Annotated in this window: 112 protein-coding genes, 1 tRNA gene and 1 rRNA gene (1 of these 114 running past the window's edge); 57 read left to right on the top strand and 57 right to left on the bottom strand. The window is 43.9% G+C overall.

The genetic code is table 11. From position 1 onward, the window contains the following. The 6 genes from NCI00_RS09810 to NCI00_RS09785 form a co-directional block, all read left to right on the top strand. Positions 1-113 carry the 3' end of an ABC transporter permease subunit gene (locus tag NCI00_RS09810; RefSeq protein ID WP_253526977.1) on the top strand. It extends 655 nt beyond the left edge of the window, so only the last 113 of its 768 coding nucleotides appear in the window; its start codon lies off the left edge, out of view; its stop codon occupies positions 111-113. Between the two features lie 98 nt (positions 114-211). Beyond that, positions 212-760: a fasciclin domain-containing protein gene (locus NCI00_RS09805; protein ID WP_253526976.1), complete on the top strand. Its 549-nt coding sequence runs from the start codon at positions 212-214 to the stop codon at positions 758-760. Positions 761-770: 10 nt separating this feature from the next. Next, positions 771-1,061: a cupin domain-containing protein gene (locus tag NCI00_RS09800; protein WP_114069506.1), complete on the top strand. Its 291-nt coding sequence runs from the start codon at positions 771-773 to the stop codon at positions 1,059-1,061. 77 nt (positions 1,062-1,138) lie between these two features. Beyond that, on the top strand, positions 1,139-1,528 hold the full coding sequence (locus tag NCI00_RS09795; protein ID WP_253526975.1) for a hypothetical protein: 390 nt from the start codon (positions 1,139-1,141) through the stop codon (positions 1,526-1,528). A gap of 78 nt (positions 1,529-1,606) precedes the next feature. Continuing rightward, entirely contained in the window at positions 1,607-2,047 is a 441-nt protein-coding gene (locus tag NCI00_RS09790; RefSeq protein ID WP_253526974.1) for a hypothetical protein, read from the top strand. Further along, positions 2,044-4,410: a TonB-dependent receptor gene (locus tag NCI00_RS09785; protein WP_253526973.1), complete on the top strand. Its 2,367-nt coding sequence runs from the start codon at positions 2,044-2,046 to the stop codon at positions 4,408-4,410. Before NCI00_RS09790 ends, NCI00_RS09785 begins: the two co-directional genes overlap by 4 nt. 57 nt (positions 4,411-4,467) lie before the next feature. On the opposite strand, the gene NCI00_RS09780 is transcribed toward NCI00_RS09785, so the two are convergent. Together NCI00_RS09780 and NCI00_RS09775 are read right to left on the bottom strand one after the other, a co-directional pair. Further along, positions 4,468-4,743, bottom strand: coding sequence for a Txe/YoeB family addiction module toxin (locus tag NCI00_RS09780; RefSeq protein WP_253526972.1), 276 nt, complete (start codon positions 4,741-4,743; stop codon positions 4,468-4,470). Then, positions 4,715-4,978 carry a hypothetical protein gene (locus tag NCI00_RS09775; RefSeq protein ID WP_253526971.1) on the bottom strand — a complete coding sequence of 88 codons (264 nt, stop codon included), beginning with the start codon at positions 4,976-4,978 and terminating at the stop codon, positions 4,715-4,717. The genes NCI00_RS09780 and NCI00_RS09775 overlap by 29 nt, the downstream gene beginning before the upstream one ends. A gap of 56 nt (positions 4,979-5,034) precedes the next feature. Here NCI00_RS09775 and NCI00_RS09770 point away from each other — a divergent pair, with 56 nt between their 5' ends. The 4 genes from NCI00_RS09770 (at position 5,035) to NCI00_RS09755 (ending at position 7,594) form a co-directional block, all read left to right on the top strand. After that, the gene (locus NCI00_RS09770; protein WP_253526970.1) at positions 5,035-6,237 is read left to right on the top strand and encodes an exo-alpha-sialidase; all 1,203 of its coding nucleotides are present in this window, start codon (positions 5,035-5,037) and stop codon (positions 6,235-6,237) included. A gap of 379 nt (positions 6,238-6,616) precedes the next feature. After that, complete coding sequence (locus NCI00_RS09765; protein WP_253526969.1) at positions 6,617-7,066, top strand: DUF6934 family protein; 450 nt, start codon at positions 6,617-6,619, stop codon at positions 7,064-7,066. Further along, positions 7,056-7,214, top strand: a complete 159-nt coding sequence (locus NCI00_RS09760; protein WP_253526967.1) for a hypothetical protein — start codon at positions 7,056-7,058, stop codon at positions 7,212-7,214. The genes NCI00_RS09765 and NCI00_RS09760 overlap by 11 nt, the downstream gene beginning before the upstream one ends. Positions 7,215-7,276: 62 nt before the next feature. After that, the gene (locus NCI00_RS09755) at positions 7,277-7,594 is read left to right on the top strand and encodes a hypothetical protein (RefSeq protein WP_253526965.1); all 318 of its coding nucleotides are present in this window, start codon (positions 7,277-7,279) and stop codon (positions 7,592-7,594) included. Positions 7,595-7,831: 237 nt separating this feature from the next. Here NCI00_RS09755 and NCI00_RS09750 read toward each other — a convergent pair whose 3' ends face one another. From NCI00_RS09750 to NCI00_RS09695, 12 genes are all read right to left on the bottom strand, one after another. Beyond that, positions 7,832-8,833: an outer membrane beta-barrel protein gene (locus NCI00_RS09750; RefSeq protein WP_253526964.1), complete on the bottom strand. Its 1,002-nt coding sequence runs from the start codon at positions 8,831-8,833 to the stop codon at positions 7,832-7,834. 14 nt (positions 8,834-8,847) lie between these two features. Further along, positions 8,848-12,972: a BACON domain-containing protein gene (locus NCI00_RS09745; RefSeq protein WP_253526963.1), complete on the bottom strand. Its 4,125-nt coding sequence runs from the start codon at positions 12,970-12,972 to the stop codon at positions 8,848-8,850. Positions 12,973-13,167: 195 nt separating this feature from the next. Further along, a complete protein-coding gene (locus NCI00_RS09740; protein WP_253526962.1) occupies positions 13,168-13,761 on the bottom strand; it encodes a hypothetical protein in 594 nt (197 codons plus the stop codon). A gap of 222 nt (positions 13,762-13,983) precedes the next feature. Then, complete coding sequence (locus NCI00_RS09735) at positions 13,984-16,404, bottom strand: hypothetical protein (RefSeq protein ID WP_253526961.1); 2,421 nt, start codon at positions 16,402-16,404, stop codon at positions 13,984-13,986. 3 nt (positions 16,405-16,407) lie between these two features. Continuing rightward, positions 16,408-16,929 carry a hypothetical protein gene (locus NCI00_RS09730; RefSeq protein WP_253526960.1) on the bottom strand — a complete coding sequence of 174 codons (522 nt, stop codon included), beginning with the start codon at positions 16,927-16,929 and terminating at the stop codon, positions 16,408-16,410. Between the two features lies 1 nt (position 16,930). After that, positions 16,931-17,509 carry a hypothetical protein gene (locus NCI00_RS09725; RefSeq protein WP_253526959.1) on the bottom strand — a complete coding sequence of 193 codons (579 nt, stop codon included), beginning with the start codon at positions 17,507-17,509 and terminating at the stop codon, positions 16,931-16,933. A gap of 343 nt (positions 17,510-17,852) precedes the next feature. Then, positions 17,853-18,836, bottom strand: coding sequence for an ankyrin repeat domain-containing protein (locus NCI00_RS09720; protein ID WP_253526958.1), 984 nt, complete (start codon positions 18,834-18,836; stop codon positions 17,853-17,855). A 354-nt stretch (positions 18,837-19,190) separates the two neighbouring features. Then, positions 19,191-19,775, bottom strand: coding sequence for a hypothetical protein (locus tag NCI00_RS09715; RefSeq protein ID WP_253526956.1), 585 nt, complete (start codon positions 19,773-19,775; stop codon positions 19,191-19,193). A gap of 88 nt (positions 19,776-19,863) precedes the next feature. Further along, positions 19,864-20,481: a porin family protein gene (locus NCI00_RS09710; RefSeq protein ID WP_253526954.1), complete on the bottom strand. Its 618-nt coding sequence runs from the start codon at positions 20,479-20,481 to the stop codon at positions 19,864-19,866. A 66-nt stretch (positions 20,482-20,547) separates the two neighbouring features. After that, positions 20,548-21,591 (bottom strand): TolB family protein, encoded by a 1,044-nt coding sequence (locus NCI00_RS09705; protein ID WP_253526952.1) that lies wholly within the window; start codon positions 21,589-21,591, stop codon positions 20,548-20,550. 103 nt (positions 21,592-21,694) lie between these two features. After that, positions 21,695-22,525 (bottom strand): LytR/AlgR family response regulator transcription factor, encoded by an 831-nt coding sequence (locus NCI00_RS09700; RefSeq protein ID WP_253526950.1) that lies wholly within the window; start codon positions 22,523-22,525, stop codon positions 21,695-21,697. A gap of 5 nt (positions 22,526-22,530) precedes the next feature. Then, positions 22,531-25,737, bottom strand: coding sequence for a histidine kinase (locus NCI00_RS09695; protein WP_253526948.1), 3,207 nt, complete (start codon positions 25,735-25,737; stop codon positions 22,531-22,533). 146 nt (positions 25,738-25,883) lie between these two features. Between NCI00_RS09695 and NCI00_RS09690 the strand changes: the two genes are divergently transcribed. Together NCI00_RS09690 and NCI00_RS09685 are read left to right on the top strand one after the other, a co-directional pair. After that, positions 25,884-26,432, top strand: coding sequence for a DinB family protein (locus tag NCI00_RS09690; RefSeq protein ID WP_253526947.1), 549 nt, complete (start codon positions 25,884-25,886; stop codon positions 26,430-26,432). A 224-nt stretch (positions 26,433-26,656) separates the two neighbouring features. Next, positions 26,657-27,733 carry a glycosyltransferase family protein gene (locus NCI00_RS09685; RefSeq protein ID WP_253526946.1) on the top strand — a complete coding sequence of 359 codons (1,077 nt, stop codon included), beginning with the start codon at positions 26,657-26,659 and terminating at the stop codon, positions 27,731-27,733. 64 nt (positions 27,734-27,797) lie between these two features. Here the strand turns inward: NCI00_RS09685 and NCI00_RS09680 are convergent, their stop codons facing one another. Then, complete coding sequence (locus NCI00_RS09680; protein ID WP_166559314.1) at positions 27,798-28,190, bottom strand: DUF4890 domain-containing protein; 393 nt, start codon at positions 28,188-28,190, stop codon at positions 27,798-27,800. Positions 28,191-28,286: 96 nt separating this feature from the next. On the opposite strand from NCI00_RS09680, the gene NCI00_RS09675 reads away from it, so the two are divergent. The 10 genes from NCI00_RS09675 to NCI00_RS09630 all read left to right on the top strand — a co-directional run bounded on the left by NCI00_RS09675 (position 28,287) and on the right by NCI00_RS09630 (position 40,136). After that, positions 28,287-29,309 (top strand): formylglycine-generating enzyme family protein, encoded by a 1,023-nt coding sequence (locus tag NCI00_RS09675; protein WP_253526945.1) that lies wholly within the window; start codon positions 28,287-28,289, stop codon positions 29,307-29,309. A 64-nt stretch (positions 29,310-29,373) separates the two neighbouring features. After that, complete coding sequence (locus NCI00_RS09670; protein ID WP_206023284.1) at positions 29,374-29,646, top strand: TIGR03643 family protein; 273 nt, start codon at positions 29,374-29,376, stop codon at positions 29,644-29,646. After that, positions 29,646-30,257 carry a DUF429 domain-containing protein gene (locus NCI00_RS09665; RefSeq protein WP_253526944.1) on the top strand — a complete coding sequence of 204 codons (612 nt, stop codon included), beginning with the start codon at positions 29,646-29,648 and terminating at the stop codon, positions 30,255-30,257. The genes NCI00_RS09670 and NCI00_RS09665 overlap by 1 nt, the downstream gene beginning before the upstream one ends. A 3-nt stretch (positions 30,258-30,260) precedes the next feature. Beyond that, complete coding sequence (locus NCI00_RS09660; protein WP_166559317.1) at positions 30,261-30,413, top strand: DUF2256 domain-containing protein; 153 nt, start codon at positions 30,261-30,263, stop codon at positions 30,411-30,413. A 191-nt stretch (positions 30,414-30,604) separates the two neighbouring features. After that, positions 30,605-32,806, top strand: a complete 2,202-nt coding sequence (locus NCI00_RS09655) for a penicillin acylase family protein (protein WP_253526943.1) — start codon at positions 30,605-30,607, stop codon at positions 32,804-32,806. Positions 32,807-33,047: 241 nt separating this feature from the next. Further along, entirely contained in the window at positions 33,048-36,539 is a 3,492-nt protein-coding gene (locus tag NCI00_RS09650; RefSeq protein ID WP_253526942.1) for a DUF4175 family protein, read from the top strand. Between the two features lie 174 nt (positions 36,540-36,713). Further along, positions 36,714-37,433: a hypothetical protein gene (locus NCI00_RS09645; RefSeq protein ID WP_253526941.1), complete on the top strand. Its 720-nt coding sequence runs from the start codon at positions 36,714-36,716 to the stop codon at positions 37,431-37,433. Continuing rightward, positions 37,423-38,598 carry a class I SAM-dependent methyltransferase gene (locus NCI00_RS09640; protein ID WP_253526940.1) on the top strand — a complete coding sequence of 392 codons (1,176 nt, stop codon included), beginning with the start codon at positions 37,423-37,425 and terminating at the stop codon, positions 38,596-38,598. The genes NCI00_RS09645 and NCI00_RS09640 overlap by 11 nt, the downstream gene beginning before the upstream one ends. A 107-nt stretch (positions 38,599-38,705) precedes the next feature. Then, positions 38,706-39,230 (top strand): acyl-CoA thioesterase, encoded by a 525-nt coding sequence (locus tag NCI00_RS09635; RefSeq protein ID WP_253526939.1) that lies wholly within the window; start codon positions 38,706-38,708, stop codon positions 39,228-39,230. A gap of 51 nt (positions 39,231-39,281) precedes the next feature. Then, positions 39,282-40,136 carry a hypothetical protein gene (locus tag NCI00_RS09630; protein ID WP_253526938.1) on the top strand — a complete coding sequence of 285 codons (855 nt, stop codon included), beginning with the start codon at positions 39,282-39,284 and terminating at the stop codon, positions 40,134-40,136. Positions 40,137-40,154: 18 nt separating this feature from the next. Here the strand turns inward: NCI00_RS09630 and NCI00_RS09625 are convergent, their stop codons facing one another. After that, the gene (locus NCI00_RS09625) at positions 40,155-40,406 is read right to left on the bottom strand and encodes a hypothetical protein (RefSeq protein WP_166559324.1); all 252 of its coding nucleotides are present in this window, start codon (positions 40,404-40,406) and stop codon (positions 40,155-40,157) included. Positions 40,407-40,559: 153 nt separating this feature from the next. Here NCI00_RS09625 and NCI00_RS09620 point away from each other — a divergent pair, with 153 nt between their 5' ends. From NCI00_RS09620 to NCI00_RS09600, 5 genes are all read left to right on the top strand, one after another. Beyond that, positions 40,560-41,369: a glycogen/starch synthase gene (locus NCI00_RS09620; RefSeq protein ID WP_013925918.1), complete on the top strand. Its 810-nt coding sequence runs from the start codon at positions 40,560-40,562 to the stop codon at positions 41,367-41,369. After that, the gene (locus NCI00_RS09615; RefSeq protein WP_253526937.1) at positions 41,353-42,711 is read left to right on the top strand and encodes a DUF4270 family protein; all 1,359 of its coding nucleotides are present in this window, start codon (positions 41,353-41,355) and stop codon (positions 42,709-42,711) included. The genes NCI00_RS09620 and NCI00_RS09615 overlap by 17 nt, the downstream gene beginning before the upstream one ends. A gap of 209 nt (positions 42,712-42,920) precedes the next feature. Next, the gene (gene glmS / locus NCI00_RS09610; protein WP_253526936.1) at positions 42,921-44,759 is read left to right on the top strand and encodes a glutamine--fructose-6-phosphate transaminase (isomerizing); all 1,839 of its coding nucleotides are present in this window, start codon (positions 42,921-42,923) and stop codon (positions 44,757-44,759) included. Between the two features lie 61 nt (positions 44,760-44,820). Next, a complete protein-coding gene (locus NCI00_RS09605) occupies positions 44,821-45,219 on the top strand; it encodes a Dabb family protein (protein WP_253526935.1) in 399 nt (132 codons plus the stop codon). Between the two features lie 143 nt (positions 45,220-45,362). Then, positions 45,363-45,602, top strand: a complete 240-nt coding sequence (locus tag NCI00_RS09600) for a 4a-hydroxytetrahydrobiopterin dehydratase (RefSeq protein ID WP_114462161.1) — start codon at positions 45,363-45,365, stop codon at positions 45,600-45,602. A gap of 129 nt (positions 45,603-45,731) precedes the next feature. Here NCI00_RS09600 and atpH read toward each other — a convergent pair whose 3' ends face one another. From atpH to NCI00_RS09565, 7 genes are all read right to left on the bottom strand, one after another. Next, positions 45,732-46,268 carry an ATP synthase F1 subunit delta gene (gene atpH, locus NCI00_RS09595; protein WP_114069482.1) on the bottom strand — a complete coding sequence of 179 codons (537 nt, stop codon included), beginning with the start codon at positions 46,266-46,268 and terminating at the stop codon, positions 45,732-45,734. A 56-nt stretch (positions 46,269-46,324) separates the two neighbouring features. Further along, positions 46,325-46,819 (bottom strand): F0F1 ATP synthase subunit B, encoded by a 495-nt coding sequence (gene atpF, locus NCI00_RS09590; protein ID WP_114069481.1) that lies wholly within the window; start codon positions 46,817-46,819, stop codon positions 46,325-46,327. 114 nt (positions 46,820-46,933) lie between these two features. Further along, a complete protein-coding gene (gene atpE / locus NCI00_RS09585; RefSeq protein ID WP_114069480.1) occupies positions 46,934-47,197 on the bottom strand; it encodes an ATP synthase F0 subunit C in 264 nt (87 codons plus the stop codon). 58 nt (positions 47,198-47,255) lie between these two features. Further along, a complete protein-coding gene (gene atpB / locus NCI00_RS09580; RefSeq protein ID WP_114069479.1) occupies positions 47,256-48,353 on the bottom strand; it encodes a F0F1 ATP synthase subunit A in 1,098 nt (365 codons plus the stop codon). Positions 48,354-48,391: 38 nt separating this feature from the next. Continuing rightward, a complete protein-coding gene (locus NCI00_RS09575) occupies positions 48,392-48,757 on the bottom strand; it encodes a hypothetical protein (protein WP_253526934.1) in 366 nt (121 codons plus the stop codon). 90 nt (positions 48,758-48,847) lie between these two features. Beyond that, positions 48,848-49,066: an AtpZ/AtpI family protein gene (locus NCI00_RS09570; RefSeq protein WP_114462166.1), complete on the bottom strand. Its 219-nt coding sequence runs from the start codon at positions 49,064-49,066 to the stop codon at positions 48,848-48,850. Between the two features lie 21 nt (positions 49,067-49,087). After that, complete coding sequence (locus tag NCI00_RS09565) at positions 49,088-50,074, bottom strand: ion channel (protein WP_253526932.1); 987 nt, start codon at positions 50,072-50,074, stop codon at positions 49,088-49,090. A 211-nt stretch (positions 50,075-50,285) separates the two neighbouring features. On the opposite strand from NCI00_RS09565, the gene NCI00_RS09560 reads away from it, so the two are divergent. From NCI00_RS09560 to NCI00_RS09545, 4 genes are all read left to right on the top strand, one after another. Then, on the top strand, positions 50,286-51,284 hold the full coding sequence (locus NCI00_RS09560; RefSeq protein ID WP_253526930.1) for a glycosyltransferase: 999 nt from the start codon (positions 50,286-50,288) through the stop codon (positions 51,282-51,284). Positions 51,285-51,505: 221 nt separating this feature from the next. Beyond that, positions 51,506-52,291 (top strand): TatD family hydrolase, encoded by a 786-nt coding sequence (locus NCI00_RS09555; RefSeq protein ID WP_253526929.1) that lies wholly within the window; start codon positions 51,506-51,508, stop codon positions 52,289-52,291. Positions 52,292-52,340: 49 nt separating this feature from the next. Next, complete coding sequence (locus NCI00_RS09550; protein ID WP_253526928.1) at positions 52,341-53,411, top strand: asparaginase; 1,071 nt, start codon at positions 52,341-52,343, stop codon at positions 53,409-53,411. Between the two features lie 92 nt (positions 53,412-53,503). Further along, positions 53,504-53,938 (top strand): DUF2147 domain-containing protein, encoded by a 435-nt coding sequence (locus tag NCI00_RS09545; RefSeq protein ID WP_166559334.1) that lies wholly within the window; start codon positions 53,504-53,506, stop codon positions 53,936-53,938. 17 nt (positions 53,939-53,955) lie between these two features. On the opposite strand, the gene NCI00_RS09540 is transcribed toward NCI00_RS09545, so the two are convergent. The 6 genes from NCI00_RS09540 to NCI00_RS09515 form a co-directional block, all read right to left on the bottom strand. Continuing rightward, complete coding sequence (locus tag NCI00_RS09540) at positions 53,956-54,765, bottom strand: LytR/AlgR family response regulator transcription factor (protein WP_253526927.1); 810 nt, start codon at positions 54,763-54,765, stop codon at positions 53,956-53,958. A gap of 92 nt (positions 54,766-54,857) precedes the next feature. Further along, positions 54,858-55,949 carry a sensor histidine kinase gene (locus tag NCI00_RS09535; protein WP_253526926.1) on the bottom strand — a complete coding sequence of 364 codons (1,092 nt, stop codon included), beginning with the start codon at positions 55,947-55,949 and terminating at the stop codon, positions 54,858-54,860. A 90-nt stretch (positions 55,950-56,039) separates the two neighbouring features. Beyond that, positions 56,040-56,531: a hypothetical protein gene (locus NCI00_RS09530; protein WP_253526925.1), complete on the bottom strand. Its 492-nt coding sequence runs from the start codon at positions 56,529-56,531 to the stop codon at positions 56,040-56,042. A gap of 201 nt (positions 56,532-56,732) precedes the next feature. Then, entirely contained in the window at positions 56,733-58,310 is a 1,578-nt protein-coding gene (locus tag NCI00_RS09525; protein ID WP_253526924.1) for a GH3 family acyl-acid amido synthetase, read from the bottom strand. 111 nt (positions 58,311-58,421) lie between these two features. After that, positions 58,422-59,213, bottom strand: coding sequence for a 5'/3'-nucleotidase SurE (gene surE, locus NCI00_RS09520; RefSeq protein WP_253526923.1), 792 nt, complete (start codon positions 59,211-59,213; stop codon positions 58,422-58,424). Positions 59,214-59,401: 188 nt separating this feature from the next. Continuing rightward, entirely contained in the window at positions 59,402-61,690 is a 2,289-nt protein-coding gene (locus NCI00_RS09515; protein WP_253526922.1) for a glycosyl hydrolase family 95 catalytic domain-containing protein, read from the bottom strand. A gap of 343 nt (positions 61,691-62,033) precedes the next feature. Here NCI00_RS09515 and NCI00_RS09510 point away from each other — a divergent pair, with 343 nt between their 5' ends. The 4 genes from NCI00_RS09510 (at position 62,034) to NCI00_RS09495 (ending at position 67,649) form a co-directional block, all read left to right on the top strand. Beyond that, a complete protein-coding gene (locus tag NCI00_RS09510) occupies positions 62,034-64,250 on the top strand; it encodes a heavy metal translocating P-type ATPase (RefSeq protein ID WP_253526920.1) in 2,217 nt (738 codons plus the stop codon). A 125-nt stretch (positions 64,251-64,375) separates the two neighbouring features. Continuing rightward, positions 64,376-64,585 carry a heavy-metal-associated domain-containing protein gene (locus NCI00_RS09505; protein WP_253526918.1) on the top strand — a complete coding sequence of 70 codons (210 nt, stop codon included), beginning with the start codon at positions 64,376-64,378 and terminating at the stop codon, positions 64,583-64,585. Between the two features lie 269 nt (positions 64,586-64,854). Then, entirely contained in the window at positions 64,855-66,027 is a 1,173-nt protein-coding gene (locus tag NCI00_RS09500) for a sialidase family protein (protein WP_253526917.1), read from the top strand. A 107-nt stretch (positions 66,028-66,134) separates the two neighbouring features. After that, entirely contained in the window at positions 66,135-67,649 is a 1,515-nt protein-coding gene (locus tag NCI00_RS09495; protein ID WP_253526916.1) for a sulfatase family protein, read from the top strand. Positions 67,650-67,827: 178 nt separating this feature from the next. Here NCI00_RS09495 and NCI00_RS09490 read toward each other — a convergent pair whose 3' ends face one another. The 4 genes from NCI00_RS09490 to NCI00_RS09475 are packed head-to-tail and all read right to left on the bottom strand — an operon-like array spanning position 67,828 to position 70,923. Then, on the bottom strand, positions 67,828-68,676 hold the full coding sequence (locus NCI00_RS09490; protein ID WP_253526915.1) for a DUF4097 family beta strand repeat-containing protein: 849 nt from the start codon (positions 68,674-68,676) through the stop codon (positions 67,828-67,830). 4 nt (positions 68,677-68,680) lie between these two features. Beyond that, positions 68,681-69,553 (bottom strand): DUF4097 family beta strand repeat-containing protein, encoded by an 873-nt coding sequence (locus tag NCI00_RS09485; protein WP_253526914.1) that lies wholly within the window; start codon positions 69,551-69,553, stop codon positions 68,681-68,683. A gap of 25 nt (positions 69,554-69,578) precedes the next feature. Further along, a complete protein-coding gene (locus NCI00_RS09480) occupies positions 69,579-70,400 on the bottom strand; it encodes a zf-HC2 domain-containing protein (protein WP_253526913.1) in 822 nt (273 codons plus the stop codon). Beyond that, entirely contained in the window at positions 70,375-70,923 is a 549-nt protein-coding gene (locus NCI00_RS09475; protein ID WP_253527603.1) for an RNA polymerase sigma factor, read from the bottom strand. Before NCI00_RS09475 ends, NCI00_RS09480 begins: the two co-directional genes overlap by 26 nt. Positions 70,924-71,149: 226 nt before the next feature. Between NCI00_RS09475 and NCI00_RS09470 the strand changes: the two genes are divergently transcribed. From NCI00_RS09470 to NCI00_RS09445, 6 genes are all read left to right on the top strand, one after another. Then, positions 71,150-71,668, top strand: coding sequence for a GFO_1088 family ECF-type sigma factor (locus tag NCI00_RS09470; RefSeq protein WP_253526912.1), 519 nt, complete (start codon positions 71,150-71,152; stop codon positions 71,666-71,668). After that, positions 71,652-72,416, top strand: a complete 765-nt coding sequence (locus NCI00_RS09465) for a HEAT repeat domain-containing protein (protein ID WP_253526911.1) — start codon at positions 71,652-71,654, stop codon at positions 72,414-72,416. Before NCI00_RS09470 ends, NCI00_RS09465 begins: the two co-directional genes overlap by 17 nt. Positions 72,417-72,535: 119 nt before the next feature. Continuing rightward, the gene (locus NCI00_RS09460; RefSeq protein ID WP_253526909.1) at positions 72,536-73,312 is read left to right on the top strand and encodes a DUF4097 family beta strand repeat-containing protein; all 777 of its coding nucleotides are present in this window, start codon (positions 72,536-72,538) and stop codon (positions 73,310-73,312) included. 22 nt (positions 73,313-73,334) lie between these two features. Continuing rightward, positions 73,335-74,033, top strand: a complete 699-nt coding sequence (locus NCI00_RS09455) for a DUF4097 family beta strand repeat-containing protein (RefSeq protein ID WP_253526907.1) — start codon at positions 73,335-73,337, stop codon at positions 74,031-74,033. A 153-nt stretch (positions 74,034-74,186) separates the two neighbouring features. Next, complete coding sequence (locus tag NCI00_RS09450) at positions 74,187-75,710, top strand: PQQ-dependent sugar dehydrogenase (RefSeq protein ID WP_253526905.1); 1,524 nt, start codon at positions 74,187-74,189, stop codon at positions 75,708-75,710. A gap of 18 nt (positions 75,711-75,728) precedes the next feature. After that, complete coding sequence (locus NCI00_RS09445; RefSeq protein ID WP_253526904.1) at positions 75,729-76,376, top strand: class I SAM-dependent methyltransferase; 648 nt, start codon at positions 75,729-75,731, stop codon at positions 76,374-76,376. 2 nt (positions 76,377-76,378) lie between these two features. On the opposite strand, the gene menD is transcribed toward NCI00_RS09445, so the two are convergent. After that, the gene (menD, locus tag NCI00_RS09440; RefSeq protein ID WP_253526903.1) at positions 76,379-78,103 is read right to left on the bottom strand and encodes a 2-succinyl-5-enolpyruvyl-6-hydroxy-3-cyclohexene-1-carboxylic-acid synthase; all 1,725 of its coding nucleotides are present in this window, start codon (positions 78,101-78,103) and stop codon (positions 76,379-76,381) included. Between the two features lie 116 nt (positions 78,104-78,219). Beyond that, positions 78,220-78,678, bottom strand: coding sequence for an Lrp/AsnC family transcriptional regulator (locus NCI00_RS09435; protein ID WP_253526902.1), 459 nt, complete (start codon positions 78,676-78,678; stop codon positions 78,220-78,222). A 241-nt stretch (positions 78,679-78,919) separates the two neighbouring features. Between NCI00_RS09435 and ald the strand changes: the two genes are divergently transcribed. After that, positions 78,920-80,050, top strand: a complete 1,131-nt coding sequence (ald, locus tag NCI00_RS09430; protein ID WP_114462193.1) for an alanine dehydrogenase — start codon at positions 78,920-78,922, stop codon at positions 80,048-80,050. A gap of 511 nt (positions 80,051-80,561) precedes the next feature. On the opposite strand, the gene NCI00_RS09425 is transcribed toward ald, so the two are convergent. Then, positions 80,562-82,361, bottom strand: coding sequence for an acyl-CoA dehydrogenase (locus NCI00_RS09425; RefSeq protein WP_253526901.1), 1,800 nt, complete (start codon positions 82,359-82,361; stop codon positions 80,562-80,564). A 54-nt stretch (positions 82,362-82,415) separates the two neighbouring features. Then, positions 82,416-84,128 (bottom strand): AMP-binding protein, encoded by a 1,713-nt coding sequence (locus NCI00_RS09420; RefSeq protein WP_253526900.1) that lies wholly within the window; start codon positions 84,126-84,128, stop codon positions 82,416-82,418. 198 nt (positions 84,129-84,326) lie between these two features. On the opposite strand from NCI00_RS09420, the gene NCI00_RS09415 reads away from it, so the two are divergent. From NCI00_RS09415 to NCI00_RS09395, 5 genes are all read left to right on the top strand, one after another. Next, positions 84,327-84,878, top strand: a complete 552-nt coding sequence (locus NCI00_RS09415) for an RNA polymerase sigma factor (protein WP_253526899.1) — start codon at positions 84,327-84,329, stop codon at positions 84,876-84,878. A gap of 45 nt (positions 84,879-84,923) precedes the next feature. Next, positions 84,924-85,265 carry a hypothetical protein gene (locus NCI00_RS09410; protein ID WP_253526898.1) on the top strand — a complete coding sequence of 114 codons (342 nt, stop codon included), beginning with the start codon at positions 84,924-84,926 and terminating at the stop codon, positions 85,263-85,265. 246 nt (positions 85,266-85,511) lie between these two features. Further along, a complete protein-coding gene (locus NCI00_RS09405; protein ID WP_114462198.1) occupies positions 85,512-85,766 on the top strand; it encodes a hypothetical protein in 255 nt (84 codons plus the stop codon). Between the two features lie 26 nt (positions 85,767-85,792). Beyond that, positions 85,793-85,993 carry a hypothetical protein gene (locus NCI00_RS09400; protein ID WP_253526897.1) on the top strand — a complete coding sequence of 67 codons (201 nt, stop codon included), beginning with the start codon at positions 85,793-85,795 and terminating at the stop codon, positions 85,991-85,993. Between the two features lie 19 nt (positions 85,994-86,012). Further along, entirely contained in the window at positions 86,013-86,429 is a 417-nt protein-coding gene (locus NCI00_RS09395; RefSeq protein ID WP_253526896.1) for an Hsp20/alpha crystallin family protein, read from the top strand. Positions 86,430-86,523: 94 nt separating this feature from the next. Here the strand turns inward: NCI00_RS09395 and NCI00_RS09390 are convergent, their stop codons facing one another. Next, positions 86,524-87,639, bottom strand: a complete 1,116-nt coding sequence (locus tag NCI00_RS09390; protein WP_253526895.1) for a D-TA family PLP-dependent enzyme — start codon at positions 87,637-87,639, stop codon at positions 86,524-86,526. Positions 87,640-88,072: 433 nt separating this feature from the next. On the opposite strand from NCI00_RS09390, the gene NCI00_RS09385 reads away from it, so the two are divergent. After that, positions 88,073-89,068, top strand: coding sequence for a ribonucleotide-diphosphate reductase subunit beta (locus tag NCI00_RS09385; RefSeq protein WP_114069460.1), 996 nt, complete (start codon positions 88,073-88,075; stop codon positions 89,066-89,068). 62 nt (positions 89,069-89,130) lie between these two features. Here the strand turns inward: NCI00_RS09385 and NCI00_RS09380 are convergent, their stop codons facing one another. Next, positions 89,131-89,745, bottom strand: coding sequence for a deoxynucleoside kinase (locus NCI00_RS09380; RefSeq protein WP_114462201.1), 615 nt, complete (start codon positions 89,743-89,745; stop codon positions 89,131-89,133). A 255-nt stretch (positions 89,746-90,000) separates the two neighbouring features. Here NCI00_RS09380 and trhO point away from each other — a divergent pair, with 255 nt between their 5' ends. The 5 genes from trhO (at position 90,001) to NCI00_RS09355 (ending at position 94,836) form a co-directional block, all read left to right on the top strand. Further along, positions 90,001-90,975: an oxygen-dependent tRNA uridine(34) hydroxylase TrhO gene (trhO, locus tag NCI00_RS09375; RefSeq protein WP_253526894.1), complete on the top strand. Its 975-nt coding sequence runs from the start codon at positions 90,001-90,003 to the stop codon at positions 90,973-90,975. Positions 90,976-91,381: 406 nt separating this feature from the next. Further along, on the top strand, positions 91,382-91,957 hold the full coding sequence (locus NCI00_RS09370; RefSeq protein ID WP_253526893.1) for a hypothetical protein: 576 nt from the start codon (positions 91,382-91,384) through the stop codon (positions 91,955-91,957). 36 nt (positions 91,958-91,993) lie between these two features. Further along, a complete protein-coding gene (locus NCI00_RS09365; RefSeq protein WP_253526892.1) occupies positions 91,994-92,377 on the top strand; it encodes a hypothetical protein in 384 nt (127 codons plus the stop codon). Between the two features lie 165 nt (positions 92,378-92,542). Beyond that, on the top strand, positions 92,543-93,955 hold the full coding sequence (locus NCI00_RS09360; RefSeq protein ID WP_253526891.1) for an OmpA family protein: 1,413 nt from the start codon (positions 92,543-92,545) through the stop codon (positions 93,953-93,955). Continuing rightward, positions 93,952-94,836, top strand: coding sequence for a YjiK family protein (locus NCI00_RS09355; RefSeq protein WP_253526890.1), 885 nt, complete (start codon positions 93,952-93,954; stop codon positions 94,834-94,836). Before NCI00_RS09360 ends, NCI00_RS09355 begins: the two co-directional genes overlap by 4 nt. Before the next feature lie 70 nt (positions 94,837-94,906). Here NCI00_RS09355 and NCI00_RS09350 read toward each other — a convergent pair whose 3' ends face one another. Then, entirely contained in the window at positions 94,907-95,194 is a 288-nt protein-coding gene (locus NCI00_RS09350) for a hypothetical protein (RefSeq protein ID WP_253526889.1), read from the bottom strand. A gap of 118 nt (positions 95,195-95,312) precedes the next feature. Here NCI00_RS09350 and NCI00_RS09345 point away from each other — a divergent pair, with 118 nt between their 5' ends. Further along, a complete protein-coding gene (locus NCI00_RS09345; RefSeq protein WP_253526888.1) occupies positions 95,313-96,065 on the top strand; it encodes an acyl-CoA desaturase in 753 nt (250 codons plus the stop codon). Between the two features lie 85 nt (positions 96,066-96,150). Here the strand turns inward: NCI00_RS09345 and folD are convergent, their stop codons facing one another. From folD to NCI00_RS09310, 7 genes are all read right to left on the bottom strand, one after another. Then, positions 96,151-97,032 (bottom strand): bifunctional methylenetetrahydrofolate dehydrogenase/methenyltetrahydrofolate cyclohydrolase FolD, encoded by an 882-nt coding sequence (folD, locus tag NCI00_RS09340; protein WP_114069436.1) that lies wholly within the window; start codon positions 97,030-97,032, stop codon positions 96,151-96,153. Between the two features lie 132 nt (positions 97,033-97,164). Beyond that, the gene (locus tag NCI00_RS09335; protein ID WP_253526887.1) at positions 97,165-97,869 is read right to left on the bottom strand and encodes an SIR2 family NAD-dependent protein deacylase; all 705 of its coding nucleotides are present in this window, start codon (positions 97,867-97,869) and stop codon (positions 97,165-97,167) included. Next, positions 97,805-98,830, bottom strand: coding sequence for an alpha/beta fold hydrolase (locus tag NCI00_RS09330; protein WP_253526886.1), 1,026 nt, complete (start codon positions 98,828-98,830; stop codon positions 97,805-97,807). The genes NCI00_RS09335 and NCI00_RS09330 overlap by 65 nt, the downstream gene beginning before the upstream one ends. 13 nt (positions 98,831-98,843) lie before the next feature. Continuing rightward, positions 98,844-99,290 carry a type II toxin-antitoxin system VapC family toxin gene (locus NCI00_RS09325; protein ID WP_253526885.1) on the bottom strand — a complete coding sequence of 149 codons (447 nt, stop codon included), beginning with the start codon at positions 99,288-99,290 and terminating at the stop codon, positions 98,844-98,846. Next, on the bottom strand, positions 99,271-99,501 hold the full coding sequence (locus NCI00_RS09320; protein WP_253526884.1) for a DUF2281 domain-containing protein: 231 nt from the start codon (positions 99,499-99,501) through the stop codon (positions 99,271-99,273). Before NCI00_RS09320 ends, NCI00_RS09325 begins: the two co-directional genes overlap by 20 nt. Positions 99,502-99,515: 14 nt before the next feature. After that, entirely contained in the window at positions 99,516-100,721 is a 1,206-nt protein-coding gene (gene argG, locus NCI00_RS09315; protein ID WP_253526883.1) for an argininosuccinate synthase, read from the bottom strand. Between the two features lie 213 nt (positions 100,722-100,934). Then, entirely contained in the window at positions 100,935-101,645 is a 711-nt protein-coding gene (locus NCI00_RS09310; RefSeq protein WP_166559374.1) for a GNAT family N-acetyltransferase, read from the bottom strand. Positions 101,646-102,145: 500 nt separating this feature from the next. On the opposite strand from NCI00_RS09310, the gene NCI00_RS09305 reads away from it, so the two are divergent. From NCI00_RS09305 to NCI00_RS09295, 3 genes are all read left to right on the top strand, one after another. Continuing rightward, a complete protein-coding gene (locus tag NCI00_RS09305; protein WP_253526882.1) occupies positions 102,146-104,866 on the top strand; it encodes a PQQ-dependent sugar dehydrogenase in 2,721 nt (906 codons plus the stop codon). 148 nt (positions 104,867-105,014) lie between these two features. Beyond that, the gene (locus NCI00_RS09300) at positions 105,015-106,052 is read left to right on the top strand and encodes an AI-2E family transporter (protein ID WP_253526880.1); all 1,038 of its coding nucleotides are present in this window, start codon (positions 105,015-105,017) and stop codon (positions 106,050-106,052) included. 119 nt (positions 106,053-106,171) lie between these two features. Then, positions 106,172-107,653 carry a TlpA family protein disulfide reductase gene (locus NCI00_RS09295; protein WP_253526878.1) on the top strand — a complete coding sequence of 494 codons (1,482 nt, stop codon included), beginning with the start codon at positions 106,172-106,174 and terminating at the stop codon, positions 107,651-107,653. A gap of 39 nt (positions 107,654-107,692) precedes the next feature. Here NCI00_RS09295 and NCI00_RS09290 read toward each other — a convergent pair whose 3' ends face one another. From NCI00_RS09290 to rrf, 10 genes are all read right to left on the bottom strand, one after another. Continuing rightward, entirely contained in the window at positions 107,693-108,388 is a 696-nt protein-coding gene (locus NCI00_RS09290; RefSeq protein WP_253526876.1) for a M23 family metallopeptidase, read from the bottom strand. A gap of 60 nt (positions 108,389-108,448) precedes the next feature. Further along, entirely contained in the window at positions 108,449-109,360 is a 912-nt protein-coding gene (locus NCI00_RS09285) for an SMP-30/gluconolactonase/LRE family protein (RefSeq protein ID WP_253526874.1), read from the bottom strand. A gap of 225 nt (positions 109,361-109,585) precedes the next feature. Further along, positions 109,586-110,704, bottom strand: a complete 1,119-nt coding sequence (locus tag NCI00_RS09280) for a TlpA disulfide reductase family protein (protein ID WP_253526872.1) — start codon at positions 110,702-110,704, stop codon at positions 109,586-109,588. Between the two features lie 133 nt (positions 110,705-110,837). Continuing rightward, positions 110,838-111,845: a toast rack family protein gene (locus tag NCI00_RS09275; RefSeq protein WP_253526870.1), complete on the bottom strand. Its 1,008-nt coding sequence runs from the start codon at positions 111,843-111,845 to the stop codon at positions 110,838-110,840. Positions 111,846-111,856: 11 nt separating this feature from the next. Further along, positions 111,857-112,027 (bottom strand): LiaI-LiaF-like domain-containing protein, encoded by a 171-nt coding sequence (locus tag NCI00_RS09270; protein ID WP_166559382.1) that lies wholly within the window; start codon positions 112,025-112,027, stop codon positions 111,857-111,859. A 90-nt stretch (positions 112,028-112,117) separates the two neighbouring features. Beyond that, on the bottom strand, positions 112,118-112,681 hold the full coding sequence (locus tag NCI00_RS09265; RefSeq protein ID WP_253526868.1) for a PspC domain-containing protein: 564 nt from the start codon (positions 112,679-112,681) through the stop codon (positions 112,118-112,120). Between the two features lie 197 nt (positions 112,682-112,878). Next, positions 112,879-113,349 (bottom strand): GNAT family N-acetyltransferase, encoded by a 471-nt coding sequence (locus NCI00_RS09260; RefSeq protein ID WP_253526866.1) that lies wholly within the window; start codon positions 113,347-113,349, stop codon positions 112,879-112,881. Between the two features lie 35 nt (positions 113,350-113,384). Further along, positions 113,385-114,686, bottom strand: coding sequence for a threonine synthase (thrC, locus tag NCI00_RS09255; RefSeq protein ID WP_253526865.1), 1,302 nt, complete (start codon positions 114,684-114,686; stop codon positions 113,385-113,387). A gap of 158 nt (positions 114,687-114,844) precedes the next feature. Then, a tRNA-Pro gene (locus tag NCI00_RS09250) sits at positions 114,845-114,919 on the bottom strand. A 48-nt stretch (positions 114,920-114,967) separates the two neighbouring features. Continuing rightward, positions 114,968-115,079: ribosomal RNA gene (gene rrf, locus NCI00_RS09245) — 5S ribosomal RNA — on the bottom strand. Positions 115,080-115,343 lie beyond the last annotated feature (264 nt).

Here is a 115,343-nt window from a genome sequence, read left to right as displayed (position 1 = left end):
AGGATTTTTTTAGCACCAATTACGGGCTCATCATCGCGCTGTCGGTGCTGATGGTATGGGTGGTTTGGCCCGTCGCTTTGGCTACCCGCATTTTCAACAAAAAGGATTTGTAAAGCGTCTGACTATTTTGAGAATAACCCGTTTGCAAAACAAAACATACGCCTAACCCGTGTACACAATTTCCCAATTTTTAACCAAAACGAACAAAAAGATGAAATCTAACCTTATCGCCTTCGGGTTTATCGTGGCATTAGCGGCTTGCCAATCTTCTGCCGAACAATCTGGTACTCAAGCCACCGCCACTGAAACTGCCGCCGTTAGCGGCCAATCGGCCGTGGAAGACAATGAATCACAAAAAGATGTCGTAAAGGTAGCCGTTGGCTCACCCGACCATACCACGCTCGTCAAAGCCGTACAAGCCGCCGATTTGGTGGACGCCCTCTCCAACGCGGGGCCTTTTACGGTGTTTGCCCCTACCAATGCCGCCTTTGGAAAACTGCCCTCTGGCACGGTAGAAGACCTACTTAAACCCGAAAACAAAGACAAACTGAAAGCCATCTTAGAGCACCACGTGATGACCTCGGCGCTGGATGTTGACTTTTTTCAGGATGGCCAAAACATGGGCATGGTAGACGGCACCAATGTTACTTTTCACAAAAAAGGAGACGTGCTATACATCGGCGAGGCCAAAGTAATTGGCTCGGTGCGGGCCTCCAACGGGTTTGTACACATTATTGACGGTGTTATTGTCCCCAACTAATCAGACAGATATGAAAACCTCAAACATCCCTGGTTTACTGCCTTTTGATGGCATCAAAACCAAGAAAATCGACTCGAATGAGCACTTCAAAACCGTGTTTATCAGTATTCAACAAGGCGAGCGGCTCAACACCCACGTTTCGCCGACGGATGCTTTTTTGTACGTTTTGGAGGGAAACGCCAACTTCAACTTGGCAGGAGAAGCTTTTTTTCTTTCTCCTGGCGACGGTATGTCTTTCAAAGCCCACGTCGAGCACTCCGTCAATGCCCTCACGGATTTTAAAATGCTGCTTTTTCGGTAATAAAACGCCACAAAATCACTTTTAATCATCGGCACTGCCAAGAATCTTTTACCTTTGCAGGGTTGGAAAACCTATCCATGAACCACAAACGGTACATATCACTTTTTTTGCTGCTTCTAATCAGTTTCAAAATACTGGTGGTGCCGTTTGTGTATCTGGATTTTGAATTGCGCAAAGAATACATCATTCAACATCTTTGCGAAAACCGTTTTACCCCTCAGTTGCACTGCGACGGCAAATGCTATTTGGCCAAACAACTCCACAAAGTAGCCGAAGAACAAGCCCGCAATGAAGCCCAAAAACAAAGCGATACAGCCAAAAAAGTTATTCAGGAAGTATTTGAAGAAACCACCCTCGACTTTGCATTAGCTCCTGTTTCGTACCTCGACTTCGATTATTTCCCCTTGTTTTCTTCTTCAGTACAAAAAGGCTTTTTATCCAAGCCCCTCATGCCTCCGATTGCCTAATTTTTTGTACAAAAAAGCCATTCCCATCTACCGCGAAGGAAGAGTAACGCTTTTTTAAACCTAGGCAATTATAATCTAATGAAAATCAACCCATTACTATTCAGTGGGGTGTTGTGGCTGGCCGCCTGTCAAAACGGGGAGCAAGTCCAAATCAATACCCTAGAGAAGGAAGTGATGATGATCCATGATGCCGTCATGCCCAAAATGGGCGAGTTGGTGGCACTGGAAAACACCCTCCGAAAGCACATTGCGCAGGCCGACAGCTTGCTCAAAATCAAGCCCAATGATGCTACACTGCAACAGGCGTTGGAGCAATCTCGGTTTCTTGCGTCGCAACTCCAAGAAGCCGACCGCTCAATGATGGAGTGGATGCACCACTACAACGGCGATTCGCTCAAAAAACTGCCTCCTTCCCAAGCGATTCAGGCCCTCACGCAGGAAAAAATCAAGATTGAACAAGTAAGCGATGATATGCTCAAAAGCATCGATGACACACAAAATTTTTTGAAACAACAATGAAAAATATACCTCTATTTCTGCTGCTTTTACTGGGTGCAGTTGTCCCCCAAGCAGCGGCACAACAGGCCGTCAAAGGCAAAATTTTTGACGCCGTCACCAAAGAACCCGTGGTGGGTGCTACGGTTCAAATCCTCAAAAACAACGCTGGAACAATCACCGATAACAATGGTCTTTTTGTCCTTTCAAATGTGGCAACAGGCGCAAAAATCAGCATTTCAACCATTGGTTACGCAAGTCAAGAAGTTGAAATCTTGGGCAACCATCCGCTGACGGTATCGCTCGAACCCTCGGTAGAAAACCTCCAGACCATCGTCGTAACGGGCAACCGTGAGGCGGCATTACGTACCGAAACGCCCATTGCCATCTCAAAACTAACGCCAAAGATGATTGATGAGGCAAAGGCAAGCTCTATCTATGAAGTCATCAACAAAACACCCGGCGTGATGATGGTCAACCTCAACAACGAACAACACTCGATGGCCATCCGCCAACCGATGACCACCAACGCCTACTATCTGTATTTGGAAGACGGCGTACCGATTCGGCCTATGGGCGTGTTCAACCACAATTCTCTGTTGGAAATGAACCAGTTTACGGTCAGCTCGATTGAGGTCGTAAAGGGCCCCGTTTCGTCGGTTTACGGCCCAGAAGCCGTGGGCGGTGCCATTAATTTTATCTCACAACGCCCCACCGCCGTACCCACGGCCCGGATTGGCCTCCAAGCCGACCAATGGGGCTACCGTCGTGTACAATATGGCGCAGGAGCTACGTTGGGGAAGTTCGACATCTACGTTGGTGGCTTGGTAGCCGAGCAAAAAGACGCTTGGATGACCAGCTCTGATTATACCAAAAACGCTCAATATGCGCGGTTGGAGTATCATTTTACCCCAAAAGCGCGCCTGATTTATACCCTTTCGTACGCCAAGTATGATTCCCAAACCAGCGGCAGCGTCGACAGCGTCGCGTTTTATAAGCGTCAATACATCAGCACGACCGATTTTACCTACCGTAAATCCTACTCGTTGCGTTCACGTTTGACGTTTGAAAAAGAGTGGAACAACGGCTCACAGTCGTTCGTCACGGTTTTTGCGCGGGACAACAAACACGGTCAAAACCCCTCCTACGGAATTCGGTGGACATCAGGCGCAACCACGGCCCGGGGTGAAATCAATTCAAGTGACTTCCAGAGTCTAGGTTTCATTGCTCAACACACCCAGCGCTTCACGTTTTTAAATTCCAAACTGACTGCGGGAACTACCATTGACTTTTCGCCCAATGAATATTGGTCGTATCAAGTAGATTTGACCGCGCAGCTTCGGGCCGACAAAAAATCGGTAGAGAAATACACCATTTCTAAAGAACGGCCTGATATTCAGATTGCTAACTACAGCGCGGATATTCGTAATACGGCCTTTTATGCGCAGTATGATTTTGAGCCTCTGCCCAAATTGCGCATTTCGGCGGGCCTGCGCTACGACAATATGTCCTTCAACTTTGTCAACAATCTCGACGTTGACAAAACCACGGGCCAGGCCACGGGCGGTGCTAAATCATACAGCCAAACTACGCCCAAACTGGGCGTAACCTACGATTTAGGGCGTGGAAAAGGCATTTATGCCAATTATTCCAAAGGCTTTGCCCCCTCAGGCTTGACGGCGATTTTCAGAAAACGCCCTACCCCAGCCGCCAACGGCGACTTGTTTTATTACAACCTCATCCCCGCTACCTTTACCAATGCCGAAATCGGTGGTTGGATGTCGCTGCTGAAAAACAAAGTTTACATTGATGCCACTTATTACCAAATGAAAGGCACCAACGAACTACTCAACATCCGCCAGCCTGACAACTCCACTGACTACCAAGCCGCGGGAAAAACCCTGCACAAAGGGCTCGAATTTGGCATCACGTACAAGCCCTCCAAAGAAGTATTTGTTCGTTTTGGCGGCACCCATTCCATTCACCGTTTTGTAGAATTTATCCTCAGCCAACGCGCTTCCGACGCACTCAAAGACGTCAACGGCAAGGACATGCCCTCCGCACCGCGTTGGGTATGGAACGGCGAGGTGAGTTACTATCCCAAATGGTTCAAAAACTTCCGTGCGTCGATAGAATGGCAGCACCTAAGCAAATGGTATCAGAATCAAATCAATACGGTCGTGTACGATGGCTATGATTTGGTCAACTTTCGGGCTGGGTATCAGTGGAAAGGCATTGAACTCTTTACCAATGTCATGAACCTAACCGACGCACTGTATGCTACCAACGCCACCCGAGGCAACGCCGCCACCGACCGCACCACGTTCACGCCAGCCGCACCGCGCACGTTTACGGTAGGGGTGCAGTATAATTTTAAGGGAAAATAAAAATGCGGAGAAGATCGGCCAACAGCTAATCTTCTCCGCATTTACACAGTTGCCAAGTTATTTATCGCCGTAGTGATTTTTAAAGGCAATAAACGTAATCGTTTGGTCACTAACCATATAAATTAACCTGTGTTTATCGGTAATCCGACGCGAAAAATAACCTTTCAAACCATGTTTAAGAGGCTCAGGCTTTCCTCTCCCTTCAAAAGGAGTTCTCCTGATTTCTTCAATTAATTCAGCGATTTTGAAAAATACTTTTTTGTCTTCGGCGGCCCATTCGATAAACTCTTCAAATGCTTTTGGCTCAAACAGAATGTTTCTTGACGAGTTCATCAAATTCTTGGGGTGTAAAAGAAATAACATTTCCCGCCTCTACCGAGGCTTTGCGACGAAGTAACTCCTCATAATAAGCAGGATCAGCCATAATGGCTTCGGTTTCGTCCGTTTCGGTTTCTTCAATTTCAATTTTTATTTTGAACGAACCGGTTCGACGGGCAAACTGAGACTTGATACGACGAAAAAGCCGGTAGTCAAATTCATCCTCGGTAAGTTGATACGTAACAGTCATATCGCTGATTTTTTTAACAAAACTAACAAAAACCTTTCATTCTAAATAAAATCACCATGAAATACCTCCTCGTATCCTCATTGATTCTATCATTAAGTCTTTTTGGATTTTCAACAATAATCAACCGCAAAACAACGCCCCTTTCCAACGAAAAATTCACGGGCGCTACGCCCCGTTTCACCACCGACCACCGTGGCCATCCAGTACTAAGTTGGGTCGAGAAAGACGGCGACAAAGGCCATTTTTACTTGGCCATTTCCGAAAACGGTGGACAGACATTTGGCAAAAAAATCAGAATCAATGCCCCCACAGAATTAACCGTACACGCCGAAGGAATGCCGCGCGTGGCCTTCAAAGCCGACGGCAGCATTTGGGCCACTTTTGAAATCAAAAAGCCAACCAAAGAAGCCCCGCGCGCGTCCGATTTAATGTACGTTGTTTCGACCGATAAAGGCCAAAGTTGGTCTGCGCCCAAAGCCGTCCATAAAGATACCACGCCGGGCAAAGGCCACTCCTTCAGCGACATGGTTCGTTTACCCAACGGTGAACTAGGTTTTGTGTGGCTGGATGAGAAAATGGGAAAACACGAAGGCCGCAGTGTGAAATTTACGCAAACATTACCGCAGGGAGGCTTTTCGGAAGAAGTGGTGGTAGACTCCAACGCCTGCCAATGCTGCCGTACGGTACTGTTTGTTGACGCCAATAAAAACATCCACCTCACCTACCGCGACCTGCTTGCCGACGGCACCCGCGACATGAGCCACGCCGTTTCGACCGATGGCGGCAAGACCTTTACTCAGCCCCAATTGGTGTACAAAGACCGCTGGAAAATCAACGCCTGCCCACACACTGGCCCAAGCATGACGCAATCAGGAAATGATTTCTTTGTAACATGGTTCAGCGGAAAATCTGAAAACCACGAAGCAGGTATCAGAATCGTAAAATTGGGCGAAGAAAAACTAATTTCCGCTAACTTAACGGTACGCGCCAAGCATCCCCAAATCGCCAATTGGAACGGTAATGTAGCCGTGGTTTGGGACGAATCAGTGGAGAAAGATGGCGAATTTTTTACCAAAATTGCCCTGAGAATCATTGACAAAAATGGAAAAGAAACCACCACTTTCCTCACCGCCGACCATGAAAATGCTTCCTATCCAGTGCTGTTGCCTACGCCTAACGGCTTATTGTTGGCCTACGAATGGCAAGCCAAAGACGCAGAGAAGGCCGTGATTGTGTCGCAGTGGGTGGGGAATTTGTAGGAGGGCAAAAAAACAACGCCAAAGGTCTTGAGCCAGAAACAATCGAAGAAATGACGGAGCTTCACACAGAGATTGTGAATAACCTTTGAAACAAAATAGCCCTGCCGCGCGGCAGGGCTAACGCCCTTGGGTGAAGCCTCTTAGGGTGGCTAAAAATAAAATGAGGAGCAATAAATATCGTTTCATAGTGGTTATATTTGCTAAAAATTGAATCTTAAGTACTGAATCGTAAATAGTTTTTATTATTTTAGAATTTCCACTAGACCCACCCCTCCCAAGAGGGGATTAGAGCGTAAATCCCCTCTTGGGAGGGGTGTCGCGTAGCGACGGGGTGGGTTTGGAATAAAACAAATTATTTTTGACCACATACTTATATTGAATGAATAAACCCCATTATCAGTACCAAACATCAGCCGACGGACAGTATTATTTTTTTGAAAGTATTGGCAAAAACACGATTCCGAAGGTAGTTGGATATATACTGCGAGATGAGAAATCGCAATTGGTTGAACTGGTTTTTGGTGATTTGATTGACAACCAACGCATTGATGTTATGGCGGTGAGCGACAACCAGGATTTGGAATTGGTCATTACAACCGTCATTGATACCTTGGCAGATTACCTCGAACGATTTCCTGAAAAAACTGTTTATTTTCAAGGAAGTACACCCAGCCGAACTCGTTTGTACAGAGCGGCTATTGCCAAAAGCCTCAGCCAAATTGAGCATTTGTACGAAGTTTTTGGGGTATTGCCCAACGACCAACTTGAAACATTTAACAAAAGCCATCATTATCAAGCATATATTATCAGAAAAAAATATGAAATCTAACACTGCAACCGCCCCAAAACAGCCCACTTTCGATGTGGAAAAGCTCCCTGCTTTGTTTAAAGACAGCCCCTCGGTACAAAAACTGCTGAAAGAAAGCGATACCCTTTTGGCTAAACTCAAACTTCCCCCTCGACCTACGGCTCAGTAGAGAAAATGAGGAGCAATAAATATCGTTTCATAGTGGTTATATTTGCTGAAAACTTTAAAATCATGCTAACATTTGAAATCAATGATGCTCAATTAGAACATCGTATTTTGGAAAAAGCCCATGCCATTGGCAAATCAGCACAGGAACTTTTAAAAGACATACTCACCAAAGCCATTCAAGAGGAGGTTGCGCTTGAAAAACTGCCTTTTGATGTGCCTAAACTCGACTATCGCAACCACTCTTCTATTTATAATCCCGAATTATCAGAAGAAGAGTCGCTTTTAGCCGATGATGCTTCTGTTACGCCTTTTGCTCATGTTTCAGATACCGTTGAATTTGCTAATCAATTACGTAAAACAGCTTGGCAACGAAAATCTTGATACCAATATTTTCAATTTATCCCCACCCTGAAAGTGAGCAGTGATTTGGAATAGCCTTTGAAACAAAACAGCCCCACCGCACGGCAGGGCTGTTGATAGATTGCTTTTTGAGCTTTACCATTCTACCACAAAGCCTTCCAAGCCCTGTGCACTCTCCAAACGCACAATGTACTTTTTGCCTTTGACGAATGTGTGGGGCAAGTAAGTTTAATCAGAGTACTAAGGAATTGTACTCTATTAATCAAACGAAAACAAATAGCCTACATTTACCCCTAATACTCTATGATTCAACGAATTGTAATCGTCTGGTTTTGACTTTAATTTGGAAACATCTGATAGCCCATAAATGTATCTCCCTTCAACAAAAAATGTCCCACGAAATAAGTTAGCAGAGATTCCAATATTACCAATAGCACCATAATCGAAGCGATTGTCAGCATAACCATCATTAATATCACTATCGAAATCATACTTTCTGGATGTCTTGTTGTCATCTATTTGACTTGTTAGTTTTGCTTTGAGCCAATATCCTCCATATCCACCGACACTACCGAATATTTTAAAAACATTTCCCCTTGAAAATTTCAATAATATAGGCAAATCTACATAGGTGAAGTTTATTCGGTCATAATCTTGTTCTATGGCGTAACCAATTCCTCGATTTGCATAGTTTAGCTCAGTCTGAATCGACATCACACTATTAATAGGTATCTCGGCACGCAGCCCAATTTGCCACACTAAAAGGGGCTTTTTGTTTTCTGAGGCTATCCCTGTTGTTGTTAATGTCGCACTGATACCGCTTGCCTGAATCCCTATACCAAATCTATTTGAGTTTTTGATCCGTTTATCATTCTCCAAAGATTGTTTACGACTTATGGCTTCTTCTCTCTCCTGCTTTAATACTTCTTCAAAGGTTTTTTGTTTTTGCTCGACCGAAGGAGGTGTTGGCTCTTGTTTTGTGGGTAAGACCTTAGTCGTATCTAATGACACCTTAGACTCGGGCTTTTCAATGGTAAGCGGCTTTGTTTGAGTTGCGACTTTGACTGGTGGTTTAATGGGTGTCGTTTTATTGGGCGTTTTTGTAGATGTTTTTTTGGTACTAGGAGTTACTTTTTTTACAGGTACAGCTGACTTACGAACTGGGGCAACAGGCTTTTTCTGCTGCCCAAATCCAACTGAAAATCCTAAAAGCATGTTTAAAATCCAATAAATAGTAACTAATCTAAGTACTTTTCTCATGTTAAAATCGTCTTTTAAGGATTGTAAATTAATCTCTGACTAGCCACGCTGCTATCTGTTTCAACTACGACTTGATAGATACCCGTTCTTGGAAAGTTTACGCGAAACGGTTCGCAACAAGACTCGTTAAGTGCTTGTTGATAAATAAGACTACCTATCTCATCAAAAATGCGAATGGATTTGGGCTTCCCTATCAAGTTTTCTGTGCCAATAGTAAATGTTCCTTGGGTAGGATTTGGGTGTATAGAAAAATAACTTCTCGCTTCTCGCCTATTGCTTGGTGGTTTACTCGAAACTAACTCCACGCCTAAAATCTCTATGGTGTCAAATAACTCCCCTAAAGGTGTTTGGCGCAGTCGCAACAATTCAAACCTCCCTATGTCGCCTAATAGCCACGTAGGGACTTCTATGTAGTACACTTTTTCACCTTCTTGCAATGGCACTGCGTATTGAAAAGACTGCTCAAAACTGAAATACCGAACTCCTAATTGAGCATTTCGGCTAAAACCTCCCACAGTAACTTTTAGATACTTGGATTCCTTTGGAAAGTATAGATTACTGTGCGTGAGCGAATGATTGCAAGTAGACCGACCTCCAAGCAAATTTGACTTTGTGCAACTGGACTCTTGAGAGTTCGTATTGATGGTGGAATAACCATCATTCAAATAAAAGCCATATAAAAAAGAGTTACCAACAGGAGTGGGACTAGTTGCATTTGCCAAATTGTCAGGGGTACCATATTTAAAGAAATAATTAAAAACGGCATTTAAGGGCTGCCCAGTTCTTGCTTGTATTCTCTTTTCCATTTCGGCTAAACTTATCGTATCAGATACGTTAGGAAGAATAGCTAATCCTTCTGCTACTCTGCTCTTATTGTAACCTACCTTCTGTCGAGTACCCTTGTACCAATTCTTGCGTCCTTCTGACTCAAAATGGCTATCATCAGGCACAATAGTACCTCTGTACCATTCATGTACTCCTGAGTGCGGAATTTTAAATATTCCTAATATTCCTAACAAAGGTGTCGTACCAACCCTAATATTCTCTTCGTCAAGCAAGGTATTGAAAGCATTACTTGCTCTTATACCACTGAAATTAGCAGTGCTTTCAAATAGAGGTACAATAGGCTCATATTTATTGTCTTGTCGATAATAAACGTCTGCTTTTATTACATTGCCCGGTAGTCTTAGATAGGGTTCAGCAGGGAAGTTTTTGGGTAAACCATAAACACCTGGCAAAGAATTGTTTTCACTGTCTTTATTTATATCATTCATAAAAAGAGCAGCAGGATGTGGGTCTAACAAAGTAAAATGCTCTATTTTTTTGTTTGGAAAATATTTTCGCAGCCTGTGCAAAACCTGTAACAATAAAATATTCCCTCGGCCATGGGCAATGAAGTGAAAAGGCAAATCAGATTCAAAAAGTTTGTCGGGTATCTTACCATCAGATGTTTTAGGTCTTGCCAACATTGCAAACAAGTTATCGGCAGATGCTTCCAAAGCCCCATCATTTGGGTCGTTTGAAAGAATAGACCAGTTGTAAAATAAGATAACTTCGTCCTTTTCATTACCCTCACCACTTACCTTTACCCATGTAGATTTGTCAATGTCATTGCGATAAATAGTAGCTTTTCCTCCCTCGTCTTCTACTCGCTTTTTTATGGCAGCGCATATACCTATCTGAGAGTCATCGCCCATTACAAAGTCTTCTACTTTACCTGTCCCCATTGGTTGAAATCCGTGGGTAACTACTGTAATCCCTGATGTAAACTTCTTAATTGCCTTCCCAGCTACGTTCACTTGTACACTTCCGCTTACCTCAGGATTTGATTTACTCGTAATGCGCAATTCATATTCGCCAGAAACAATTGTTTCGGGTACTGTATAATAATGCCTGCCTTGTATAAAATTAGAACTTGTTTGTGGAGAGATAGGCACATTACTGCCAATGGCATAAAGTGCGATGGTGTAATAAGTTCCTAAACTCCCTTCTTGCAATTCAGTAAGCAACTCAACGCTTTTACCTGCTTTAAGCGTAGTACCTGCTGTTGGTGATATAATGGTAATACCAAAACGGCTTTTACCCGCCTGCGTAACAGTGAAGGTAGCTGTTTGAGTACCTGCCGTAAAAGTGATAATGCCTGTACGGGCTGCTGTGTTAGTATTGGCTTCTGCGGTGTAATTTATAGGCAGACTGCTGCCTGCATTACCACTAACAGGACTGATTTTAAGCCAATTGGCGTTGCTGCTGGCAGTCCAGTTGGTATTAGTGGTGAGGTTAAAACTACCCTGCTCACCCGATACGGGGAGTGCACGAGTGGTGGCTGAAAGTGACAAACTTGCATTTGCCCCCGCCTGCCGAATAGTTACGACTACGTTGGCTACGCCTGTAGCCGAAAAGGTAAGTGTTGCCGAGCGCTCTGTGGTAGCAGCGTTAGCAGAGGCAGTAACAGATACATTCTGATTTCCTGTGCCTGAAATAGGCGATATGGTAATCCAATCTGAATTCGCAGATTTGGTAACTGACCAAGAGAGATTGGAAATAACTGACAAAGCCAAAGTAGCGCCCGAGGCACCAATAGTAGCAGGAGTAGTAGAACTTACCGACAATGAGGGTGCAATGCCTGCCTGTGTAACAGTGAAAGTAGCAGTTTGAGTACCTGCCGTAAACGTGATGATGCCTGTTCGGGCTGCTGTGTTAGTATTGGCTTCTGCGGTGTAATTTATAGGCAGATTGCTGCCTGCATTGCCACTAACAGGACTGATTTTAAGCCAATTGGCATTGCTCCTAGCAGTCCAGTTGGTATTGGTGGTGAGGCTAAAACTACCCTGTTCTCCCGATACAGATACAGCACGAGTAGTAGCTGAAAGAGTAAGCGTTGTAGCCTCAGCAGTTACCGTAATACTCTTGGTCATGCTTGCTGCTGTGGCCCCTTGCTTAGTAATGGTAAGTTTTACATTAAAATTATCTGCTCTTGTATATGTTTTAGTAGGATTTTGTTGTGTTGAAGTAGTACCATCCCCAAAATCCCATAGCCAACTTGTAGGGCTACCCGTACTCTCGTCTTTGAAATTTATAGCTTGATTTACTTTGGGAGCAGCAGGAGTGAAGGTGAAATTTGGAGATAAAGGTAAAACTGCATTTACAATTTCAAAATCTGATTCATAAGTTGTATTGTAGAGAAGTTCTTTAATGCTAATTTTATATTTTCCAACTTTGAGCGTATTCCCTTTACGCAAACTAATATAATCGTTGGGTATATAAAACCTTCCCCACTGATCTACAATCTCTCCCAACCCTCTTTGAATTAATAGTGGAGCCGTCCCATCTTTGAAATCAGGACCTTCTATTGAAATTTGAATACGTCCGTTGGGATTAAAGTTTAGCAGTTTTGCATCTATCTCTTCCCCTGAAAGATATTGCTTTTTTGAAATAAAAATTCCTGTTTCGTATGGAGTACCTACCATAAAACTACTCTCAAATTTTTCTCCTGACTTAATATGAGTTAAAGATAGAGTATTTAATCCTTCCTTAAATTTAGTCTTAATATCCCCTTCAAATCGAATGGTATTATATCTACCAATAGACTTAAATTTCTCTTCTTTACTTGAATTAAGTATATTATTGTTATTTATTTTTATAACAAATTCTTCTTCGTCATAACCACTCAGATAATTAGTATAAAAATAAAAGTCCAAAGGGCCTACGGAGGTTGTTAAATAACCATTGAATCTATTATTGATATTTGCTCCATCTTCCCATTCAATAAAGGGTCTGTTCAATAGAATAAACGAAATTTCTTTTTTCACATTATTAATGTCAAATCGAATAGTTATTTTTCTTGACTTTTCAGTAGAAGTACCAAATTCATCTCCAAATAAAAAAGTGGATGTAAAGTTTCCGTTTTCATCGGTTTTATTCCCATTAGAAGTCAATAGATATCCAGTAGTGGTTCTAACACCATCATTACGAATAACAGATACATTTTGGTAAGTAAATGATAAATTCTTCGCAAATCCAATACCTTGAATTTTTATATAATCTCCTGGCGAATACTCTGTCTTGGATAATTCTAATTTTTGTCCCAATACGAGAAATGGTAGAGATATTATGGCCCAGATAAATAAAAGATTTTTCATAAGAAAAATTGCTATTGCTTAGGTTTATAACGATACGGTGTGTCAATCTTAGAAACTGTACTGCATTGCCAAAGTCCCTGGACAACTTTGAAGACCTCTTGAAATTGCTTGAATAACTTGTCGATCAGTAAATTTGTACAATAAGTTCGATAGAAAAATAACTTAGGAAGTTATACAAATAGCCATTATTGGCAATTAGTCAATATCAGAAATTATGCTATTCCCTTTAAATATTGTTCCATCTTCAAGAAGTAAATTAAAATCAACGTTAATTGTTTTAGAAATATTTTTTACTTCAAGATTTCCACTTTTGATTTTAAGATAATCATAATCTTTATTCCAATCTCTATTCTCTTTCTTATATGATGTTTCTTTGATTAAATGAACAGAATTTGGATTATACTCAATAAAACCAGAAGCATTTTCTTTGTTTACTGCATTTTTTATATCCTTTGAACTTAGTTGTGTTGAATCAATAAATATATATTTCCCATCAACTAATCCATATCCCGCCTTGATAGTAGTAACATCAAAAAGAGCTAAAAAATGGTATTCGTCCAAAATAAAAGCACTTTTAGAAATATTATCTGAAATAATTAACGTACCAGTTTCTTTTTGATTATTTCCGTAGTAGTTGATACTTAAATTTCTATATGTGATACTCCTAATTGGTATTTCTAACTTTTTCCCTCTAAATTCAACAAAATTAATTGTCAATTTGGGAATTTGATTTTTCTCACATGAAAAGGAGAAAAAGACAATTATCAATAAATACAATTTGTTTTTCATAAAATATATTTTTAAGAGTTTATTAAATATACAGGGCTTTCTCATAAAATGACAGAGTACTCTCGCCCCCTCAGATACCACGAGCGTTTTTAGGCTTTATCATAGCCTAAACTTAAATTTTGTAACTTATCTAGCTATTTTAATAACAAACAATCAATTTATACTCAATATTAAGGCATTGATTTACATAGACTTAGTTTTCACAAGAAAACCTTGCTTTTTTTAACGATTAAAATATTTATTGTAAATGTACCTAAGCAATTCATCAGATGTGTTGTAAGGTCCATCATCGGTTGCGAAAAAGCCATTACGCAAAACGTACCATTTACCTTTTTTGTCTTGATAAACATCAAATTTATCATCAATCCAAAAGTTTTCTTTTCGTAATTCATATTTATCACACGGGCAAAAACCAGTAAAATCCTTAAAAATAATCCCTTTGTCTTCAACTATTCCTAATAATTTAAAACTTGTTCTACTTTTGAAATCTTGAAAATCTTTAATTTCTTTATTTACAATTGCTTCCTGTTCTATCCTTTTCTTTCGTTCATTATACTCAACTTCCCTTTGTTGTCTTAATTCAGCCTCTCTAAGTCTTCTTTCTTTTTGTTCAGGGCTTAATTGGTCATGTAGTTTTTTCTTAAATACTATCTCGTTTTTACAACCCATTTTAGATTGAAAATAAGAGTCTGATACTATTTTTTCTATGAAATTATCAAAATCTTTTTCACTTTCCAATCTATATCCATCATTCTCTTCCGCTCTGCAATAAACTTTGTTAAAATCATTTCTATCTGTAATAACCCAATAATCATATCCATTTATAGCCCCACCGAAATCGAAAATACCCTTAGTTTCTTTCTCATTTATTTTATGAATCATTAATTGATGAGTTTTATATTCGTCTAATTTCTCCTGTGGTACAACCAAATCATAAATAACAGCACTATTTTTTGATGAAAGGCCATTTTTAGACCAAAGATAAGACCCAGTTCTAGTAAAAGATGTCTCGCTTACACTACTCACATATAACTCACATTTTTTTCTTTTCCATTCACTAACCTTTCTTTCAAACTCTTCTGTATATGATGGAAAAAGGCGTAAAAAACTTGCATATTGGTCATATTTGGTTAGTTTTTGATAAAGAATCTCAGAATTTTCTTTTGTGGGTTCAATCTGTGCAACAAAGTAAAATTGGTCATAATTTAAGTTTCGTATATCAGCTCCGTCTTTCAAATATTTTCTAACCAAAGTTTCATTTTTTTCATTTAATGCAGCTAAGAATTCAGTATTAAATTCTCTAATACTTGCTAACGCTTTTTGTGTGTCAATACTTAAAGTATAACCCAAAGTTTCATTTTTGGCATTTTTTGACAGCCATGTATTAGATTTAAGCGTATTACTCAAATCTTCCAAACGAGCTGAATTTAAGCTTTTGTAATTATTTGTAACGTTTTCTAATGTTGAGACTATTATTTCTTGTTTCAACTTATTAATTAAGTTTGACTCAAATTGATTAGAAACATCGTTAAATCTATAAAATAAAACTTCACCATTTGTAAGTGATTTATTGTTTTCATAAAGGTCGTACTCGTTATTTACAAAATTTAACTTCAATGATTTTGAAGAGCTAATGAAATCCTCCAAAGAATTGCTAAAATTGAGATATTTTATTTTAGCAGATTTTGATAGTGGGTTATCATTAAAAGCTAATAACCATTCATATAAATATTCCTTTTTGTCGGCACTAAAATAGTTTGGGAAATCCGCAAAAGTTAAGTATTTTTTATAATTGTTTAAGTAAGGCCTTAATTCTGATAGGCTTATATTGGGAATTATTCTTCTAGCTATATCCTTTGTCAATAGACTATTTGGATAAAGTGCATCAAAACTTTGTAAGTTTGAATAATCTTTTGCGGAATTCGCTAAATAACTTTCCCCTAATGGCTTAATTGATGGAAAATATTCAATACTTTGCTTATACTCATCAAAATTTGTTGAGGATAAAAGGTGTTTTTTAGAAAGGTTTTCTTGGTTTTCATTTGGATAAACCTTTGAAATTTCTTGTAATGAATACCTGTTACTTACACTTACTGCTTTGTTAAATACTTGACTTGAATACTGACTCTGAGGAAAGGCTTTTTTAAAGTATATCGCATCTTGTAGATTGTTAACTGTAAAATTACTTTCATAGCTTTTATCCACAAATTCTAAATTGCCATAATTATTGTTTAATGCAATGTATCTTTTGTTAGGGTCAAACTTTCTTTTCCAAGTCGCATAGTTAGATTGATTCACCAAAAATTGTTTTCGGTCGCCTAATAGATAATCAAATGAATTATTCAACCCATAACCTGCTATGCCACCTATAACCGCACCACCAATAGAATTAGTATTTAATTTTCCATCTGAATAGCCTAATGCAACTGGGAAATATTTATAACCTAAATAACCACCAACACCAACAGAAATAATTTGTGTTGTTATACCAATTACAGATTTTTTGTTATTTAACGTAGCTCCATTTATTGAAAAAATGGCGGAATTATTATTGATAGAACCTTTATTTTTATAATTTGCTTTTCGTACAATACAACTCTGAAATACAAATATTAGACAAAATACTAAAAGAAATTTTCTCATATTTTAGGATTTTTTAGCTAATGTACATTTATAAGTATATTCTTGGTCTTTATTTGGTTTTATCTTGAATGTAAGATAGATGTTTTTTTTTAAAGGGATAGTAGAGCCACTACCATTATATAATGTAAAAATTTCAGGATTAAAATTGATTTGTTGATTATTAAAAATCAAATTATATCCATTTAATGATGCTTTCAACTTAATGTCTTGACTTGATTTATTTACATACTTTTTACAACCAAAAATACACTCCCAAGGAAAAGTTAAAATAATATCCTTTTCATTTAGTGATGATACATTTGACTCGAATTCAAAGTTGGTCACATCTGAGGTATTACTTAATAAGTAATATATTGTTAGATTAACTTTGCAATTATAATCGCCAATTAAATCTATTGTTTTAGGAGGTAAACTCGGGTTTTCTATTGTTTTTTTGAAAAAGTATTCTTCAATAATTTGAGGTTCAGTTTCTTCAATACTACAAGAAAATAGGAATAGAAGTGAAATACATAAAAATATTCTCATATTAATGAAGGTTTAAATAAACGTTTAAAGATATTTGGCTATAATCTTCTTGGGTCAATGTGAGAGGGTGGCTATAATTAATCGATATAGAAAGTCGGTTTTGTGGGTTTGAAGTAAAACCCAAACCCCAATACGGAAATTTCAAGATTTTACTTGTAATAATTTTTGAAGATTCATCGAAACTCCCAAGAATACTATATTTATATCCACAGGCAATATTGAGAATTTGGTGTGTATGTGGAATCATATTGAATCCGATTAATCCTTCATATCCTCTCAATTTTGTTTCTTTCGAGTTATAAATGTAATTCACATCATCTGTTTGGAATTGCTCAGTAAAAAAATTAGCTCGTATTATTATAGGATTTACGATATAGCTTGTTGAAACATTAAGGCCATAGGCAGATGAAATTTTACCATCTTGGACAAGTTTATTAAACCCAACGTTCAATATTTGAGAGCGATGTATTCCCCAACCAATTTGAAATGCTTTCCAATTTCGATTTTGTGCGTATAATTCGGGAGTTAAACCAGCCAATAAAATCAACACTAATAATAGATAAGGTTTTGTTTTGTTCATACATTCGACTGTTTAAATGAAGCGGGGCTTTCTCCTGAATATTAACTATCTGTAAATCGGAATTTAATATTGCGCTTAGAGTGTTTGCTTGTCATTAAAAAAGATTAAATAAGTACCAAAATATAGGTTAATTTGGCTTTGTTGCATGGCTCTCTTTTTAAAGGAATTAATGCTAAAAGACCAGTAAGAAGTGAGTTTTTACATTTTTACATGCCAAACAGCCAATTCTAAACAGACTCTCTCTTATAAACGCCGTACAAAACACATTTAATATTGTATTTTATTGATATAAAATACCCATGCAACAAAGCCAGCAAATTCTAATACTTCATAATCCTCAAATTTATTTACCAAAGTAGAGGAAGTCCTTCATTGTTTCAGATTTCGCAATATCTATTAATGGCTTATATGAATCTTTAAAATATCCTGGATAACTACTGGGCTGTCTTAAATTGGCTTTAAAAGAAATTAGTAATTTTACAATTTCCAAATTATCTTTAAAAACAGCCATACTCAACGGCGAATATCCCCATTGGTCTCTTAAATCAGGACTTGCTCCTTTTTCAAGGAGGTGTTTAACCACTAATATTTCTCCATTTTCACATGCTCTAGTTAATGGAGTAGATGCTTCTCCTTTATTATACTGACTATAATATTTCTCGTTCAAATTTCCACCTTTTGCAATTATTACATCTAATGCTTTGATTTTATTGGCTATTGAAAGCTTTTTGTTATCTATAATTAAATAAACGAAATCTTCTGCATTAACTTTCTTTTTTGTAGAGCTAAATTTTTGAAGTAGTGCGATATCTCCATTCGCAATTGAATTCAAAATGAGTTCACGATTAAAATCAATTTCTCCTGAATTTGAGATTAGATATTCTTTAATTGAATTGTTAAAAGTAGACTGAGAGATAGCAGTATAATATCCTTCAACTTCATCGGTTAAATTGTAGTAACAAACTTTTCCATTAGGGTCTGCTCCAAATTTTACTAATGTTTTAATAATCTCAAATGATTTGGAAATTTCTTCTTGACTGTGATAAAATTTAGGATTTAATTTATCCAAAGTGTAAAGAAGGGGGCTTCCAGAGTGGGGGCTATTAAAAATAACATTCAAATTAGGTTTTGAATTTGAAAGGTACATTTCTAATTTTTCATTATTCCCTGTGTTAATAAAGTCTATTATCCTTGTCTCTAATGCGGGCTCTAAGCCAGTTTTAACCGATGCTTTTGGGAGACAATTAATTTTTTTTTGACCAAAAGAACTTACTATTGTTGAAAAGGCACTAAGCACGGTTAGCAAAATAATAAATTTTCTCTTCATTTTATTATTGTTTTAATTGTTAAATTAATCTGAAGTAGTCTTTCTCATAGTAGTAGGGCTTTCATATAAAACCAGTTGCTGTGTCATTAATTGAATTAAGGCATCAAATGTATCGATAAATCCCTTAATCTGTGAGACCATATTCTTGACTTTTTGCCGCTTTAACAAGGAAAAGTGTAAGTAAATCAAAAATATATTTTGTAATTGGGGGTAAGCAGTATCTGTTGTTTCTGTATGATAGAAGAAATATCGTTGTATATTTCAATAAAATCTTTTTCGCCTGAAATAAGACTTGGATCTAATGCAATTTTATTGGAATTCATAAACTGTACTTTCAGCATCCCTGTTTGGACTCTAAAATCTGAACCCCACCCCAACTGAGTAAGAGGGCGAAATGCTTAAAGCCAGTCTTCGACTGTCTGTTGTTATTCGTTCTTCGTTATTTCTATTTAGTACTTCTGAACGTTTTGTGAGAGAATAGTTTAGGGTACTAAACCTCACATCGGTCAAAAAAAACATTGTTTTAGAAAAATGGTAGTATATACCAATAATCGGAACAATAGTAAACCCCAGAGACCTTTCCTTTGTACTTAATGTAAATGAGTTTGGAATATTTTCAACTTTTGCTTGTGAAAACGATGTTACAATATCGCCCCCGTAGTAAAGCGTGAAATCATCGCCAATTTTCTGCCTTATTTCGTAACCAGTTGATAAAGCAAATCCTAAAAATTGATTTTTTAACGTTGTCCCAATCTTGTTGTCAGTGTTAGAGCGGGTTAAACTTATACCCAATCTCAGAGCTTTTGATTCTTGAACCCTTTTGTATATTGGGCCTTCATAGCCGAACACACCAATGGCAAACTCATTTTGCTCATTTTGACAAAATGTAGCATTGATAGTAGTTGCCATCACAATCAAAAAAAAACAAATTTCTTTCATATAAGACACTGGTTATAAACACTTTAATTAAATGCCAAAATCTATAATACACCGAAAACTATATCGCGTTATCAATTAACCAATATGGTTAATTGATAACGTATCCCAACCTTATTGTAGAGCAGCGCGTGTGTAAAGGGTCGGTGGGATCTTGGCTTAGATTTATAATGCCAGGGCTTTGATTTATAGATAACATAATTTTGTTATTGAATTCGATTCCTACACCTATGTTAAAACCAAAATCCGTTCTTCGAGGAGAATCCGTTTCACTAAATATCTTTCCAGACGTGAAATCTCCATCAAAAAGCCGATTATAACGACCTCCTATTGCCATCCCCCCAAATACCCCGCCTGCTAATGTTAGGTTTAAGTTTTCGCGGATGAATACTTTGTAGCCTATATTAAACGGAATATTGATATAGTTAAAAACTAATTTGTTGTACTCAAGACCTCCGAAATTAATTCTTCCACCTTTTCCATTGTACTGAATGCCAGAAGTAAAAAACACTGACTTACTGAGCTCTTTGGAAACTTCTATTCCCAGCGACAGTGTTGGGATTGTATTTGTAACCCCACCCATATATTTTAATTTAGCAATATTTAGTCCAGCATGAACAATAAATTTTACGGGTAATGGAGACGTTTGTGCATAAGAATAATACCAACTCCAACTCAGTAAGGCGAAAATTAAGGTTGTTTTTTTCATTTTTTTGTGAGTTATTAAAAGCAAGTTTTGAAATGGAATCAAATACCAAGCACCGTATTAAAAATACTACATTCTTGGCTTTACCTTCCATATATTATAGTTCCCACTGGCATTTGAATAAAAAAATACCAGTCCATCAGGGCTCCAACATGGATCCCCTTCGTGAGTATCGCCTTGTGTAAGTTGTTTAACGTCCGTACCATTTGGCCGCATCATATATATATGATAGTTTTTACTGGTAGGATTGTCTTGATTAGAACTATAAGCTATCCAACGACCATCTTTCGAAAAAGCACCATCTCTACAGTCGTACTCACCGCTAGTTAACTGTGTTTTCTGACCTGTTCGGAGATTCATTGTAAATATTTGTACACGATTATTGATAGTAAGATTATAAATAATTTGGTCATTATCAGTAGGATTTATGGCCACATGATTACCATCTGTTAAAACAGTAAATTCTCCCCCTTGGCTATTCATAGAGCATATCATTCGGCTATTACCTATTAAGGTCGTGAAAATCACTTTTTTACCGTCGGTTGTCATATTAGGCTCTGCATCATCACCGCCCATAGCACCCTGCGAAATGTAATTGAGTCCTACGCCAGTTTCACCAGTACGTACAATAACGGGTTGGGCTGGTTTGCGGTAAGAGAAGATAACCCCTGAGCCGTCAGCCAGCCAAGTCGCATCGCGTGCATCTTGTACCAACGGGCTACGTATTTGAGAACCTACTTCTTTTCTGACAATAGCACTACGATGACCAACTTTATTGACAACAGATGGCTGTTTAAATAGTGACCCTACTGTTGAAGAATTGGCGGATTCAATGATTACTTTTTCGTTTTCAGAATTTTGGTATAAGAGAAATTTACCATTAGGACTGATACGAGGGTAAAATTCATGACTTGGCTCGTTGGTTTCGCGGGTTAGATTTTCGGCATTTGATGTAGTACCAGGCACGGTAGATAACTCTATCTTTGACTTTTGCGGAACTGGTTGGCAACTCTTTAAAAACATTACCATAATAACTGCGATGATAAATAATCCCCTTTCTTTTAGGAAACCAAGAGAATTACTATTCCAACCAAAGATTAGAAAACTTGACATAACAAATGGGAATTAAGAAGTTTATACTAGAAATACTGTACCCAATTTGCATGTTTAATCCACAAAGAATCTACTCATTTATCCAATTATGTAGTTTTTTGGATTAATCGGTCGTTTTTGGGAGTGGTGCATACTGCTGTGAAAAACGTTCGCGCAGCAAAGTCGCCCCCTGGCGCGATGGAGAAATCACCTTACCGTCGCTCATTCTGACGTAGTTTTCTTGGGAATGAAACAGACTCATATTGTCGAGATTGACGATGTAGCTTTGATGCACCCGTAGAAAAGAATAGTTTTCTGACAAAAATTCGTAAAAACCTATCAACTCCATGCCTACTACCTGGCGTTTGTCGGTGAGGTAGAAGATAGTCTGCTTGCCGTCTGATTCCAGATAAAGTACCTCTTTGGGGTCGAGGTTTATCCATTGGCTGCGCACACTTCTTACAAAAAAAGGCTGGCGAAAGTCCTTGGTTTTGAGTAGCTTGGTCATTAGTTCAACCTGCTGATTATAAATTTTTATGGCTTCTTGCTGCCCCTTCACTTCTTGGTATGCAAACCATGCCTCGGCTTTTAAGACAGCCTCTTTTAGCTTTTGGGGGTCAATGGGTTTTTGAAGACATTGCAGTGCGGAGTAATCGGCGGCGAGGGTAGCGTAGTTTTTCTCACGGGCATGGCCCGACATAAAAATAAGCTGAAACCTAATGTCGCCTTCAGAGCGGCACTGCTCAATGAGATTGAAGCTGGTCTCGTCGTAATGAAACTCTACATCAAGCAGCAGCAGTTCTGGGTCATAGGTTTTGATGGCCAGAGCCGTATCATCGAGGGTGAGCGTCTTGGCCACAATGTTCACTTGTGGGCAAAACATCTTCAATTCGCGGCAAATGGCATTGAGTTGTGGCTCGCTGTCGTCGGCAATAATAGTGCGTAGTGTTTTCATGATTTCTAAAAATGTAAATCTTGGCAACGAATGATGACGCGCGTACCTGTGGCAGCACCGTCAGTATCATACTTATCAATGGTCTCAATATCAATCAGATAATCTAACGAGCGACAGACTTCAGCGCGTAGCGTGACCAAGTGTGTACCTGCCGACCGGTGGGTTTGCAGTGCTTTCTCTTGCTTAAGCTGCGCCGCCACCCGCCCGATACCGTCGTCTTCGACTTGGCACACCAGCGTTTCGTCGGCTTCTTGCCAAAACCGCACCCACAGGTTGCCTTTGCGGCCTCGGAGCGGAAACAACCCTTTTTTGATGGCATTTTCGACAAAGGGCTGGATAATCATGGGCGGAATCCTGACGTAGTCTAAGGGCAGGGTATTTGCCACTTCAAAATGCACCTCGAAACGATTGGGATAGACCAACTGCTCAAAATCAATATACATCTGCAAGAGTTTGATTTCTTGTTCGAGCGTAATCAAGCCCTCGTTGAACGAGCGACGGCTACCATCGAAACTCATCGAAGCCGACAAGTAGCTACGCATCAAATCTCCGAGCTTAACGATAGAAGCGATTGTAGCCTGCTCCCTGCCCTCATACACTAGGTTTTTCATGGTGTTGAGCACGTTGTAGGTAAAGTGCGGATTCATCTGCGACTGAGCGGTTTGGAGTTGTAGCACTTTGAGGGTATATGCCTGCTGGACAGTTTCTTGCTCTTTGGCGCGAATTTGGGCTGCTTGGATTTGTAGCTGTTGCTCTTTGTTTACAATATCTTGCTGTTGATCCAGGCTACGCTTACGCGCTTGCAAGGCCTTTTTCTGCTGCCGCAGAAAGTACCCACCTGCCACGCCAACCAGAAAAACCAACACTCCCGCTGCATAAAATGGGAAATAGGGCGAATGCCACAGCCAAATATGGACTGAAAAACGTACCGCCGCCACGGGGCTATCGTTCCCCTTAGAGCTCCCCATACGCGACTTGACCAACATTCTATAACTGCCTGATGGCAGATTATCGAGGATAACAAAAGGCGATTCCTGCCATGCCGACCATTGTTTGCTGTACCCTTCTACCAAGTAGCTGTACTGCGACCGAAAGGGCTTATCGCCCCCCACCGCCTCAAAATCTACCCGAAAGGTGTTGGTGCCAAAAGGCAACTGAAACACACTGTCGCGCGCAAACTGCACAAAAGGCAGCGGCGTTTGGTTGAGTTTGGTGATGTAGGTTTGAGAAAGCTGTGGTTTGAGATCGAGCTTTTGAGGATCCAACACCGACAGCACCGAGCCTGACGCAATCCATACCTGCCCTCGGCTGTCTTTATACATGCCGTTTTGGCTTGGCTCAATTCCCATAAACCCATTGTGGTGGTTGTAGCTCTTCAGAACTACCTTGCGGCGGGCATACCATGCCTTCAGATCCATGATATACAAATTGTGCATGGCACCGATAAGCAAATGATCGTCGTCGAGGAGTTGTACTGCATTGATATGTCCTGCCCCTTCCAACTCCGGCACCCCGGACGACAGGGTACGGGTACTGTCGCGGCGGCTGTCTATATACATCAGGCCACCGCGCAAAGTGGCGAGCCAAAGCGTGCCACGTTTATCGAAAACCATGTCTAATGCGCAACTGCCCTTATGTTTTTGGTTGTCGCGGCCATACTCCGTCCATTTTTTTGTGTTATCATCGTAGCAGCTAATCATGTTACAGCCACCCAGCCAATACACCCCCGGCTTTTCCAAGGCCATACTCAATATGTACAGATTGATGTTCATGCCTTCTTTGGCGGTGAGGCTTCGGTGCCGAAAGGGCGGCTTGTTTTCAAAAATATGTACGGCTTTTTCGCTGCCTTGCAGCACCAAATTGCGGGTGGGGTCTTCGAGCAGGCAAAAAGCAATGGACGTGGGATACTTAGTAGCAGGATTGGAGCGCGTGATAAACTCAAACTTTTTACCATCGTGCCACAAAATACCGCCTGCTTCGGGTAGCCAGAGATGGCCTTGTTTGTCGCGAATGGCGTGGTAGTACCAACTATTGTATTCTCCGCTAAGACCCGAGAGTTTTTGGGCTTTTTGGATTTGCCGCCGTATAATATCCTGATAGCCGCTCACCGTATGCAGGCGTTGGCCGTCGTAGCGCTGGAGGGGATGGCCATAACTCGCTATCCATACATCCTTTTTCGCATCTTCCACTACCGTCCAGGCATAAGGCACTTCGTTTTCAGGAAAGTACCGAAAACCGTTGAGCGCCACATACACCAGCCCTTTTTCGGTGCCAAGCCACGCCCCCTGTGGGGTATAAAGGACATTTCCTGTATCATTCAGCGGTACCGAAAATAATACCGTAAAGTTTGACGTATTGGCTTCGAGCAGGTAGGTCTTGGATTGGAAATTGAAAATCCAATCGAAGGGCACCGTGCGCAACACTTCGCAGCGATTGTCTTTGGTGCGCAAAAAAGGCTGCCACTCCTTGCCTCCCAACTGCGCATAGTAGGTGTATTGGCCCAATGATTGCTCCACTATCACTGGCCGATTGTTGGCCGCGTAGCGCCATGCGAATCGTTTTTCTTCGGATGACTTATTTTTTGCTTCAAAAATGGGGGCCAGCAATTCGTACCTGAGTGGGTTGATACGCGCCAAGCCCACCGAGTCGATGTGAGCAATGAGCGAGCGGGTTGCCTTATCGTAAAAAAGGTCGTATGTTTTTTTGTTTTTTAGCCACGGCCAATTAACTGCTACTACCGAGTCGGCCTCTACGGTATGTAGGATGCCTTGGTCGTTGGTGCAGAAGAGCTGGTCTTGGTCATTGATGCATAGATGGGAAAACCTTTTTCGCCCCGTGCGCAGTCGGGTGAAATTCTTACCATCAAAACGACTCAAACGACCCACTTCCGAATAAAGATATAGATATCCTCGACTGTCTTCGACAAAACGATTTACTTGATTAGTAACGTATTTATAATCAGGCGAATAACGCTCAAATGTTTCTCCGTTCAACTTAGAGAAGCCATACTTCGTACCCACCCACAGATACCCTCGGCTGTCTGGAAAAAGACCCGTTACTTGGCTTTGTGAGAGGCCGTCTCGGGGCGTGTAATGGGTCGTGGGATACTTTTGGGCAATACAATTACCAATCGAAAAAAGCAGTAACAGAGATAAAAAACCTAAAGTATTACACATCGGTAACCAGGCAACAAGGCGGGTATATGTATTCATAACTTATCAAGTCTTACTGTAAAAATTATTTTACCCCTATTCAATCTCTTAAAACACAGGTATATTTAGCTTTGACTCCTTTATGACTACTCACAAACGGTAGAAGTCACGCCAAAACTGCTTATTTCCAAAACTTCATCTATTCCATGAAAATCAGCCGCAAAGCCGCACTCAATACCCTCACGGGCGCATTCGTATCTATGCCTTTTTTGGGGTTTTCACGTACAAAAAAAGAACTTCAGACTTTTAAACAGGAGTTTGGTGTCGCTTGGAAACGCTCACAAGACTACACGCTAACGGTGTTTAACCAAATGCCCGAACAACATATTGATTTTAAATACACACCCGAGTCTATGAGTTTTCGGACGCAATTTGTGCATTGTGTTACGTTCACGGCCATGCAACTGGCGGGGCGGTTGGAAATTCCCAACCCCTACGAAAATAAAAAAGATTGGGAAAAACTGACCAAAGCCCAGCTTTCCGACGAAATCAAAGGGTTTTATGCGTGGGTTGAAAAAGTAGCGGGAGAAGTTTCGCCCGAGCGGCTCGCCAAAGAGGAAGGATTTGCGGGTGGCAAAATCCAAGTTTGGCAATTTTTCTACGCCATGGAAAACCACATAATCCACCACCGCGGCCAAGCCATTTGTTATGTGCGCCTCAAAGGCATCACACCCGAAGGTTATGTGGGTTGGTAGGAGTAGTGAGTGGTGAGTAGTGAGTAGTGAGTGGTGAGTAGTGAGTAGTGAGTAGTGAGTAGTGAGTAGTGAGTAGTGAGTAGTGAGTAGTGAGTAGTGAGTAGTGGCAAGTCTCTTTTCAACTATTGAGTTTCCTAAAAACAACAAATCCATAATTATTTGGTAATGAAGAGCTAATATCTTTTTCGGTGCTTTGGGGTAGCATTAAATTTTAGCCAAAGCAGTTGAAAAAAGTTCTCTTTTTGGTACAGGGCGAAGGGCGTGGTCATTTGACCCAAGCCATTTCGATGAGTCAAACATTGCGCGATTCGGGGTATCAGGTCGTAGCGGTATTGGTGGGAGGTGCGGTCGAACGACCCATTCCCGCCTTTTTTTATGACCAAATTCAAGCCCCCGTAGAGGCGTTTTCCAGTCCAAATCTGGTCTTTAATACCGAAGGAAAAGTCGACTTCAAAAAAACCATTGTGCATCATTTGCCCAACACCATTCACTTCGGAAAAAGCCTAAAACAAATCAACCAGGCCATAAAACGCTATCAGCCTGACCTAATTGTCAATTTTTACGAAATTTTGGGTGGGCTCTTCAATTGGCTGTATCGCCCGCCCGTTCCGATGGTCTGCGTTGGTCACCAGTACTTATTTTTTCATTCCAGCTTCCCGTTTCCCCAAAAAGGGTACATCGACCGTTTTTTGGTCAATTTCAATTCCCGACTTACAGCTTTGGGGGCAAAAAAAATGCTGGCGCTTTCGTTTGACGCCCTCAGTGATCAACCTTCCAAACAGCTCTTTGTAGTATCGCCCCTGTTGCGGCATGATATTCATTCATTGGTTATATCCCAAAAAGAATATATTCTAATTTATCTCAACCATCCTGCGTTGTACGGCCAAATCCTCGAATGGCACCTCAAGTATCCAGAAGTACCTTTACATTGTTTTTGGAGCAAATCAGACGCTCTGCCCGAAGAAAAAATTGACGAAACGCTCACCCTATACCGATTGGATGGAGCTAAATTTTTAGAGAAGCTATCGGGCTGTAAAGCCTTGGTTACGACGGCGGGTTTTGAGTCCGTCTGCGAAGCAATGTATTTGGACAAGCCCGTGATGGTGGTCCCAATTCACTACGAACAAGCTTGCAATGCGGCTGATACCGAGCGAGTTGGTGCGGGTGTGGCGGCCGACTGTTTTGATTTATCGGTCTTGATGGATTATCTACCGCAGCATCAACCCGTGGGCGAAACCTTCCGTCAATGGTGTAGAGAAGGAGAAAAACAATGGCTGAGACATTTGGAAAGTGTTGTATAAAAAAACGTCGGCGAGGTTCAAAACCTCGCCGACGTTCCTCGCCGACGTTACAGCCCATTAACGCTTACTTTCTTCTGCGATTTCCACCCCCGCGAGGCCCGCGTTTTTCACGCTCGGCAGCTTGCCATTCTTGGTATTTTTTGAATTGGTCTTCGCTCAAAATACCTTTCAGACTCGTTTGAAATTTTTCATTGATGCCTTTCATGCTCTCTCGCATGGCTTCACGGTCACCCGCATTGGTTTCCCTGATTTTCATAACTTCCTGCGTGCGGCCCAATTCCAAATCGTAGATTTTTTTGGTGGTAGCGTCGTCGAGCGTCAACGCTTGTTTTAAATCTGCCGAAACGCGCTCAGCCCGCTTTTGTGGGTCCATGGGCTCGCGTTGAGCAAATGACAATTGGGCTCCAATGGCCAGCACCACTACAAAAATGGTGCGAATGATGTGTGTTTTTTTCATGGTTTTTTAATACCGTCAATGCGGTTGTTTTCTGTTTCGTTATCTTTGATGGACCAAACCTTACAAGGTTTAATTGTCCACTATTTTCACTTGGTTATGTTACGCACCTTCCTCCCCCTTTTATACAGCTCAGCATTGTTGGTTTCTTTTTTATCGTGCCAAGAAAAAGCTGATAATCAACAGATTGACACATCAACCACCCAAGCGACTGAACTTAATAATGAGTTTCTAAAAAAACTCAATTTCCCTTCAACCGTCAGCTATCTTGGTTTAGAGAAGCCCAAGGACACAACAGTGGTCAATGTGAAATCGGGAACCGCACCCGCTGATATGGTTTACATTCAGGGAGGATTGGTGCAGATTGGCTCTGACGAAGGCTTGGAGCAGGAACGTCCTTCTTTTTGGGCCAAGATAGCGCCATTTTGGATGGACACACACCCCGTAACCGTTGCTGAATTTCGGAAATTTATCAAAGCTACCAACTACAAAACCGAAGCCGAAACCTTTGGCAATGCGGGCATCATCGACGAATCTACGGGCCAACAATGGATTTTGAAAGACGGAGCTAACTGGCATCATCCTATGGGGCCTGACTTTCCTGCCGCCGCCGACGACCATCCCGTAACGCAGGTTTCGTGGAACGACGCCAACGCTTACGCCAAATGGGTGGGCAAGCGCCTACCGTGCGAGTTGGAATGGGAACACGCCGCCCGCAACGCCCGCAACAGCCGCGCCATTTATTCATGGGGCAACGACATCCAAACCAAGGGAAAATACAACGCTAATATCTGGCAGGGGAAATTTCCCGTCAAGAACTACAACGAAGACGGTTTTGCATATACGTCGCCCGTAGGAAAGTTTGGCAAAACACCCCTCGGCCTCACCGACATGAGCGGCAACGTATGGGAATGGCAGTCCAACCCAAAATTCAACTACGAAGCACTCTTCCGCACACCCACCCGCGACGGCGACCTCTCGCCCGAACTCGCTCAACGCGGCGGCTCATTTCTCTGCGAACCTGGTTGGTGCCACGGCTACCGCGTATCGGGCCGTTCTTCGTCTACATCCGAAACCAGCCTTTTTCACGTAGGATTTCGGTGCGTGAAGGATATAAAATAGGAGTTTTTAAAACAAACAAAACCTCTTCAAAAGTGTTAACCCGTACAAACAAGCTTTGTACAAAATGAATTTATCCGAACAAGACATCGACCGCATTGTACAAATGGCGTGGGAAGACCGTACCCCTTTTGAGGCAATTGAGGCGCAATTTGGCCTGCCCGAAAAAGAAGTGATTGCCCTCATGCGGTCGCAGATGAAACGTAGCAGTTTTGAGATGTGGCGCAAACGCATGAACGGCCGCTCGACCAAACATCAGGCCCTCCGCAATGATACCATTGACCGTTTTCACTGTTCCCAACAACGCAGCATCAGCCTCAACAAAATTGCGAAACGCTGATGTTAAGTACTTTTACAGGAATTGACTATGGCTCCAAAACATCGGGCAATACGGTGGTTTGTTACCACGACGGTCGAGCCATTCACTTTTATGAAGCCGACAAAAAAGACGCGGACTTATTCATCATTGACTGGATAAGCAAATATAATTTGGATCAAAACCGTCCAGCACTAACGACTATCTTTCTGGATGCGCCTCTTTCTTTACCCGCTGTTTATCAATCCATTGTGGGTTTCTCCAATTATCACTACCGCCAATGCGACGTGGCGCTCAAGGCCATGTCACCGATGTTTTTGGGCGGGCTAACCGCCCGAGCCATGGAATTGAAACAACACCTCCAAGACAAAATGAACGTTGAAACCTACGAAGTGTATCCCAAAGCCATCGCCCAAATATTGCTGCCAGACCATTATCATAAAAAACTGACTACTAACGAAATGGAAGCCCTTTGCGGAATGTTGTCCAGAGCTATTCCTGAACTTTGTTTAGCGGAGTATCCCAAAACTCAGCATCAATTCGATGCACTGTTGGCGTGGGTTTCGGGGTATCGCTTTCTGAATCAACAACACCTCATTTTCGGAGACATACAGGAAGGCATTATTATCGTGTAGAGGATGAAAAATGTCAAAAAAGAAAACCTTCCCCAAAAAACCTGCCCAGTATGCGGCAGGCCATTTTCGTGGCGAAAAAAATGGGAGAAAGTGTGGCACGAAGTGAAATATTGCAGTGACCGTTGCCGAAACAACTCTAAAAAAACGAGTGGGTAAAATCCAAAAGCCTCGCCAGAAGCGAAGCATGGGTAGCCGATAGAGCGTTTTTTGGATTATTATTAGCATTTATTTTTTTATGCCGTTATCGGTGTTTTTTTAAGGAGCCTCCTTTTTTGCTTTTACAAAAAATCTTCTAAATTGCCATACTACGACTCCCCTTATCATCAACAAGTTAAAAATCCGTATTGATGGCACAACTCTTTACCTCCCTCCTAGCCTTTATGATTTTCGGCACGGGCCTCCTTCAGGCTCAAACCTTCTCCCCAGACGAAATCGCTCACCTCCAAAAACAAGCTAAGCGCATCACCATCGTCAAAGACAAATGGGGAGTACCGCACGTATACACCAAAACCGACGCCGATGCGGTGTTTGGCATGATGTACGTGCAGTGCGAGGAGTTTTTTGAGAAAGTGGAAAATACCCTCATCACGCGATTGGGGCGGCAGGCTGAAGTACAAGGAGAACGGGAATTGTACCAAGACCTGTGGGCGCGGACTTTTATTGACTCGACACGCGCCATAAAACTCTATTATCAAACCCCCAAATGGCTCCGCAAACTGTGCGATGCCTACGCGGCTGGCGTCAACTTTTACATGATTTCGCATCCTGCCAAAAAGCCGAAACTCATCACCCGGGTGGAGCCGTGGATGGTCTTAATGAATAATATTCCCTCCATTACGGGTAGCAACCTTACCGAACTTGAATTTCGTCAATTTTATTCGAAAGAGGCGGGGCTTTCGCTATCGTACGTGCCAGAGGCCAATCATGAATTTTACCAAGAAGCGGGTGGCTCCAACGGGTGGGCACTGGCCCCGTCGAAAACGCAGAGTAAAAATGCAATGTTGCTCATCAATCCTCACTCCGAATTTTACGGACGAATCGAGATACATTTGGTCAGCAAACAGGGTTTGAACTCTTACGGTGCGCCATTTCTGGGCCAATTCAATATCTTTCAGGGCTTCAATGATTTTTGCGGTTGGATGCACCCCATCACCCTTTCCGATGCCAAAGACCTCTATGCCGAAACCGTCGAAAAGAAAGACGGGAAGTACTCCTACCGTTACAATGGCGAACAGCGCGGCATTGACAGTTCGCGCATTACGGTCAAGTATAAAAAAGGCAATGAACTGTTATCCAAAACCTTCACCGTTTACCGCACCCACCACGGCCCGGTCGTGGCGGTCAGGGATAAAAAATGGATTACCCTAAAAAGTACCGACGCTAACATTGAACTTTTGGGCTTGCATTGGCAGAAGATGAAATCCAAAAGTTTTGAAGAATTTCAATCGACCATTGGCAAGCGTGTCATGGTAGGCAACAACATCATTTACGCCGACCGAAAAGGCAACATCGCGTACTGGCACGGCAACTACGTTCCAAAGAGAAACCCAGCATACGACTGGAAACGCCCAGTAGACGGCAGCACCAATGCCACCGAATGGCAAGGTACGCACGACCTTAGCGAGATTCCGCATTATATCAATCCCGCCAACGGCTGGGTACAAAACTGTAATTCTACCCCGCTCTACGGCGCGGGGGCGTTTGATACGCTCATGAGCCGCAAGCCTGCCTACATGCTGCCCGATGGCCATACCCCACGCGCCATGAACGCCGTGCGACTGCTAAACAACCTAAAAAACGCCACGATTGACGATGTTATCATGGCCGCCCATGACACCTATTTGCCCAATGCCGAGCGCTTTATTCCAACCTTGGTCAAGGCATTTGATACCAACCCCACAGACTCGGTTTCCGTGCAGCTTTCTGGCCCGATTCAAGCATTACGAAACTGGAATTTTCGGGCCGATACCACCTCCGTCGCCACTACATTGGGCGTTATGTGGGTCGAGAAAATCATTCCGTTGAACGTGGCCCGCCTCAAAAAACCAATTGCCAACGAAGAAAACTATTCGGTTACCAACGGCGCCAACCTCTCCATCGACTTTATCACGCCAAAAGAACAGCTCGATTTGTTGTCACAAGTTGTTCAGGAATTGAAAAAAGATTTCGGCACTTGGGAAGTGCCGTGGGGTAGCATCAATCGTTTTCAACGCGTTAAAGAAGGCGAGACCTTCAGCGACAGTCGCCCGAGTTGGGCCGTGACCGCCACGCCAGGCCCGCTGGGTTCGCTCAATGCCTATTCAAGCCGCAAAGTTCCACAGGCGAAAGCCCATTACGGGGTCAATGGCAATACCTTTGTGGCCGTCATCGAATTTGGCAAAACCCTCAAAGCCAAGACCATTCTGACGGGTGGAGCCAGCACAGACCCAGCTTCACCGCATTTTACCGACCAAGTTAAAGGCTACATCAACGGGCAATTCAAAGAAATCTTTTTCTACAAAAAAGACGTACTGAGCAATGCCGAGCGCATTTATCGCCCCGGCGAATAAATTTGTAGGGGCAGACGCAAGGCCTGCCCCTACGTTTACATTTTACAATTATTATTTTGCGGTTCTACGGTTTTATAATGAGGGCTGATGTACCCCGTGCCCTATAAATTTCCCCCAATTTGCGTTATTATCAGAATCTTTCTTAGCCTTCGCTACTTTTTGCATCATTTTTGCGTTAAATTTATTGTTAACTTTAGAAGCTATATTCTAACCCTTTAAGCACCGTTCAAAACACCACTATATGAAAACCCAACCCCTTTCCGTATTGCAGGAGCGCATTGGTGAGTATAAGCGGAAATTTTACCTGAATCAACTCGTCAAAGGTGTGATTTTTGCGGCAGCGTTTGTGCTGTCGGCGTACTTATTTGTAAATACCATCGAGTATTTCGGCCGCTTTAGTTCTGCGGTGCGCGGCACCCTCTTCTTTGGATTTTTAGCCATTTTGGGCTACGCGTTGGCGCGTTGGGTGATTACGCCTTTGGTGCATTTGTACGGTTTACGTAAATCACTTTCGGACGAAGAAGCGGCGGGGCAAATCGGAAACTTTTTTCCTGAAATCGGCGATAAACTCATCAATACCTTACAGTTACGTAATTTATCAGGAGCACAAACCGACCTGATTGAAGCCAGTATTCAACAAAAATCGAAACAATTATTAATCGTACGGTTTTCAGACGCGGTCAAAATTGACCAAAACCGTCGTTATCTCAAATACGCCATTTACCCATTGGCCGCTATTGGCTTGGTATTGCTCATCAATCCACGCTTTTTTGCCAACAGTTCTGACCGCATTATTCACTTTGAGAAAGAATACAACGACGCCCCCTTTACCTTCAAACTCGACAATACAAATCTAAAAGCATTTCGCAATGAAGACTTTACGTTGAAGGTTTCGCTCGCGGGCGGTGCTTTGCCCGAAGCAGTTTATGTAGTTCATAATAAAGCCAAGTTTAAGCTCGAACCCGAAGACGCCGACACTTACAGCTATACCTTCAAAAATGTGCAACGGCCTATCGAGTTTCAATTTGAAGCTGCTGGCTATAAATCAAGCGATTATAAACTCACCGTGGCCGAGCGCCCCAGCCTGTTGTCGTTTGATGTTACCCTCCAGTATCCCGCTTATTTAGGCAAGCCAGCCGAACAATTGAGCAATGTAGGCAACCTAACAGTACCCGAAGGAACAACCATCACCTGGGATTTTAACACCGACGCTACCGAAGAAATGGCCTTGGCCTTTGAAGGCGACAAAAACGCGTATACGGCCGAAAGCAAACTGACGGGCGGGTATGAGTTCAGAAAAAATGTTCGGAAATCTGCCAACTATGAAATCAAGCTCAAAAACGACGAGTCAAACAACCGCGAGAAAATCAGCTATTTTCTCAACGTCATCAACGACAAACATCCGACCCTGACTTTAGAAAATTATCAGGATACAACTTTATACAACTACTTCGTATTGGGCGGTAACATTGCCGACGACTACGGCTTCTCCAACCTACGCGTGTTTTATAATTTACGCCGCAAAGGCGACAAAACCGACGAGAAGAAAACCGTTTATAAAGGATTCGGGATTCCATTCAACAAATCAACGACCAACCAGACTTTCTACTTCCAATGGTACGTTGACAGTCTGCGCCTTACTCCTGGCGACCGCATCGAATACTACGTTCAGGTGTGGGACAATGACGGTGTAAATGGGCCCAAATCGGCCAAATCACGCATGATTGATTTTGCGGTTCCGTCCAAAGAAGAAGTGCGGGCCGAAGCTGATAAGGCCGCCGAGAAAACCGAAGCCCAAATCAACAAAACCCTCCAGAAAGCCAAGAACTTACAGAAAGAGTTGGAGAAACTCGACCAACGTCTGAAAAGTGAACGAGAGCTGGATTTTCAGGATAAAAAGCAAATCGAGGACTTGCTCAAGAAGCGCGAAGAGCTCATGAACGACATGAAGAGCATGCAAGAGCAAACGCAAACATCCCAAGAAAAACAGGAACGTTTTGCAGAGCAAAGTCCCGAAATGAAGCAAAAAATGGAGCAGTTGCAAAAACTGATGAAAGAATTGCTCGACCCCGAAACCAAAAAGCTGTACGACCAACTTGAAAAACTCCTTCAACAACAACAGCAGGACGATAAGATGCAGGAGTTGATGAATAAGCTAAAAAACAAGGAATTCAACGCTCAGAAAGAAATCGAAAAAGCGCTGGAGATGTTTAAGCAACTTCAACTTCAGCAAAAAGCGGAGCAAATTCAGAAGGACTTGAACGAAATGGCCGAAAAACAAGAAAAACTGGCGGAGAAAACCGAAAAAGAAAGCAAAGAGCAAGAAGCCAAAGACAAGGAAAATAAAGACCAGAAAGGGAAAGATAAAGACGGTAAAGACCAGAAAGATAAAGACCAAAAGGGAAAAGATCAGGAAGGTAAGGACCAGAAAGACCAAGAGCAAGACGGCAAAGAAGATGCCAAGCAAGAAGAACTAAAGAAAGAGCAGGAAGAACTGAATAAAGAGTTTGAAGAAACCAAAAAGGACATCGAAGAACTCGAAAAATTGAACGAAGAACTTGCCGATAAGCAGGAAATAGACACCGGCAAGGAGGAACAGCAGGAAGTGGAAAAAGAGCAAAAAAACAGCTCCAAACAACTCCAGCAAAAGCAGAACAAGAGCGCCTCTCAATCGCAGAAAAAAGCGGCTAAGTCCATGAAAAAGATGGCCAAACAGATGGAAGAGTCGATGGAGAGCGCCGAAATGCAGGAAATGGACGAAAACATGGACAACCTGCGCGATATTCTGGAAAACCTGATTCACCTTTCGTTTGACCAAGAGCGCGTCATGAAGGATTTTAGAGGTGTTAATTTGCAAGACCCGCGCTTTGTTAAACTGGCGCAGGAACAACTCAAACTTCAAGACGATGCCAAGGTGATAGAAGACAGTCTATACGCTCTCGCCAAGCGTGTCATGCAAATCCAGACGTTCGTAACCCGTGAGCTCAACGACATGAAGTTTCACATGACCGAAAGCACGCGCTACATCCGCGAACGCCGCCTCAACATGGCGACCAGCAAACAGCAATTTGCCATGACCTCAATCAATAACCTGTCGTTGATGCTCAGCCAAACACTCCAACAAATGCAGGCGGCGATGATGGCGATGGCCAGCCCAGGGAGCGGCAGCAAGAAAGGCAGCAAAGGCAAAGGAAAAAGTCCAGGCAGTTTAGGCGAGCTCCAAAAACAGCTCAACAACCGCATCCAGCAATTGCAAAAAGGCCAAGGACAGGGCCAAGGCGGCATGGGCGGACGACAAATGTCGGAGCAATTGGCACAAATGGCCGCCGAGCAAGCGCGTATTCGTCAGATGCTCAAGGAGTTGATGGACTCGCAAAAAGGCTCAGAAGGCGGCCGAAAAGTGGGGAATGAGGTCAAAGAGTTGATGGACAAGATGGACGAAACCGAAACCGACTTGGTAAACAAACGTATCAATCCAACGGTCATCAAACGTCAGGAAGAAATCGTAACGCGGTTATTGGAATCCGAAAAAGCATTGCGTCAACAGGAAGAAGATACCCAACGCAAGTCTGAAACGGCCAAGCCACAACCTCGCAACCCGCCCGCAGAATTTGAACAATACGTGAAAGACAAGCAGCGGCAAACGGAATTATTGCGCACTGTACCACCGAGTTTTGCCCCATTCTACAAGCGCGAAGCCGATAATTATTTTAAGAAATCAGGCGAGAGATAACCCTCATCGGGACTACATAAAAAACGGGGAGGCGGGCAGATTGTCGGCCTCCCCATTTTTTTGTTTTCCATTTATCTCTAGCACCCATCCCTATTCATTAAATTTGCGCCTGTAAGCTTTTGAAGATAACCTACTTTCGATTACTTTGCGGAAGATTTTTTTAAATAAAAAGCCATGAAAAAAATACTAATTTTTGCCTTTTTGACCGCTTCTTGTACTTCGCTTTTGGCCCAAACCGAAAACGCCAATAACCTCATCCGCGACGTAGACGGGCGCCTAAACATGGGAAACTACATGACTTCGTCGTTCGACAGCCGCTATGAAGGATTAAAGGGCTCTCCTTTTTTTATTTCCGAATGGATTAGCGGAGAAATGGCCTTTGTGGATGGACGTGTGTTCAAAGAAGTCCCCCTTAAATACAACGCTTACTCCAAAGAATTGGTCATGAAACGCCCCGGCGGAGATTCAATCATTGTATTTCCTTACCAAGTTAATTCATTCATTATCAATGACCCCGTCACTAAAGCAAATTTTGAATTTAAAAGGTACCCCTCGGCACATACCTCAAAATACGACATGCGCGACATCTATTTTTTGACCTTATACCAAGGGAAAACCAGCTTGGTAAAGTTAATCAGCAAGACCCTAAAAAAAGCCGATTATAAAGACCCTTACAGCAACAACGTGCGCTACGATACCTTTGAGGATGCCAACGAATATTTTTTACTCAAAACCGACGGCAGCCTGACGAAAATCAAAAAGAATAAAAAGTCAGTACTCGGCGCTCTGTCTGACAAAGAGGAAGCCTTAAAAGCACTGATGGAACAAGAAAAATTAGACATAAAAACTGAGCGCGATCTCGTGGTTGCCGTTGCTAAATACAATGCTATCTAACGAACAAATCGCTTTTATTCAACAAAACAGTCAGGCAAATCCGACTTCTTTACGGCTCAAATACGGCAAAGAAAAAGAGTTTGTCATTGCCCAAATTGAGGCTCGGCAAAAGGCCCGTACAAAACTACCAAGCTGGTGTGCCGAGCCTCGTTTGGTATTCCCGCCCGCTGTGTCGGTCGAACAAAGCTCTTCCGAAGCCACCGCTCGTTACAAAGCCGACATCATGAGTCAAACAGCCTCAAAAACGATTGTTGACGGCACGGGTGGCATGGGAATTGATTCTTACTATTTCTCAAAACATTTTGAATCCGTCACTTACATCGAGCAAAATGAAAAACTGGTCGAGCGCGCACGCCACAATTTCGACATCCTGAACACCCCCAACATCGAATGTATTTGCAACGATTCCATCGCTTTTTTACAACGGTTGACGGGCAAAGTGGATTGGCTTTATCTCGACCCCGCCCGCCGCACCGCCGACCAACGTCGAGTGGTAGGATTGGGGGATTGCGAGCCCGACGTCACCAAGCACTTGACTTTATTTTTGGAGAAGGCGCACCACATCCTTGTGAAAGTATCGCCTTTGTTAGACCTAACACAGACGTTGTTGGAAGTGCCGCAAATCAGGGTCGTTCACGTAGTTGCGGTTGAAAATGAGTGCAAAGAATTATTATTGGAAATAGGAACACCCGCTACCGACCTTGTCATCAAAACCATTAATTTCAAGAACGACGGCAGCCAACAAATCTTTGATTTTTACTGGTCAGAGGAGTCAGATACCGTTGTTGAATTCAGTACCCCTCTGCGGTACATTTACGAACCCAACGCCGCCATTTTGAAAGCAGGAGCGTTTAAAACAGTCGCCGCAAAATACCAAATTGCTAAAATTGCCCCACACAGTCACCTCTATACTTCTGAAAGGCTGGTACGGCTATTTCCTGGCAGAACCTTTGAACTAATTGCCACGGTAAAAGCTGATAATAAAGCGCTTACGCCCTATCTAACAAGCGAAAAAGCAAACCTTACCCTCCGAAATTTCCCCGGTACTACCGACGAACTTCGCAAAAAACTAAAACTAAAAGACGGGGGTGACGTATATTTGCTGGCCACAACGCTCGCCAACGCCGATAAAAGGCTGCTGGTTTGCCGTAAAGTGAAAGATTAATCATCATCCATTAATCGTACAACCCATTTTAACGTTTAACTCACCCTGGTGCTGGCCTAAAAACGCCTCACCAATCAATTATTTTACAACGTTTTACCGTTACTCTCATGTTTTTTGAACGTATACCCGGCAAAGAATATCCCAAAGAACCCGAATCGCGCATGGTGATTCGTTTTCAGGATTGCGACCCCTTGCAACACCTCAACAACGCTAAATACTTTGATTATTATTTCAACGCCCGCGAAGACCAAGTAGCCAAACTTTACGAATTCAACTTCGGACGCCTTTTTCGGGAATTGGGCCAAAGTTGGGTGGTTTACCAACACCAGATTGCCTATGTGCGTCCCGCCATGGTAAGCGAATGGGTTCGGATTACGTCCCGATTGATTTATTTTAATCAAGATACCACCGTCACGGAGTATTACATGACCGACGACACCCGTACCCAACTCAAAAATGTACTTTGGGTAACCTCCAAATACATTGATGTACGGCAAGGAGAACGCGTGATTCACCCGCCTACGGTTATGGATTATCTGGAAACGACCTGCCTCCCAAACGTCGACTTTCACAACTGGAACTTCAATGAGCGCATTCGTGAAATAAAACACAGCCTGAAAGCGAAAGGCTAATCCGTCTCCGCTTCACCTCGTAAATCCTTCATTCTAACAATTTTTGTCCATATGCAGTGGCTTCAAGATACGGCTTTTATCATTAACTATTACCTCAAACGAGCACATTGGCTTAGTTTGGACGTGGTAGCGGGAGCCGTCGTCACCCACATCATTGCGAGCCGTTTGCCCGACGGCCACGGGAAAGTTTCGTGGGCCTCCACGCTTTTGGTAGGAATTGCCGTATTTATGATTTACGTCGCCGACCGTTTATTAGACAATCGTAAATCCGACCACTCCCCTACTCCTCGACACGATTTTCACGTTAAAAACGAAGCTTGGTTGATTAAAATTCTTTTGGGATTGGGCTTGATTTCATTGGTACTTCTGTTCTGGATACCCTCAAAAGTCCTTTGGTTTGGCGTCGGGTTAGCCAGTTTAGTGGGCCTCTATTTGGGGTTTGCCTTCCGGATTTCTGCCAAACATACGGCTCAGGTTTTTAAAGAGCCGCTGGTAGCGATTGTATACACCGCAGGCATCTGGGGGCCTGCTATCCTGACCGAGACTACCCTCGCGTGGGAAAGTCCCGTGTTGATGGGTTTATATGGCTTATTGGCTTTCCAGAATTTATTACTGTTCTCATGGTTTGAGTCCCTGGAGCTGGACGAAGGCTTTTCACTCGCTATCGCGTGGGGTACCGAAACGGTCTCCTCGGTCCTGAATTGGTTGCTGGGATTGATTATCGTCGGAGCATTGGCCGTGATTATTTTCACCACTTATCGGTATTGCGTCAGGGCCGCAATCGTCGTCGTTGTGATGAGCGGGTGTATGCACGTGCTGAAACGCTCTTCGGCCAAAGTACTTCCCGACGAACGTTATCGCCCCTTGGGCGACGGTATTTTTTTAATTAGCCTCTGGTTATTGTAGAAAATCAACGTGATAGACTTATTTTTTCTTTTTAAGCGAAGGCTTCACTGTCGCCTTGGGTTTCACTTCTTTTTTTGGATCATATTTATCCAAAAGTGGCACTGCCCCCCGACGATAGCGCAGGTATTGAAAACCCAGAAGACACGATAGGCTAAGCATTAAGAGCCAATAGCTTTCCTGAAATTGAGTCCGACGGAATTCCATAACCCACAAAATAAAAAAGCCCAACGTGGCCCAACCAACCAAGCTCTCAACCAAAGGAGTTTTCATAGATTCGATAAAGGAGAATTTTAGGCAACAAAGGTAATATCTTTCGGCCATATCAAATAAATCTCGGGGAATATGGTTGAAAATCGCCAAAATTTTGTATAATTTTGCAAAATTTTTCTTCAAAACCAATCCTATCAAGCTTTACCAAAGCCTATGAGTAAACTACGGATTTTGTATGTAGCCAGCGAGATAAATCCCTTTCTCCAAATCACTGAGGTAGCCGACTACGTAAGAAAACTTCCCCAAGCGATGCAAGAGCGGGGCATGGAGATACGCATATTAGTACCACGTTTTGGTCTCATCAATGAGCGCAAAAACCGCCTCCACGAAGTGGTCCGCCTTTCTGGTATTAATATTTCAGTCGGTGACGATGAGAAACCGCTGGTAATCAAGGTGGCTTCCATCCCAAGCGCCAAATTACAAGTTTATTTTATCGACAACGAAGACTATTTCCACCGAAAGTCCGTTTTCTTAGACAAGGACAACAACTTTTTTGACGATAACGATGAGCGCGCCATTTTCTTTTGCAAGGGAGTTCTCGAAACCGTTAAAAAATTGGGATGGGCTCCCGATATCGTTCACTGCAACGACTGGATGACCGCCCTTATTCCCCTTTACCTGAAAACCACTTACAAAAACGATCCGATGTTTAAGGATACAAAGTGTGTTTTCACCGTCTACAACAACGCTTTCAACTACAAATTTGAAGGCGATATTTTAGACAAAGCCAAAGCCATGGACGTCAGCGATGAGGCATTGGCGCATCTGCGTTCTGCCGATTTTGAAGGTTTTATCAAAATTGGATGTGCGTATGCCGATGCCGTAGTAAAAGCTGATGATGATTTTAGTGAAAGTTTAAACAGAATCCTTGATGAATTGCCCGAACGCAAGCTTGAACTGGTTGAAGAAGACGAAAACTATACCGACGCTTATTACAACTTATATAATGAATTGGCCGGCTAAAACAGCCGGCTTCCTGGTCATCGCTTTTGCTATTCTGCTGGCAGCGTGCGAAGCCCCGAAAGAAATCGGACTCCCGCCCGAAGTAATCGCAGAGGTACAGTTTACCGACACCGTTACCGTTCGCACCAGCACCGTTCTTTTGGATTCAGTTCGTACTTCCAATGCGCAACAAATGCTCGTAGGGAACTACCGCGACCCGATTTTTGGTCGGGTTTCGGCACAACCCTTCTTTGAGATGGGGCAAGCACTCAACCTCAATTCAGACGGCAGTACCAATACCTACGTCTTTGATTCACTTCATCTGAATGTTGCGTATTCTTACCTGTATGGCGATACGCTCCAACCCTTTGAGGTAAAACTTCATCGTTTGAGTGATTCGCTCAGAACGGGCAAAAATTACTATAACAACAGCAGCATTCCGTACGACGCGGCCGCGCTAGCCAGTGTCAAATTCAATCCGACTCCTTCAACCAACAATACGTTCCAGTTTAAACTTCCTAACACATTAGGACAGCAGCTGCTGGATTTGAGCGGAAAAACGGAAGGCAGCACGGCGCTTAAATTTGCGCAGCAGCTCAGAGGTTTTACGTTGGTGCCATCGGCAAGCAATGGAATGGTGATAGGGTTTTCTCCTGCAACCTCGGGAATCAGCCTGAACCTCTATTATCACATTACCAACGACACCATCGCGTACGTATTTCGGGTTCCTGTGCTGAAGCGCTTTAACCAAATGCAAGCAGACCGCCAAGGAACTGCCTTGAGCCAAATTCAACCGTTGAAACCTTTGCCCGCCGCCCAAACCAAAGGCCTGAATTATGTTCAGGATGCCCTCGGTATTGTGACTAAGGTTGAGTTTCCGTATTTATCAAAATTATTCGGAGATGGGCGCGTTGCCATCAATCGTGCAGAGTTAAATATCGTGCCCAATCAACCTGAGCATGTTGGAGGTCTATACGGATTACCTAGTACCCTTACGATGGCCGAAACCGACGAAACCAACCGAGTCTTAAGGTCAAAAGGAGATACCGAATTACTGCTCCCAGTAGATGGCGCTACTTTTCAGTCGTATGTTTTGCCGCAAATCGTCCCGTACACCTCTAAATTCCGTAACTATAACTTCGTACTTACCACGTATTTACAGGCGGTTTCTATCGGTTTTAAGAAAAGTAACGCTTTGTTGCTGATGCCAACGAGTCAAGGGTCTACCCTACAATCGTACGTATCGGGCAACCAAGCCTTAACAAGTTTTTATCCGTTTATCAACAATAAGGTGGACCGTTTTACCATAAACCCCACCCCAGAAAACGTGAAGTTAAGGATCTTCTATACCGTGACTAAGTAAAAAAATAACGATAAACATTGGATTTAAAAAGAGAGCGGAAAAACTTCCGCTCTCTTTTTGTTTTTGTAATATTTCAGTAAATTTCGAGAATTTTAGGTATATTTATTGTACTAAAATAAGTTTTTTAAAAAAGTTTTTAGGGCTCTTTAGGTTGATAATTTTTTTTAAAAACGGCAGAGTCCCTCAACTCATCTAAAACATCTCTTACTATGTGCGGAATTGTAGCGTATGTGGGCCACCGCGAAGCGTGTCCTCTCATCCTGAAGGGTCTCAAACGTCTCGAATACCGAGGCTACGACAGTGCTGGTGTAGCGCTGCTCAATGGAGACGGTCTAAAAATCTACAAAAAGAAAGGTAAAGTCATTGACCTCGAAAATGAACTCCAAAACAAAGATTTACACGCTACTGTCGGCATCGGCCACACGCGTTGGGCCACCCACGGAGAGCCAAATGATATCAATGCTCACCCTCACTATTCAAACCATAAAAAACTGGCCATTATCCACAATGGTATCATCGAAAACTACGACAGTCTAAAACAGGCATTACTCAAAAAAGGCCACGAATTTCGTTCACAAACAGACTCAGAAGTCTTGGTCCATTTCATTGAAGACATTCAGCAAGAAACCAATTGTTCGTTGGAAGAGGCCGTACGTCTCGCCTTGCAGGAGGTGGTGGGTGCATACGCCATCGTTTTAATCTCCGAAGATGACCCCACGCAGCTGATTGCCGCCCGCAAAAGCAGCCCGTTGGTCATTGGCGTGGGCGAAAATGAATTCTTTTTTGCGTCTGATGCTACCCCCATCATTGAATACACCAAAGATGTCATTTACTTAGACGACAACCAAGTGGCCTTGGTACGACAAGGAGAGCTTAAAATCGTTAATCTCGAAAATGAACGCCAAGCTCCTTACATTCAAAAGTTAGAACTGGAATTGGAAGCCATTGAAAAAGGCGGCTATGACCATTTTATGCTGAAAGAAATCTTCGAACAGCCGCGCTCCATTGCCGATAGTATGCGCGGACGGGTCAACAGCGAAGAGGGAACCTTGCAGTTGGGCGGCCTGAGCGACTACATGGACAAACTCGCCGAAGCCAAACGCATCATTATTGTAGGTTGTGGCACGTCGTGGCACGCGGGGCTGGTGGCAGAATACGTCTTTGAAGAACTCGCCCGAATTCCCGTAGAAGTCGAATACGCTTCGGAGTTTCGTTACCGCAACCCTATTATCAACCCAGACGACTTCGTCATTGCCATTTCTCAGTCTGGCGAGACCGCTGATACCCTCGCGGCCATTCAGCTCGCTAAATCGAAAGGAGCGACCATTTTTGGCGTGTGCAATGTGGTCGGGTCATCCATTGCGCGCGAAACCCACGCGGGAGCCTATACCCACGCGGGGCCCGAAATCGGCGTAGCAAGTACGAAAGCCTTTACGGCACAAGTGACTGTGTTGACACAAATGGCTATTGCCATTGCCCACAAACGGGGTAGCATCACCGAAGAACTCTACCAACAATTGCTCCTCGACCTATCGGCGATTCCGCAAAAGGTGGGGCAAGTGCTCAAAGCCGCCGACCGCATCAAAGAAATTGCGTATATTTTCACCTACGCCCGCAATTTCATCTATCTGGGGCGGGGGCTGAATTTTCCCGTTGCGTTGGAAGGGGCTTTGAAACTGAAAGAAATTTCGTACATCCACGCCGAAGGATACCCCGCGGCCGAAATGAAACACGGCCCAATTGCGCTCATTGATGAAGACATGCCGGTAGTTTTTATTGCTACCAAAGACAGTTCCTACGAAAAAATCGTTTCCAATATTCAGGAAGTAAAAGCCCGTAAAGGCCGCGTGATTGCTATCGTGACCGAAGGCGATGAGCTGATTCCGAACATGGTTGATTTTGTGATTGAAGTACCCGAAACGCACGACATCCTGATTCCGTTGCTTTCATCCATTCCGCTACAATTACTTTCGTACTATGTGGCCGTAATGCGCGGACGCAATGTGGACCAGCCCCGAAATCTGGCAAAATCTGTCACCGTAGAATAACGGAAGTTAAGTCAAACCTCTTTTCGTATTTTTGTCGGGTACTCACCTATTTAATTCTTTTATGAAAAAATCAAATCGTCGTTCATTTCTAACCGCCGCTACCCTCGTCGGAACGGGGGTGGTTGCCAACGTCATCGCAGCTGCGCCCAAAAAGCAGCTTGTACACCACGTTTTCTTTTGGCTCAAAAACCCAGGCTCCGTAGCCGACCGTGATAAACTGGTAGAAGGCGTAAAAACCCTCTCAAAAATAGAGACCATCCGTAAACTACACGTGGGAGTATTAGCAAGCACCGAAAAAAGAGATGTAGTAGATACAAGTTGGGATGTATCGGAGTTGATGTTTTTTGACGACACGGCGGGGCAAAAGGTATACCAAGACCATCCGATTCACCAAGAATTCATCAAAAACTACTCCCATTTGTGGAGCAAAGTAGTGGTGTATGATGCGATGGAAGCTTGATAAATGGCGTTTTTTCAACGATGACGTCAAGGAATAATTATTACCCATCTTTCGCCTCGTTGAATAATAAAGTATGTCAGTTTTGAAAGATTAATCGTTAGTAGAGATACCAACGGTTAATCTTGACCATAACAAATTGATATATGTGGATAGAACAAAACAATAAGCTCGTAAAAGAATACGAATTTGAAGACTTCAAAGAAGCCTTTGCATTTATGACCAAAGTGGCCGAAGTAGCCGAGCAGATGAACCATCACCCTTGGTGGTCAAACGTTTATAACAAAGTGACGTTTGAGCTTTCTACACACGATGCAGGCGATAAAGTGACCGAAAAAGACGAAGCCTTGGCCGATGCCATCGAAGAAATTTTTGAGGCGATGTAGTCTCATTCCTACCGACACTCAGCCCCCTTTCTCTTAAAAAGAAGGGGGTATTTTTTTGATAACCAACAAAAAAAGCCCTCATCGCAAAGCAATGAGGGCTTCTGTCACTCTAAGCAGATAAAAAATATCTTAGTTGAGCAACTTCAATTTTAAATCGTTTAAGCGCGTGCGAATAGACGCATCTACTTGCCGGTCTCCAACGCGCAACACGTATCCTCCAATGAGTTTCTCATCTACTTTCTCCTCTAATTCAACTGTTTTGCCAGTAGCTTCTGCTACTATGCTCACAAATTGTGTACGTAATGGAGCGGTCAATGGCATCGAAGAAGTAATGAGCGCTTTGACAATGCCTTTTTTCTCATCATACAGCTTGATAAACTCTTCCGCGATACTAAACATAATTCCTTCGCGGTTTTTCTTCGTGATGATGGTAAAGATCGTATAAGAAGTCGGACTTACTCTGGTCTTAAACACTCCTTCCAGAATAGCCAATTTCTTGTCGTGACGTACCACAGGGCTTTTCAGGGCCAACATCAATCCACGATTTTCTTCTGCTGTCTGCTTGAAGAAAAGCATATCCTGATAAACAGTGTCCACCACGTTTTGTTCTTGTGCCAAGTCAATAAGCGATTTGGCGTATCGTAATGCTACGGTAGATTCAGACATAATTTATTGAACAGTTACCATTGAACATCAACAGTTCAATGTTGAATGATAATTGACTAGTTAAGTCTTGCTTCTTTGGCCAAATCAGCTACCAATTTCTCCTGCGAGGTCTTGTCGCCTAATTCTTTGCGCAACACTTTCTCGGCAATATCAAGCGAAATCGTGACGATTTCTTTCTTCATTTGAGCAACAATGGCTACGCGCTCGTTGTTGATGGCCTCACGTGCATCTTCAATAATGCGTTTTCCTTCGATACCTGCGCGGTCTTTTGCTTCGGCAATCAGACGGTCGGCAGATTCTTTGGCAGATTTCAAAATGCTGTCGCGCTCGGCACGGGCTTGAGCCAGTAATTTTTCATTGTCTGACTGCAACTTAGCCATGTCGGCACGGGTCTTTTCGGCCAAATCAAGCGCGCTTTGAATCTGATGTTCGCGTTCTTTTAAGCCGTTCATGATGGGTTTCCAAGCGGCTACGCGCAGGATCACCACCAAGATAACAAATACCACCAACATCCAGAAAAGTAAGCCGATTGCGGGGGTTAACAATTCCATTTGAATACAGTTTACAGTTTTTAGATAATAATTTAGAATTCCTCTTGTTTACTACAAAAGAGAGGATTTCGTACCGACGCCTAATGCGCACAGTACGAAATCCCTTTGTTGCAATTAGAGCTTGAAAGAAATCAACAAGCAAATAACGGCAGCGAAAAGAGCTACGGCCTCGATCAAAGCCGCGATAATCAACATCGCAGTTTGGATACGACCAGCAGCCTCTGGCTGACGAGCAATACCTTCCATTGCGCTACCACCGATACGGCCGATACCTAGACCTGCACCGATTGCAGCTAAACCTGCACCGATACCGGCACCTAATACCGCTAGACCTGCACCGCTTTCAGCAGCAGCTTGGAGTAAGATTTGAAGCAACATGATTGTAATTTATTATATAGTGAAACAAAAGAATTCAATGAAAAATGGTACGCGTAAATTAGTGTCCGTGGTCTGCTTCGTGGCTCTCTTCGATGGAGCTTCCGATGTACATTGACGTCAGGAGCGTAAAGATAAAGGCCTGCAAAAACGCCACCAATAACTCAATAACGTTCATAAACAACGTAAAGATGAGCACCAACGGGCTCACCGCCCAACCGGTACCGCCACCGCCTAAGTTGTTGGCAATAAATATCAAACCTAAAAGGCTCAGGATGATGATGTGACCCGCCGTGATGTTGGCAAAAAGTCGAACCATCAATGAGAAAGGCTTCATGAATACACCCACGATTTCTACCGGAATCATAATCGGCAACAAAGCAACAGGTACACCCGTTGGCTTAATCAAGTGAGCGAAATAATGCTTATTGGCGCTAAAGTGAACAATGATAAAGGTAATTACCGCCAGAATTAACGTTACGGCGATATTGCCCGTTAAGTTTGCGCCACCAGGAACCAACCCAAGCAGGTTGTTTACCCAAATGAAGAAAAACAAGGTCAACAAATAAGGCAAATATCTTTCGTACTTAGGGCCGATGGCAGGCTTCACCACTTCATCCCGAATAAACAGAATGATAGGCTCCAAAAACGACTGGATGCCCGAAGGGGCTTTCCCTTTATTTTTGGAATAACCTTTGGCAACCGAGGTAAAAATAAGCAAAAGAATAACGGCACTTAAAAGCAGAGAAGCTACGTTCTTAGTAATGGAAAAATCCAATACGTGTGCTTCTTTGTTGGCTTTGCCATCTGCCCCGATTGGGTAGATGTGCTCATGCTCCAATACGTAGCCTAAGGCTTTGTTGGGATACACGTGGTTTTCGTGATCTTCGTGGGTAGCATCGGGCGAGTGGTAGAAGTTGCTCGATGAAAATACCTTCACCCCATTGTCATAAATAATGACAGGAAGCGGTATTGACAAACCATGCGCAAATTCCCATTCGTGGGCATCTGCGATGTGGTGCATAATCATCTCACCAATGTTGAATTTGCTTTCTTTGGCTTCATGGTCATGAGCCGGTTCTTCGGCGAAAGCAACGGAAAAAGTAACAAAAAGTAGCGCGAATGTCGCGAAAAATGTATGACGTAAGGTCTGAAACATAACTAACGATTAACGAATTACAAATTAAGAATACGCTCCTATTCCAAATCGCGGCGCAAGTTACGATACAATCCGTATATTTCAAAACAAGTATAAAATAAATAAAATGCAAAAAAGGTAACGACGAAGCTATTGGGGGAGGTCACCTTGAAATACAAAAATACCCCTACAAATACCAAGCACATTAAGAGACGAACGACAACCGTGGTTAGGTAAAATTGAACAAATCTTTCTCTATTCTCCTTAAAACCCTGCTCCATCAAACGGTGTTGAAGCAACGAAACCACAAAGAAGAAGGCCAGAATAGTCCATTTTTCAGGATGGATATAGGCACCGACTGAAAAGTAATCGGCTGTAAAAAGTACAATTCCCAAAAAGAACGTAAAAAGGATAGTTCGAAACATTTTATAAAAGTTAATCAACGAAATAGGTAACAAACAGCAGGTAAGTGCTGAGTATTACAAAAATATATTGGGTCATCTTTCCCTTAGAAATCAGGATTTGACCTGCCGAATGAAATTATACAAGGCGGCAGCGATAGAAAGTAAAGATAATGCCAATGTCCAACCGGGAATTTTATTTCCCTGCCACTCGTCCAGCTTTACTCCCGCGTAGGTCCCCAGTCCGATGGTTCCGAGCATTTGCAAGCCAATGCTCGAATATTTGGCGTAATTGGTCGTCTTTTTACGCATTGAGTCGCCATTATCGGTCATTTTACAACAAAGGATTTGAAATTAATTCAACTCTTTGGGCTCATAATCGTGTATTTTTTGGACATCTACGCTCACAATATCGTCCCGCTTACCGCTGTCAAACATGGGAACAAACTTTGCACCCCACACCACTTCTTCGTACCGAAACGAATACCGAGCATGTACCGATTGCAAAAAAGTTTCTTCGGTAGCCCGAACATACACCAGAAACTCCGTATCCGACTCGGCCAAGCTGTCCTCCGTAGCACCGTATAAAGGACTCGCTTCGGTGATAGGATGCACAATGGTCCAACTTAATGGAAAAAAATTTACCTGGCTACGTTCCAGTTTTAATTGATAATAACGCCGCGAACGCTGTCCGTTGGGGAGGGTTTCCAATCGTGAAAGTGAAATCTCAACCCGCACATCCACCAACTCCGTTGGGCTCTCATTAATCATCCGAAACATCCAACCGTTGATGTCCAAATAAGGCGCAAAGATAGCATTTCGGCTAAAAAGAATTTTGGGAACGGGACGCGAAAACCGTCCATAGACCAAACCCGACGCAATCGCAAAGCCTAACACGCCCACCAGCGACTCAATAGATGAAAGTCCGCTCGCCACTAGCCCCACGGGTGCCACGTGCCCATAGCCAACGGTGGTCAATGTTTGGGCGCTAAAAAAGAACGCCCCCCAAAACTGCTCCATCGTACTGACGGCCTTAATTCCCTGAAGGTGCTCTACCCCTATTATCATGTAAAGCACTGAAAAAAAGCAGTTTACTACAAAATAAACTAAAAATACCACCAGAAAAAACATCGGCCAAGAAAGCCCCGTCAGACGATGGAAAATATCGAGCCTCGCCCAAAATGAGCCATTTACTCGACGCGCATTAAAAGACCCGTCGGATTTCATCAATCGCCCGCGGTCATTGGTAATGCGGGTTCCAAATCCTACGTCACGGCGTTCTTCCTCTTTTTCGAGAAGTTTACTGTTTTTAACTTTAGTGATAAGTCGATGTGTAGCCATACGATAATGAGCAATCAATGAAGGGGGTAAATAGTCTATTTTCACCTAACAATTTCCCCTTCGTTTCCCGTTCAATCCATAACTAAAATTAATGATAAAAGCCTCATTTTAAGTTAGCAAGACAGCTCCATTGTCATTCATACCGACGAATACCCAGTTTTGAAACTCAAAATACAACCCAAGAACCCTTACCTTTGCAAAAAAGTAGGGTGTGAAAAAAGTATCAGTTCTTATCGCCGCTCGCAACGAAGCGGACAATATCATTGCCTGTTTGCAGTCTGTGGCGGCGTTGAGTTATCCACCAGAACACCTGCAAATCCTCATCGGAAATGACGCTTCGGAAGATGAGACGGGGGCGTTGGTGCAGGAGTTTATTCGGGACAAACCTCATTTTGAACTTATTAACATTATCCCCGCTCCTGATTCAGGCGGTGCATCGACCCTAAAAGGAAAATCCAATGCGTTGGCCCAATTGGCGCAGCGGGCACAGGGCGAATTTCTATTTTTTACGGATGCCGATATTGAAGTACCAGCTCAGTGGATTGAAAACATGCTTTCGCATTTTAAACCCAACGTGGGCATCGTAACGGGTATCACGGCCATAAAAGGCGGAGGCTTATTTGGACTGATGCAAGCCCTCGAATGGTTGTATTATCTTTCATTTATGCGGTTATTTTCTCTTTTTGGGGTTCCCATTACGGCAATGGGTAACAACATGGCCGTAAGCCGTAAGGCCTTTGAGGCCGTGGGAGGGTACGAAAAAGTAGGTTTTTCAATCACCGAAGACTACGCTCTTTTTCACGCTATCGTAACCCAAGGTTATAAGTTCGTCCAATTATTTGACCGCCGCGTACTGACCCTTTCCCAGCCGATTCCGACCTTTTCTCAACTATTGATTCAACGAAAACGCTGGATGTACGGCGCCATGACCCTGCCTTGGGGGCAACGTATCGGGGTGTATGTCAATGCATTATTCCTTCCATTTATAGTGCTTCTAGTCATTTTTTTACCCAAAGCCGCCCTTGTTATTTTATTCTTATACGTTCTGTGGGTTTGTACTTGGTTGGTCAGTATTTTAAATTGGCTGCAACAACCTCACTTTTTTATCGGCGTCCCTTTTTTCTGGCTTTACCACCTCTTGATGAACTTTGTGATGCTGATTAATTTTTATGTACGAAAAACCACCGTCTGGAAAGGGCGAGAGTATTGAGAAACGGAAAAACCGTAAAATAGAAAACTGTAAAATGTAAAACTGGAAAATAGAAAACTGAGAAACCGTAAAATAGAAAACCGAGTAACCGTAAAATAGAAAACCGTAAAATAGAAAACTGAGAAACCGTAAAATAGAAAACCGTATTAGCTACCCGCAACCAATGCAAAACTGAGAAGTATTTGTATTCAAAGCGCTTCATCTTTCTCCATTCACGAATCATGATAGAAACCCACGCTCATATTTACGACGAAGTATTTAATGAAGACCGCACCCAAATGCTGAACCGTGCTTTTACGGCGGGAATTACCCAAATCTGGATGCCCAATTGTGACCACACGACCATCGACGGCATGATGGCGTTGGCGGAGCAGTACCCAAATATCTGTTTGCCCATGATGGGTTTGCATCCTACGTATGTCAAAGAAGATTTCCAAAAAGAACTGTACATCGTAGAAGATTGGCTCAATAAAGCAGCCCAATCGCCTCTAACTCCCGTGCCGAAATTTGTAGCCATTGGCGAGATTGGTATGGACTTATACTGGGATAAAACCTTTGTTGAGCAGCAAAAAGAAGCGTTTTTGGTTCAATGCCATCTGGCTCTCAAACACAATCTTTGGATTGACATTCACAGTCGCAGTGCTTTTTGGGAAGTCGTTGAGTTGATTGAGCAAGTGGGAAATCCACTGCTGAAAGGAATTTTTCACTGTTTTACGGGAACGCTCGAAGAAGCCCAAAAAGCGATTGAATTAGGCTTCAAACTAGGAATTGGGGGCGTGGCTACCTTCAAAAACGGTGGGTTAGACAAGGTTTTGCCTTACATAGACGTAGAACATATCGTGCTCGAAACCGATTGCCCTTATTTGGCACCCGTCCCGTATCGCGGTAAGCGCAACGAAGTCGCGTATATTCCGATTATTGCGCAGAAAGTCGCTGACTTAATGCAAATTACGATCGAAGACCTCGCCCGAATAACAACCCAGAATGCAACCCAAATGGTGTATTAAACATCCCCTCGTTCAAAACGATTTCTTTATCATCAACACTTCTCAACCCATGCCAGCGTATAAATCAGTCACCATCAATCCCGTTTTACCCAACCGTCCGCGCGCATCCGTGTTGGTGATATACACGGGTGGAACACTCGGAATGGTCTTTGAAAAAGGCCAACTCGTCCCCTTTGATTTCGAACAAATTCTGGACAAACTCCCCGAAATCAAGCGGTTAGACTTCGAGATTACGTTCACGAGTTTAGAAGAAATCATGGACTCGTCCAACATGCGCCCCGACGTGTGGATGGACTTGGCGCGGTTGATTCAGCGGCATTATGATTCTTACGACAGTTTTGTGATTCTACACGGCACAGACACGATGGCTTATACCGCTTCGGCGTTGAGTTTCATGCTCCAAAACCTCAGCAAGCCCGTTATCCTGACGGGCGCGCAGCTGCCCATCGGAATTGCCCGAACCGACGCCCGCGAAAACATCATTACAGCCTTGGAAATCGCGGCGGCCCAGTGGGAAGGCCGTCCGTTGGTGCCCGAAGTATGCATTTATTTTCAGAATTATCTCCTGCGGGGCAACCGCGCCAAGAAAAAAGAGACCTCCCAATTCAATGCTTTTCGCTCCGAAAATTACCCCGCCTTGGCTGAAGTGGGCGTGACGATTGAGTACAATTACCCGTACATCGCGCCGTATCGTCCAGAACGCCCTTTTCATGTCCAACTGCCGTTGGATGAAAATGTAACCATTCTGAAGTTGTTTCCGGGCATCACCCAAAATGTACTCCGTTCAATCCTCAATATCAACGGATTGCGCGGTGTTGTACTGGAGACTTTCGGTGCTGGCAATGCCCCTACTCTACCTTGGTTTTTGTATGAACTGAAAGAAGCCACGGAGCGCGGCGTAGTCATCATGAATGTATCGCAGTGCGACGGCGGGCGCGTGATGCAGGGACGCTACCAAACCAGTACGTGGTTCCAAAAAATCGGCGTAGTGGGCGGCGGCGACATCACTACCGAAGCCGCCATTACCAAGATGATGAGCATTTTAGCGCGAGAAAGCGATATGGAGCGCATCCGCGAAGAATTGGCAAAACCTTTGGCGGGTGAAATGAGCTTGTTGTGATTGAGTATCGTGCTGTGTAAAATTTTTCTTTGCAAAACTAAATGGTCAATTTTTAGTTATGTAGAGTTGAATCAGCCATTCACAGCAAGACTATGAAAACAATACTTTTTGCCGCATTATCCCTATTTCTAATCAGCAACATCACTTTCTCTCAAAATGCCGATGCGATTTTAGGCGATTGGTTTAACGCCGAAAAAGACGGTAAAATCCGAATTTACAAATCAGGAAACCTTTATTTCGGAAAACTGATTTGGGGTAAAGAACTCTACGAAGCCGACGGCAAAACATCCCGAAAAGATGCCAACAACGCCAACGCTTTATTGAAGGGGCGCCCCTTGTTAAATCTGCTCATTTTGGAACAATTTGAATTCCATCAAGACCAATGGCGCAACGGAAAAGTGTACGACCCCAAAAGCGGCAAAACCTACGACGGTTTTCTGAAACTAAAAGACGGAAAGTTAGAAATCAGGGGGTATGTAGGCATTGCGGCATTTGGCAAAACTACGGTTTGGACCAAAGCCCAATAATTTTTATATATTCCGATTTATTTGCCCATCCAGCGCTTAAAATCCGTGGCCCGCTCTCTACTTACCAGCACTTCATCGTCGGTGTTGGGTTTGAGAATTAACTTCAGTTTATTGTTAAAATAGGGATGAACCTGCTGCACCGTATTGATGTGAACGATGTATTGACGATTGGCCCGAAAAAAATGGGCGGGGTCAAGCATCGCCTCTAGCTCATCTAAGGGATAATCCAGTGAAAACTTTTGATTATGAACGGTCTTAAACAAACTAACGCCTTCTTCGGAGTAAAAATAGGCAATATCGCTCACCTCAACGGGCACCCATTGTTGCAGATGTTTCACCAAAAAACGCCGCCGATAATCCGCCGGCTGAATATGTTGACGGAGTTGCTGTACTAGCGCATCAATGTCGACGCCACTGCTGGCTTCGTTTTTTCCAGCCACGGCTCCGATTTGATTATAGTGCGTCCGTTTGTACTTATCCAAGCTCGCTTCCAGCTCATGCCGCTTGATGGGTTTAAGCAAATAATCAATGCTGTTGACTTTAAAAGCGCGCAAAGCGTATTCATCGTACGAAGTCGTAAAAATGACGGGAGCACTCACGGTGGTTTGTTCAAATATCTCAAAGCTCTGCCCGTCGGCCAGCTCAATATCCATCAAAATCAAATCAGGCCTCACCGCTGACTCGTTTGAATGGGCATTCAGCCAAGCCACTGACGCCCTCACACTGGCGCAGGTTCCTACGATTTGGATGCTTTCATCCAAATCCAACAACAATTTTGACAATTTTCGAACGGCCAGTTCCTCGTCTTCAATAATTAAAATTTTCATAGTGAGCAAAGATTAATGGGTTAAAAATCGGCCATAAACGCCAATTTTTCAAGAATAGAGTTTTTAAAACGGTACAAAAGGGCCTTGAGTCGTCAATTATATCTTATCAAAGGTAACATAACCGAGAACTGACTTTCATTTTCAAGAATGGTCGGAACGGTCTGCCCCAACATTTTATATTTGGTCAGAATATTATTGAGTCCCAGGCCATTTGAGTGTATTTTGGTGTTTTTTCGCTGTAAGTTATTGGTAATCACCAATTGATTGTCGGAGTTCGTAAAAACCGAAATAGAGAGCGGCTGTTCGGGCAAAATAATGTTGTGCTTAACGGCATTTTCCACCAACAATTGCAACGTCAAAGGAGGCAACAGAAATGCTTCGTGAACTGAATCGACATGAATAGTAATCTTTAACCCTGCTCCGTAGCGCGTTTTGAGCAAATGTGTATACGAATGAATAAAATCCAGTTCAGCCCCCAAAGTGGTGAGATTCTGCTCATTGCTCCGCAACAAATAACGATACACTGTGCTCAATTCTTCCAGAAAAAGGGAGGCTTGCGGTGGGTCTTCCTCAATAAGGGTTCCGAGAGCGTTCAGGCTATTGAACAAAAAGTGCGGATTCACCTGCTGCTTTAACGCTTCCAATTGGCTTTGAAGATTGGTTTTCTCCAGTGCTTCTTTTTCACGCTCTGATTGCCGAAGTCGTTTTTTTATTTCTCGGGATTCGACAGCAAAGAAAAGCGCCTCATACACCGGCAAAAAAAGTAGAAACATAATGGCTGCCTTTACAAAATCGACTCCATAAAACCACAGTGAAAGCCGATGATTGTTGATTGTAAATGTGGCATAGTGTTGGACCGTAGAATCATCCAGCGTTTGATAAATAAGCCAATGCCTTGCAATACCCGTCAGCCAAAGCACTAGCGTAGTCCCGAGCATCCCCGTCAAAAACGTTAAAACAAGCCGTTTTATAATCTGGCTACCCAGAGGATACTGTTCTCTAAACTTAAAAATAACAAAACGATTGAGGTGCCAAGTAGCCACAATAGAAGTCATTGTAAGCATCAACCGCCCGGCAATCGTCCAACTGAATGGCATTTGGAGGTAATTATTGACAGATACGCTCATCAGCATCAACAATGTGATGCCAATGATACGTAGCCATCTGTCATTCAATCGGGTCAATCTTGTAGTTGTTTTGATTGAAAATACCTTCTTTTTGCCTTTCCTGCCAGCGGCAAACGACTCCAAATTTTCAGATTTCGAGGAGTTCGTTTATAGCGCTTTCCAAGTCATGATGGCTTTAATCACAAAACCATCTTCTTCAACTTCTACCTGCGCTTTTAGGGTTTTAGAGGAAGCCTCAATGACTTTCAACTCCGAAATATCGGTATTGTCGTCGCCATCCACAATACGTAACATTTTAGTCTGTTCATCATACGTCCAGCTACCTGTGTTTCCCTGCCCAGGGCTGTCATCATCGCAACGCTTGGCGCCGTTATCGCCCGACAATCTGCCACCCTTTTCAAAAATCATGACGTTGTCTTTTTCACAGTCTGGCAAAAAAACCATCAGATCGGGATCCACTTTTCCATCCCCGTCAAAGTCGACCGCTGGGTCCATGATAAAGGAGGCAAGTACCATTCGTTTACCCACAAAAGGGAGGCCATCTGCTGGCTCACCTTCGATTTCGTTTTTTTTGCACCCTGCAAGGGTCATCAACAGAAAGGCCATTGCGGCCACAATAAAAGAGTTAATTCGTTTCATGGCTTACTTTTTTTATTTTTTTAAAGTGGTTGTATGAATGTGACGTGAGAGAAATAACTTAATGCGATAAACGACGCAAAAAAATACTGCCCTTCGACAACGCAAAGATGGCGCTTGTCGAAGGGCAGTAGCAACTGGCAGCTCGCTGAAGTGTAATTTCCTGCCTATGAATCGGAATAAAGCAGGCTTAGAAAGTGGCGTTTATTTTAGATTAACGGTCTCAACTTGTAGTCCTTGTTCCAGTAAATACGCTTCCCATTCGTCAATGAGGTTCTTTTTCAGAACCCGTGGAAACTTATTTTGTCCGCCCATTTTACCCCTTTTGGCCATCCAGCCCAAAAAAGTAGCCGAAGGCAACACCGTCACAAAGACATCTTTTAAGGCATGACGTCGCTCCACGACGTAGTCATCATTGAGCACTTTGAGGTGGCCATCAATCTTATCGCGCAGGGCATCGGCGTCTACTTCGTCGTCGGTGCCGATGTACCATTGGTGCGCAAAAAGCGAATCGTGGCGAATACCCGCCACCGTAAATTCTTTCACGGTGATTCCCAACTCTTCGGCGCTGAGCTCCACGGCCTTGTTCATGTTTTCGACGGAAAGGTGCTCTCCGCAAAGACTCAAATAATGCTTTGTACGTCCCGTAATCGTGATTTCGGCGCGTTGTTTATTAGCAAACTTAATCGTATCGCCAATCAGGTAACGCCACGCTCCTGAGCAGGTGGAAATCAGCAGCGCGTAGTCTACTCCTTCTTCCACTTCATCAATCATCAGGGTTTGTGGATTGGGAACGAGCTCTCCGTCTTCGGTAAAATTTTTGTCGTTGAAAGGCACAAATTCGTAGAAAATACCATTGTCGAGCACCAAACGCATCCCATCGGCGTGCGGACGATTTTGGAAAGCAATGAATCCTTCCGACGCCAAATACGTATCAATATAAATAAGCGGACGCCCAAGGAGCTTTTCAAAACCAGCCCGGTAAGGTTCGAAAGAAACCCCACCGTGGCCAAAAACGCTGAGGTTTGGCCAAATTTCGTGGATATTTTTCAGCTTGTAGCGCTCTATGATTTTCTCCATGATAATTTGGAGCCAAGCCGGCACCCCCGCCATAAAACCAATATCCCAATTGGGAGCTTCTTCCACGATTTTTTCTAGCTTTCGGCTCCAGTCACGCTCGCGGGCAATCTCAGGCCCTGGCTTATAATAGCGCTCAAACCAAAAAGGAATATTGGCCGCATTGATGCCACTCACATCTCCCTGAAAACGCCCCTCGTCAATAGAGCTTAGGTCGGTACTACCGCCAATCATCAAGAAGCCTTTTTCGTAGAGGTCACTCGGTAGTTCTTCGTACCGCCCCAGCGACAGGATTTGACGAATACTCGTGCGCTGAAACGATTTGGTCATGGCTTTGGTAACGGGAATATACTTCGACGCCGCCTCCGACGTGCCCGAACTCAACGCAAAGTATTTGACCCGCCCGGGCCAGCATACATTTTTTTCTCCTGCGTGCGCTTTATGCCACCATTCACGGAAAATTTTTTCGTAATTATGAACGGGAACGAACTGTTTGTATTTTTCGTAAAACGTATTGCCTTCGTCAAAAACGGCGGTATTAAGTATTTCTTCAAAATTATACTTTTCACCGAACTGCGTATAACGCGCCTTCGCAAGAAGCTTACTCAACGTTTTTCGCTGCACTTTTGCGTGATTGTTTTTCTCACGCTGAATGCTTACGGTCAGCTTTAGTCCTCCTTTTAACAAGTTTCCTAAAAGTGCCATGCTAGCAGGGGTTTTTAAATGATTGTTGATTTTTCATAAGCTGAAAGGGCTATTTTCAAGAGAGTTTTTAAGATACCACGGTAAAGGTTCAATTACCTTTCTGCCTTATTACTAACTTTCAATTTCTTCCAACTGCCACTGTTTCATTAACTCAACTGTTTGATAGGCAGTCATATCATACTGGCAAGGTACTACTGCGGCATAATTATTGGCCAATGCCCACTCGTCGGTATCTTCCATGCCTTCATCATAATTGACAAACTTGCCCGCCATCCAAAAATAGCTACGTCCGTGCGGGTCTTTTCTTTTCTCAAACTCTTCTTCCCATTTTCCGTTGGTTTGTCGGCAAATGCGCGTTCCTTTCAGTGGCTCACCAGACTTTTTCGGAAAATTCACATTAAGTGCCACTCCTTTGGGTAAACCATTCTCCAAAACAGCCTTTGCAATCTGCAAAATGTAAGGTTTGGCGTGCGAAAAATCAGCATTGGGGGCAAAATCGCACAATGAGAATCCGATGGCGGGAATCCCTTCAATAGCTGCTTCGATGGCCGCTGACATGGTACCAGAATACAAAATACTGATAGAACTGTTGGACCCGTGGTTGATACCACTCACTACCAGGTCGGGAGTACGGTCTTTTAATACATAATGCTTGCCCAATTTCACACAATCGGCTGGTGTACCACTACATTCGTAGGCCCTTACATCCTTAAAAATCTCCGTTGCATGAAGCCGCAATGGCTCCCCAATCGTAATCGCATGACCCATCCCCGATTGAGGACTGTCCGGGGCCACCACCACCACGTCGCCCAACTCTTGCATTAACTCTACTAACGTCCTGATTCCTAACGATGTAATACCATCGTCATTACTAACTAATATTAGCGGTTTTGGAGGATACATAATGGGTTATTTCTCATTTTAGGCGGGCAAAGTTACGGACAAATCATCAGATTTTCACTTTTGATTTTTACCGTTGCATTACCGCAGTCATTCTATCGGGAAAGCACTAAAATAAACGAGATTCAGCGGCAATTATTCTACTGAATGACTGGCCTTTATGCGTTTATTGGCTAGAATTGCCTTTTTGGTTATTCGTATCCATTTTTAAAAACAATGAACCCACCTTTCTCAAAACTGACTTCCACGAATTCTTTCTCCATTTTCTCCAGCACAGCCCCTTTTTTCTCCTTTACAAAGTGCGTTTTGAAGGGCAATTTCAGCCGCGCAATACCGCCTTTTTCAGATTTTAAAATGACTTCGTCCACCAAGCCACCCGTGCGTTTTCCGCTGACCAACACGGCACCTTCAGCTCGTAACTCTTTGAACGAAACGTCTTTCCAATCGGCAGGTACGGCGGGAAACACTTCAATAAAACCCGCATAGCTTTGCAACAGCATTTCCTGTACTCCAGCGGCAAACGCAAAATTCCCTTCCAGTGTAAACGGTCGGTACGTAAATTTAGACAAACCCGATTTCGTTTGGTCGCCGTTGGCATGAAAGGAGTTGGGTAAACAAAACGCCGTGGCAAACGTCCGCAACGTTTTGGCCGCACCTGTGCCGTCTTTGGCGCGGGCTTTGAGGCTGCCCAACCACGCATACGAGTATCCGCACCACCAATCAGGGCCAATTTTATCGAGCAAGGCAAGGCTATTTTTGATGATGGCTTGGTCGTTTTCTCCATTTTCCCAGCGAATTTCACCCAAAGGATGAATGGCCATTACGTGCGAAAAATGCCGGTGTGATTGATTATAGGGCAACGATGGTGTAAATTTTAATTCGGCATTTTCAGAAAGAGCATAAGGAGCAAACTGACTGAAAATATCCCGCCAATGGGCGGCTTCCTGCGTCAGTTTTAATTCTGCCGCCAATTCAGCGGCTTTGCTAAACGTAAAACGCATAAGAGACAAATCATAGTTCGTATTCTCAGAAAACCAAGCAGTTACCCGATTGTCATTGATTTCTGGACTCGAACTGATGGGAAGCTGACGCTGCCCCTGTGCGTTCAGAAACGTATTTTTTTCTAAGAATGTCGCCACCTCTTTGAACCACGGATAGGCCCGTTTTTGCAAGAAATCACGGTCCATGCTGTAGCGCCATTGCAGGTAATAATGCTGCGCTAGCCACGAAGAGACCGTCGGCGAGAAAGAATACTGAATCCATCCGCCCATCGGCACCCCCGTGAGGGTAGTCACTCCAGGCACATTGATTCCCTCACTTTGATAAAACCATTTGGTATACTCGCGGTATGCGGGGCGATTTTGGTCGAGGTGGTCAAGGTAGCCGAGGGTTTCTTCCAAATGGTTGGCGGTGTAGCCGGGCCAATAACTCAATTGCGTATTCAAATCATGGTGAAAATCGCCTTTCCAAGGCGGCAATCGGCCGTTGTCGGCAGTCCAAACTGCCTGCAATGAAATCGGTGGCGCCCCCCGACGGGCCGTACTACCAAATTTATACTGTTCCAGATAATACTGTTTTTCCAAGATGGCATCTGGCAACTCAATACTAGATTTAGCCCAGAAATTTTTCCACCAAGCCTGATGCGTTAAGGCGGCTTTTTCAAAAGCAACTATTTTAGCGGTCAATGTATTGGCGGCGGGTTTAGGCTTGTTGGGGTAATGCGCCGAAATCGCCCAAACCCCTTCCCATACATCGACACCGAGGGTTTTCCAGCGTACACTTACTTCATACTCAAACCCGCCCCAACCTTTTTGGCGGTAGGTATAGGCGTTTCCTTGTTTAAGCACTTTTCCCTGTTGGTAACCCAACCGCGCCAAATCGTCACCCGCTACCGACCCACCCGCGGTTTTGTCTACCTCTCCTTCGTACTTGGGCGCTAACAGGCTGATTTTAAAATCTTTCACACCTTCTAGCCGAAAATAACCTAGCAGCGCGGAAGCATGAACAAAAGAGGTAAGTTTGGCCCCGTTGGCCCACTTTACTTCGGCGATGGCTTTTTGTATATCCACCCGAGCGGAGCTTACTTCGCCCCAAGTTTGGCTTTCTATTTCCAATGCAGCGCCCGGAATCTTGCTCGGGGCGGGTTCGCGCTCATAAGGTACATCACCGTATTGCTGTACGGCGGCGTAGTTGTTTTTCTTGATTTGCTCCTGCACCCATGCATACGTAAACTCGGGCTTTTTCATGCCCTCCATCGGGCGTAAATCCCACAATTCAGCGTGGTCGAGGGAGAAGCGTAGGTTATTGCCTTTTTGCCAAATCAATTCTCCAATAAAACCATTCCCTAACGGCAATGCTTCGTCCCAACGCGTTGGGAGTTTGTCAAAAACCAAATCGTGTTTGGCAGAAACTTGGGCAACGGCTGCGTCGGTCAACCTTAAGAAGATACCCAAAAATAGGCAAAGAAGGCGTTTTAACATGGCGAGTTGTTTGGTATTAAAAGGAACTGACACATTCTTATCTTAGTACGAAGATATTTGATTATTTCAGGCAATTGAAAAAGAAGGTAACAGAAAACTGTTTTTTGCTGCCATCATGGTGTAAAATAAGATTGCCGAGAAAGCCAATATTTGGCTGATACGCTGAGGTTTGAGAACCCGACTCGGTGTTTAAATGTTGCGTATTCACAAAGTGAGAATTGTTTTTAGATACTCAAGTTCAAAAGCATTGACCGAAACGATAAAAGTATAAATTTTACCAAAAATCGTGTAACAACTCCCTCACCTCAGCACTGTACCTTTGTACCGTCAAATCAACAATAGCATGGAAACGCTCACGATAGAGAACGAACAAAAAATAACGATTCCTGTGACGGGAATGACCTGTGCGGCTTGCGCGAGCAGTGTCGAAAATGTCCTTAACAAACAGGAAGGGGTATTGGAATGTGCCGTAAATTTTGCCAACGAAACAGCCCAAATTACCTTCAACACCGCCCAAACTTCCCCCGAAGCCCTCAAAAAATCGGTGCAGGCCGTGGGGTATGACTTGATTTTGGATACCGCCAATGCCCAAGTAAAGCAAGCTGAATTAAAAACAGCGCACGTGCAATCACTCAAAAACAATGTGGTTTGGGCGAGTATCCTAACCGCTCCCGTGGTGGTTATCGGCATGTTTTTTATGGAAATGCCCTACGCCAATTGGATTATGCTGGCCCTCACCACGCCCGTATTGGCCCTGTTTGGGAAAAGTTTTTTTATTAACGCCTGGAAACAAGCGCGCCACGGGCAATCCAACATGGACACGCTCGTGGCGTTAAGCACCGGAATTGCCTACCTATTCAGCCTTTTTAATACCATTTACCCCGAATTTTGGCACAGCCGGGGGCTTCACCCCCACGTCTATTTTGAAGCGGCGGCCGTTGTGATTGTGTTTATTATGTTGGGGAAATTGCTCGAAGAAAAAGCCAAAGCCAACACCTCCTCAGCCATCAAAAAACTGATGGGCCTCCAACCACATACCGTGTGGATTATTGAAAACGGCGAAGAAAAAGAAGTGGAATTGGCCCAAGTCCGCATCGGTGACCGCATCATCGTCAAGCCTGGCGACAAGATTGCCGTAGATGGGAAAGTACTTTCTGGTACCTCATTTGTGGATGAAAGTATGCTTTCTGGGGAGCCTATTCCAGTTGAGAAAACCAAAGGGGCCAAAGTCTTTGCGGGAACGGTCAATCAGCAGGGTAGTTTTCGATTTATTGCCGAAAAAATCGGTGGAGAAACCCTACTGGCAGGCATCATCCAGATGGTTCAAAATGCCCAGGGCAGCAAAGCACCCATTCAAAAATTGACCGACAAAATTGCGGGCATTTTTGTCCCGATTGTCATCGGCATTGCCATTCTTACGTTTGTGGCTTGGTTCATTTTAGGAGGCGAAAACGCCCTATCGCAGGGTTTACTGGCGGCGGTTACGGTACTGGTCATTGCCTGTCCGTGTGCGCTGGGATTGGCTACCCCAACGGCCATCATGGTGGGCGTGGGCAAAGGCGCTGAAAACGGGATTCTCATCAAAGACGCCGAAAGTCTGGAACTTGCCCATCGGGTGAATGCCATCATTTTGGACAAAACAGGAACCATTACTGAAGGCAAACCCACGCTCACGGACAGTTTTTGGGTCGAAAACCATGAAACTCAAAAGAGCATTTTGCTCGCTATCGAAAGTCAATCGGCTCACCCATTGGCCGAGGCCGTGGTGAATCATTTGAAAATGGAAGGCGTCAAAACACGCTTGGTTCAGCAGTTTGAAAACGTAACGGGTCGTGGAGTAAAAGCGACCATCGATGGAGAGAATTATTACGTCGGCAGCCCCGTATGGATGACCGAGCGACAACTTTCGCTGTCGGAATCACCCATTGAAAAGTGGCAATTGGAAGCCAAAACGGTCATCGTTTTTGCCAACGAAACCAAGGTAATCGCCGCTTTCGGCATTACTGACCCCATCAAAGAAACGTCGGCCAAAGCCATTGAAGAACTTCAAAACCAAGGAATTGAAGTTTATATGTTGACCGGCGACAATGTCCAAACAGCGCAACAAGTAGCGAAGCAGGTGGGAATCAACCATTTTAAAGCCCAAGTGTTACCCTCCGACAAAGCCGCCTTTGTGGAAGAATTACAACGAACGGGCAAAGTGGTGGCCATGGTCGGCGACGGCATCAATGACTCCCACGCGCTGGCCATGGCCGATGTGAGCATTGCCATGGGTCGCGGCTCCGATATTGCCATGGACGTGGCCAAAATGACGCTTATTTCAGGCGATTTGCATAAAATTGCGCAGGCCATTCGCCTTTCCAAATGGACCGTAGCGGCGATTCATCAGAACCTGTTTTGGGCGTTTATTTACAACCTTATCGGAATTCCGCTCGCCGCTGGCGTGTTGTACCCAATCAACGGGTTCCTGCTCAATCCGATGATTGCGGGGGCAGCTATGGCGCTAAGTTCGGTGTCGGTGGTAGGAAATAGTCTAAGACTTAAACTAAAACACTTATAATCAAGAAGTAAGGGGCATAAAATAAGATACCAGACGTTCACTAAAAAACAATCCTCCTATTTATTACCTCTTACATCCATAAAAATCAAAAATCATACAATCATAAATCATCAATTATTCAAATCATGGAAACCTTACAATTCAAAACCAATATCAATTGCGGAGGCTGCGTAGCCAAAGTAACTCCTTTCTTGAATCAACTCGAAAACGTAGAGACGTGGAAAGTTGACACCAACAATCCCGAAAAAATCCTGACCGTATCGGGCGAAGATTTAACCTGCGAGCTCATCCAAACCGCCATTGAGAAGGCTGGGTTTGAAGCCGCCGAAGTATAATATTGTTCAGGACGTAAAAATCGGAGAATGGCACACGTCCGTTCTCCGATTTTTTATTTTTAAGCTTACTGCCTGTACTCCCCTCCTCTCCAGAGCATCAGCATGATTTTGGGCCATCCCCTAGGCAAATTTTTACTTTTTGCGCATTTTCGACAAAATTCTCCCAGATTTATACGCCTCTGGTAGTACTTTGCAGGCATTATCTTCTTTAAATAAAAACATAAACGCTTTTCAAGGCCCAACCAAACACCGCCTAATCAATCGCAAAGATGCATTTACGTCTATTTTTACTTTTATTGATTCCATTTTGGGGAAATGCCCAATCGCCAAAAGAAACCGTGGTTTTTCAAAACGGCCAAAACGGCTATAAATGTTACCGCATTCCCGCCATTGTCAAAGCTCCCAACGGCCACTTATTGGCTTTTGCCGAGGCACGCCGCAACAATTGCGGTGATTTTGGCGATGTGGAAATCGTGATGAAACGCAGCACCGACAACGGCACGACGTGGGGAAAATTGCAAGTCGTGGCCGATAACGGCAACGACCAAGCAGGCAACCAAGCCCCCGTTTTTGACCTGACAGATAAACGGTTCCCCAAAGGTCGGTTGTTTTTGTTTTACAACACGGGCATCGCCCACGAGCAGGAAGTCCGCGAGGGGAAAGCCATTCGGGAAGTGTGGTATAAGACCAGCACCGACGGCGGACAAACTTGGTCGGAGCCAGTCAATATCACAACGCAGGTTTCCAAACCCAATAAACCCAGCGTAAATCCTGCCTACAATTTCAAAGAAGATTGGCGCTCATACGCCAATACCCCGGGCCACGGTCTGCAAATTCAAAAAGGAAAGTACAAAGGCCGACTTTTTATTCCCGCCAATCACTCGGCAGGACCACCCCAAAAGGAGTCCCGTGATTATGTGGCCCACGCTTTTTACAGCGATGACCACGGCAAAACCTTTAAACTTTCGCCCAACGTGGCCTACCCGGGCAGTAACGAGGCCATTGCCGCCGAAACTTCGGGCGGCAGTTTGGTTTTCAATTGCCGCAACCAATCGGGCGACGCCAAGTACCGAATTCAAGCCTTTACCAAAAACGCGGGCGAAAGTTGGGATGAAGTGAAAATCATGACCGACCTCCCCGACCCGATTTGCCAAGGAAGCATGATTGATTTTCAACCCAAAAAAGGGCAAAAAGTGTTGCTTTTTTCCAACAACAACAGCCAAACCCAACGCGATAAACTGACCGTTCGTGTCAGCTATGATGATGGAAAAAGCTGGTCGGCAGGCAAACAAATTTACGGGGCCGCCAAGGCATATTCAGACCCATCGGCATATTCGGATTTGGTGGTACAACGCGATAATGTCATTGGAGTGTTGTACGAGAAAAATGACTACACGCAAATCGTGTACGCTAAATTCAATTATGAGTGGCTGGTAAAATGAGCATCGGCAAGGGCTATGAATAACGTCGGCGAGGTTTTGAACCTCGCCGACGTTAGCTCGCCGACCTTATCCATAGCAAGTAAAAATCTCTGAAACCCTTTCAATTCATGAAAAAAACATTCATCACGCTTGCGGCCCTCGTTTTAATGGTAAGCGCAGGCCTATTGTCGTTCAAACCCAAAGACAAGCGCCCCAACATCCTGATTCTATTTTCGGACGACCACGCGCTGCAAGGCATCAGCGCTTACGGCAGTCCATACATCAAAACGCCCAACATCGACCGATTGGCCAAGGAAGGTGCTTTGTACCAAAATATGTTTTGTACCAATTCGCTTTGCGCACCGAGCCGTGCCACGCTGCTGACGGGGAAATTTAGCCACAAAAATGGCCACAGAGACAACTCAACCCAGTTTGACGCGGGTCAGAATATGTACCCCAAATACCTACAAGCAGCTGGTTATCAAACGAGTTGGATTGGCAAATGGCATTTACAGGCCACACCGCAGTATTTTGATTATTGGTCGGTGGTGCCAGGCCAAGGGGCGTATTACAATCCAGACTTTAATGAAATGGGCGGCAAAACCGTTAGACACGAAGGGTACGCTACCGACGTTATCACCAATAAAGCCCTGAAATGGCTAAGCAGCGACCGCGATGATTCAAAGCCGTTTTGCTTGGTCATCGGCCACAAATGCCCGCACCGTAATTGGTTGCCCGACACGGGTGATTTGCGGGCGTTTGACAACGTCAAATTTCAATTGCCCAAAACCTTTTACGATAACTATGAAGGTCGGATTGCCGCCAAACGCCAAGATATGACCGTGACCAAAACCATGCGTCTGAAAGAAGATTTGAAAGTGGGCGCTGAAAATGATGAGTTTGTAAAGCGTATGAATCCCGCCCAGCGCAAGGCGTGGTTGGCGTATTATGACCAAGTGACGGCCGACTTTAAGAAGCAAAACTTAACGGGCCGCGCTCTCGACGAATGGAAATACCAACGTTATATGCAGGATTACCTGGGTACACTCCGCTCACTTGACCGCAACGTAGGCCGCGTGTTGGATTATCTGGACCAAACGGGGTTGGCCGAAAATACCATCGTGATTTATTCTTCCGACCAAGGATTTTATCTAGGCGAGCACGGCTGGTTTGACAAACGTTTTATGTACGAAGAATCCCACCACATGCCGATGCTGATACGCTATCCGAAGCGCATCAAACCAGGAACCATCGACCGCGCTATTCACAACAATACCGATTTTGCGCCCACTATTTTGCAGGAAGCCGGACTCAAAGTCCCCGCAGACATGCAGGGACAATCATTTTTCAGTAAAACACCCCGAAAATCAACGTATTACCACTATTACGAGTATCCCGCCGAGCACAGTGTACAAGCACACTTCGGCATCCGCACCGACCGCTACAAGCTGATTCGTTTTTACAAAGACGGTGACTATTGGGAACTCTACGACCTCAAAACCGACCCCGATGAGCTAAAAAATCAATACGGAAATCCCACCTACAAAACCATTCAAAAACAGTTATTAACTGATTTAAAGAAGGTTATCAAGCAATACGAAGATACGGAAGCGGCGGAAATTTTGCAGAAAGAAGGAGTTTAAAGTTGTAATCACGCAAAGACGCTGCTAGTGAGCGTCTTTGCGTGATTACATATTATTGTATTTCCTCTTGAAATTACTTTAGGATTGGCATCCACCGTCAGTGGATAAAACGTCGGCAAGGTTTTGAACAGTAGGCTGGTGCGGCGCAGTCCTCGCCGACGTTACCATGTGTGCGAATTTACTTGGCTTTGCGGATGTAAATATTGCCGTGCATGTTTTTCATCATTATTTCACTACCTCCTCCGTTGACTTTTCCCTGAATCCAGTCATCTACGCTGACTTTGTACATACCGTCTTTGCTTACCCGATTGGTTTTGGGTTGGGTTTTGTCCACGTCTACGTCAAAGTCACTGTAAATTTCGCCCCGATCAGATTTGAGTTTTACGTCAAATTTCGCCGAAGGTGGAAACATAACATCAACGCTGCCATTGAGAGACGTAAACGCCATCGGCGATTCGGCGTTGATACTTTTGAAGTTTGCTTTTACGCCACCGTTTACGGTAGTAGCCACGGCCGAGCCCGACACATTTACGAGCTTGATGGCACCATTTACGTTGCTGATTTCCAATTCTCCGCTCACGTTTTCTATCAAAATATCGCCGTTGTTGACTGTACTTACTTTCAGGCCAAACTGCTGCGGTACTTTAATGGTGAGATTCATGGGACGCTTCATGAATTGCGACGTTACTTTGATGGTGTTGTTGCGCTCTTCGGCCGTAATGTCAATACCGCCGTTGGTAGAGATTTTTTTCATTCCTGCGGCAAGTTCGTCGTTTTTATGCTCAGTTTTTTTACCGCTGTAGGCTTCGGCAACGGCGTCAATAACGACCTCTTTGCCAGCGTAGCCTATCACATGAATAGAGCCATTGATTAAACTTACCCGTAAAGAACCGGGCTTGTTGGGCTCGCTCAAAGGAACGACCAATTGTTCTTTGATTTCGTTTTTGGCCTCGTTTTGTGCTACCAATGGGGCAGCGTAAGTCATTGCCAGGGCTAAAACTGCGATACTTATGTGGGTGGTTTTCATCTTGTTAGGATTGCTTTTTAATGTATATGTTTCCGTTAAATGTTTCAAATCTAAATATCTTGCCTCCATTGCCGATTCTGATAGACGTCTCGGTGTTGAGTTTGTAGGTAGTGCTTTTGTCGCCTTTGGATTCTTGGTTTTTGATGACTTTGACAGGAAGTGACTCAACATCGGGAAAGTCGGTGTAGAACTCTCCTCTGAAACTTTTAAATTCGCAGTCAGCCGAAAGATTGGCAGGGTAGCTGATTTTGATGTCGCCGTTGAGGGTTTTGTAATCCGATTTTCCGGGAGGAATGGCGGTATAATTGGCTTCTACATTCCCGTTAACGGTGCGTACTTCGGTGGCACCTTTGGCGTTGATTAGTGCAATGGCCCCGTTTACGTTGTACACATGCAGAGTACCTGTCACATCCTTGACCGATAAATCGCCGCCGTTGACGGTCGAAACGTGCAGATTCATGGCAAATGGCACTTTGACTATGAAGTCTAGATCATATTTATATTCAATGCGGCGATTATCGTTTCGGCCTTTCCAGTTGTTGCGATTGGGCCGTGAATCATAAGGTTCAAGAATGTAGACGATGACGCTATCTTCATTTTGTTCAAACATCAGCTTAAATTCTTCTTTGCCTTGGTCTAGTATATCTTTGGTTTTACCCGAAATCGTTTTGGCTACCTCTAGCACTACTTTATCACCCGCATAGCCTTCCACAGTGATAGAACCGTTGATGTTGTAAATTGCCAGCGTACTACTTGCTGCATTTTTTATAAGTGCATATTCTTTGACAATTTGCTCTTTAAATTCGTGCGTTTGGGCGGGGGCTTGGGTACAAGACAGCACCACCCCCGCTAAAAAGGGGATAAGGGAACGTTTCATAGCTATTAAAATGGATGATTGGTTTCTAAGATAAATCTTTGATGGTCTGCTGAATTTTGGTTTTGACGAGGTCGTTCAAATCGTCACGGCGCAGCATTTGTCTAAATGCTTTAATAGAGCGTTTTTCTTGTAATTTTACCATCACATCGGCCAAAGCCACTTGTACCAAGGGCGACTCCTGATGTGAGAGCGAAAGCACCAAGCCTTCCCGCACCTGCGGGTCGTGGGCCAGTTCGGCCAAGGCATCCAATGTCACCAAGCGTACATTAACATTTGGGTCATTGTTGAGGGTCGTAAACAAAGCTTTCAGAACTTTATCGTCCACTTCATGGATTTCCTTGGTATAACTGACGGCTTTGAGGCGCTCAGTTGCCGAAGGGTTATCAATCATTGAAAGCATCATCATTTGTCGCATTTCCTGGACTTCGGCAGAGAGCGCCTCCATTTTTACTTCCTGCGGGCGGTTGAGCCAATAGCCCACAAATAGTCCTATACTCAACAAACACACGCTATAAGCAACGCGAAGAGCCAGTTGAGGTGTCCATAATTGTTGGAGTTTTTGGACAAAATCCTGCCACGTATTACGGTTTTTCTTAGCTTCGGTTTTTTTGTAGGTATCAAGCATTGCATAAAACCCCTCGCGCATAGCTCCGCTGGGTTCGGGCGTGGCAGATACTTTCCCTAGTAGTTTCCACAATTGCTGGTCGGCTTCAAATTCTTGCTGGCAATCAGCACACCTCGCCAAATGTCTCTCTATTTCTTTTTGGTCGGTTTCTGAGAGTTGGTGATTTAGCCAGCCCGTTAGCCGTTCTTTTGCGTTTTCACAGTTCATGAGCTTTGCTTCCATTTTCAATCTTTAAGAAATTTTTTTTTAACTCCCCCAACGCCCGGTGGACGCGCACCTTTACGGCGCCTTCGGTGGTATGCAAGATGGCGGCAATTTCTTCGTATTTTAATTCCTGAAACCGACTCAGTACCAATACTTCACGGTGTTCGGGGCTTAATTTGCCAAGTGCCGCATGGAGCGCATCCAATTCTTGCTGTTTTTCAAGCTGTTCGTCGGCCGCGATTCCCCCGCCCAATTTATCGGTCAGGTCGGCGATGTCGAAAGGATGCCCTCCCCAACGTTCTGTTTGTCGAAACGAATCATTTAGAATATTTCGCGCCAAATGATACATCCACGTTCTAAATTCACCTTCTCCGTTGAAAGTATGGCGATATTTCAACATTCTATAAAACACATTTTGGACTAAGTCTTCGCAAGCGTGGGCTTGGCCCGTCATGTGGTACAAAAAAGCAAACAACGGACGATGGTAACGCTCAAAGAGCAAGCCCATCTGGTCGATGTCGCCGGCTTTGACCCGGAGCATAAGTGCATTATCCGTGAGAGCGTTCAAGCGTTTAGAGAATGGTTTGTCAGGTGATTTGTACGTGGTAACTTCGGGCTTGGAAGAAGGTTACAGCGATTTGGAAAAATTGTTGCAATATTTTTTGCTAAAGAGAAAATAGCTAATGAAATGTACCTAAAATCGGTGGTACAAAAAAAGTTGCGTTTTTTTGTAATGTTTTTCCGACTCAATCGTCTATGCTCTTGAAATGGATTTAAAAGCCTTTACACAACTGGTGCTTCCCACTCAGGGCCGACTTTTTAGGTTGGCCAAGCTGTTTCTTAGCAATCGCGAAGAAGCCGAGGATACCTTGCAGGAAGTGTTGTTGAAGCTTTGGACCAATCGACAACAATTGGAATCGTATCAAAGTATAGAGGCCTTTGCGGTACAAGTGACCCGAAATCTGTGTTTAGATAAACTGAAATCAAAAGCGTTTCAAACCACAACGGGCGAGGTAGAATTGTATGAGTTGGGTGAGGAGAGTGCATCGCCGTATCAGCAAACAGAGTTTGCAGACAGCGCGGCTCTGATGCGTCAACTGATAGATGCTTTGCCCGAACCCCAAAAATTGATTCTACACTTACGGGATGTAGAGGAGTATACTTTCGAAGAAATTGAACAGGCAACAGGACTGAATATCAATAACATAAGAGTGATTCTGTCGAGAGCGCGGAAGGAAGTAAGAGATGGGTATTTAAAAGCAAACAATTATGAGTCACGCTATTGAGAAGTTATTAGATAAATATTACGAAGGCGATACCACGCTGGAAGAAGAGCGCGAATTGCGGGAATTCTTCCAAGGAAATAACATTCCAGTGCATTTACAATCTCACGCTGGGCAATTCCAATATTTTGAAAAGGTTCGCCGAGAGCAGCCCTCGGCAACAACAAGTTTTCGGATAGTTACGAATCTGAAAGAACAAGGCAACGTACGCCGTTTTACATTTTGGGGAATGCGCATCGCAGCCGGAGTTACGCTGATTCTTTTGGGGTTTGGAGGAGGAGTACTCTATACAAATCGGAGTTTGCAGCCAGCTGATAATGAGCCGAAAGAGATAGTAGCCATGAAAAAAGTGTTGCGATTTGAGCAAGGAGAGCAAACCTCAGCGAGCGAACGGATTCAGGCCGTCAATTTGAGCGCCCAACTCCACCATGCCGACGAAGATATTACGCAAATGCTCATCAACACCATGAATTTTGACGACAATGTAAACGTGCGTCTGGCGGCGTGTCAGGCACTGCGCCGCTTTGAAAATGAGCCTTTGGTGCGTGAAGGATTCATTCAATCGCTCAGTATTCAGACCGACCCCAATGTGCAGCTGACTTTGATTGAAATTTTGGTTGCTATCAAAGAAAAACGCGCAACGGAAGAAATGCAGCGATTGGCCCAAAATAAAGAAGTGATGGAGGTAGTGCGTATGAAAGCCGAAGAAGGGTTTACCCACTTAACCCAATTGAAGAAAAAAAGAGTCTAGGGGAAAAAGTGTTGAGTCCTGATAATAAATGAGAGTCGTTAAACATCGCAATCAAAAAAGTCTTACCAACGAATTAGCAAATAACCACAAACGAGTGCCTTAGTACTCACAATCAAACCATGAAACGAAACATGTTATTAAGTGCCCTGTTTTTAGGGTGCTTTGGGGGCGTCTTTGCCCAAGAATTTAAAACCAAATTAGCCAACGCCAAAGACCGCAAAATTAGCATAGAAATGGACGCTGGCGACCTAAAAATTGAAGGATACGATGGCGATGAAGTGATTATCAAAGGAAATGGTTTTGAAGCGCCACCCGAACAAGCCAAAGGACTAAAGGCACTCTACAATACGGCAGTTGATAACACGGGCATTGGACTGGCGGTTACTTCTCAGGCTACGGTATTAAAAATCGAAAAAGCCTCACGAAAGCACGTTACGTATACGTTACGGGTTCCCAAAAAAGCGGCTATTTTTTATGAGCAAACCAATTGGAATCGAGCCAATATTACCATCAATAATGTGGAGGGAGATTTGGAAATAAAGACCAATAACGGGAAAATAGAATTGAATAACGTAACGGGTCCCGTCGTGGCCAATAGTACTGCGGGTGATGTTAAAGTGGTGTATTCGAGCTTGAGCCAAGAAAAACCTACTTCTATCTCCGTCATTAGCGGCGCAATCGACGTGACGCTACCCGCCAACGCCAAAGCTAATCTGAACATGCGGTCTATCACGGGAGAAATGTATACCGATTTTGACCTCGGCCAAAAAGCATCCAAAGATGGCCTCCCTAAAGTAGGCGGCGGACACGACATTGAGGCCACCACCAACGGCGGCGGTGTGGCGGTTCACTTGAAAAGCATCAGCAGCAATATTTATCTACGCAAACAAAAATAACCTAACCCCAACGCATACAGCCATGAAAATTGTTTCTCTGCTTTTGCTTTTAGGCTTTACGGCCAGCGCAGCTTTTGCCCAAAAAATCATTGAAAAAAAATTTCCGTTTTCTACCAGCCAAACCGTAAATCTCAACCTCAAATTTGCCGACAGCATTCAGGTGCGGTACTGGGACAAAGCCGAGGTATCGGTACGAATCGCGGTGGTCATCAACAGCGGACGGCTTAATGATGCCTTAAAGGTAGAATCAGGGGCCACCGCTGACGAAATCACCCTCAAAACCGACTTTGATAAAGACCTTTTGAAAAAAGGGAATGTCGAAGATTGTCCCGGAGAAAAACACAAATGGCGGACCGAACACAACGGAGCCGACCATTATGTGTGCAGCAAAATCAATTATCAAGTCTATCTGCCCAAAAATGCCAAGTTAAAACTGGAAACCATCAATGGCAATATCGACATCAAAGGCGCTTCTGGGCCAGTATTTGCCAAAACCATCAGCGGCTATGTAGATTTTAGTTGGCCCAAGACTAAGGGAGCCAACATCGCCATGAAAACCATCACGGGGGAGGTATACACAGATTTGAACATTGACTTCAAAACCAAAAGACAAAAGAATCCGATTGTGGGCTATTTATTGGAGGGAACCGTCAACGGCGGCGGGCCAGATTTGAGGCTGGAATCCATCAGCAATAATGTATATGTTCGGAGGAAAGATTAATGTATAAATGGGTTTCTAATAAATTGATTTTTAGAGCCATAGTCATTTTTTTGATTAAAAGGCAGGAATAAAGCAGAAGCTTGAATTTACTTTGGTACGCCAAAAACTTTACGGCTGTTAAAATCGTATCTTAGGGTAAAAAAACTCAGGCGTATGAAAACGATTTACATCTTCTTGATTCCTGTCTTTTTTGTATTTTATGGATTTGGACAAACACCGCCTTCCGTCACGCCCACGAGCGCTTTTATTAGTTATGGTTCCACCGTCACCCTAACCGCTTCGGGCTGTGCCGGAACGGTCAACTGGTCTAATGGACAAACAGGTGCGTCGATTTCCGTTTCTCCCAAACAAAGTGCCCGTTTTACGGCCACCTGCACGAGCGGAATGCAGCTGAGTGGCGCCTCCAACAGTGTGCTTGTGCAGGTGGGGCTGACCACTTCCCCCTGCAACAGCAACGTGTCGGTTGCCTCCAATCTCTCAAATATAGGATACCGTTACGAATCAAGTAATTATATCATTGGTACTGGCGACATTGAAGCCAACGCAAGTGTACAATTTAAGGCGCAGAACTACGTACAGTTAAACCCTGGATTTGAAGCAAAGTCAGGAAGTGTTTTTAAAGCGTTTACGGGTAAATGTACTGAATTACAGACGAGAGAAGTACTGACTGGTCGGCAATTGCCGTGGGAAATACTCTGGGGACCTGATGACTTTATTTGGATGACCGAGAAGGGTGGAAAAATCAGCCGAGTAAATCCGCAAACGAGCGCCGTTCAAACCTTGATTACCATTTCGGATGTTTTTTCTAACGGAGAAGGTGGTTTATTGGGTATGGTGTTGCATCCCGATTTTACCAATAATCCCTACGTGTATGTTTCGTACAATTACAGCATTGACAATACCGTTTCGGGAATGCGGGTAAAAGTGGTACGTTTTACCTACAACAACGGCACCGCTACCTTGGGTAGTCCGCTGATATTGGTACAGAATATTTTAGGCAATTCCACCCACGACGGCAGTCGATTGGTCATTACCCCCGAATTGAAATTATTTGTCACTACAGGTGATGCACAAGACCTTAATGCGCCTCAGAATGATACAAACCTCAATGGTAAGATTCTGCGAATGAACTTAGATGGTTCAGTTCCCGTCGATAACCCCATTGCGGGTAGTTTAGTGTGGAGTAAAGGACACCGAAATCCGCAGGGATTGGTCTATGCCAATGGGAAATTATATTGCTCGTCGCACGGGGCGGGGATTGAAGACGAAATAAACCTCATCCAACAGTCGGGCAATTATGGCTGGCCCAACGTGGAAGGTTTCTGTGATACCCCTTCCGAAATCACATTTTGTAGCGCCAACTCGGTGATCGAACCCATTTTTTCGTCAGGAACGGGCGGTACGTGGGCATTTTGCGGGTTAGACTATTACAACAATGATGCCTATCCGCGCTGGAAAGGCCATTTGTTGTTGGTTTCTCTGAAAAACCAAACGTTGTACAGTCTCAAAGTAAGTGCCAACGGAAACACCATTGAAGGTCCTGCCAACCTGTATTTGGTAAATCAGTTCGGCCGCCTGCGCGACATTGCCATTGCGCCAAATGGGAAAGTGTATCTTTGTACCAGCAACGGCGGTAATGCAGATAAGATAATTGAAATAACGCCAATTGTGGATTAAAAATCGCCAACGCAGTCAATGCCTTCCGACTACATCCCCGCCCTGAAATACCATTTTCTGACGCCCATTTACGATTGGTTTATTTGGCTGACTATGCCCGAGATAAAGGTAAAAAAGCGGTTGATTCAACAGGCGGATATAAAAAAAGGGCAAGCTATTTTAGACTTTGGCTGCGGAACCGCTACCCTTACGCTTTTGATAGAAGACTTGCATCCTGATGGTACCATTGTGGGTTTGGATGTTGACCCTCAAATACTGACAATTGCAAATAAAAAGGCAAAGCTTAAAAATTCATCGATTCAATTAAAAGAATTTGACGGAAAAACGCTTCCTTTTACCGATGCTTCCTTTGATAAAGTGGTGTCGGCTTGGGTTTTTCATCATTTGACCACCGAGCAAAAACTTCATGCTTTTCGTGAGATACGCCGTGTGCTTAAGCCTAAAGGTGAACTGCACATTGCTGATTGGGGCAAAGCAGAAAACGGTTTGATGCGGTTTCTGTTTTTTGTGGTACAAGTGATTGACAATTTCTACACCACCAACGATAATATAAAAGGCAAAATCCCTCAATTTCTGGCAATTGAGGGATTTGAAAATGTAGAAATAAAAGGAAATCAGTCCACTCTTTTTGGGACTTTATCTTATTTGAAAGCCATTAAACGCTGAACCTAAGCCGTTCCCATGCGTCGATACGCTTCAAAAACCTCCCCATTTAGCACTGGGTCGGTAAAAATCTCCAGCAATTTGGCTTGCCCGTTTGGAGCAATGAATTCAGGCCAAACAGTGCTAAAATCTTCGCCTTCTCTTAAGGAATAATAACCCAACCCAGCATCTTCGGCGGTGTGGCGGGCGGTGGTAGAATGTCGCGTTTCGAAATACTGCTCCAATTCAGGCTGAGCCGCTGGCCCGTCGATAAGTCGGAAGATATTCCCCCCGGCGTTGTTAAACAACACTACGCGCAGATTTTGGGGAATGTGCGGGTGCCATAAAGCGTTGCGGTCGTAGAAAAAAGCCACGTCCCCAGTAATGATAAAAACGGGTTTGTCGGTCATCAAGGCCGCGCCCAACGCCGTGCTTGTGCAGCCGTCAATGCCGCTCGTGCCGCGATTGGCAAACACCTCGGCTGGGCGCGAAAGCCCAAGAAGGTTGGCGTAACGCACAGGCATACTGTTGGCAAGGTGCAGAACGCTGTTTTCGGGTAAGTTTTCCAAGACATTGCTTACCAATGCAAATTCATTCCAACGAGGTTCTTGCCGTAAAAATTGGTGTACGCTTCGTTTTCCCTGTCGGTCGGCTTGCAGCCATGCTTCCCGAAAGGCCCCGCGCCCGTCGTCGTCAGAATCATTTTGCACAAACTGCTGATAATCTAGGTCTTCCAATAATTTTTGAAAAAAATACAACGGCTCCACGGGAATTTGCGTGGTGAGCGTTTGAAACGTATCAATGAGCTGTTCGGTCGTTTTAACGTGCCAATGACGGGCAGGAGAATAGTTTCGAAGAAAAAGTTTAAAGTTTTTAGAAATGAACGAGTCACCGACCGTAATCAGCAAATCGGGCTGGAGTGTCGTTAACAATTCTTCATTTTTCCCGCGTAAGAACACATCGTGTTGCCGTACAAAGGCCTCATTAACAGGAACATTTGATATAATATCTCCCAAGACAGGCACGCCCATTTCTTCGCTAAATTCTTTCAGAACCGTCCACAGTGCCGATGCAGGCGGCAATTGCCCCACGGCGATGAGCACGCGATTGGCATTCTCAAATTCGTTTTGTAATCGGTGCCAAGTGTCGGTGCTCAGGGTTGGTTCGGTAGCAAGTCGCTCGACCAATTTGACGTGACGGTCGTACGTAATTTTTTCGTCTGCTACTGGATAAAACGGCTCCCGAATGGGCACGTTGACATGCACTGGGCCTTTGGGGGCCGTTTGTGATAAATTAATCGCTTCATTTAAGACGCGTTCAATATACCAATTGGCATCCGGATGCGCGTAGTCAGAAGGTAAGTCAAACGATTTTTTGACGTGTTTACCGTACAGCTCGTTCTGATAAATGGTCTGTCCGTCTTGCTGGTGAATCCATTCTTTGGGGCGGTCGGCGGTAAAAACCAGCAACGGAATTTCCTGAAAATACGCCTCCACCACGGCAGGAGCTAAGTTGTAAGCGGCACTCCCCGAAGTACATACCAGCGCCACGGTTTGGTGGCTGTATTGGGCCATGCCCAAACCCACAAACCCCGCTACGCGCTCATCTGGGATGACTTTTGTTTTTATACCACGATGTCGCGCAAAGGCCAAGGTCAGGGCTGCGCTCCTTGACCCTGGTGAAATAACCACATTATTAACGCCTTTGCGGGCACATATTTCGGCAATATTGTTGATAGGTTGAAGAAGCATTTTTTTGTTAGAAGTGAGGAATGAGGAGTAAGAAGTCAGGAGAGAAGACCGCAGTGGGTACTACTATTCTCGCTCCTCGCTTCTAACCGCAGCGGCGGCCGCTCCTCACACCTGATTTATATTGGTAACGACGTCGTATTTTTTACTTCCGACATTACAAAGAAACTGCTTATGTGCGAAATCGCTTTGAGGGTGGCGAGTTTTTCCTGATAAAAAGTGTGATAACTTTCCACATCCGTAGCGATAATTTTAATGAGATAATCAAACGTACCCGATACCACGCAACATTCCACGACTTCGGGCATTTGAAGCATGGCCTCGCTAAATTCCTGAAAATTCTCCCGTTGCTGTTTATCAAGCGTTACGTTGCAAAAGACCGTAAGCCCTTTGCCAAGGCGTTTTTTATTCAAAATGGTCACGTATTTTTCAATGACGCCCTCCCGTTCAAGTTTTTTGATTCGGTCATGGACGGGCGTAATGGATAGATTGATTTCGGCGGCAATCTCCTTAATGGTCAATTGCGCGTTTGTTTGTAACAACTGCAAAATACGGTAGTCGGTTTCGTCTAAGTGCATCTGATTCAGTCGTTTTTAGGTACGATATTTTTAATTTTTACACTTACCCGAATTTTTTTCGTTTCATAACCTTTAAATCAGGACAAAACAGTAATAAATCATTTTTATCCTTAAAAATAAGAAATATTTTCTTATTTATCATTAAATAACAGGAAATATTTTTCTTTCACCTAATTTTGTATCGTAATTCCAGCCAAGACTTAAACACAATAAATTTCTGAACATTAAGCCTACTACTACTATGATCATCGGCGTACCAAAGGAAATCAAAAACAACGAAAACCGCGTGGCCTTAACGCCCGCAGGAGCAGCAGAATTTCGTAAAAACGGCCATAAAGTATATGTACAAGCTACGGCTGGGCAAGGAAGCGGTTTTGAGGACAGTGAGTACGAAGCCGTAGGTGCCACGATTTTGGGCACGATTGAGGAAGTATACGCGATTGCCGAAATGATTGTGAAAGTAAAAGAGCCTATTGCCTCCGAATATGGCCTTATCAAAGAAAACCAGTTGCTGTTTACCTACTTTCACTTTGCTTCATCGGAAGAACTGACGCACGCCATGCTGAAAAGTAACTCGGTGTGTTTGGCGTACGAAACCGTCGAAAAAGCCGACCGTTCGCTACCTTTATTGGTGCCTATGTCGGAAGTAGCGGGACGGATGGCGATTCAAGAAGGAGCCAAATACCTCGAAAAACCCATGGGTGGACGCGGTATTTTGTTGGGCGGTGTTGCGGGAGTTAAACCAGCCAATGTGTTAGTGCTTGGCGGTGGTATCGTAGGTGCGCAATCGGCCAAAATGGCGGCTGGATTGGGAGCCAACGTAACCATTGTTGATATTAATCTGAATCGACTGAGGTATCTGGAAGATATTCTTCCCGCCAATGTGGACACGGTGATGTCAAACGAATATAATATCCGTGACTTGGTAAAAAGTGCCGATTTGATTGTGGGAGCCGTACTGATTCCTGGAGCCAAAGCCCCCCACTTGGTGACACGCGATATGTTGAAATTGATGAAAAAAGGAACGGTATTGGTGGATGTAGCCGTAGACCAAGGTGGATGTATCGAAACCTGCAAGCCTACGACCCACGAAGATCCGATTTATGAAATAGATGGAATTGTGCATTACTGCGTTGCCAACATGCCAGGAGCGGTGCCTTACACCTCTACCTTAGCGTTGACCAATGCCACCCTGCCTTATGCCATTCAATTGGCCAACAAAGGCTGGCAAAAAGCATGTGCTCAAAACGAAGATTTGAAGAAAGGGTTAAATGTAGTAAACGGTAAAGTGGTCTATAAGGCCGTTGCTGACGCTTTTGGCCTTGATTTCACCTCGGTTACAGAGGTACTAGAAGAAGAATTGGTGGGTTAATTTTTTAATTGAGATTGATGTAGGAATGACCAAGCTATACCGCTTGGTCATTTTTTTTATGTCTTACATCAAAAATTGATAACGCCTAAAAATGGAGAATCAAAGTAGAATATTTTGTTTTTTTATTTTTTTGACATCAATAACACTAATTTTATCAAATATGTGTTATATTATTGAAAGCACTGAATGAAAATTATTAATGCTGTACTTTTATTCCTGAAAGGTAACAGATTGAGTCTTAAATATTTATTTTATAAGAATTTATAAAAAAAAGAATAGCATTTCGATGAAAATGCTAACTTTGCGTACCTGTTTAAGAGTTAAGAAATTGTTAATTCTCACTAAAAAGAGATACAAAATATACCAAAAATAGAAAAACAAAAACAGTATGACTTTTATGTCTATTTAAGTTTTTCTAAAAAGAGTTTTTCATAACGTTGAGTAAAGTCAAAAAGCCGAGCGGACATTCTGCACGGCTTTTTTAATTTTATTTGGATTCAAGTATTGATGATTAAAACCAGTCGGGCTGCATTTCAACCGTACCCTTAGTATGGCTTGTTAGACGCAGTGCCAAAGAGGAAATTTTGACTAGCTCATAATCAAAAAAGTAATTTGCGGTGGCTACTTTTCCTTGGTAAAAATTACGATTTTCTTCCGAATTAGTCATCATTAGCCCCTTTTGGGCCTGAATGGCCTGCTTTAACCACTGCCAAGCAATCGTCACGATTCCAAAAAAATCTAAGTAAAGGGTGGCATCGGCCAGAAATAATTCCTTATCCTGTTTGGCAAGATTCAGGAGCGAGGTCGTAACGGTTTGAACACGCTCCAAAGCTCCTTCCAACCTTGCCGCTAAATCGAGTAATTGAGGCTGGTCGGACTGCTTGGCCTCCGCAATTGTGTTCTTTATTTCCTCCATCAGATATTGCAATCCTTTTCCTCCGTGGAGGGTTAGTTTTCGACCCAATAAATCCAAGCCGTGGATACCCGTTGTGCCTTCGTGGATGGGATGGATGCGTGCTTCACGGTAATATTGTTCTACTGGAAAGTCGGTGGTGTAGCCCGCACCGCCTAAAATCTGCACCGCAGCGCTCGTGGTCTGGCAACACATTTCGGAAGGGTATGATTTGGCAACTGGCGTTAATAAATCAAGCAACAACTCGGCACGCTCTTTGGCTTCTCCTTCGGTTACGTGGGCCAAGTCTGCCCACAATCCGCACTGGAGTAGCAGCGAAAGCGCACCTTCTACCACCGATTTTTGAAACAGTAACATTCGTTTTACATCGGCGTGGTGAACGATAAGGGTTTGGGGTTGGGTTGGGTCTTTGGCGGTGATGGGGCGGCCCTGCGGGCGTTCTTTGGCGTAAGCCAACGATGCATAATATGCGGCCGTACCGATAGCGGTAGCGTTCATGCCTACGCCTACGCGGGCTTCATTCATCATTTGAAACATATACGTGAGCCCTTTGTGAGGCTCCCCCACCAAGTAGCCTAGGCAAGTTTCGTCTGAGCCAAACATCAGGTGTGCAATGGGCGCTCCCTTGTAGCCCATTTTGTGATAAACGCCCGCGGTGGTTACCCCGTTGTTGGTATGTCCATTTTCGGTAATTCGTTTTTTGGGAACCACAAACAAGGAAATCCCTTTGGTACCAGCGGGCCCACCTTTGATTTTGGCCAATAACAGATGCACAATGTTTTCGCAGGCGTCGTGGTCACCGCAGGAAATAAAGATTTTTTGACCAGTGATTTTATAAACCCCTTCCTCGCTGGTAGGCTCGGCGGCGGTGCTGATGTCGGAAAGGGAGCTGCCCGCGTTGGGCTCGGTGAGTGCCATGGTGCCCTGCCAACGTCCGCTGTACATGAGCGGCGTATATTGTTCAATAAGTTCTTTAGAACCAAAACTACGAATCAAATTGGCCGCTCCCGTGGTCAGAAAAGGATACACGCTGGCCGAATAATTAGCGGCCTGAAAAATAAATGCGGCGGCGTTTTGAACCGTAACGGGTAGCTGCTGACCGCCTTCATCGTAGCTGAACGTGGCATTGATCCAGCCATCTTCGCCAAAACGTTTGGTAATCGCTTTCATTCCTTCGTGTACACGAATAGTCCCGTCCATCAATTGTGGCTCTTTGCGGTCCATCTCGGTCAGGAGGGGGTGGAGCATCTTGTTGGCAATCTGCTCGGCTGCGTCCAGAACCATGTCAAAGGATTGCCGGTCATGGTCCTGAAAATAGTCGTAACTCGTGAGTTGCTCAACCTTGAGTAGTTCGTATAAATTGAAATGAAGGTCGCGTTTGGAGAAGAATGAAGGCATTTTTGTTGACATTAAAAACAAACGTCGAGCCGCCTCATCGGCGGCTCGACTGTCTTATTTTACGGTTTCATCGCGCAAGGCGCGGCGGAGGATTTTGCCCACGTTGGTTTTGGGGAGTTCTTGTCTGAATTCAATGTGTTTGGGGCATTTGTAAGCGGTCAGATTCTGGCGGCAGAATGCCATAATTTGCTCTTTGGTAAGGCTTTCATCTTTTTTGACCACGAATATTTTAACGGCTTCGCTTGTTTTTTCGTCGGGTACACCCACGCAGGCTACTTCCAACACCCCTGGGCACTGAGCCACTACATCTTCTACTTCGTTGGGGTACACATTAAAGCCCGAAACCAATACCATGTCTTTCTTCCGGTCAACGATTTTGAAATAACCGTCGGAATCCATAATGCCGACATCGCCCGTCTTGAACCACTGACGACCATCAACGGGGTCGGTAAACATCACCTTGGCGGTTTCGTCAGGACGGTTGTAGTATCCAGGCATTACCTGTGGGCCAAAGGCGCAGATTTCCCCCGACTCACCTACATCTGCCCAGGTGTCGTCTTCTCTTAAAATTCGCATTTCGGTGCTTGGAAAAGGAATACCGATGGTGCCGATGCGGTTCAGCTTGGGGTCGAGTGGATTGGCCGACAAAACGGGAGAGGTTTCGGAAAGACCGTAGCCTTCGGTCGGTAAATTACCGGTCAGTTTATACCAACGCTCAGCCACCACCTTTTGCAAGGCCATGCCTCCCGCCGAAGTAACTTTCAATTGACTGAAATCAATTTCGCCAAATTTCGGGTGGTTCATCAGCCCGTTATAAAGGGTATTGAGTCCAGTAAAAACCGTCACTTGGTATTTTTTTAGCTCCTTTATGAAGGCCTCCATGTCGCGGGGATTGGTAATGAGGAGGTTCATGCCACCGTTTTTGAGGGCAGAAAGGGCATTGCAAGTCAAGGCATACACATGGTACAACGGCAACGCGGCCACAAGAACATTAGGCTGCCCCTCAGGAATCGTATCAAGCAGAGGCCCCAGATAAATGCAATTGGCTTCTACGTTGGAGATGATATTACGGTGGGTCAGCATGGCTCCTTTCGAAACACCCGTTGTGCCGCCTGTGTACTGAATAAATGCCAAATCCAACTGATTTACGGCAGGTTTTGTGTACGACATAGAAGCGCCCTGCTCCACGGCATCCATGAATGACACCGCCTTAGGAAGGTGGTACGGAGGAACCATTTTTTTGACGTTCTTCACCACAAAATTAACAATCTGCTTTTTGGGAAAGCCCAGCATATCGCCAATTTGGGTCACAAACACGTGCTGAATTTGGGTGGTAGGAAGTACTTTTTCAAGTTTATCGGCAAAGTTGGCCAAAATAACGATGGCCTTGGCACCCGAATCCTTGAATTGATGCTCCATCTCGCGGGGCGTGTAGAGCGGATTGGTGTTGACAATGGTAAGCCCCGCCCGCAATGCCCCAAACATCGCTACGGGATATTGAAGAACGTTGGGCATTTGAATGGCAATCCTGTCGCCTTTTTTTAGTCCGATTTGTTGTAAATAAGCGGCAAAATCATTCGACATTTTATCAAGTTGTGCGTAGCTAATTTGCTTGCCCATGCAAGCATACGCAGGTTTAGAAGCATATTTGGTAAAGCCCTCTTCCATCATCTCCAAAAGGGATGGATAAACCTCAGGAATAACTTCGTAAGCCATTCCTGGCGGATAGAATTTAAGCCATGGAAAAGAATCAATCGTAACTGTCATAGGAATTTAGGTTGATGTTTAGAAAAAATTGTACACTACAAAGATAATAACGAAGAACTACACCCTAAGATTTCAACGATGTTTTCGTAAATAAATATTCAGGGGGCTTGTTTACGGGGGCTATTAAAAAAATATTTGAGTCAAATAAAGTAATTTTTGCCTTGATACGTCTACCTTGAAAAGCATTTATTTTTGACTTTGGCATCACAAAAATCCAATATCGTACAGACCATAAGAAAGTACAGCAAGCAATTGTTCGGCTTTATTCGGCAGCGCGTGAGCAGCGACGAAGATGCCGAGGATATTTTGCAGGATGTATGGTATCAGTTGAGCAGTCAACCCGAAGTGGAAGCCATTGAGCAAGTGGGGAGTTGGTTGTATCGGGTGGCCCGAAACCGTATTGTAGACGGCTACCGTAAGCAACGCCCCGAACGACTGGAAGACTACGGCTACGAAGACGATGAGGGCGAAATCTATTTTAAAGATTTGTTACTCGCCGACGACGGTACGCCCGAAACGGAATATTTGCGGGAAATCTTTTGGCAACAATTGTTTGACGCCCTCGACGAACTGCCTGAAAATCAACGACAGGTATTTATTTGGAACGAGTTGGAAGACGAAACCTTTCAGCAGATTGCGGACCGTACGGGCGAAAACATCAAAACCCTGATTTCTCGTAAACGCTATGCCGTTCAGCACCTGCGCCAACGCCTCGAAAGCCTGTATCAGGATTTGACCGAGGGGGGATAAATGTTTTGAATTTAATAATGAATTTGATTGATAAACAGTAAGGATATGAACAGACCACGTAACTACAGGCCTCGCTTTTGGCTATTTCCCTTTTTTGCAGCGATAGCGGCTCTGGTATTGGGAGGGGTTGTAAAATGGCTTTGGAATGCTATTCTGCCGCCTTTGCTGGGGGTGGGGATAATTTCTTTTTGGCAGGCGGTGGGTCTGCTCGTTTTGTGCCGTATTTTATTCGGGAATTTTGGACGCGGCTCTATGGGGGGAAATCACCAATGGAACCAAGAGAATCGCTTTCAGAGAGGGGGCGCGTGGCGAGAAAAATGGCGAAACATGACAGATGAAGAACGCGCCAAATTGAAAGAAGAATGGCGCAAACGCTGCCAAAAGTAGGCGCGGGTCCGCGGCGGCGTACCGTTTGCCTCCGCCCGAAATGGGCGAACCGAAAAACTGAAAAATAATAAATGTTAAATGTAAAAGTAGCGCCGCCCGCGTGGTCTCGCCTGCCTCTGCCCGGGCTAATTCAAAAAAAATGAAAATTTCTCTACATTCTTTAAAGTAATTTTTGATTTCATTCGTCATCCTTTATGTACAGCAACTTGTACGCATTTAAACGAATCATTTAAACCAATTACAGCTATGTTAACACAAGTTTCGAGAGTGATTATTGCAGGTCTTTTGGGTGGGCTATTTTTATTTATTCTTCCCTTTTTATTGTTGAAGGCCTTTTTGTTCTTTCTTTTTGCGGGGCTGATTTTCCGTTTATTTGCGGGGCGTCGCCGCCGTTATTGGAAACAATACCAAACCCATTTTGCGCCCTATGAAGACGTAACGGCGCAGTACCGAAAAGAAGGGTTGAAGGACGAGTTTCAACGCCCGACCATCAAAATCTAAACATCCCCTAAAATTACGAAACCAACATGAACCGAAGAACCAAATGGCTCTTGGGCGTGACAGTCGCGCTCATTACCGCCGCGAGTTTGCGCATTACCGTCGGGCATCATCATTGGCGAGGCCGTCGTCATCATGCTGAAGGTCATCAACAATGCGAAAGCCGTTGGCACAAACACGGTCACCAAGGCTCCGAAAAGCCCCAGACCGAACCTCAAAAAAATCAGTAACCAACTAAATTACAACAATATGCATCACCAAGGAAGATGTGGCCATGGACATCCCGGAATGGGATACGGCCACCCAGGGAAACGATTTGGCCGGCCGTTTGGAGGCGGTTCTTTCCGTGTCCCTGTCAACGTCCTGAAAACCGACAGTAGCTACCAAATTTTCGTCATTGCGCCCGACCGCGCCAAGGATGATTTCAAAATCAGTCTGAAAGGCAATGAATTGACCGTTTCGTATCAGGCCAAAGAAGAAGCAGACCAAAACAAAAATTGGATTCGGACCGAATTTAAAAAAGCGTCGTTTGAGCGTAGTTTCTTTGTCGACGAAACAATTGATTCGGCCGCAATTAGGGCCGAATATCAAAACGGAATTTTGCAGGTGACCTTACCAATTATTCCTGGCTCTGAACAACCCACGCAGGAGATTTTTGTGGCGTAGTCAGTTTAATCACCGCTACGGAGAGCCACGCAAAGTCGCTAAGATGCAGAGTTTAAAGCCCTTTGGTCTCAGCGCCTTTGCGTGATTTTTATTTTTAAACCGTAATTCTCCTTTTTCTTCCCAATACCTGCCAAGTATCGGTAATAGACTGATTTTCGACGACATAGGCTTCGTCATAAAGGTTGACCGTGGGGCAGACGTGATACGGAACTCCGTACAAAACATCACCTACGTTGATACTTTCCCAATCACTGACTTGAATCACACCATGCTCTTCACTTTGGCCGATGAGCTCATAGTTTTCCAAATTTAAAAAACGAATCCGTTTATCAATCGGGTTTTCGGCGGCTACCGCTTTATGCCCCATGTCAATGGTAATAATTCCCTTTTTAGGTTTTGAAATCACCCGGGTCAAGACCAAGGCGGCGTATTCAAAAGGTTGTTCGGGAAGTTTGTCGCCGTAGCCCCAATCCCACAATACGCACGTGCCAGGACTGCAATAGATTTCGTGATGCAACGCGTGCGCAGTAAAGGTAGGAGTACCGCCCGCGATGATAATGGGTTTGGGCAAGCCTGCTTCCTCAATAGATTCTATAAAATGTTGTACATCCACAAAGCCCGTTTCAACCTCGTGTTTGCGCGTTTCAAAATCGGGCGTTCGCAGGTGCCCGTCGTAGACGTGTAAGCCGTGGCATTTGAGGTTTGGCAGTTCGTGTAGGTGTTTGTATAAAGAAAAAATAGTGTTGTCGAGCGGGTGGCCTGAGCGGTCCATGCCGCTATTAACGTCTACAAAAACGTTGCTGATAAGGCCATGTTTTTCAAAAATCTGATTGTGGTCATCGGCGACGGCTTCGGTATCAATAAGAGAGGCAAAAAATACGTCGGGATATTTTTGACACAGCGCAACCAATCGTTCAATTTTTGGCCCGACCAATTGGTGGGCAATAATGAGGTGTTTGGCCCCTGCTATCGCGGCCATTTCAGCTTCGGCAATGGTGGCACATTTGAACTTGGAAATACCCGCTTCAAGCATCATTTTCACGATTTCGGGCATTTTGTTGGTCTTTACGTGGGTGTAAAGTCGGTCGGCACTGCCCGCAATGGCAATCATTTTTAGGATATTTTGCTGAACACGCTCTTTATAAATCAGCAGAGAAGGAGAGTCGGCTTCTGACTCATTTTGAAGAATATACCAAGGATTGAGGGTCATAAACGCAAACGGTTAATCATGTTTTCTATCTCCGTTAGATGTCTAGGGGACAATCAGAGAGTTGTGATTTTTTTAAACAGGATGAATGAAACTAAAGTTATTATCGCGGGTTATACTAAAGATTGACAAAGCCTATTCTATGGTGCAAAGCGGGCCGATTTGGGAGAAAATAAATGTGGTATAGTACCCCAACAAAGACCGCCAACGGATAACCTTTATACGTATCAATGGTAAAAAAAAAGGAATTTATTTGGTGAATGTATTGATAACCTTTGAGTTGTAAAATGCACAATAGGAATATTCTCAATAAATCCCCAAAGGGTAATTACCTGAGCACCAAAGTTAATAAATTTGTTACGTCGAACTAAGACACAGAGTTGAGTATTCATTGATAATTAAATTTTTTTACACACTTTTTTAAAAGACCTATTGTATGTCAAATTTATTAGATGCTTCTGAAGAGCCGTTATTGGTTGAAGACCCCCACCGTTTTGTGCTTTTTCCGATTAAGCACCACGACATTTGGCAATTTTATAAAAACCACGAAGCGGCCTTTTGGACAGCAGAAGAGATTGATCTTGCCTCTGATTTGCAGGATTGGGAAAAACTCAATGATGGTGAGCGCCACTTCATTTCGCACGTACTGGCTTTCTTTGCTGCATCAGATGGAATTGTGAACGAGAATTTGGCCGTTAATTTTCTAAAAGAAGTTCAGTACGCCGAAGCGAAGTGTTTCTATGGATTTCAGATTGCCATGGAAAATATCCACTCCGAGACCTATTCTTTGTTGATAGATACCTACATCAAAGACCCGACCGAAAAAGACCGTATGTTGCGGGCCATTGAAACCATCCCTTGCGTGCAGAAAAAAGCCGAATGGGCATTGCGTTGGATTGGCAACGGCACATTTGCCGAGCGCCTCATTGCTTTTGCGGCCGTTGAAGGGATATTCTTCTCGGGGTCATTCTGCTCTATTTTCTGGTTGAAAAAACGCGGTTTGATGAAAGGGCTTTCATTCTCCAACGAGCTTATCTCGCGTGACGAAGGCTTGCACCGCGACTTTGCTTGTTTGCTCTATACCGACCACATTGTCAATAAGTTGCCTGAAGAAACCGTGTATAGTTTAATCAAAGATGCGGTAGCCATTGAGCAGGAATTTGTGACCGAATCATTGCCCGTGTCGTTGATTGGAATGAATTCCAAGTTGATGAACGAGTACATCGAATTCGTAGCCGACCACTTGTTGTTGTCACTGGGCTTGCAAAAGGTCTATAATGCGGTCAATCCGTTTGATTTTATGGACATGATTTCGCTTCAGGGAAAAACCAATTTCTTTGAGAAGAAAGTGGGCGAATACCAGAAAGCAGGCGTGAAAAACTCCAGCAAAGAAAGAGAAGTACAACAACTGAGCTTTGACGCTGATTTCTAAGTCAGATTTACAGTTTAATAAAAACAGAAAAGGGAGCGTTCGGCTCCCTTTTCTGACTTCTACTACCGATACCCCAAAGCCTTATTCATTTGCTGAACAATGAAGTCAAAATCTTCGGCATTGTTTTCAAAATCAAGGCTGTTGACGTTGATAGTCAATAGCGTCCCGTCCAGATAACTGTGGGCAAAGTTTTCGTATAACTCATTCAGGTTCAACAAATATTCGTCAGAAATACTTTGCTCAAAATCGCGACCCCGTTTTTGGATTTGGCTGCGGAGTTTGGGCAAGTCTGCTTGTAGATACACAATCAAATCGGGGGCTTTGATGGCGTTTATCATCGTTTCGTACAGCATCAGGTAATTTTGGTAGTCGCGCTCTTCCATCAATTTGGAATCGGCCAAGTTTTTGGCGAAGATGAACGCATCTTCATAAATCGTACGGTCTTGCACCACGGTTTGGTAGTGCATGGAGCGGATTTTTTGGGCCTGCGAGAAGCGGCTGTTGAGAAAGAAAACCTGTAAATTGAACGACCAACGGGCCATATCTTCGTAGAAATCGGCTAAGTAAGGATTGCCTTCTACGGCTTCATACAATACGCCCCACTTGTAATGTTCTGATAGTTTACGCGCCAGTGTGGTTTTGCCCGCACCAATGTTTCCAGTAATTGCAATGTGCATTGAAGTAAAAAAGTTAACCGTTAGTAGTAATATATTTGGGGTATGAGATTTGCTGTTTGAAACGTAGAAATATACAAAAAGTCTGCGAAGATAAAGAGATTTTGCGCTTTTTCTGCCGTATATGACCGTTGTCAATTATTGACTGGTTATAAATTTGTATTTTTGCAGGAAACTTATCTGGTCAATCTTTCTTTTAACTGATTGAAAAAGAGCAAATGGCCAGCCGTTTGCGTAACAAACAACCGTTTTTTTGTGATGAAGCCTTACAGTGTCCTTTTGTATTATCAATACGTGCCCATCGAAGATCCCGAGGCGTATCGTGATGCGCAGCACGAGTTTTGCGTAAATAATAATTTGCTTGGCCGTATCATCATCGCTCCCGAAGGGCTCAACGGAACCGTATCGGGGTTGGTGGCCGATTGCGAAGCCTATATGAAATGGGTGAAAGAAGACCCACGTTTTGCCACGATTGACTTTAAAGTGGAATACCACGAAGCGCACGCGTTTCAGAAACTGCACGTGCGGCTGAAAGAAGAAATTGTTAATTCAGACCTACCCGTTGATCCCTTGAAACAAACGGGAACCCACTTAGAGCCCGCCGAATTTAAGCAGATGTTGCAGGAAGACCCTGATTTGGTGGTGATTGATATGCGCTCCAACTACGAACACAGCGTAGGAAAATTTAAAGGAGCCATTACGTTTGACATGGAAAATCTGCGCGAACTTCCCGACCATATCAAGGAAATCGAGCATCTCAAAGGGCAAGGCAAAAAAATCGTAACCTATTGTACGGGCGGTATCAAGTGCGAAAAAGCCAGTGCGTACCTATTGGACCAAGGCTTTGACAACGTTTATCAACTCCACGGCGGCATTATCAAATATGGCTTGGAAGCAGGCGGCGAAGATTTTGAAGGAAAATGCTACGTATTCGACAATCGCCTCACGGTGGACGTCAACCACGTCAATCCTAAAGTGATTTCAAAATGCTACGTGTGCGGTACGGCCTCCGACCGCATGGTCAACTGCGCCAACAACGACTGCAACATCCACGTAGCAATGTGTGAAGACTGCGGCTGGAAAATGGAAGGGGCCTGCTCCGAAGAATGTAAATGCAGCCCCAACAAACGGGTCTATAACGGCACGGGCTATTATCCCAAAAAGAGCGACCATTATACGCCATTACAAGGACTAAAAAGCTTCAAAAAGTCGATGAAGAAAGAAGAAGCATAAAAATACAAAGTTCATGCAAAGGCGCTGCTTTTTAGCGCCTTTGCATGAATCCTTTCTCAGGTCTGTGAAGACACCTAAATAGAGTATATACCCATCTTTTGAGTTGATTACTTCAACCTCTTAGTGCATTCTTAGCCACCCATTACGGCCCCTTGCTTTTAGCAGACTTCTATCTGTTCATTCTCCCTTTGTCTTCTGGTTTTACGCCTTACCTCCTCATTTTCGGCACTTCAATTGTTTTTTTACGCACCTCATACTCATTCGTTTCGGCAGCCGAATTTCATCGTACAATTTTGTATCATCAAAGCAGCCAAAAACAGGTACAAATAACCGTTACGAAACATTTCTTTCAGTCATGAGAACCCTTTTTTTCTTTTTTACCTCATTATTTATCCATTTTAACAGCATGGCACAGACCAAAGTAGCGGGCGAATACCGATTGACCGGTATTCATGACATGGCCGCAGGATTTACCTTAACGGAGCAAGGTACGTTTGAATTTTTCTACGTGTATGGTGCGGTCGACCGATTTGCCGAAGGCACCTACACCGTAGATGGCAAAACCATCAAGCTCAAAAGCAGCAAAGAGGCTGGGAAGGATTTTAGTATCACCAAACAAAGTAAGGTTGGCAAAGGCTACACCATCAAAGTAGTAGCCCCAAATCCGATGCTGGCGCAATACGTAAAAGCGATTGTTTTTAAAGGACAAGAAAAATCAGTAGAGTTTGTGAATAAAAAGGGCGAATTGCACCTCAACGACGGGCACATTGACCGAATTTACCTCCAGCACGAGCTATTTCCAGACATCGCCAGCGAAATAAAATCTGAAATCAACAACAACAACTACTTCGAAGTGGGCCTTAACCCTTCGTTGGAGAAGGTGAGTTTTAAAGGCGTTGATTTTACATTCGACAACGACACGCTTACTTGCTTACCCAATTATTTCATGCCTTTTGAAAACATTCGATTTGTTAAACATTAACATTTATCAACAACAACTTCTCAATCTCATATAGCCATGTCAAACATCAAAACAAAAATAGACGAATTTGAGGTTCGTGACCTTGAAGACAACGGTATCCTACGTATTTATGTAGAGCATAACACCGAAATGGGCAACCGTGGCGTGCCGGGCATTCAGGTGTGGTATACCATTGCGGGCGGCACTTCCATCGTCAATTTTGAGCCGCTTCACGTCCAGCGCTGGGCATATCAGGCCCAAAAACAAAACGTTCAGGAATACCTTATTGCCGACAATTCTTGGACAACCTACGAAGATACCTACATCAAGAATTATTTAATCATCGACGAAACACCCAAAGCCCGGGTTGAAGTAAAAGTGCGGAGCAAAAAAGCGCCCATCATCCGCGAATACGACCTGCCGTTTTTACTCGAAGAATAATTGGTCATTTCATTTTAGAACAACCTGACTCCCAAGCTATCGTTGACTCCACAGCGGCGGTTTGGGAGTTTGTCATTAAATAAAAAAACGCCCTTGAAGCTAATTTACCCTTATTTTTGTTCGTTACTAATGGCGAAGGGTATTTGTACCAACCGTTTTTATTGAATGAATCGACTTCTTTGGTGTTTATTTTTTTGGGTGATTTCTCAAGGCACTTACGCTCAACGGGCGGGTGTGTATCAGTTTGAGAAAAATCTGGAAGAAGAATCGGGGCAATTGCCACCCCTGAAAGTACTGAAAGAAGCAGGTACATTTCAAGAAGATGTGCTTCCAGAACTCAAAAATGCCAAGCGCTCAGTCTACGTATTTGAAAAAAATTACGGTCTTCAATTTGACAACCGAGCCGCCAACGGCTTTCTGGGAGGGTCGTACACCATCGAAATTTATTTTAAATTTTCGGCACTCGATAGCTGGAAACGCGTCATTGACTTCAAAAACCGTAAGTCTGACCATGGCTGTTACATCTACGACGGTAAACTCAACTTCTACAATTTTGCCTTGGGAACCCGCGCTCCCGTGCGCGCCAACGAATACACCCACTACGTGATTTCGCGCAATGGAAAAACCAAACAACTTAAAATGTACGTGGATGGGGAATCTAAAGTGGAATTTACGGACCAAAATGACGAAGGTGTTATTGACGAAGACGGGGTGTTGAACTTTTTTCATGACGACCTCATCGTCAAAGAAGAAGCCAGTGCAGGGGCCGTAGCTATCATCAAAATCTTCGACTACGTAGTTGAACCTACCGAAGTAAAAAAAAGCTACCTCAAATTGAACGAGTCGGTACTCAAAAAGCCGACCGTTCAGCCCGTAGCCACCTCTCCTCTACCCGCTACCACACTGCCCCAAGCGAAAACACCTCCTAGTGCCAATGATTTGCCCTCAAAAGAGCCCTCATTGGTGCTGAGTGGGCAAGTGCAGAACGAAACGACCCGAAAGCCCGTCAAACAGCCAACGGTGGTGGTATTGGATAAAAATAATATCGAAAAACAACGACTCAAAGGGACCGACGATGGATTGTTTAAAATCGCGTTTGAAGTGGGTCAGGATGTGTATTTTATGGTAGAAGCCGATGGTTTTTTCCCCACAAGTATTCATTATACGGCCAAGGAATTAACCGAAAAATCAAAAAACGGCACTATTTTCACCCTAAAACCCGTTACAATCAGTGAAAGTATAGTGTTGAAAAACATTCGCTTCGTGCAGGGAAAGCCCGAACTGCTTCCCGAATCGGAAGAGGACTTGAATCGTTTGTGGATGTTTATGCGCGATAACCCCGCCGCCGAAATCGAATTGCACGGGCATACCGACAATTTGGGCGACTTTGACCTCAATCTGGCCCTGTCGAGGCAGCGCGTAGAATCCGTCAAAGCATTTTTGGTTTCGAAGGGAATTGCCAGTCAACGCATCAGCGGGCGCGGATTTGGTTCAACGCGTCCCATTGCCAATAACAACCGTGAAGAAACCCGTCAGCTGAATCGACGGGTAGAATTTGTCATTAAAAAATTGAAATGAGAAACCCACTCTTTTTATCCGCATTACTCGTCCTGTTTTTTTTATCTTGCAAAAGAGAAGAAAAGCCAGTAGACCCTGAATCTGAGAATTTTGCCGAAACGCCAACCTCCAAGACCGTTCAGCCCGCCGACGACCTTGATGAAGCCTCTGGACTGGCCGATAGTTTCAAACAACCCGGTTTGTTATGGTCACACGAAGACGCCGCCTCGCCCGATGAGCTATTTTTATTAAACCGAGAGGGGCAGATTGCGGGCAAAATAAAAACTCCTTTTACCAATTTTGACTGGGAAGACATTGCCATCGGCCCAGGCCCACAAGCCAACGAAACCTACCTGTATTTGGGCGACATAGGCGACAATGCCATTAATCTTGACATAAAACGCATTTATCGTTTTCCCGAACCTGCCAGTCTTACCTCGACCATCACCAACTACGACCGCATTCAGTTTCGCTATCCAGACGGCTCCCGTGATGCCGAAACATTGCTACTCGACCCCCTCACCCGCGACCTATTTATCGTTTCTAAATGGGAAGGCCAAGCACATTTGTATCGTCTTGCCTACCCTCAATCTACGAGTGAAGTCATGATGGCCGAAAAAGTAGGAAATTTGACCGTGGGCGGCGATTTGACGGGAGGCAGTATTTCGACCAATGGCAAAGAGATTATTGTGAGAGGATACACCGCGATTTATTACTGGAAACGCAAGGTTGAAGAAAAAGTAGGCGACGTGCTGCTCCGTAATCCTACCAAAAGTTTGCCTTATATTTTTGAGCCGCAGGGCGAGGCCGTGTGTTTTGACAAAGACGGCAAGGGTTATTTTACCCTCAGCGAACGCCGCAACGTACCTAGCGTCAATCTATATTTTTATGCCAGAAAGTAGGGGCAGGGCTTGACTCTGCCAAATTCAGCAGGGCTTGCCCCTGCCCAGTTTATTTCTACCTTTCCATATTTTACAGCCACCCTTTCACCAATTCTTCCCATTCTTTTTCTAGCGTATAGGTAGGCATTTCGGCACGGGCGCGGCGGTACCAATAGCCCGCGTTCCATTGATCGCCTTCCTTGCGGTGCAGATACGCGTGCAAACGGTCGTAATCACGGGTACCCTCCCGCGACTGCGCAATGTCGTGCGCTTTTTCCCAATTTCCTTTGGCATCGTACCAAAGCGCTTGCACTACTGGCGTGCAGTCTTTGGGAGGTTGTGAATCCTTCAGACTCGATTGAAACGTTATAAAATCCATGGTAAAAAGTAGAGAGGTTTACCCTTAAAAAAAAGGTTTGAACTGATTTTACTCATCTTTTTTAAGAAATGGCATTAGTACTTTTGCTATACATTACCGATAACACAATCTTTAAACTATGTACGTTCTTGTATTTTTCGTAGCCCACTGGTATTTATCTCTCTTGATGCAAACCTTCTTTTTGCACCGCTACGCCGCCCACAAAATGTTTACGATGAGCCCTTTTTGGGAGAAGTTTTTTTACACCCTCACTTTTATATTTCAAGGTTCCTCGTTTTTAAGTCCTTACGCTTATGGCGTAATGCACCGCCTCCACCACGCTTATGCCGACACGGAAGAAGACCCCCATTCACCAAGTTTTTCGTCGAGTTTGGTGGATATGATGTGGAAAACAAAGAATTACTACAACAATATACTGCACCGCGAAGATAGCATTGCTGCCAAATTCAAAAAAGATGTTCCACACTGGGCATTTATGGAACGATTGGGCGATTATTGGGTTATCCGCATTGGTTGGGGCGTATTGTACACCTTGTTTTATATACAATTTGCCACGGCTTGGTGGATGTTTTTGTTGTTGCCAATCCACTTTTTGATGGGTCCCGTTCACGGGGTGATTATCAACTGGTACGCCCACAAATACGGTTATACCAATTTTAAAGTAAACGACACCGCCCGCAACCTCCTTCCTTTTGACTTTTTGATGATGGGCGAATCCTACCACAACAACCACCACAAACTCGGAGGTCGCGCCAATTTTGGTGTAAAATGGCACGAATTTGACCCTACTTATCCGTTTATTTTATTCCTCAACGCCACGGGAATTATTAAGTTAAAACGGAACAATGACTTGAACTATATGCCAAGCTGATAAAAAGTCAGTTTCCAAAATACGTTTTCAAAAAAGGCCGATTGATTGAATCAATCGGCCTTTTTTGAAATAAATACCCTAAACTTTATTTATAAATAGCTTTCTTTGACGATAACAGCGTGTTGGTCAATAGGCCGCAAATGGTCATCAAGCCCACTCCACCCGGCACAGGCGTAATGTAACCAGATTTAGGTGCTACTTCGTCAAACTTCACGTCGCCTTTGATGGCAAATCCGCTTTTTTTGGATGCATCTGGCACGCGGGTAATGCCCACGTCAATCACCACGGCCCCTTCTTTGACGTAGTCGGCGGTGATAAATTCGGGACGACCCAAGGCCGCAATCAAAATATCAGCACTTTGACAAACTTCTTTCAGATTGTGCGTACGGCTGTGGCAAATTGTGACGGTACAATTGCCCGGATAGGCATTTCGCTGCATCAAAATACTCATGGGCAAACCCACGATTTGGCTGCGCCCTACCACCACACAGTGTTTACCGGCCGTTTCTATTTTATAACGTTCGAGCATTTCCAAAATTCCGTAAGGAGTAGCTGAAATGTAGGCAGGCAAGCCCTTACACATCCGGCCCACGTTGATAGGATGAAAACCATCCACGTCTTTTTCGGGCGCAACTGCTTCCATGATTGTATTTTCTGAAATATGCGCAGGAAGCGGCAATTGCACGATAAAGCCATCGACATCTTCGTCGAAATTCAAATCCTGAATGTGCGAAAGCAACTCCGCTTCTGAGGTGGTATCGGGCAGGCTGATGAGGGTTGACTTAAAACCGATTTCCTCACAACTTTTGATTTTTGAGGCCACGTAGGTTTCACTTGCGCCGTTATTGCCCACCAAAATAGCCGCCAAATGCGGGGTTTTTCCGCCGTTGGCTTTGATTTTATCTACTTCTACCTTGATTTCCGCTTTCACTTCAGCAGAAAGTTTTTTACCGTCTAATAGTTGCATTGGAAGATATATTGAAGGCGCAGAAGAGCTCTGCTTACTTTATTAAATAACAAAATGATGCCTGAATGTACCACTGTTTGGTCGCCTATAAATCAGCGGCGGGGTAAATAACCGTTCTCAATCCGAGTAGTTTCATAAATACTCTTTCAATAATTTCTCCTTCAGCATTGTCATGCCTACCGTGGCTTTTTCCTGAATAAACGTCACGTATTTCGTGCTACCCGACATTTCGGGGGTTTTGGGGTCTATCACAAAAATCGGCACCCGAGGAGGTACGTAATATACCAATCCTGCCGCTGGATATACCACTAACGACGTGCCAACCACAATAAAAATATCAGCTTGCTCGGCCAGTTCTACAGCGGGAACCATCATCGGAACCTCTTCTCTAAACCACACAATATTGGGGCGAAGTTGACTACCCAGTTCGCAGGTATCGCCCAATTTCAGCTCCCAGCCTTTCACGTCGTACACCAACGAGGGGTCTTTGGTACTGCGCGATTTGTACAATTCGCCGTGTAAATGAAGTACATTCGTTGAGCCTGCTTTTTCGTGCAGATTATCGACGTTTTGGGTAATGATTTGTACGTCAAAGTGTTTTTCCAGTTCCGCCAAAATCAAATGGGCGGCGTTGGGCTCGGCCTCCAATCCCTGTTTACGACGTTCATTGTAGAAATCCAACACCAATTGCGGATTGCGACGCCAACCTTCTGGGGTGGCTACGTCTTCGATGCTGTGCCCTTCCCACAGTCCATCCGAATCGCGAAATGTTTTAATACCGCTTTCCGCGCTGATTCCCGCGCCCGACAGGACGACTAGCTTTTTTTTGTTCGGCATAAGTTTCCTCTACAAAACGTTGTAAAAATGGAGTTACCTGCGCATAAAATGCGGCGGGATTGTCTAACCAAGGGAAATGATGCGCCCGGTCAATCAAACTGATTGTGACATTAGGAACTGATTTTTTCCAAAAATTTACCAATCTATTGAGGTCATAGCGCTGTCGCGATACAACCACCAGCACAGGTACGTTCCTTTGTCGTAAAGCAGTAATACAATCAAGCGGGTTAGGAACAAATTTAGTGCTTACCCGGCTTTTAATCCCTACGTTACGCACTTTTTCGTATAAAAAATCGGCAGCAATGGGTTCATGGAGCGTATCATGCACATAAGTAGCGGCCTGAAATGCCATAATCGCTCTGGCCCTAGCCAAAGAATCCGTGGGCATTATTTGCGTTTGGAGTTGATGTTGTAACCCTTCAAAACGCCGATTGATGACCTCCTGCGATAACATGCGCGAAAAACCGTATTCTTCGTAATTATCAAAATAGCTATTGGCTATTATGGGTTTCGATTCGGTCATGGCGGTGGGGTTGATAAGCACCAATTGCGCTAGGTGGTTTCCTGCCTGCGAAGCATAAGCACAGGCAATTTTGGCTCCAAATCCGTGCGCAATCACCGACCATTTAGGAATCCTCAACACCATACGAAGGGCTTCGATATCAGCCACCGCTTTCGTAAAGTTAATCGTTGAATCATTGATAACGGGAAAACGGCTTTTGCCTGTAGCACGCGGGTCATAATAAACCACGCGGTTTGTTTCCGACAATTTTTTAATCAAGTCTTTTAGGTAGGCCGACGAATTGCCCACATCGCCTACGACCAATACGTGGCTCCCACTCCCGACGATTTTGAAATATAAATTGGCGCCGCTGTTACAGATAGCCCAGCCTTCGGTTTGGGCTTTTGTAATCAACGAAACCAATAAGAATAGGGAAACAAAGAGTAATTTTTTTCTCATTTATTATTTAGGATTACTCCCATAAAGTTTCCACAAAGTTAGAATTAATCATTTTCGGGTCATTTGTGAGTATTTTACATTGTAAAGTTCTTCCAACGCCCGCAATGAGCCTATCATGTAGTTCAGGAATATCTGTAATTTCAAAAGTTGTTTTTATCTCCTCGAACTGGTGTCCGTAAACGTAAAAACCGCCTGTGTTCGGAGGTAAAAGCCTTTTTTCAATTTCGAGTAAATTTGTTTCTATTCTCCCCTTTTCCGACAAATAGCCTACTTCTGCCAATACAATACTTGGGATATAAATAATAGATTCCCAGGGCGGTATTGATAAAGTTTTCTCAAAAATGTCTTTTACTTTGGGTGGAAGCTTACGATTTTCTAACCAAAGCACCAAAGCCATCGTATCTGTGACATACTTATCGGGTGTAACTACTCGAATTCCTTCAATTACTTCTTCCTTCACGAGGATATAACTCTTTATAGTTCAGAAATTCTTCTTCCACGTGAGTGATTTCAGACTGAGTAAACACAGATAGATTATCCTCTAAATCAGACAGATAACGTTGCTGCTTTAGATTGAGGAACTCTACAAAATCATATACTTCCTGCAATAAGCTTTCCGGCAAAAGAGCCGTTCTTTCCAGAATTGCATTTCTTAATTCGAGTGCTCCCATAATCATTCTTGTAGTTAATGTGTGTTATTCAACTCACTGATTTTCTGATAAATCATCACTTGATTGGAGGCAACTTTGGCAAATCCCCGTACATCGTCGCCCGTCCAAGCATTGTTCATCTCGCCATAGCTTCCAAACACTGGCGACATCAAATCGTAACTTGATTCAATTCCTTCCACATAAAAACGATAAGGTGCCAACGTAAGGTGCACTTTGCCCGTTACGTGCTGTTGGGTATCGGCTAAGAATGTCTCAATATTTCGCATCACAGGCTCCATAAACTGACCTTTGTGCAGCAGGCTTCCGTACCAGTTGGCCAGTTGTTCTTTCCAATACAATTGTTGCTCACTCAGTACGTGTTTTTCGAGCGTATGGTGGGCTTTAATAATGACCAAAGGTGCGGCTGCTTCAAAGCCTACGCGGCCTTTGATACCAATGATAGTATCTCCCACGTGAATATCGCGCCCAATGCCGAACGGCGCCGCAATTTCGGCCAGTTTTTGGATGGCTTCCACGGGTGAATAAGCCGTATCGTTGATTCCAACCAATTCTCCTTTTTCAAATTGCAGGGTTACGCGTTCCGCTTCTGTTTTGCTCACTTGCGTCGGAAAAGCGCTTTCGGGCAAATATTTATCTGATGTGAGGGTTTCTTTACCGCCAACCGACGTCCCCCAAAGGCCTTTATTGATAGAATAGGCCGCTTTGTGCCATTCTTGATCGACTCCTTTTGATTTCAAATAATCAATTTCCGCCTCGCGCGACAACCTTAAATCCCGAATTGGGGTAATGATTTCGGCTTCTGGCATAATGATACGGAACGCCATATCAAACCGAACTTGGTCATTTCCAGCACCCGTACTCCCGTGCGCAATGGCCTCAGCACCAATCTCTTTGGCGTACTCGGCAGCCGCAATGGCTTGAAAAATACGCTCCGCACTCACCGAAAGCGGGTAGGTATTGTTTTTGAGAATATTGCCAAACACTAGGTATTTAATACATTGCTGATAATAATCCTGTGTTTTGGAAATGGTCGCGTGTTTTTTGACGCCCAACGAATACGCGCGGGCTTCAATCGCTTTCAGTTCTTCGTCCGAAAAACCGCCCGTATCCACCAATACGGAGTAAATTTCGTAGCCTTTGTCTTCCGACAAATATTTGACGCAAAAAGAGGTATCCAAACCTCCGCTAAACGCTAAAACAACTTTTTTACTTTCAGACATGGACTTCTTTAATGTTATTTTGTTTGCGGCCACCCATTAAGCAGGTTTTGTAAAAATCACGCCATCGGGGCAACCATTACCTTTGACAAATTGGTAGGTTATACTCACTATTTTAGCGCAAAGTTAGGAGAATAACGACAAGGTTACTAAAAAAAAAGGTCCTAACTGGCAGTTTAAATTACCAATTAGGACCGTATGTACTTTACAGGGAGTCTAGTGTACCAACTCCAATTCGTTCTGACGTTTACGGGCTTTGGCTTCACGTATTTCGCGACGCAACAGAATCCGCTGTTTGATACGCATCCAGCGCTCGTACAATTTAGATTCTTTCAGAAAGTCCCAAGGTGCCTTTTTTTCCGTTTTCGGTACTTGCAACGGGTCATACATCATCCCCGTACAAAGGCAGTTTTTACGGTTGGTCCGGGTGAGTACGTCATAATTTACGCAGCTCGAACAGCCTTTCCAAAAGGCGTCGTCGGCGGGTAATTCACTGAACGTAACGGGCTCATATCCCAAATCTGAGTTAATCTTCATCACGGCCAAGCTGGTCGTAATTCCGATGATTTTGGCCTCTGGATATTTGGTCCGCGAGAGTTCGAAAGCCTTTCTTTTGATGGCTTTCGCGATACCGCTTTTGCGATAATCAGGGTGAACAATCAACCCAGAGTTGGCCACAAACTTGCCATGCTCCCAGGTCTCGATATAACAAAAACCAACCCATTCTCCAAGCAACGTTGTGGCGATGATGGCTTTGCCTTCGGCCATTTTTTCCTGAATATACACAGGTGAGCGTTTGGCGATTCCAGTTCCGCGTTGTTTGGCACTTTCTTCCATCTCTTTACAGATGGTTTCGGCGAGATGGAAGTGTTTGTCTTCGGCTGTTTCTACGATGTACTCGTTGGCTACTATTTCGATGTTTGACATTGTCATTTATTGGAATTGAATCCTCTGCGGAGACAACAAATCCGCTTTGGTGTTGAGAAAAAAAAGAAACGATTTTTGGGAATCTGGCGAGAGCGTTCGCCGCGTAGGCAAACAGTATTAATGTGTCCTTTCGGACCTACAAAAAAATGGCGTAATGTGCGCGCAGCGAGTATGTGAGAGAGTTTGTGCCACTTTTGTATTTGGTTTTTGAAAAAAACGTGACAAATATCGGTTAAATTGTATTCTAAATCCAATAAATAAACGATTTATTTTTTTCATTAGTTCAAACAAAGACAGAATGCTTGGTATACAACCTATTACAGTTTTTCTGCGGTCAAACAATTCATTAAACAAACCGTTTTCGATAAAAATAGTTTTCTGTTATACGCGCCCAATAGTACCATATTCGACTTTCAACGTTATATGTACACCGGCTACATCATTAGTTTTCGGTGCTTTTGTACTTTAGTATTAAAATTATAACAAACATAAGTGACCTCATGGAAAATCCATTTTGGAAAAAAACAATGTGTATGGGTAGTAGTTCGCTATTGCTAGCCGCATTGCTAAGTAGTACCGTTTCAGCCCAGTCCCCTGCCCTTCCCGAAGAAAATCGTTTTACAAAAAACATTTTACTTGAAAAATTGGACGAGCCCACGGAGCTGGTTGTGCTAGACGACCACCGTGTCCTGTTTACTGAGCGAAAAGGGAAAGTAAAGCTTTATAATCCTAAAAAGCCCAACACCTATAAAGTTGTAGGCAATATCCCTGTTTATATCAAACAAGAATACGGGTTGATGGGCATCAACGTTGATCCTGATTTCAAACAAAACAAGTGGGTTTACTTATACTATTCTCCCGTCTCTTCAGAGGCTGACACTTCACAACGGCTGGTACGTATGAAGTACGATACCGAGCGCGATACTTTGCTGCTGAGTACCGAGCAAGTGCTGCTTCGTGTACCCGTCAAACGCAATGATTGCTGCCATACCGGAGGCTCCATTGCTTGGGACAAGCAAGGCAATTTGTACCTCTCTACTGGCGACGATATCAACCCGTTTGGTAATGATGGCTACGGCGCACTCGACGGACGCCCTGGAAGAGCCAACTGGGACGGTCGCTCTACTTCTTCAAACACCAATGATTTACGGGGTAAAATCCTCCGCATCAAACCCCGCGCCGAAGGTGGATATGACATCCCGTCTGGGAATCTTTTTGCTCCAGGCACCGAAAAAGCCCGCCCCGAAATCTACATCATGGGAAACCGTAACCCCTACCGTATTTCAGTAGACCAGCGTACTGGTTTTCTGTACTGGGGCGAAGTAGGTCCAGATGCTGGCAACGACAGTGAAACGCGCGGGTCGCGCGGGTACGATGAAGTCAATCAGGCCCGTAAAGCAGGTTATTTTGGGTATCCCCTATTTGTGGCCGACAATAGAGCCTACAATCGTTATGATATGGGAACCAAAATATCGGGCGAAAGATTTGACCCCGCAAAACCCATCAACGACTCCCCGCACAACACGGGTTTGATTGAATTGCCTCCTGCCCAAAAAGCCTTTATTTATTATCCTTATGCCGAGTCACCTGAATTTGGCCCCATCGTGGGAAAAGGCGGTCGCAACGCCATGGCTGGGCCTGTATATTACTATGATGACTATCCAGAAAATGACGTAAAATTTCCCCGCCATTATGATGGAAAACTGTTTGCATACGAATGGATTCGTGATTGGATTCACCCCGTTACGATGACCAAAGAAGGCGATTTTGTAAGCATGGAAACCTTCATGCCAAGCACTAAGTTTAGCCACCCGATTGATATGCAGTTTGCCGTTGACGGTTCGTTGTACGTCATGGAATACGGAAACACTTGGTTTGCCCAGAATGACGATTCGCGTTTGTCGCGGATTACGTACAATGCCGGAAACCGTAAGCCAGTGGCCGCCGCCACTGTCAACAAAAAAGCAGGTGCAGCGCCCATGAAAGCCGTTTTCTCTTCTAAAGGAACGGTAGATTATGACGGGGATGCACTCACCTATGAGTGGAGTTTTGGCAAAGGTCTTCCTAAAAGCACCCTGCCAAACCCAACTTTTACTTATACAAAACCTGGCACCTATACCGCTACGCTGAAAGTAACTGATGCAAAAGGAAATGTTTCGTCAAGCAATGTAGAAGTAAAAGTGGGCAACGAGCCTCCAAAAGTGGAAGTAGCCGTAGCAGGTAATAAATCTTTTTATTGGGAAAATAAACCCGTTAGCTACGAAGTAAAAGTGGCTGATAAAGAAGACGGTAGCTTGGCAAATAAGAAAATCAGCCCCGAGGATGTCATCGTAACAATCGATTATTTGGAAGGATTTGACAAGACCATTCTGGCCCAGGGCCACCAAGCAAATTTGGGATTTGCCACGGGAAAACGCCTTATGGAGCTTTCTGATTGTATGGCCTGTCACAGCATTGACAAAAAATCAATTGGCCCATCGTATCGCGATGTAGCAAAAAAATACCAAAGAGAGCGCGACGTGGTAAGTATGCTTGCCGATAAAATCATCAATGGTGGCGGCGGTGTTTGGGGCGAGCAAGCCATGAGTGCCCACCCCCAAATTAAGAAAGACGACGCCAAGGAGATAGTGCGTTACATTATGTCGTTGGCCAACGAAAAAGGCCCCGATAAAAAACCCGTCAAAGGAGAATACGTAACTGCGGCCAAGCAAAAAGAAGGTTCATATATTTTTACGGCAAGCTATACTGACAAAGGAAACGCTAACCTAGGTCCGCAGACTTCTACCACCACGGTAGCCCTGCGCCCCGCCAAAGTGAAGGCGGTGCAAAATGACGAAGTTAAGGATGCTACCAAGGTAGAATTGCCAACCAAAAGCGAAGTACTGGCACCCGTCAAAAATGGCAGCTATGCGGTATACAAAGACATTGATTTGACCGACATCAGTACGCTTTCGTTTATGGTCTATGCCGAGCCAAGCCGTACAGTAGGTGGCAAAATCGAAGTGCGACTCGATAGCCCAACGGGCGCTTTGATTGGTGAAGTAGAAGTACCCGACAATAAAGTAGGGGTATTAAATGCGTCTATTCGTCGACCCGATGAAAAGCTTCACAACGTTTATCTTGTGTTCACTACCGCCCAATCCGTTCCCGAAAACAAAGGCTTGTTTGGTTTAGAATGGATTCAATTTAATCCCTCCGGGGTCGTAAATACGGGCAAGTAATCGTCTCTCTTGCTCTTTTCATGCCATAAAAACGAAACAGCCGTTGCAGAACGGCTGTTTCGTTTTTTGTACTTTCGAATCCTGACATTGATATTCATCAGAGGGCTTTTGCTGATTTTTTACCAATATTGTCAAAAAACTATTCGTTATGCCAACTACTCAACAAAGCGTCCGGTATCTTCAAATCGTCTTTTTTGTAGCTGTCTTTATGTACTTTACGCAATCCATTACCATACCCATGACTTTTGGTTTATTGGTTGCTATCGTCATGGCACCTTTTTGTCAGAAGTTAGAAAAGTGGAAATGGCCCCGCAGTTTAGCCATCACTGCTTGCTTAGCCATCGTCTTCCTGATTGTAGCCGCATTGGTGACATTATTGGTTTGGCAATTGGACGAGTTTCAAAAAGAAGTACCCAAAATCACTACCAAATTCAAAGAAAATTGGCCTCAAATACAGGAATGGCTTAGATTCCGTTTTCATCTCACCGAAAAAATGTTGGACAATTGGTTGATTAAAACAGGCTCAGAAGCAGGTTCCAAAATTGGGGTTGTTTTGGTAGGAACGTTTAATGTCACAGCCAATCTGCTTTTCAACGCCTTCATGATTCCTTTATTTACGGCGTTGTTTCTGTACTATCGCGGTTTAATCATGAAATTTTTATACGAACTTTTTGGCGAATCAAACCAAAAACTTGTCTACTCGGTTACGCATCAAACGGTCCAAACTTATCATAATTACATCAAGGGGCTGCTGCTGGTTTATCTATCGGTCGGTATTCTAAACTCCATCGGGCTGGCCATCATCGGGATTGAGTACGCCATTTTGTTTGGGTTCATTACCTCCATTTTGACCATCATTCCTTACGTGGGTATCATGGTAGGAGCGCTGTTGCCTATTTCGATTGCTTGGATTTCTTATGATTCTCTTTGGTATCCTTTGGCAGTGGTAGCCGTGTTTGGGGTCGTGCAATATTTGGAAGCCAATGTCATTTTTCCGATGGTCGTTGGTAGCCAATTGAAAGTGAATACACTGGCATCCATCATTGCATTGTTTATCGGCGGGGTGATATGGGGAGTGTCTGGCATGGTTTTGTTCTTACCTTTTGCAGCCATCCTGAAAGTGATTGCCGACCACGTTCCTTCATGGAAACCCATCAGTACTCTTTTAGGAACTGCCGAAACTTAATTGACGCAACAAAAAGACACGTTTTAGTCAACTTATTCGTTTTATTATCTTGGGTCATTGGGTTAACACCTTCGGCAAGTATCCACATTTAACTCACTATACAACTAACAAAAATCTTTATGACGAAAAAATTGTTCGCTTTTTGCCTTTTTTTAAGCTTAACGGCAAAGGCCCAAACAGCTCAAATCCTGCTCAAATTGCCCCAAAACAATGATTTTATTGTCTCTTTAACCGCCGAGAAAGTCCGTTATCTTGATGCGCCTTCCATTGGTCTTACCGACGTAGAATTTCTAAACATCGGTGTATTTGACGACAGTACAAAACAATGGGCAAAGACCGAATTTGCACTGAAAGAACCGCAGGTTGTTCGATTGAATATCGTCAACAAACGCATGATAAATGCCAATAAAAGCCAAGAAAGTGTAAATTATTTGCTGTTCATCAGCCCAAATGATAACCTGGCAATCGGCATTTCTCCTAACAAAACACTAACTTTTACGGGCACCAATGCCCGCTACCAAGAGTACCTTAGAGATTATTTTCGGGAAAATATGTATGATTATTTGCCCCAATTTGGGTATAATCCTTCCCAAATTGATAATTTTCACATTCTCACCAAGGTTGACAGTCTACAACGTACACGTCAACAACGCTTGCAAACTTTGAAGGGCCAACAACCCATCGACGAAGCATTTGAAACCTACGTGACGGCCATTACAAATACGGAACCTTATCTGCTTAAACTTGTAGTTTCTGACAAAAAAATCCGTGAGAGTCAGGGTGTGCAGCTAAAACCCAATCAACGAAAAGAAATTCAGGAGCTAGCACTTCAGAATTTTAAAATTATGCCCGATGCGGCCCTGCTAAGTGAGGTTTATCGCAACGAGCTGCGCAATTTTATTCAAGTACCCGTCATCCAAAAATATCCTACCGACTCCGCGAAGCGGTATATATTATCCCCGGAGGCGGTGCAAATGGCGTATCAACTGAGCAGCGAAGAACTCCAGAGTTATCCCAAACAAAAAGAATATTTGTTGACCCATTGGCTCAATTATTCTACCACGTTTCGGAGCAATATGAGCACAGCCCGTGGATTGTTGGCCAAGTACGAACAAACATATCCAGAATCAGCTCTGGTGCCTTATTTTAAACGTACTATCGAAGCAAAAGAGAAGATGGAGGTAGCCGCTCTAGCACCCGAGTTTATGCTTAAAGACCGCGATTGTAACACCGTAGCTTTGTCAAGTCTGCGGGGCAAGCCTGTTTGCATTGCTTTCTGCTATAATCTAAAACAGCACGAAAATGATTTTAAACCTTTGGAAGAAAAATACCGTGGCCGTTTGAATTTTGTCTACCTCAACATAACCCCAGCAACGACGTATGAAATGTGGCAGCCAACCACCGAAAAACGCCCAGGTGTATTGCATCTATGGGCCTCCGACGATGATGCACAAATGCTTAAAGAGGCCTATGCTTCTACGATGCGCTACCCTTTTGTACTCATTGATGCGCAAGGAAAGATAGTGGAGCGATGGATTCCACAAGAGTTCCCCGACAACAAACCGTTACAAGTCGAACTTAGGGATTTAATCAGAAAATAATGGAATACAAAAGGAGTTAAGGGTTCACTTTGACTCCTTTTATTTTATCACTTCGGCAGATGCCAGCCAATCGTATGTATTGAGCGGCATGGGCAACGCTTCGGGCGTAAGCTGAAGGTACATAAGGTGTAAATGAGTTCCTGAACGGCGTTTGGCGGCATTGAAGCCCGTTCTTCCTACCTCCGCAATTTTTTGCCCTGCCGTCACCTGGTCACCTACTTGAACCGTTACCCGGCTGTGATGTGCATAATAAAACAACCCATCCAAACACGGATCATAAATCCACACGAAATTACCGCCTCGATAGGTGCTTTCGGGACTCCAGTTAGATTCGGTAGCCACTACAATACCGGGGCGCATCGCCAGTACATCAATGGGTTGTTCGGTTTGGTCATCCAAATTATCCTGATTGCGGTCATAAACAAATATATCATGGGCTGGGTGGCTACCCTGTACCGAATGGTCAAATAGATTAAAGCCAAACGGACGGTATCCTGAACCATTTCCACCGATTTGCTCAGCATCGTATGATTTTATGGGAAAAACAAAACGAATAGAATCACTGCACGTTTGTTGACGGTAGCCGTCGGTTACTTCGCGCAGTTCACTGAAAATCAACCGAAAGCGTAACTGGGCAGAATCTGGCTCAATGGTTTGCTCCCTAATCTGCGCATTAAGCTGCAAAAACGCCTGCCCCAAAGTCAATAGTTGGGCACCGGGAGCATCCGCTGACATCAAAAATAATGGTGAAATTAAGGATAAACAAACAGTTAAAAACTTGTACATAGAATAGGTTTATTTCTTTCCCAAAAACGCTTTCATCATCAGCCACTCCCGTCCAGGAGCTTCTGCCTGAAAAGTTTCGAGGCAACCGCGATCTTGGAGAGTGATGTAGCAAGTTCGCCCTTTTTTGCCTCCAAAGCAAATATTTGAAACACTTTTGCCCTTTGTACTAATCGTTTTTATGACTTTTCCTTCGGGCGACACTACTGCTACTTCGCCCTTGCCATGCCTTGTAATGTACAGATTTCCTTTGGCATCACAGCGCATTCCATCCATACCACCATCACTAAATTTATGCAACAGCCGTTTATTGGAAAGAGAGCCATCGGCCGCCAAATCAAAGGCCCAAACATTGCGTTGGACACTTTCATTGACGTACAGTGTTTTTTCATCTGGACTTACATCAATTCCGTTGGTTGTTCCCATATCGGGCGCCACGATTCGGGCCTTGCCCTCTGGCGACACGTGCCAAACCTGCCCCGTTCCTTCTTTCCAGTTTGGATCTGAGCAAAAAATATGCCCATTTGTGGTAATAGCCAAATCATTTGGCTGGTTCATTTTAGGTTCGTTGCAATAAACGCTCACTTGCTTGGTTGTGACATCTACTTTCAAAACATTGTGCCCCGTAAAATCAGCTACGTAAAAGGTCGTAGCGTTGCCAAACCGAATCCCGTTTCCTGTACTTCCTTTTGGCAAAGTGAGAAAAATAGATGCTTTATTACGTTTGGAAATTTTGGCAATGGTACCGTCCATGATGTAGTTAACGGCATACACCGACCCGTCTGAATCGACGGATGGTCCTTCACAGTTTTGGGTAAACTCATGCTCTGCCGTAAAATCAGAGGTCTGGGCTTGCACCGCAAACGACGAAAAATACAAGACAGCAATAAAAAAAGGTATGCGAGGGTAGAAATGCAATTTCATGAAAGTAAAAGGTCTATGTCTAGTAATAATTGTAAAACAATATTGTTTTTTGGGGTTCAGTGCCCCATTTTGGGCTTTTAACCATTAACATTTACTGTTTTACATTTTTCTGTTTCTTGGAATGTAAAGATTAAGATTTCATTGAAAATAAAAAAACTTTCCAAGTTTTGAAAACCTGAAAAGTTTTGATGAAAAGCATAAAAAGCGTCTGAACTAGACCTACTCTTAATTATTTACCTTCAATAATTCTTCGAGCTTTTTCTCCAATGCGGCACCGCGTAGGTTTTTATCAATTACTTTTCCATCCTTATCCAACAGGAAAGTAGCAGGAATGGCATTGACACCGTAAGTTTGAGCCGCAATTGACTGCCAATATTTTAAGTCTGAAACGTGGCTTGGCCAAATCAATCCGTCTTTTTCAATGGCTTTCAACCAAGCCGCTTTGTCGCGGTCGAGCGACACGCTGAAGATTTCAAACCCCTTGTCTTTAAAACGATTATAAACCCGCACCACATTCGGATTTTCCTGACGGCATGGCCCACACCAAGAAGCCCAGAAATCAATCAACACAATCTTTCCTTTCAATGAAGAGAGACTTACGGGTTTATCCTGTGTGCTGTTGAGCGTAATTTCAGGGGCGGCATCGCCAATCTGAATTCCGCGCATACGTTTGGCATTTCCGACAAAAACCTGCGCCTGTTTCATGGTTGGGCGCTCTACCTCAAAGCGTTTTGCCAGCGCATCAATGGTCGCAAAATCAACTTCTGGATTCAGAAAATTGGTCGCAAACAACGCTGCCAACGACGTTCCCATTTCAGGAATCATACTTTTGACTTTCCCCGTAAATCCTTGACTTGCGGCTTCAAAATCCTGCTGAATCTTCGCTATTTTTTTACTGTCTTTCTTTTGTTCGGCCTGGGCATATTCTTCCTGCCATTTCTGAGACTTTTCGTTCATCTCTTTATACATGCCAATCAATTGCTGGTAATAATCGTTGTTCTTGGAGCCACTTACTTTTGCTGCCCCTTTCTCCGTTCCATCCGCTGCAATCTCAATGGTTTCTCCGCCTTCAATCAGCACAATAACCCGTTGTGCGTTGGCAAGATTGAGTTGGTACACGGTACCTTCATCTAGTTCTTTACGTTTAAAAGTAAAGCGTTTGTCAGGCCCTACTTTTGATGAGTCTATTCTCACAAGTGGCTGAGTACCCGCAATTTCAAGGTATACCTTGTCATTGGGTTGAAGATTTTTGGCCGTCCCCGAAATGGTAAAGTCTTTTGCCGTCGTTTGGGCAAAAAGGGTAACGCTTGTAAAAAAAGCGGCAGCGGTCAGTATATTTTTCATTAGAATGCGAATGTTTGCCAATTTTAAACGAAAAAACGGGCTGTTTGTTGCGTGATTGACAAAGGTACAAAAAACAAAAATGCTGCCAGTTATTTTAACTGACAGCATTTTTGGATTATTTATTGGTGTTAATTTAATACCGATTGATTTCTAACTTTGACAATCCACCGTTGTATGATACTTTGATTTTTTTGGTAGCCGAATTATAATTGGAAGTACGATAAAGTCCATCGCTTATTTTTTCAAAATTATCCAACTCTTTAGAATTAAAAGCCCCGTCAACCGTAAATTCACAGCCAATTGATTCTGGAATATTGATTTCGATGGAGGCAACCCCCGCGTCAATTTTTACTTCGGCGTTATTTTCAATTTTTTCGCCCAATTTCAAATCAACTTCTGCCGCACCAGCTCCGATTTTTACCTTTTTGACTTTGTACTCCGACAAATCAAACTCGGCTTTTCCAGCTCCCAAACCTAAGTCAAATGACCAAACAGGCTTATCACTCAGTCGCATCTCGACGTGATTGTCCATGTTGTCAAAATCCTTAATCCGAACGCGCTTAGTGCTATCTTTACTTTCCATCTCAAAATTAACGGAGCTAATTTTGGTGCTTTCGTTCCGCTTAGTTGTCAGCACATAGTTACCAAACTTTGTTTCAGCGTCGGCTTCCACCAATTGAGACGTTGTGCCTTCTATTTTAAACTCTCCCGCACCTGCCCCAAAATTAAGCGTCGCTTCGGTAGTACCCTCGGCCAGCGGTTCGGAGAAATGCGTTTCACCGTCCTTCGAATACGTTTGGGAGCGCTTGTCATACTCGTCATCCTCATTATTGTTATCATCGTCATCATCAAAATCGTGTAGATTAAACTCGATTCCGTCATCATTCCAGTGACGAAGTTTTTTGTTCGCTCCGTTGATAATGGCCGATGGAATGGCAATCGCAATCAGAATGGCCGTCAAAATTCCTGACCAACTTTGCTTCAGTAAAAGGCTGAAACCTGCCAATACCAACAATACTGGCCAGAAGCGTAAGGTCATTCCCCAATCAATGTGAAACCAACCGAGGGTTTTGGCCAAGAGTATCAGTCCGACAGCCAGTAAAAAAGTGCCCCAAAACAGGGCATTTGAAGATTGTTTCATGGCTTTCTGGCTTAAGATATTTTTTTAAGTTTGTCTTTAAAAATCAGGAGTGCCCCACCCGCAATAAACAATACTGGCCAAAAAAATCGCTCGAAATCAAACCAATCGAAAAGTTCACGCATAAGCAGTAGCCCGCCGATAAGTACAAGGAGCGCGCCCCAAAAAGTGCTTTGATAGTTCATGGCAAAAGGAAGTTTGAGTTGAAAAGTTTATAGATTATTAGAGGATTATTTTCAAGCCTGCCGCAGGATATTGGCGGCAGGCTTGAAAATCTATACTTTGGGCTCTTCAGAACCATCAGGTGTTTCTGATTCTTTCGACGTTGTTGTCGTCTTTGGAGGCTCCCAATCATTGATAGGAGCTGAATCAGTCCATGAAGGAGTGGCACGCTCTGTATCGGCGGTAAAAGTCGTCGCTGATTTATGAGATGTTGTTCTCAAAATCAAGAAAAGACCCAAACCAATGAGTAATGCTGCTGGCACAAATCGCTCCAAATCAATCCAATAGAAAAGACGGTCAAAAAGCATAAATCCACCGATAATAAGCAGGCCATAGCCAATGATTTCGGCTCCTTTGCCAAAGTCCTTTTTAGATTGCGGATTATTCAAATAAACGTTTTCTGGGTCTGTAACGGTCACTGTAGGCTCGCCAGTAGGCAACGCCGCCCACAGAATAATATAGATTAAAATGATGGGAAATCCCTTGGTAAAAAACATTAATACGACAAAAATGACCCGCATTATGGCTTTATCTATACCAAAATAATCGGCGAGGCCAGCGGCTACCCCACCAAGGACTCCTTCATTCGGAATACGACGCAATTGTTTGCTGTTCATGGCTTTGCAATGTTAAGATGTTGGATTTTAGGCGATGAGCACTGCTTGATTTTCGTTTTAACGTCAATTGGTCAATGCTCTTTATCTTTTCTTTGTTTTATTATTGAATCAAAGGTACTATGCAATGCAAGGTAATAAAATATATTTTACGACCAACGGTTAAAGAACAAAATGAATGGAAAATTTTGGTGATGAAGTTATAAGCCTAAGAGCTTTTTCTCAAAATAAACAACGTCTTCTTCAGGATTGAAGTTATAAGGATGGATTTCGGTAAATCCATAACGAAGATATAATTTAACGGCAGGTACTAAACGTCGAAGGCTATCCAGTTTTATGGACGTATACCCTAGTTTACGCGCAGTATCAATCGCCACCTCCATGAGCTGCTCACCCAAATGAAGCCCGCGAAAGGCGGGCTGGATAAACATACGCTTCAGTTCACACGTTTGTTTATCCAGTTGCCTCAGCGCCGCACAACCTACGAATTGCTCTTTGGCCTGTATAAGCCATAGCTCCCCCGTTGGAGGGCCGTACATGGTGGGTAGTATTTGCAGTTCATCATCAAATTTCTGAAACTTTAAGTCAATTCCTAACCCTAACGCATACTCCTTGAATAGCATAACGGCAGCAGCGTAGTGTTCAGAAGTTCGAGCAACGATAACTTGCATAGTATAAAGACATTATCAAAATGCCTATTTTAAGTCTATGACAGCAGATAATCTTTAAAATCTTCAAAACGGGTACTCATCGGAGTAGCCACTTTAGTTTTATTTAACAATTCTGACAAACGCGCAGGAATTTCAACATCAGCGCTCCCGAGCGCTTCTTCCACAACATTGAGAAACTTCGCGTAATGAGCCGTTGATAAAAACACCCCTGTTAGGTCTTTTTTTGTTAAATTCATGTATTCCTTCAATCCTAAATAAGCAACCGCCGTATGAGGACACATCAAATAGCCCTCACGTTCGTACACATCACGCATTGCGGCTTTGGTTTGGTCATCATTAAACCAAAATCCTGAAACAACTTCTTTCACCTGCTCCCATTCATCACCAAAAAAACGGGTTAGCCGCACAAAATTACTCGGGTTTCCTACATCCATGGCATTGGAAACAGTCTCTATGGACGGAACAGGATTATAAACGCCAGTTTCTAAATAATTAGGGACTACATTATTACGGTTAGTCGTTGTTACAAAATGTTCTACAGGAAGCCCCATTTTATATGCTAATATACCTGCACTCAGGTTTCCTAAATTTCCGCTGGGCACCGAAAATACAACAGGAAGTCCTAAATGCTTTACTTGAGCATAGGCCCTGAAATAGTAAAAAGATTGGGGAATTAAACGCGATATATTTATCGAATTGGCAGAAGCAAGATTGTATTTCTGCGTCAATTCTGCATCTAAAAAAGCCTGTTTAACCAATGCTTGACAATCATCAAATGTTCCATCAACTTCAAGCGCTGTAACATTTCCGCCCAGTGTTGTCAATTGCTTTTCTTGAATATCACTGACTTTACCACTTGGATACAATATAGTGACGCTTATGCCTGGTACGTTATGAAATCCCTGCGCCACAGCTCCACCAGTATCGCCAGAAGTAGCCACTAAAATCCGTATTTCTTTTTGAGAACGCACTAAAAAATAAGACATCAAAGAGGCCATGAATCGAGCCCCAAAATCCTTGAAAGCCATGGAAGGACCATGAAAAAGCTCAAGACAATGAATGTTTTCTTCAATAGGTACAACAGGAGCGTCAAAATCAAACGCTCTATCTACAATCATTTGAATATCTGCTTTTGAAATATCATCATTTAGCAAGGTTTTTGAAACCTCAAACGCAATTTCATTAAACGATAAATGCTCAATACCTTCTAAAAATTGGGTTGAAACCTTGGGAATATACTCAGGCATATATAATCCATTATCTGAGGGAAGACTCCGGAATACTGCTTCTTCAAGGTTTGCTTTAAGCTGTGGGTTTTTGGTACTATATAAGATCATCAGATGAATTACGTGCTAAATGTCAAATTTTATAAATTTCAAAGGCCAAAATTACACCACCTATTCCCCCCATGCAAGACTTTCCCAAATTTTAGAAATCTGGGTTTTAGGAGCATAAAAAAAAGCGTCCACTAATTAAATAGTGAACGCTTTTAATGTCGGGATGGCAAGATTCGAACTTGCGACCTCCTGGTCCCAAACCAGGCGCGATGACCGGACTACGCTACATCCCGAATAAGAATGCCTCCGACTCGACGGAGGCATATCTTTCATTTTTAATATTGTGGCGGCTACCTACTTTTCCAAGTTTTATCTCAGTATCATCGGCGGAGCGGGGCTTAACTTCTCTGTTCGGAATGGGAAGAGGTGAACACCCGCCCTGTAACCACCATCAAGGTCGTTATCGGCGTTTGCAGGTTAGGGATCAGGTGAAGCGATTCGTCGCACCGTCCCCCACTGTAACCACCAGAGCACGAAGCCCTTCAAGGTCATTATTGGCATTTGCAGTTTGGAAATGAGTTAGCAATCACTCGCAAACTCCCGCACTGTTAAATCATTGACTAACTAGTAACTAGTAGGCCCTAAATTATTGACATTGGAATGGAATTAATTAAGCAGTTTACTTAGAAGCTATTGGGCAATTAGTACTGCTCAGCT

It is taken from the genome of Runella salmonicolor (assembly GCF_024158025.1).
In the GTDB taxonomy this organism is placed as follows: Bacteria; Bacteroidota; Bacteroidia; order Cytophagales; family Spirosomataceae; genus Runella; species Runella salmonicolor.
This window is presented reverse-complemented; position numbering and strand designations above follow the sequence as displayed.

Bases quoted from the DNA above. Each gene is read 5' to 3' on its own strand.
- atpF (WP_114069481.1), bottom strand. From the start codon at position 46,819: ATGGAATTGTTAACCCCCGCAATCGGCTTACTTTTCTGGATGTTGGTG.
- atpE (WP_114069480.1), bottom strand. From the start codon at position 47,197: ATGTTGCTTCAAATCTTACTCCAAGCTGCTGCTGAAAGCGGTGCAGGT.
- NCI00_RS09480 (WP_253526913.1), bottom strand. From the start codon at position 70,400: ATGGAAGCAAAGCTCATGAACTGTGAAAACGCAAAAGAACGGCTAACG.
- NCI00_RS09310 (WP_166559374.1), bottom strand. From the start codon at position 101,645: ATGTCAAACATCGAAATAGTAGCCAACGAGTACATCGTAGAAACAGCC.
- NCI00_RS09370 (WP_253526893.1), top strand. From the start codon at position 91,382: ATGGCACAGACCAAAGTAGCGGGCGAATACCGATTGACCGGTATTCAT.
- NCI00_RS09380 (WP_114462201.1), bottom strand. From the start codon at position 89,745: ATGCACATTGCAATTACTGGAAACATTGGTGCGGGCAAAACCACACTG.
- NCI00_RS09285 (WP_253526874.1), bottom strand. From the start codon at position 109,360: ATGAAATTGCATTTCTACCCTCGCATACCTTTTTTTATTGCTGTCTTG.
- argG (WP_253526883.1), bottom strand. From the start codon at position 100,721: ATGTCTGAAAGTAAAAAAGTTGTTTTAGCGTTTAGCGGAGGTTTGGAT.
- trhO (WP_253526894.1), top strand. From the start codon at position 90,001: ATGAAGCCTTACAGTGTCCTTTTGTATTATCAATACGTGCCCATCGAA.
- NCI00_RS09735 (WP_253526961.1), bottom strand. From the start codon at position 16,404: ATGAGAAAATTTCTTTTAGTATTTTGTCTAATATTTGTATTTCAGAGT.
- NCI00_RS09475 (WP_253527603.1), bottom strand. From the start codon at position 70,923: ATGCTCCGGGTCAAAGCCGGCGACATCGACCAGATGGGCTTGCTCTTT.
- NCI00_RS09540 (WP_253526927.1), bottom strand. From the start codon at position 54,765: ATGAAAATTTTAATTATTGAAGACGAGGAACTGGCCGTTCGAAAATTG.
- NCI00_RS09385 (WP_114069460.1), top strand. From the start codon at position 88,073: ATGTCAAATTTATTAGATGCTTCTGAAGAGCCGTTATTGGTTGAAGAC.
- NCI00_RS09755 (WP_253526965.1), top strand. From the start codon at position 7,277: ATGCTAACATTTGAAATCAATGATGCTCAATTAGAACATCGTATTTTG.
- NCI00_RS09655 (WP_253526943.1), top strand. From the start codon at position 30,605: ATGGCACAACTCTTTACCTCCCTCCTAGCCTTTATGATTTTCGGCACG.
- NCI00_RS09710 (WP_253526954.1), bottom strand. From the start codon at position 20,481: ATGAAAAAAACAACCTTAATTTTCGCCTTACTGAGTTGGAGTTGGTAT.
- NCI00_RS09790 (WP_253526974.1), top strand. From the start codon at position 1,607: ATGAAAATCAACCCATTACTATTCAGTGGGGTGTTGTGGCTGGCCGCC.
- NCI00_RS09625 (WP_166559324.1), bottom strand. From the start codon at position 40,406: ATGAAAACTCCTTTGGTTGAGAGCTTGGTTGGTTGGGCCACGTTGGGC.
- NCI00_RS09615 (WP_253526937.1), top strand. From the start codon at position 41,353: ATGAATTGGCCGGCTAAAACAGCCGGCTTCCTGGTCATCGCTTTTGCT.
- glmS (WP_253526936.1), top strand. From the start codon at position 42,921: ATGTGCGGAATTGTAGCGTATGTGGGCCACCGCGAAGCGTGTCCTCTC.
- NCI00_RS09665 (WP_253526944.1), top strand. From the start codon at position 29,646: ATGTTAAGTACTTTTACAGGAATTGACTATGGCTCCAAAACATCGGGC.
- NCI00_RS09745 (WP_253526963.1), bottom strand. From the start codon at position 12,972: ATGAAAAATCTTTTATTTATCTGGGCCATAATATCTCTACCATTTCTC.
- NCI00_RS09395 (WP_253526896.1), top strand. From the start codon at position 86,013: ATGCATCACCAAGGAAGATGTGGCCATGGACATCCCGGAATGGGATAC.
- NCI00_RS09570 (WP_114462166.1), bottom strand. From the start codon at position 49,066: ATGACCGATAATGGCGACTCAATGCGTAAAAAGACGACCAATTACGCC.
- NCI00_RS09300 (WP_253526880.1), top strand. From the start codon at position 105,015: ATGCCAACTACTCAACAAAGCGTCCGGTATCTTCAAATCGTCTTTTTT.
- NCI00_RS09435 (WP_253526902.1), bottom strand. From the start codon at position 78,678: ATGCACTTAGACGAAACCGACTACCGTATTTTGCAGTTGTTACAAACA.
- NCI00_RS09565 (WP_253526932.1), bottom strand. From the start codon at position 50,074: ATGGCTACACATCGACTTATCACTAAAGTTAAAAACAGTAAACTTCTC.
- NCI00_RS09505 (WP_253526918.1), top strand. From the start codon at position 64,376: ATGGAAACCTTACAATTCAAAACCAATATCAATTGCGGAGGCTGCGTA.
- NCI00_RS09365 (WP_253526892.1), top strand. From the start codon at position 91,994: ATGTCAAACATCAAAACAAAAATAGACGAATTTGAGGTTCGTGACCTT.
- NCI00_RS09770 (WP_253526970.1), top strand. From the start codon at position 5,035: ATGAAATACCTCCTCGTATCCTCATTGATTCTATCATTAAGTCTTTTT.
- NCI00_RS09705 (WP_253526952.1), bottom strand. From the start codon at position 21,591: ATGTCAAGTTTTCTAATCTTTGGTTGGAATAGTAATTCTCTTGGTTTC.
- NCI00_RS09800 (WP_114069506.1), top strand. From the start codon at position 771: ATGAAAACCTCAAACATCCCTGGTTTACTGCCTTTTGATGGCATCAAA.
- atpH (WP_114069482.1), bottom strand. From the start codon at position 46,268: ATGTCTGAATCTACCGTAGCATTACGATACGCCAAATCGCTTATTGAC.
- NCI00_RS09350 (WP_253526889.1), bottom strand. From the start codon at position 95,194: ATGGATTTTATAACGTTTCAATCGAGTCTGAAGGATTCACAACCTCCC.
- NCI00_RS09460 (WP_253526909.1), top strand. From the start codon at position 72,536: ATGAAACGAAACATGTTATTAAGTGCCCTGTTTTTAGGGTGCTTTGGG.
- NCI00_RS09555 (WP_253526929.1), top strand. From the start codon at position 51,506: ATGATAGAAACCCACGCTCATATTTACGACGAAGTATTTAATGAAGAC.
- NCI00_RS09405 (WP_114462198.1), top strand. From the start codon at position 85,512: ATGTTAACACAAGTTTCGAGAGTGATTATTGCAGGTCTTTTGGGTGGG.
- NCI00_RS09605 (WP_253526935.1), top strand. From the start codon at position 44,821: ATGAAAAAATCAAATCGTCGTTCATTTCTAACCGCCGCTACCCTCGTC.
- NCI00_RS09640 (WP_253526940.1), top strand. From the start codon at position 37,423: ATGCTATCTAACGAACAAATCGCTTTTATTCAACAAAACAGTCAGGCA.
- NCI00_RS09630 (WP_253526938.1), top strand. From the start codon at position 39,282: ATGCAGTGGCTTCAAGATACGGCTTTTATCATTAACTATTACCTCAAA.
- NCI00_RS09295 (WP_253526878.1), top strand. From the start codon at position 106,172: ATGACGAAAAAATTGTTCGCTTTTTGCCTTTTTTTAAGCTTAACGGCA.
- NCI00_RS09330 (WP_253526886.1), bottom strand. From the start codon at position 98,830: ATGAGAAAAAAATTACTCTTTGTTTCCCTATTCTTATTGGTTTCGTTG.
- NCI00_RS09265 (WP_253526868.1), bottom strand. From the start codon at position 112,681: ATGAACAGCAAACAATTGCGTCGTATTCCGAATGAAGGAGTCCTTGGT.
- NCI00_RS09530 (WP_253526925.1), bottom strand. From the start codon at position 56,531: ATGAAACGAATTAACTCTTTTATTGTGGCCGCAATGGCCTTTCTGTTG.
- NCI00_RS09620 (WP_013925918.1), top strand. From the start codon at position 40,560: ATGAGTAAACTACGGATTTTGTATGTAGCCAGCGAGATAAATCCCTTT.
- surE (WP_253526923.1), bottom strand. From the start codon at position 59,213: ATGTATCCTCCAAAACCGCTAATATTAGTTAGTAATGACGATGGTATT.
- NCI00_RS09750 (WP_253526964.1), bottom strand. From the start codon at position 8,833: ATGAGAAAAGTACTTAGATTAGTTACTATTTATTGGATTTTAAACATG.
- NCI00_RS09335 (WP_253526887.1), bottom strand. From the start codon at position 97,869: ATGCCGAACAAAAAAAAGCTAGTCGTCCTGTCGGGCGCGGGAATCAGC.
- NCI00_RS09485 (WP_253526914.1), bottom strand. From the start codon at position 69,553: ATGAAACGTTCCCTTATCCCCTTTTTAGCGGGGGTGGTGCTGTCTTGT.
- NCI00_RS09445 (WP_253526904.1), top strand. From the start codon at position 75,729: ATGCCTTCCGACTACATCCCCGCCCTGAAATACCATTTTCTGACGCCC.
- NCI00_RS09795 (WP_253526975.1), top strand. From the start codon at position 1,139: ATGAACCACAAACGGTACATATCACTTTTTTTGCTGCTTCTAATCAGT.
- NCI00_RS09515 (WP_253526922.1), bottom strand. From the start codon at position 61,690: ATGTTAAAACGCCTTCTTTGCCTATTTTTGGGTATCTTCTTAAGGTTG.
- NCI00_RS09680 (WP_166559314.1), bottom strand. From the start codon at position 28,190: ATGAAAAAAACACACATCATTCGCACCATTTTTGTAGTGGTGCTGGCC.
- NCI00_RS09450 (WP_253526905.1), top strand. From the start codon at position 74,187: ATGAAAACGATTTACATCTTCTTGATTCCTGTCTTTTTTGTATTTTAT.
- NCI00_RS09270 (WP_166559382.1), bottom strand. From the start codon at position 112,027: ATGAACTATCAAAGCACTTTTTGGGGCGCGCTCCTTGTACTTATCGGC.
- NCI00_RS09470 (WP_253526912.1), top strand. From the start codon at position 71,150: ATGGATTTAAAAGCCTTTACACAACTGGTGCTTCCCACTCAGGGCCGA.
- NCI00_RS09725 (WP_253526959.1), bottom strand. From the start codon at position 17,509: ATGAACAAAACAAAACCTTATCTATTATTAGTGTTGATTTTATTGGCT.
- NCI00_RS09545 (WP_166559334.1), top strand. From the start codon at position 53,504: ATGAAAACAATACTTTTTGCCGCATTATCCCTATTTCTAATCAGCAAC.
- NCI00_RS09495 (WP_253526916.1), top strand. From the start codon at position 66,135: ATGAAAAAAACATTCATCACGCTTGCGGCCCTCGTTTTAATGGTAAGC.
- NCI00_RS09465 (WP_253526911.1), top strand. From the start codon at position 71,652: ATGAGTCACGCTATTGAGAAGTTATTAGATAAATATTACGAAGGCGAT.
- NCI00_RS09760 (WP_253526967.1), top strand. From the start codon at position 7,056: ATGAAATCTAACACTGCAACCGCCCCAAAACAGCCCACTTTCGATGTG.
- NCI00_RS09715 (WP_253526956.1), bottom strand. From the start codon at position 19,775: ATGAAAGAAATTTGTTTTTTTTTGATTGTGATGGCAACTACTATCAAT.
- NCI00_RS09490 (WP_253526915.1), bottom strand. From the start codon at position 68,676: ATGAAAACCACCCACATAAGTATCGCAGTTTTAGCCCTGGCAATGACT.
- NCI00_RS09775 (WP_253526971.1), bottom strand. From the start codon at position 4,978: ATGACTGTTACGTATCAACTTACCGAGGATGAATTTGACTACCGGCTT.
- NCI00_RS09510 (WP_253526920.1), top strand. From the start codon at position 62,034: ATGGAAACGCTCACGATAGAGAACGAACAAAAAATAACGATTCCTGTG.
- NCI00_RS09320 (WP_253526884.1), bottom strand. From the start codon at position 99,501: ATGGGAGCACTCGAATTAAGAAATGCAATTCTGGAAAGAACGGCTCTT.
- NCI00_RS09600 (WP_114462161.1), top strand. From the start codon at position 45,363: ATGTGGATAGAACAAAACAATAAGCTCGTAAAAGAATACGAATTTGAA.
- NCI00_RS09645 (WP_253526941.1), top strand. From the start codon at position 36,714: ATGAAAAAAATACTAATTTTTGCCTTTTTGACCGCTTCTTGTACTTCG.
- NCI00_RS09280 (WP_253526872.1), bottom strand. From the start codon at position 110,704: ATGAAAAATATACTGACCGCTGCCGCTTTTTTTACAAGCGTTACCCTT.
- NCI00_RS09275 (WP_253526870.1), bottom strand. From the start codon at position 111,845: ATGAAACAATCTTCAAATGCCCTGTTTTGGGGCACTTTTTTACTGGCT.
- folD (WP_114069436.1), bottom strand. From the start codon at position 97,032: ATGCAACTATTAGACGGTAAAAAACTTTCTGCTGAAGTGAAAGCGGAA.
- NCI00_RS09635 (WP_253526939.1), top strand. From the start codon at position 38,706: ATGTTTTTTGAACGTATACCCGGCAAAGAATATCCCAAAGAACCCGAA.
- NCI00_RS09720 (WP_253526958.1), bottom strand. From the start codon at position 18,836: ATGAAGAGAAAATTTATTATTTTGCTAACCGTGCTTAGTGCCTTTTCA.
- NCI00_RS09260 (WP_253526866.1), bottom strand. From the start codon at position 113,349: ATGCAAGTTATCGTTGCTCGAACTTCTGAACACTACGCTGCTGCCGTT.
- NCI00_RS09500 (WP_253526917.1), top strand. From the start codon at position 64,855: ATGCATTTACGTCTATTTTTACTTTTATTGATTCCATTTTGGGGAAAT.
- NCI00_RS09675 (WP_253526945.1), top strand. From the start codon at position 28,287: ATGTTACGCACCTTCCTCCCCCTTTTATACAGCTCAGCATTGTTGGTT.
- NCI00_RS09420 (WP_253526900.1), bottom strand. From the start codon at position 84,128: ATGACAGTTACGATTGATTCTTTTCCATGGCTTAAATTCTATCCGCCA.
- NCI00_RS09355 (WP_253526890.1), top strand. From the start codon at position 93,952: ATGAGAAACCCACTCTTTTTATCCGCATTACTCGTCCTGTTTTTTTTA.
- NCI00_RS09390 (WP_253526895.1), bottom strand. From the start codon at position 87,639: ATGACCCTCAATCCTTGGTATATTCTTCAAAATGAGTCAGAAGCCGAC.
- NCI00_RS09400 (WP_253526897.1), top strand. From the start codon at position 85,793: ATGAACCGAAGAACCAAATGGCTCTTGGGCGTGACAGTCGCGCTCATT.
- NCI00_RS09290 (WP_253526876.1), bottom strand. From the start codon at position 108,388: ATGTCAGCGGATGCTCCCGGTGCCCAACTATTGACTTTGGGGCAGGCG.
- NCI00_RS09550 (WP_253526928.1), top strand. From the start codon at position 52,341: ATGCCAGCGTATAAATCAGTCACCATCAATCCCGTTTTACCCAACCGT.
- atpB (WP_114069479.1), bottom strand. From the start codon at position 48,353: ATGTTTCAGACCTTACGTCATACATTTTTCGCGACATTCGCGCTACTT.
- NCI00_RS09345 (WP_253526888.1), top strand. From the start codon at position 95,313: ATGTACGTTCTTGTATTTTTCGTAGCCCACTGGTATTTATCTCTCTTG.
- thrC (WP_253526865.1), bottom strand. From the start codon at position 114,686: ATGATCTTATATAGTACCAAAAACCCACAGCTTAAAGCAAACCTTGAA.
- NCI00_RS09695 (WP_253526948.1), bottom strand. From the start codon at position 25,737: ATGAATACATATACCCGCCTTGTTGCCTGGTTACCGATGTGTAATACT.
- NCI00_RS09650 (WP_253526942.1), top strand. From the start codon at position 33,048: ATGAAAACCCAACCCCTTTCCGTATTGCAGGAGCGCATTGGTGAGTAT.
- NCI00_RS09360 (WP_253526891.1), top strand. From the start codon at position 92,543: ATGAATCGACTTCTTTGGTGTTTATTTTTTTGGGTGATTTCTCAAGGC.
- menD (WP_253526903.1), bottom strand. From the start codon at position 78,103: ATGCTTCTTCAACCTATCAACAATATTGCCGAAATATGTGCCCGCAAA.
- NCI00_RS09455 (WP_253526907.1), top strand. From the start codon at position 73,335: ATGAAAATTGTTTCTCTGCTTTTGCTTTTAGGCTTTACGGCCAGCGCA.
- NCI00_RS09425 (WP_253526901.1), bottom strand. From the start codon at position 82,361: ATGCCTTCATTCTTCTCCAAACGCGACCTTCATTTCAATTTATACGAA.
- NCI00_RS09305 (WP_253526882.1), top strand. From the start codon at position 102,146: ATGGAAAATCCATTTTGGAAAAAAACAATGTGTATGGGTAGTAGTTCG.
- ald (WP_114462193.1), top strand. From the start codon at position 78,920: ATGATCATCGGCGTACCAAAGGAAATCAAAAACAACGAAAACCGCGTG.
- NCI00_RS09700 (WP_253526950.1), bottom strand. From the start codon at position 22,525: ATGAAAACACTACGCACTATTATTGCCGACGACAGCGAGCCACAACTC.
- NCI00_RS09765 (WP_253526969.1), top strand. From the start codon at position 6,617: ATGAATAAACCCCATTATCAGTACCAAACATCAGCCGACGGACAGTAT.
- NCI00_RS09525 (WP_253526924.1), bottom strand. From the start codon at position 58,310: ATGGCACTTTTAGGAAACTTGTTAAAAGGAGGACTAAAGCTGACCGTA.
- NCI00_RS09730 (WP_253526960.1), bottom strand. From the start codon at position 16,929: ATGAGAATATTTTTATGTATTTCACTTCTATTCCTATTTTCTTGTAGT.
- NCI00_RS09805 (WP_253526976.1), top strand. From the start codon at position 212: ATGAAATCTAACCTTATCGCCTTCGGGTTTATCGTGGCATTAGCGGCT.
- NCI00_RS09785 (WP_253526973.1), top strand. From the start codon at position 2,044: ATGAAAAATATACCTCTATTTCTGCTGCTTTTACTGGGTGCAGTTGTC.
- NCI00_RS09410 (WP_253526898.1), top strand. From the start codon at position 84,924: ATGAACAGACCACGTAACTACAGGCCTCGCTTTTGGCTATTTCCCTTT.
- NCI00_RS09780 (WP_253526972.1), bottom strand. From the start codon at position 4,743: ATGAACTCGTCAAGAAACATTCTGTTTGAGCCAAAAGCATTTGAAGAG.
- NCI00_RS09575 (WP_253526934.1), bottom strand. From the start codon at position 48,757: ATGTTTCGAACTATCCTTTTTACGTTCTTTTTGGGAATTGTACTTTTT.
- NCI00_RS09660 (WP_166559317.1), top strand. From the start codon at position 30,261: ATGAAAAATGTCAAAAAAGAAAACCTTCCCCAAAAAACCTGCCCAGTA.
- NCI00_RS09740 (WP_253526962.1), bottom strand. From the start codon at position 13,761: ATGAAAAACAAATTGTATTTATTGATAATTGTCTTTTTCTCCTTTTCA.
- NCI00_RS09670 (WP_206023284.1), top strand. From the start codon at position 29,374: ATGAATTTATCCGAACAAGACATCGACCGCATTGTACAAATGGCGTGG.
- NCI00_RS09690 (WP_253526947.1), top strand. From the start codon at position 25,884: ATGAAAATCAGCCGCAAAGCCGCACTCAATACCCTCACGGGCGCATTC.